Here is a 115,343-nt window from a genome sequence, read left to right as displayed (position 1 = left end):
TCGATCAATTATACTGTCTCTCCCAGTTAGAATTACTACCGGAGTATTTTTTAAATGAGGTACTCTACGAAGTTGGCGACAAATTTCATAGCCATTAGCAATAGGCATTTCTAGGTCTAAAAATACTAAATCTGGTTGTATTTCTATGAGACTAGACACAGCTAATGTAGACTTTTGAATTCCTATAAATTTATAGCCTCTTTTTGTAATAATTTTCCCCATAATTTGACTAATTATGGGGCAATCATCAATACAAACTACTAATTTTTTCTGGCTCTTTATAATAGTTTCTGGTAATAATGAATTTTGTGTTTGAATCTCTTTTGCTTGACTCTTTACTACATCAATTTTCACTACAGATAATGCAGGTATATCAGGCACATCAGTCAATTGAATTATTTCTTGACTCACATAATTCATCAAGATTTTAGTCAGACTTAATAAATCCTGCTTTAAGTAAAAAGCCAAATCTCGCAATGTCAGTTGTTTACTAATTAATGCCTGAAATTTTTGGTAAATTAGAGTAGATGTGTGTTGTTTTAGAGTTTCAGGTTTGTTCAATAGAGGTGCTAAATTGGGAGAGTAGTTGTGTAAATTTGCCTCACACCAACCTTGCCATATTGGTTTAACTTTTTCAAAAGCTTCATAGATACTCAAACGAAAAATTGGTTGTTTAATTTCCGCTTGTAGATGACAAGTTAGAGAAGTAATTTGTAAATTATCTAAATTATCTTGCTGAATTAAATCAAACAATACTTCTATCAGAGTGTTGTTAATTATATTTATAGCTTGTGAAAGTGATATTTTTTCTTGTTTAAGTAGATTATTAACTATGTAATATTGCCTGCTTTCACAAACATCATGGGTATAGAAACTTAGAGTTTCCAGAGAAATAGAAGGGCAAAATTGAGTTAAATTTCTACGCCATCTTCGCCAAGCGCTATTACGACCTGTTGCCCAAGTTAGACATCCTCGATGAAAATATAATTGTCACTGTTGTTCTTCTGTATTCTGAAGTTCTAACTTACCACTAAATTGTTTAGGTATCAGACGGATTAAATGTTTAAAAAATATCGCTGTAGTTGGTTTTGTTTTAGTAATCATTTTTAATGCTCCATCAATGCAGTCCTGATTGGCGATATGCTTAAAATAATACTTCTAAAAACATTAACATCCGTCATTTCACTGAATCTTAATTAAAATTTTATTCAGATTATCGCTATGGTACTAAGGAAATTTAGGAAAAAATTAATTGTTGACCAGAAGATAATCGTTTTTGATGATGGTTTTCTTCAGAAGAGAAACTTGAGCCGTTGCTAATCTTTTCCCCTGTGCAGAACCAGGGTAAGCTCATCTAAAAGAGGGTTGACATAAAGTATTGATAATAGTCATCATGTAATTGTTGTTTATAGCAGCTTGCTTCATTTTTTGACGAAGACTGCGTTTAAATATAGCAATGTGCGCTGGCATATTTACACATTATTTTTGTAGACCTGTTCTAGACTGCACTTTGAGCTGGACATTGTAAATACCTGAGCGCACATTGCTATATTTTCTCTTGATGGAGAACATCAAGTACCAATCGTCTCAGAAGAGTGAAGTTGTGTAGACTATGCTTCGATTTAATACGACATTAATATTCAGAAAAAGTGACATCAAGTGTTCAATGAAGATTGTTTTCATTGACAATTTCTTATGAATTTTAAGATTTATTTGACCTTTAAGTTTTTTTTTCATTTTTGCTTTAGTCTTAGCTTAGTAGGACTTATTGCTTGCCAAACATTATCAGATCCCAAAGAAGGAATTACTCACCAAATAATTCGACTAGGTTCTATCCTCCCTTTAGAAGGACAAGAAGAGATTTTAGGGAATAGGATGAAATCTGGTTTAAAAGCTGCACTTGATGACCAATTAGTACAGGCAAAAAAAATTAAGTTAATCTTTGAAAATGATTATTATGAACCTTCAGTTGCTCATCAAAAGACACAACAGTTGATTAAATCTGGTATTTTTTTAATGATTGGAAATGTTGGTACACCGACCGCAAAACAAACATTGCCAATTTTAAAGAAAAATAATATTCCTGCCATTGGTTTTTATACTGGTTCTGAACTTTTGCGATCGCAACCTGAACTAATCATTAATTATCGTGCGAGTTATGCACAGGAAATAGAAAATGTGGTTAAAATGGCTTTAAATTTTGGGGTAAAACCCTCTGAAATCTGTGCTTATGTTCAAGATGACAGCTATGGTATATCGGGATTAAAAGGAGTCAGAAACGCTTTACTAAAAGCACAGGTTGAAGAGAACATCTTAGATACATACGAGCAAGTTTTAGAGTATAAAGAAAAGGGAAATGAAGACAATCCTTTCCTTAACCCCGTAGGATTTTATCCCCGTAATACTCCCTATGTAAAAGAAGATTATAACTCATTAAAAAAGTGGGAAAAAAGCACAGGAATAAACTGTAGATTAGTCGTCACAGCAGGAACTTCTACTAATATCGCACGATTTATTAAGTTAGCTCAAGAGAAAAGAGAGGATTGGGTCATTTCGTCCCTGTCATTTGCTCATGCAGAGGAATTACAGTTTGACTTAGAAGAATACGGTGTCAAAGAGAAAGTGATTATCACAGAAGTTGTTCCCTCATTAGACTCCAATCTACCTATTGTTCAAGAAGCAAAATCCAAGCTAAAAAACGAGTTTGATCGTGTATCTTTAGAAGGATATATTGTAGGAAAAATGACTTTAAAAATTCTCAGAGCAATACCAGGAAAAATTAATCGTGAGAGCTTTTTAAAACAGGTTGCTATTTCCAAATTCGATTTAGGTGGTATTGCAATTGATTTAACTCAAGGCAGAACTCAGTCCTCTGACCTTGTTTCAATAACTGTTCTTACCCCTCAAGGATTTAAACATTTAAAGCCAGATAAACTAAGGGATATATTTCAATAATTATTGATTATTATTGGTTTTTTTATCGGAAAAATAACTAATGGATAAAAGAGAAAAAAATTTACTAGAAGAAATGAGTAATCCTGAGTCTCTCAATTCTGAAAAATCTAAAAGCAGTCCTGAAAAGACTAGATTAAAAGAACCTAAATTATTGAACCCCATTTCTATTGTAGACGCCAAAATTTATGATTTTGTTGAATGGCTGCAAGATTTATCTTTCTTTAAGTTAACAGTTATGTTAAGTGAGGGCGCACTGTTGTTGGCCGTGGTATCTTATGTGATTACCATACCTGCTCGAAACGAACAGAAGATACAAGAAGCTCGAAATGTTCTGCGTGAAGAATCTGGCCATGAATATAGTGACGCACGGATTGCTGCCCTGAAAGTTTTAAATAATAAAAGTTGCCAAGGTAATCCAGGACTAAAAGCACCTAAAGCAAAAATGCCTAATCTTACCCTTAATCCTTGCCAATCTTTATCTTTCAGTCAGGGTTCACTGAAGGTTAATAAATATTCAATGGATCTCTCCCATTCAAATTTAGAAGAAGCTGATCTCTCAGGTGCAAGTCTTGTCGGAATTAATTTACGAGGGAGTAATCTCCAGGGTGCAAATTTGGCCAAGGCTAATTTAAAAGGTGCGGATCTAACGGGTGCCCAATTACAGGGTGCGAATTTAGCACAAGCCAACTTAAAGAAAGCCATACTCCAAGATAGTAATTTAGATAATAGTAATTTGTATGGAGCTAACCTTCAAGCAGCCAATTTCTCTGAAGCTAGTCTAGTCAATATTAGAGCCTTATGGGCTAATTCCCGTAATGCTATTTTTCATCGAGCCAACTTACAATCAGCGAATTTTAATCGAGCAGATTTAAGGGGGGCTGATTTTTATAAAGCTAATCTAGAGAATGCCACCTTGCGTTTTGCCGATTTAAGTAGCACGACTAACGCCACAGGAGCGCAATTAAAACCCACTAATCTGCGAGAAACCGAATTAAAAGGGGCTGATCTGTGGGGAGCAAAAATGTGGTCAAAATTTCAAATTAAACAGGCTAAAAATTGGCAGAAAAGCAATAGGATGCCTAATTGGGAACAGCAGATCGAACAAGAACGATTACCTCGTTTACGGATAGCTTTGCTCAAACCAGAAACTGGTCAAAGTCTTTCCGATGCCTATGAATTGGGGATGCGTCGTGCTGCTGACCGTCGTGTGGAAATTTGGGGGATTAGTCATTCGAGTGGTGTGGAGAACGAAGCCAAAATAATTAAGCAGTTGATCGATGATGGTATGGATGGGATTATCTTAACACCTGAAGATCCCGTTGACTCACTTCCTGCGCTGAAAAAGGCTAGCGATGCTGGAGTGGCTATTATCACTGTAGATTTCTGCTTCGATTTTATCAAAGCAGAAGATTTAGCCATTGCTTGCTTTAATACAAATAGTTTCCAAATGGGCTATGATTCAGGGCAATACATAGCACAATGGACTCAAAAGAATTTACTGAGCAATTCCTCCTCACGACAATCGGTTCAAATTGCCTTGGTTGATGGTGCTGTCTACGATCGCTACTACCCCTATCTTCAAGGAGTATCAAAAGCGTTGAAGAAGGAGACAGGAGACAGGAGACAGGAGACAGGAGGAAAATTACATGGGGATTCTAACCCCAAGTAATTTTGAACACCCTGTAGACGGTGGGGTATTAAACCCACAAAGAAAATGATAAACGAATCGGGTATCTTGTTTAAAATCGTTGACTCGGTTAGCGTTACTTCTACCAGCGATATTATAAAAGTTAAAAAACTACTTAAAAATAATCCTAATGTTCAGATACTTTGGGGAGGGTCAAATCTAGCAACGGAGACTGCACTTACAGCAGTGACAGAATCTGGTTTGAATAACAAAGTTAAGGTTTTCGGGGTTTTAGACCTGTCGAGAGAGAAAGCAGAAATGTTACTAGATCCTAATAGTCCTTTAGAGTTGATTATCGATCAGTCCGGTCTTGAGATTGGTTCTGATGCTGTTAAAAAAACAATTTCTGTCTTGAGAAAAAAAAGGTCAGGAGCAGATTATCGGGTTTACCCCGTTAAACATCGTCTATTAACTCAAGATGACCCAGACACTGTACGTGATTTTCTCAAGGAATATGGCTGGTTCTAACGGTAGTGTCACAAAAGGGCGTTGGTAAATCAAGAGATGAAACTTTAAGAGTAATCTGTTTCTGATACCTTTAAATAGGGTTTGCTGAAAAAGTCCTGTGAGCGAGGGTAGGAGTCAGGAGTCAGGAGTCAGGAGTCAGGAGTCAGGAGTCAGGAGTCAGGATAAATGGGAATGAGCGAGGAGGTAGGAGTAAGAATTGTCCCTTAATTTTTCTGCCATAGTCAGCCCAAAATACTAGCTTTTTGAGCGTTTTCAACTGAAACAAGCGCACTTTTTTCGACCCTCAAAAGGCTAAAACCTTTATATATAAATACTTTGATAATTAATCAGCAAGTCCTAAATATTTTACCAGAGTCAGTGATGGGTATTACCCCTAGTAGAAAATCATCTTGCTAATTACCAATGCCCTTTTTTCCTGTCTCCTGACTCCTGTCTCCTGACTCCTCCCTAATTATTTATAAATGTTTAACCGGACATAATATTACTACTTTAAGAATTCCCAATTTTAAACCTGAAAAACTATAAATTATCCCACTCAGACGCCGCATCAGCTATGGCCTGATCAACAGTTTTCTCTGCCAACATAGCCGCCTGTAAATTTTGAGAAATAATCTGTTTCAACTCATTCAAATTTTTAACTTGTGGAAGTAAAACTTCTGCTTTCAGCATTTGATTAGCACTAATAATTCGAGCTTTATCTTGAGTAGAAGCATTAGAAGGAAGATTTTGAAAATAATTATTCTCTAAAGTCTGAGTTATAGAAGGTAGAACATTAGTTTCTTGAGTAAAAGCAGTTTGATTTTGATTATTAGTGATAAACAAAGCAAATTTCAGCGCTTGGTCTGGTAGTTTAGTATTACTAGAAATAGCTAAATTCATTAACATCATACTCTTTTTACCAGTTTCACCCGTAATTTGAGATACAGGTTCTGATGCTTGTCCAATATCCGGTGTATTTTCAGATATTGCCTCGATCGCTTCTGAACCAGAAAACAACATAGCTATTTCTCCAGCTTGATATAAATCTATACCAGCTTGAATCCCTTTTGTCAATACTTCCTTTGGTAATAGCCCATCTTGATATAAATCAACCCAATACTTGAATACTGTCTGACCAGTTGGAGTATTAAAAGCAGCCTTTCCATCAACATCTATCAGTGTCACTCCCATCTTGCCAAAAGACTCTAATACCTCTGAAAATTCTTCTGGTAGAAAAGAAATAAAAAATGCGTACTTATCAGTTTTTTCTTTAATCTGTTTAGCCACCTCTGCTAACTCTGAATAATTTTTGGGAGGTTGCTCTAGTCCTGCTTGTTGAAATAGCTGAGAATTATAAATAGTTATATTTGTTGTGGCATACCAGGGGATACCAAAACTTTTACCATTAATCTGACTAGCTTGCCAAAGATTAGATAAATATTCATTCTTAACCGAATCTGATAAAATAGTATCCAAATTTAACCAAGTATTAGGTTCAGTCAATAAATGTGCAAAACTTGAATTAAGATTAACAACATCTGGAAGAGTTTCTGTCAAAATAGCACTCTCAATTTTGCTTTCCATCTCTGACCAAGACACATCAACCCATCGCACCGATAAACCTGGATTATCTGCTTCAAAATCAGTAATCAATTGATTAAAATAATTCGTAAATTGAGGTTGAAGCTGTATCGTCCAAAACTTAATTTCTTGAGTATTTAAGTTAGGAGAGAGAGTGGTGCAACTAATCAAAAATGTTAAAATTAGTCCGAAGATAGCAAATAGTCTAAAACGTTGCCATTTAACAATGTAAAACATTTGATGAAATCTATAAAAGTATCTGAAATATAGTTATTTGATTGAAGTTATGATAATTTTTGCACTTTCCATTATCAAGGAAAAATAAAATTATTATATAATTCTAAATTACTATCTTTTTGTCTATTTATAGTAGAGGTTTTATCAATATATAAAATTTAACTTTGAAAGGTGATTCAGGAATTAATTTTGGGGGAAAACAGTTAATAGCTTATAGCAGTTTTCATTAACATAGAATACAGAGATTTTGGCTTAAAGGCAGAAGGCAGAGGGCAGAAGGCAGAAGCTTTGTAGTCTACCTTTGTGAACACCGCTATAAATTGAGAATAGTAAAAAATTATAAGATTAGTTTTTAGTAACTGAATCTCAATAATTTTCTCGTTAAAAAACATTGTTTTAGATTAAATTTAAGCTGTAAAATGATACTTTTTAAAATCACTTAACTGTCTATAAAATATAAGCAATCTAGTTTTAATTTGGAAAGATATAAGCAAAATTAATTACATAATTTTATGGTAGGCTAAATAGCTTATACAAAATTAAAGTGAAGTTGCATAGAATAATATTTTAATCAGAGCTGACTGTAGAGCGAGACAGAAAAGTTAATAAATTTCATAATTCTGTGTCGCCTCACGTAAAATTGGTATTATACCTAACGCCCAAAAATGAACACCTAATCCTCATCCTGTGTCGCCTCAGATAAAATTGGTATTAGACAAATATTGATTGTCTATTAACAAGTCCATCATTGACTCTTCACTATTGAGTTATCAGTTCACTGTTTCTCACTCCAATAGACAATTTTTTTGCTAATTAAACGGATTTAATATTAATTGTTTGGAGTAGATTAGAATCAAGAGTATCGCGGACTTCTTTGAGCACAGAATTGGCAAATACAGTTTCAATACTGAACCACTTTTACCAATCGCTGATAACTGCTCACTTTTTTTAACTATATTTGGTTTTCTCTTGGCCATAATTGGGAGATACAGTTGAAATGCCGAAACACTTTTACCGATTACTGATAACTGATTCAAAGCATTTTTCAGAAATTAATGCTATTCTTGGAAAATGGAAAAAATCAGCATAACAAAAGTTATTAAATACTAAACACTAACTCTTGGAAAACAAAAAATCATAGTTAAGACTTTTGGTAGTTAGTATGAGTATTTTAATAGAAATCTGATAATAAACACAACTAACTATACCTTAATACTTAATTAACTTATAGATAGTATTGCCAAGATTATCATCATCAATTTATCAATAGTTTTTAACATTGTATTTCCAACCCTCACGTTTATTTGAAAAATTAGTGTGTACATTTTTGGTAAATCAAAATCCCCATCATACACCAGAATTTCGCAGTTCCTCTGCAGGAAGCGAACTGATTCAAAACAGCCATAATTTCTAGGTCTAGTCATGGCAAATTTAGAAAAACATATTTGTATTAAATTAAAATCAGGAGAACTATGGTTAATTACTTAAAAAAATTGTTAAAAAAAAAGCAACCAGGAATAGGAGTAGAGATAGGCCCAGAAAGAATTAATATTGCTGAAATCCGTCAACAAGGAGAGCAATTAAAGTTAATAACCCTTGCCACAGCAGAAGTGCCAGAAGATGTATTTTTAGAAGGTCAAATAGTTGATCCCCCTACAGTATCAGAGCTAATAGAGTCAGCTATAGAAGAAAACAATATAAAAACCAGAAGAGTAGCAACAGCAATTCCAGGCAGAGAAGCAGTAACTCGTGTAATACCTGTACCAGCAGAATTAAACGACCAAGAATTGCAAGATTATATGAATCAAGAAGCAGGTTTATACTTACCATTTCCCAGAGAAGAAGCAGATGTAGACTACCAAAAATTAGGAATAATACTAGACCCAAATGATGATTTAGAAAAAGTACAAGTAGCCTTAGTAGCAACTAGAAAAGAAGTAACAGATAGCTACATAGAAGTATTCCACCAAGCAGGATTAGTAATAGACGTTTTAGAAGTAAGTAACTTTGCCTTAATCCGAACAGTAAAAGATATACTTCAACAATATGGACCCCAAGAAGCAACAGTAATAGCAGATTTAGAATTTGACAGTACTGAACTTGCTATCGTAGTAGATGGAATACCTCAATTTAACCGGACAATTCCCATTGGTACTTATCAAATGCAATCTTCCTTAAACGAAGCAATGAACTTACCTCCGACCAGAGATACTACCGAACTACTGGGAATGACCGTTCCAGTATTAGATACAATGGGAGTCACAGGCAACGAACCCAACCCTGGAACTAATGCCTTACTAAAAGTATTAGCAGAATTAGGGGATGAACTGCGACGCTCAATAGATTTCTATCTCAATCAATTTGAAGATTTGGAGGTGGCACAATTATTATTAACAGGATCGGGTGCAGCAATAGGACAAATAGATGACTTTTTTATGCAACGTTTAAGTTTACCCGCATCCAAAGTCGATCCAATAGAAACTTTAGCCCTAGAAATAGAACAAGAAATTCCACTAGAACAACGTTCCAGTCTAGGAGTCGTATTAGGTTTAGGATTAAGAGAGGTTTAAATTAATTATGTATGGCTTAGATATAAATTTTCTTAACGATCGCCCAGAATATAAAAAAGATATTCCCAAACCAGTAAGTGGTCGTGGACTATCACTAGAAGACCCCAGACCAATTCTGATTGGGGCAGCAGTAGCAGTAGCAGTTAATGGTCTAGTTGCAGGTGGATGGTTCTATCTCAATCGAGTAAACACCAAATTACAGGCAGACCTAGACAAATTAAATGCCGAATTGAGCAAACTAAACACTCAAATTAAAGATATAGAAGCAATCAAAGAAAAAACTAAGACATTTAAAGCAGAGGCAAAAGCCTTAGCAACAGTTTTCGACCAAATTAAACCATGGTCAGCTTTATTGGGAGAATTTGGCACCCTCATACCTAGCGGGGTCAAAATAGTTAGTATAGAACAAAAAGAACCAAAAATAGTTGCTCCAGCAGCACCTCCAGCAAGTAAAAAAGCTCCAAAAAGGGATAAAAAAGAACAGGCAGCAGTACCCCCAAAACCAACAGCAACTATATCATTTTCTGGGACAGCAGATTCTTATGGTCAAATTAATGACTTTTTATTGCTACTGCAAAACTCCCCATTTTTCCAAGGAGAAAAAACAAAACTAATTAGTGCTGCGAAAAAACCTAATCCAACCAGACTAGAATTACAAGAATCTAGGTCAACTTTAGCTCCGGATATACCAGAATTACCACAAGTAGTTGAATATAAAATCGAAACCAATCTCAGCCCCTTAGGCGCATCAGAATTATTGCCTCAATTAAAAAGTCAAGGAGCAATTGGATTAGTAGATAGGATAGAAATATTAACACAAAAAGGAGTATTTTAAAAATGGTAGTAGCAAATGAATGGAATCCAGAATTAGAAGAACAAGAAGGAGAAGTAGGGGGTCCGAAAATATTCGGTATCTCACTCAAAGACCCCAGATTTCTCGGAGCAGTTATTGGCGTTGTCGGATTAGGAGCAGCAGGATTTTTAGGATATAGTCATTTCAAACCAGCAATTGAAAAAAGTGCGACATTAAGAACAGAAATAGAGACAGCAAAAAACACTATAAAAGAACAGAAAAAACAAATAAAAGAACGACCAAAAGCAGAAGCAGAAAGGGCAGAAGCTGAGAAACAAAGAGAAGACGTAACCAGCTTATTTGCCAGTGAAAAAACCATGAAAACTCTGCTGTACGATATGAATAAACTGATCGATCAAATTAATACAGGAATTAGTAATGAAGACCGACAAGCCAAAATGATTAAATTTGAACCAGTGGAGTCAAAAGATGGCAACTATATAGTTAACGATAATTCATTAGGACCACTGGTAAATGGTAAATTAAAGCGACGAGAATTCAAAGTAGAATTTGAAGGAACTTATGCCCAAACAAGAGCCTTTATGATTGCTTTGGAGAGAATGCAAACATTACTGGTAGTAAAAAACTTAAAAACTAAACTACAGCAAGGAAATCAGATTATCGAAGTTGAATGGAGACAAAATAGATTTATACCAGTCAGGCAACCAGAAAGTAGACTCAGAACATCCTTTGATATGCACGCTCTGTTGGCCTTAAGCAAACAAGAATCATTGGCTAAACCAGAACCTGCCAAACCAGAAAAGCAAAAAAAGAAAAGATAACATAATTTGCCAAATACTATGGTATGCTATCTTGTTATATATATGTAAATTTGACAGTTAGTGCTTGGAAGGGTGGGAAAAGTAGAAAAAAGAAAAATTTGAAAGGTGACAGTTCCAAAGCTGTGGATAAAGCCCTATACTCTAGCCAAATACATAAAAAACGACGGTAGAGAGTTAGCTAGGCGGATTTATCCCCTGGTTGAATAACGACACGGGAGTTTTAACCCGAAGTAAAAATCTGCTCTGAAAGTAAGCTCACAGGTGGATTTTTGTCTACCCCGAGGAGTCTAGAAGTCTGTTGACAGGCTGCAAGTAAAAGTGGATTTGTCCCTTTTGCGGTGTTTTTTTACACAGAATCCAGGGTGTTTCAACCCCTGGAGATGTCAAACCAACATTTTCCTAATCATGGCCTAGCGTGGAGTGAGGACAGTGAAACAGCAAATTCAATTTAGTAGTGGACTGTTAGGTGGGGTAGCTGCGGTAATCATCGCCCAGACACCAGCTTTTGCAGTTACACAAATTACCCAAGTCCAGTTAAATTCAGCAGAAGGGGGCATGAACATTGTCCTAGTGACAAACAATGGCGATCGCCCCGAAGTTTTCTCAGTTAATAGAGATAACTCTTTCGTTGCAGACATAATTAATGCTCAACTTAGGATTCCCGAAGGCAACAAATTTCGGAAAGATAGTCCAGCACCTGGCATAAAATATGTAGAAGTAATGCAGGTAGATGCCAACAGTGTGCGGGTAGTCATCCAAGGTACAGAAGTTGCTCCCAGAGGCAGAATTATCCAAGGGGGGGGGCGAGGAATTATTCTGAGCGCTGCTGCAGGGTCAGGAGAAGTAGCTCAGGCATCCACACCTAAACCTAATAGTTTTCCCCCACCCTCAGAAGCATCTGAACCTGCCCCCCCACCTGTACAACCAGAACCTACTGTAGTACCTCCAAGAGAAACCACCAGCTCCCAAGAATCAAAGGTATTATTACCAGATTCTGAGCTCACAGGAGACGGTTTCCCCACCTTACCAGGACAACCATCCCCCAGTGAAGTTCCTCCTTTTCAACCACGAGCAATAGCACCACCAGTAGGTGACATAGCAATATCCAATATTAACCCCTCAGTAGAAGTTATAGATTTAGGCACACAAGAAAGAATACCTCGTTTAGTTTTGCGAGATGCTCCAGTCAGAGATGTTTTAGCTTTACTAGCTAGAGCTGCCGGGTTGAATGTAGCCTTCAGTTCAGGTGGGGAAGAAGAAACTGGACCTAGTATTTCCCTAGATATTGAAAATGAGTCTGTTCAAGATGTTTTTAACTATGTTCTACGTCTAAGTGGGTTGCAGGCCAACCGAGTAGGGAATACAGTATTTGTGGGGCAAGAATTACCAGCAGAAGCCAGAAATGTTGTAGTCCGTTCTTTCCGCTTAAACCAAGTTACTGCCCAAGCTGCTGCGGGTTTCTTAGTTAGTATGGGAGCTGAAAGTGCAGTTGTGACAAGTCAGCCAGTAACTCAGGTAAATACAGTTAATATTCCTGGAACTAATCAGGCAATTACAAATACAGAAACAATTGAAAGAACAGTTATTCAGCCTCTACGCTACGACCCCCAAGATGCTCCTCCGTTGTTAAAAGGTTTACAGGTAGTAACTGATAGCCGACTTAATAGTGTTACTTTAGTAGGTCCACCACAACAAGTAGAGATTGCTGCAGCCCAATTGGTACAGCTAGATTTGCGACAAAGGCAAGTAGCTGTAAACGTAAAGGTTATAGATATTAACTTATCAGCAGAGGAAAACCTTAATAGTAGTTTCTCCTTTGGGGTTAATGACAGTTTCTTTATTAACGATAATGGGGCAGCATCTCTAAACTTTGGTAGTCTTCAACCTGCTAGTATTACACAACAGAATGCTACTAACCCTCTTTCCCGCCCTGTCACTGGTAACCCAATTTTGGGAGACCCATTCTTTGATAGCCAACGTACATTTGAAGTTCCAGGAACTGGTATCCCTAACCTTAATCAGGGTAGAGGAACTTTCCTCAGACCTATAGCTCCCACCACAAGTGAACCGACAAGAGTTGGTATTGATGATTATGAACCATCAGAAATAGATGTTGATAATGATGGGGTAATAGATGTGGAATTAGGAGAGGCAGAATTTGGCTTATTCCCTCAAATTTTGTATCCAAGGCGATTTCTCGGTCAATTAAGGGCTACTGTGAGGACTGGTAATGCCAAGATTCTCACCGATCCAACTTTAGTGGTTCAAGAAGGAGAAATAGCTAGTGTCAGACTTGTAGAAAATATTGTCAGAAGTATTGACAGTAATTTTACAGATGATGGAGGTACGAGTCGAGAAACTAGAACTGTTAGGTTTGAAGATGTAGGTTTAACCCTAGCTATACAGGTAGAGAGAATAGACGATAATGGTTTTGTGACTGTAACAGTAAATCCAGAAGTAAGCTTTATTTCAAACAGGGTGCCAACAGACGCTGATAATCAAAGTGAATTTGGTACAGAAATTGCCAGGCGTCGGGTAGAATCCGGTAGAATTCGCCTGCGGGATGGACAAACTCTGATTATTTCTGGCATTATTCAAGAGCAAGAAAGAACAATCATAGATAAAGTGCCTATTTTGGGAGATTTACCCATCATTGGTTCCCTCTTCCGCAGCAGCCAAAATGACAATCAACGAGCAGAGACAATTGTCCTACTAACACCTCAAATATTGGATGATGGCGATCGCTCTTCTTGGGGTTATCGATTTAATCCTAGTCCAGATGCTTTGCAAATGATGGAAAGGGGTCAACCAAGGCCACGCTAAAGTTAAATTTAAGGGTTGACTAACTATTATCTATTTGCTCACATATATTCACATAAGCTTCTATATGTATGCCAAGATAGGATTATGGGTTATGTTCCACCCCAGAAAGCCTTAGAAATACTTGGCTTGCATCCTAACACACTACGCAAATATGCAGATGAAGGCAAAATCGAAATCATTAATAACGAAGCCAGGCAAAGATTGTATAACACACAATCTTACATCAGAGGTGCAACTAGAACTACCCTTATTTGCTACTGCCGAGTCTCATCAGCAAAACAAAAAGATGACCTCAATAGACAAGTTGAGTTCATGCAAAACCAGTACCCAGAAGCAGAAGTTATCAAAGACATTGGCAGTGGACTCAACTTCAAACGAAAAGGTCTTAGAGCCATACTGGACAGACTCTTGCGAGGGGATAAGCTCACAATTATTGTTACCTGTAGGGACAGACTTACCAGATTTGGATTCGAGCTTATACAGTATTTGGTCGAACAAAACGGTGGAAAAATCCTGGTTCAAGGGCAAACTATATATTGTCCAGAATCAGAAATGGTCGCCGATGTTCTCTCCATCATCCACATATTCTCCTGTAGAGTCCACGGACTTAGAAAGTACAAGCAAAAAATCAAAGAAGATTCGGATTTACCTAAATAGTGAACAAAGACAACTACTCAGACAATGGATAGGTGTGGCTAGGTTTACCTATAACCGAACCGTTGAATACCTTCAGCAACCTGATACCAAGGCTAATTGGAAAGCAATCAAGGGTGGGATTTTGAAGAATTTACCTGAGTGGTCTAAACCTGTTCCTTACCAGATAAAATCTATTGCTGTTCGTGATGCTTGTATAGCAGTCAGAGAAGCAAAAGTTAAGTATTCTCAAACAGGACAGGTACAGCAGGTAAAATTCAAATCTCGTAAAAATCCTATTCAGTCTTGCTACATACCTAAATCGGCAGTATCAACAAAAGGTATTTACCACACTAAGCTTGGGTTACTCAAATTTTCTGAGCTATTACCTGAGACTTTTGGAGATTGCAGAATAGTTGTTGCTCGAGGACAATATTACCTTTGCTTGCCAGTTGATGCACCAAAACATCCGGCTGAAAATCAAGGCCGGGTTGTAGCATTAGACCCTGGAGTGAGAAACTTCTTAACGCTATTTTCAGAAAATAGTTTTGGTTGGATAGGTTCTGGCGATATTGGCAAAATTCAGAGACTTTGTTATCACTTAGATGATTTGATTTCTAGGCTGACTCAAGCTAAATCTAAAACCAAGCAGCGTATGAAAAAAGCAGCTAATCGAATGAGGTCAAAAATTAGAAACTTGATAGATGAGTTGCACCACAAAACAGCTTTATTTTTGGTTCAAAACTTTGATGTAATTCTGCTGCCAACTTTTGAAGTTTCTCAGATGACAACCAAATCAAGCAGAAAACTCAGAAGTAAATCAGTGAGACAAATGTTGAACTGGGCACACTATAGGTTTGAGCTTTTCTTAAAGCATAAAGCTGTTGAATACAACAAAGTCGTTGTAGATGTAAGTGAAGCCTACACTAGCAAAACCGTTAGCTGGACTGGTGAAATCCTCAACAATTTAGGTGGCAAAAAAGTTGTGACTGGTAACGATGGTTTTCGCCTTGATCGCGACTTAAACGGAGCGCGTGGAATTTTGATCAAAAGCGTGGTAGAAAAATTTTCTACCACATTGGGAGATACCCCCTCAGTAAGTTAATCTTACTGTGCATTGTTAACAATTGTTAGCAAAATAGTATCGGATGGTGTATATTTATCAGTTTGAACCATCCCAATTTTGTTGATTGAAAAACCTTCGTCTTACATTACCTTCAATAGGTTGGGTGCGTCTTGCCAAACCATTACCTGTAACAGCAATACATAATTGTGTGATTTCTCGTACTGCCGATCAATGGTTTATAGCTATTATAGCGGTTTTCAAATAGATAGACTACAGTGGCCAAAGCATTCTCCTACTCCCTACTCCATACTCCCTACTCCCGCGCACCAACAGAATTTTGTAGTCTACTTAAATGAAAAGCGCTGTAAATATGAAGTTGAGAAACCAAGTATTGAAGCACAAAGACCTACAATTGGTGTCGATATTGGAATTAAGGAATTAGCCGTTTGCTCTAACGGTAAGGTGTTTAAAAATCCAAAAACTTATAGACCCATGAGTAAGTGTTTAAAACACCTACAGTGTCAAGTGAGCAAGAAAGTGAACGCTGCCAAAAATATTCTCAAGAAAGCACTATGTACGGTGGGGCACACCGGAACCTACCGGGAGATTGGCCTTTTGGCTGAGTTGGAGAAATCCTGCTAGGTGATGTTGAGTCAGTGTTCGCGCAGCGTTGCGTCAGCGAACCAAGAATCCCCGCATTTTTAGACTGGGGAGTATCAATCTGAATACTATATAGCAATTCCCATAAACAGTGAGATACAAAATTCGTTTGTTTGAGGCAGTAGGGAGCACTAGATAACTATAATTTACTTCCTAAAAATGAAAATTCTGTACCGACCAATATTAGTACTTTTGCCAGACTACTTATTCTTAAAAATGGTGTTGGTTGTAATTATTTGATTACGAATTATCCGTATTCACACTTAACTAAAAGCTTCTGCATTTACAGGGTTTCAGTAAACTTATCATCAAAAAATCTACTGAACTCTTAGATTCTTCATCAAATCTTTACATAAATTCAAATAATTCCAGAGTAAAATTAATAGTTAGAGTATAATCTAATTTTTATACTTAATTTAGCTTATAAAGGTTAGTTATGGATAGGACTAAGATTGTAATAAGCAAAAGTTATAAACTAGAGTGAGTATTACAAACTTTAATCTGTATTTCAGATTTAACCTAATTCATAACGCATATTTTTAGGTAAATACGGACATTGAGCATATTTTTATATGAGTTAAATTTACTATCATAATCTCAAAAATATTGGTCTAACAAATCTGTTCAAAATTGCAATTTAATTCTTATTGAAATATCTATTCTACTAAGACAGATATAATCATCAATTCTTACAAAAATATACTTTATTGAAGGGCAAGTTAAATTAGCTTATAATTAATTATCAGAGGGGATTTTCAAGAATGTTAAATTATAATTTAAAATCTTTATCAACTAATAATAATCATAAATCTGCCAAACAAGAACAGCGACTTTATCAGCATTTACAAGATTTAGCTCGTCAACAAGACCCCGAAGAGTTAATTGGTAATTTTAGGGCTCTATTTATTGATGCTTCTGGATATTTTATCCCTGAAATATGGCAGGTAATGGAAACAATTATTCATGCCGATCCTGATGAAGAAGAATTTCATAATATTCTCAATAGAAGTTGCTATATATTAATTAACTTTTGGTTACAAAACCCACAACTGCAAAAATCAATTCCAGAATTAGTAAGTATATTCCAGGTAAAACCAAATAACCTGCCCTCTTGTTGGACTTCTAAACGTTTACGCACTTTAATTCGCAGTTTTACTGAGACTGAAAAATATGTTGCCTTACAACGTTTAGCTAAGATGTTTATCAGGGAAACTCAAGAAAATACAAAAATTGCAGATCGGAAGTTAGAAAAATTAATTGATCGATATCCATATCTATATGAACATTGTTTTTTCAATGATGAGAGTACTGATCAAGAGCAACAAGAAATTAAAATGATTGGAAGAAGACAACAGCAAAAATATGAAATAGATTTGTCTAAATATATCACTTATCAAAGGTTGCCCAGGAAAAACAATTCTATTGAAAATCCTACTTTAATGAAAGACGAAGAATTAAATGAAGTAGTTAAGTATTTTACCAAAAAAGTTCATGGTCGCCAAACATTACGAGACCAAGCTCAACAGTTTCAAACTTATTGTGATTTTACTTGTTCTTATGGTACTTTTAAAGATGGGCTATATGAATACTTAACTGATACAATCGATCCTGGTTATAGTAAATGTCAATTTAATCGCAAATTATATGATAAATTACAAAATACTTGGTCTGATAATAATACTCAAAAACCCAATGATTCTCTAATTTTAGGTACTTGCAAAAAAATGTTAGATTTTCTAGTTGTTGAGAGTCTTGAGCAACCAAAACATTTTGTTTTTTATGACCTGATTAATAATCTTGGAGCGACAATAGTGATTGGTATGTTCTTGAAGATTGTACTATTTTGTCACCAAGCTAAACCTTATTTAGAACAAAAATTTTCTATTCTTTTTAATCATTATCAAGGAGCTACCACTGGTAAAGTTTGGTGGTTAGTGAAGTCCATGGAAACTCTTAATGTTGCTTTTAGCACTAACTTAGTAGGGATAAATCTATGGTGTTTTTAACTATTGATTCGGCGTTGCACAGTGACGAATGATTACGAGAATTGAGGAATTTGCCGATGTTTCAAATCATAGATCAGCAAGGGAATTGATCTGTACCAGTTTCATGTCTGTTATGAAGACTACCGTGCTGCTGCCTCTATTGACTTAGAGCATGATGAAGCAGATATTGACACGAAAATACAGTGTCCGTTATTGGTATTGTGGGGAGAGAAGGGAGTCATATCAAATCCGGTAGCATCGGTGTAATTAGATTGGGGGATGGGGAGATGGGACCCACCCCTCGCCCCTCCCCCTCCCAGGAGGGGAATGTGGGGAGATGGGGAGATCGAGAAATATTTGGTAATGGTTGAAGATGAAACATTTTTTTATACCGAATTAAACGGATTTGATATCATGGGAAAACTTTATGATGTTTTGGAAACCTGGCGAGAAATAGTGATAGAAGGTTTGTTGCAAGGTCAAGGTTTGAAGTGCGGTCATTTTATGCTGGAGGAAGTGCCAGATGAAGTAACTCAGGCGTTGCTTGATTTTTTTAGAGGATAATTACAGGGGAGCTATGAAAATTGTACCCGACTCAAATATAATTTTGGGTAGGGTGATCGCCCTACCCTATAGTCAGTTATTAGCTAGTAGGTTGGGTTGAGGAAAGAAAACCAACACGGGCGTTATTATTATTGGGTTTCCTACGTCAACCCAACCTACAGGAATGACAAATATTCAATTCGCTTCTTTAAAAATTAGATAAATGAAGCAGTTTGACCCCACTCTCCAGTAAATACAAAAGAATTTATCGGTTTACGACTGCGGGGAGAAAGTTCCCTCTCTCGTAAAGACTCAGGCAAAATATCGGGTTCTCCTGGATAACCAATAGCTATAGCTGCTACTGGTTCATATTCTGCTGAAATTTTATATAATTCCCGTGCTTTATCAACATCAAAACCTCCCATTTGATGAACTCTCAAACCCATTTCTGTTGCTTGAAAAGTTAAGCTGGCAACTGCTAAACCTACATCGTGAAAAGCGTGTCTATTTGGTTGATTATTTCTGTCAAAAGAAAGTTTCGCAACGGATAACATTAATACAGGAGCAAGACCTGCCCAAGGTTGATTTCCTTCTACAATACAACTAAAAAGACGGTCGTATTCAGTGGGGTTTTCTTTAGTAGCAATTATGAAACTCCAAGGTTGTTCATTGAAACAAGAAGGAGACCATCTTGCTGCTTCTAGAAGTGAAAGTAATACTTCTGAGGAAACCATTTTGTCAGCAAAAGCTAAAGAACTCCAACGTTGTTTTAATAACTCATTAATTGGATATTGATTTTTTGCAGGTTTTTCCATTTTTTGAATTTTTAATAACTACTTGAGGTATCTCAATAATATCAAAATTTGTTGCTGCTTATATCATCTTTAGTTGAATATTACATTTTAGAGGGAGGAAGGAAGAGAGCAGAAGTAAAGTAGTGGCATGACCACCTAAAATGTTACAAAAGTAGGGGCGGGTTCCAGGTTAAATTAATGGGGGTGACAAATGATTAGATAAACCAGCCCCCGCACCAATAATAACTGAGCAAATTAACTGTTTCGGTCTAGTATTAGGGTCGGGTTCCACGTTAAATTAATGGGGGTGACAAATGATTTAGATAAACCAGCCCCCGCACCAATAATAACTGAGCAAATTAACTGTTTCGGTCTAGTATTAGGGTCTGGTTCCGCGTTAAATTAATGGGGTGACAAATGATGAGATAAACTTGCCCCCGTACCAATAATAACTGAGCAAATTAACTGTTTCGGTCTAGTATTAGGGTCTGGTTCCGCGTTAAATTAATGGGGTGACAAATGATGAGATAAACTCGCCCCCGCACCAATAATAACTGAGCAAATTAACTGTTTCGGTCTAGTAGTAAGATTTAAAGGTAGTAGCTCGTCTAAACTAAAATTGTGAGTAAAACCCAACGCTAAAATCCCCCCCAACCCCCCTTTCCAAGGGGGGAGAGGTCTATATTTTCTAAAATTTAACCACATTTTCAAGCTAGGCGAGCTAGTAGAATGAGGTAAAATTTGGTTTTAATTTTCAGGGAAAAGCTAATCTTTATATTACTAAAGAATAAAAGAATGAACGGACAGTTAGAAAAATATATTGTTTTAATTAACAGTGCTAGTGATAAATCTCTCAAAGCAGATATTATTGGTACTAGATTTGCTTTTTATCAAGAAGAAAATTACACTTATTTGCTGACTTGCGCTCATGTTGTTGAGGATGTGGGTGGTGAGGAAAATGTATTGGTAAATAATATTTCCGCAGAAGTTGTGGCAATAGGAGATACTCAGGGTTTTGATTTGGCAGTTTTGCGAGTCAAAGAACTTTTGTCTGTTCTTCCTTTAGGATTAATGATTTTACTTGGAGAGCTAGAAATAAGTTTAAAAATTTCAATTCCTGGTTATTTTCTTTGGTTTGCGACAAAAACTCGATATGGTTGACTTTTGAGAGAAAAGTTTAAAGCTGTGCTGAAGTTGAGAGATATCTGGTGATGATTTGGAGTACCGTCAGTTATGGGAATAATTTCAGCATTGATATATTCGTGTCGTTGTTGTGAGTTAATTTCAAAGTTTAAATATTCTGTGGGGGTATAGTTTTTTTGTTGTTGAATTTGCATAGTTTTCAGTTTTTAGCGATCGCTTGAATCATTTTATTGATAGTTCTGCATAGTAATGTTAGATAGGAACAACCAATGCTTACAGCGGTTTTCATTTCGGTAGACCACAGTAGGGGCGAATGGCCATTTGCTAGCGCAAAGCTGCCCCTAACGCCCTTACAAGATTTTGGTAGTGATGTGAGGTCATCAATCTGAAAAGTGCTGTAAAGTACGGACATCCTGTCCACGAGTACGGGAGCAAGATGCTCCCACTGTCGTGCTTCCTAACAAAAATAATTACAATGCAGCACTATTCCTATTTTTTATTGTTTAAGATTTTCAGAACTTAGGCAAAACCAATATATCTAGGGCGAACGGCCGTTTGCTTGCACATACTTCGTAACGTCCCTACTTTATTCACACTCCCATTTTTCGGCGAATAAAACTCTCTACAGATTCCATTTTCATCTCAAATATTCTCTCTAAATTCTCAATTTCTTCTGGAGTGCAGAAAAATTCATTTGCCAATAATACTCTTAAAGTACCTAGACTTTTTTGTAACTCAGAATTAAACAATCCCACAGTATTTCGTAATCCATCAAATACAAATAAAGGCGGATTAATAACTATCGGTTCCCGGTTAAAAATTCTACTAAATATTTGAGAAATTTCTCCTCTAGAAATAATTTCTGGTCCGCCCACAGGCAAAATTTGATTACAAGCAGCTTCGACAAAAACAGAATCCACAGCAATTTTTGCCAAATCATCTGTACTAACTATTGAAGTGCGATTTTTGTCATCTCCAATAAGTAGATAAATTCCTGTATCTTTAAATCTTTCTGCCAGTGGTAATAAATTAGAAGCAAAACCAGAAGGTTGCAAAATGGTATAATTCAAACCACTCGCTTTGAGATATTTTTCTACCTCTCTTTTTGCTTTAAAAGTAGGTGAATCTTCATATCCTCTTTCTGCTCCTAAGACGGAGATAAATACAAAATGTTTAACACCAACTTTCACCGCAGAATCTATTAGTTCAATATTAGCTCGGTAGTCAATTGCTTGAACATCATTCGCCCCACCATGGGCACTAATAATATATTCAATTCCTTGACAAGCTTTTTCAATATCCTTGTCTATTTTTAAGTCGCCTATGAATATTTCAGCTCCACGATTTTCTAATTCAGAATAAGAATAATTTAGTCTAGCAAAAGCACGGACTAATATTTCTCTTTCTCTCAAGATTCTGATAATTCTCCGCCCTAAGTCTCCGGTTGCTCCTGTTACTAAAAACATAATTATTTTTTGTTAGTTATTAATAGTTCAATTGAAAAATTTACCAAATAAAAACTGTCATTTCAGTTATCAGCGCGGACACTAAATCGAGTGAGGGCGTTAGCGGAGCTTGACGTTAGTCAATGCCATTCGCCCCTACAAATGGTGGTTTAAAAGTCAATTTGCGTAAGTCCTGAACTTTTGACTTTTGACTTTTTTAAATTCTTACTTTTAACTTTTAACTTTTGACTTTTTTTAAATTCTTACTTTTGACTTTTGACTTTTGACTTTTGACTTTATTTTGACTTTTGACTTTTGACTTTTCTTCTTTCAAAATTCCACAATAACTGGTGTATGGTCGCTAGGTTTTGGTAATTGTCTTGGAGACTTGTCAATTATACAACTTGTGGCTTTTTGAGAAAGGGGCAAACTCAGATAATGATGGTCAATACGCCAACCACGGTTACGGCGAAAACCTGCTGCTCTATAGTCCCACCAACTGTAGTGACCTCCTTCCCTGGTAAACTGGCGAAAAGCATCTACTAATCCTAATTTGAGAATTTCCTGTAAAGCTTGGCGTTCCGCATCGGATAATCCCACAGAATTTTTACAACCTTCTGGATCGTGAATATCTCGGTCTTCTGGGACAATATTAAAATCTCCACAAATACACAAGTTGGGTGATTTGTCAATAACAATTTTGATATATTCTTGCAAAAGTTTCAACCAATGAAGTTTATAATCATATTTTTCACTGCCAACACTAGCACCATTAGGAACATAAAGATTCAGAATACAAACATCATTTACTACCCCAGTAATTAACCGTTTTTGTATGTCAAAATCTCCCACTTTATCCTCACCTAAAATAGGTGCAAACCCACTACTAACATCTTGCATTGGGGAAAGACTAAAAATTGCGACACCATTATAAGATTTTTGACCATAAATATAAGTATGATAGCCTAATTCTTCAAAGGGCGATCGCGGAAAATCTTGGTCAATAACTTTGGTTTCTTGTAAGCAGAGAACATCCACAGGATTTGTTTGTAACCATTCTATAACTTGTTGTTGACGAGTACGAATTGAATTGACGTTCCAAGTAACTATTTTCATAAGAAGGGAATAGGGAATAGGGAATAGGGAATAGGGAATAGGGAATAGGGAAGAAGGAAGTTATACCATTTCTCAAAAATTTTTCTACGTTTTATTTAGTAGGAGACCAACCCCTAACCCCTCCCAGGAGGGGAAGTAGGGACGTTGCATGCAACGTCCCTACAGGGAGAAGTAAACATAATAATAATTAATTATAACTAGCTAATAATTATCAAAAAGGTGATTCTGTCTGTCTTAATTATTTAACAATTGAAGTGCTGCTTAAGTATAGCATTACTTTTGGTAATTGGTATTAGAAACATTAAGGGATGCCATTCTTTTTCATAATTATTATATAGCAATCAGGTCATATCATGTCTGGATAATTAGTTATAAAAAAAACTTTCTCCTTTTCCTCCTCTTTATTCTTTCTTCTTCTTTCTTCCCTCCTGACTCCTGACTCCTGACTCCTGACTCCTGATTTCTAAATAAATCGCCCAAATTGCCATTGCTCTGAGATAATGACTAGCTCGAAAAGTTCCATCAGCAGTAATAGCTTCTGGGGTACGAAATTGTAAACCATTTTCATAAATTTGCCGCACCACCGCTTCAGTTATTTCCAAAGCTTTATCCTTCATTCCCATTTGCACCATAAAAGCAGCTAAACCAAAATTAATTCCAGTCCAAACTTCTAATGGATGGGTAGCATCAGGATTTTCTGGAGAACCATCAGGTAATACTCCATTCACTGCTCCAAATTTGCCATTATGAAACTTTTTAAAACAAGAATTATAGACAGTATTCAAGGCAGATAAAGCACATTCATTAGGTACAATATCCGGCAATTTTAGTAATCTAGCATAAAATTGACCGCATAATTGGTCTGCCATTACCACTTCCGAATTACTATCACTATCCAAACGATAAAATTCCCCATTCCATAACTTTTCTTGATAAACAACTAATCCTTTTTCTAACCAACTTTGATAAACAGAAATTTGATTATTAATAGCATCCACAGAATTTTTATCGACCTCAGACTGAAAACCTTGAGGTGGATAATAAGGAATTTCCCTCGGATGCTCAATTAAAACTTTCCCAATAGCGATCGCTGCCTCCAATGCAGCTAACCATAACCCACCACAATAAGCACTCACCCCCCGCAACTGCCAATCATCAAAGGTTTGGTCTGGCGCTCCCTCATTTTCAGGAATACCATCACCATCCTTGTCAAAAGCCTTAAGATATGCTAGTGTCTCCACTACAGCAGACCAACATTCCCAGAGAAACTCGTAATCATCTGCACCAGTCAACAGAAAATCCCGATAAACCTGCAACACAAAATCACTAGACAAATCCTTCCATTGATTGCAGTCCTGATAACTGGTATAATTAGTCTTTTCCCAAGGATGCTCATTGGGTGCACCCAAATCGTGGGGAGTTGCTCCAGCCTTTTTTCTAACTGCCGATGCTTGATTGTAACCAATAATTCTCGGTGTATCATCCGCAGTTGAAATCGCCCGTGCAAAAGCGAGCAACACCGACTTTTCCAAATCCGGCCACAACATCAACAGAGCAAAAGAACCATATAATCTCACATCCAAACTCTCATACCAACGATAATCCAAACATTCCAGGACAGCAAACTGACCTTTAGGATCGCGATCATCCGCAGCACTCCAGAGAGTCCCCCCACTGGTGAGGTCGTAAAGTTCGTTAAACAAAGCCATCTTAAACCAACCAGGCAAATCTTCCCGTTGCAAAATCGGGTTTTGCCAAGTCTCAATATTCTCGCGCCAAATCTGATAGTGTTTCATCGCAGTGCGAATTATTGACCAGGCGTTTTTCCCATTGCGACCATAAAAATCTGTATAACGGCGATAATATGAAACTCCAGCGCTAAATTCAGTCAAGGGCAAATCCCAAGCTAAGAAAAAAGGAATTTTCCGAGTTTTCCCCGGTCTGAGAGTAAAACGAACAGACATAGCTACCCCAATTTGTTCTTCCTCTGTTGCGGGTAGTTCATTGTACTCATCTATGAGTGTGCCATCCATGGCAAAGTAGCGCCAGACTTCTTCCCCATTGCTCGCAGGATTCCAGCGTGTATGATAGTTAACTTCCACAGCAGCATTAGTAAAAGTTCCGATCGCCATTTGACCTTCCCCTTCTGCGGGGTCATCAGCAATGCTCAACTTAGTCATTATGCAACCGATACGATGGAAGTCTTCCACTAATAGATTAAAGTTGTCCGTACTTTCTCCCCACCGTGGTTTGTATTCATAAACTGGACTACCATCATCTCTAACTTGCACTTGTGGTATTTTCACAGAATTGGTAAACCAACCAATGGTATTTTGCCAAGTGAACATAATACTCAGAGTGATGGGTTCATCGGTGGGGTTGTGAGCGACCCATTCAAAGATGGCAACAGGGTAAGTGGTTTCTTGATAATTACCTGCCCAAATTGGGGAAAATTGTTCGCAGCTTAATTGTGCGGTAAATACATTTTCATAGACAAACCAACTGCGGGGATAAAGAGCATGATAAGTACCAGTATGTAATCCTGCTTTTTGTTTCGGATACCACTGCCAAGTTGAGAGACTGCCATCAGATGGTGGTTCGGTACATAGAGCATAAGCTTGTTTGTGGCCTTTTGTTTCTTCAAATATGCTAAATTGACAGGCAGGTAAATTTTGATAAATGTGTTCGCCGCCGTCGAGATGCCAGAGATTAAAATCCCCTCGTGGAGAGCGACCAATTGCACCTGCACCGAAACCACCGAGAGGCATTCCGTGCCAAGGACCGTCATCGAGGTTACTGCTATAGCGCACTGTGTAAGGGTTGTTCCAATCAAGACCAATGGGACGATTCCAGGTATAGGGGGGAATATTTGGAGTGAAACTTTGTTGATTCATAGGTTCTGAAGGTTGTAGGTTGTATATAAGAAAAGTTTATTTAAATAGCACTCAGCACTCAGCATTAGGACTTTTTTTACGTTTAGCAGGAGGTAAGCAACCCCTCCTAAACTAGCTATGCTTTATAAACATCTTTCTTAACATAAAACGTAGACATTATAGACAAGTTATGTGTAGGTCTTGGAGCATCTTTTTTAGGAGAAAAATATATTGAAAAATACATTGTTTTTGAGAACTGTAGACAAGATTTTTGCCCCCCACACTCCCCACACTCCCCACACTCCGCACACTCCGCACACTTCCCACCCTATCCACAAGGTTTTCAGGAGTTACTTATAACGGATAGCTAAACTAGGAGACGCTATAGTTGCCGGGGTTAACCCAAGTTAAAAAAGCTGAAGCGCTGTTTGCAGAGCATTCCGGCACGGAAAATGCTGATAGCTGATAGCTAGTTAACACCTATTATCTAAGAATTGAGCGATCGCTTCTGAAACTTCTTTACTTTTAACATCAAGTGTCATAACGTGGCCAGATTCATCAAACCAAATGGCTTCAAAACTCCCCTTAACTTGTTCTTCAATCAATTTTACGACTATAGAATTAACTAAAGGATCGTTATGGGAATGAACTACTAAAGTAGGGCAAGTAATCTTAGCAAGATATTGGCGAGAATGTAAAGCTATTCTCTGAAGTACCAGAGCTGCTTTAGAGTTTTCAAACAAATAATTAGGATTATAAAAGTTGTCAGTATTTTTAGGTATTGAGATATTTACCCAACTGAGTAAACCCATTAAAATTTCAGCTCTAAGTGGTAATTGAATTGCTGGTGCTGTCACAGTGCAAGCATCCACTAAACCTTCGCTTGCCATTGTCAAAGCGATCGCTCCACCCATAGAATGTCCGAAAATTCCGACAAAATCATAGTGTTTTCTAGCTTGAATAATTTCTTGACGTACTGCCTCAAACATTATGTCTTTAGTAATCTTAGAAAACTCTCTTCTTTGTTCTATAAAAAGAGAGTAACCATGACCGGGAAAAAGAGGTGCTACGACATCAATTCCAAGTTTTAAACACGCTCTTCCTATAGGACGAACTTCATAAGGAGTCGCAGTAAAACCATGTAAACAAATTACTACTGCATTTGCTTTATTTTGTTCATTTTTATAATGCCAAGGTCAACCGTCTGACCATAATTTGTTTTTATATTCTAATGGTATAGCTTCAAAACCAGAAAAATAAGGCGGGTCAATTAATAGCATTTGTCTTTACCTTTTGTTGAATATTTTATGGTTTAATCTGCGATCGCCAAAAAGTAAGATTTTTCCTTCTCTCCTTCTTGCTTCTTCCTTCTGCTATAAATAACTAATAGACATCTCCAGAAAAGATGGAGTAGGGAGTAGGGAGAAATAATTGATAATTTCTGTACGATAATTGATTTTGTTTTTTATTACTAGAGATGTCTAATGAATAAATTCTTGGCTAATACTAGAATACTGATTTATTGCCCGCTCAAAGAATTCATGTAGAGTTGCTATGTAGCTATCGCTATCTACTTGAGCAAGATTGTCATGTGCCGCATTTGGTATTAAGAGTAATTTTTTCGGTTCTGCTGCTGCTGCAAATAATCTTTGACTCATATCTACAGGTACGATTTCATCTTTTGTTCCATGAATAAATAAAACGGGCATTTCCAATAATTTTACTTTGTCAATGAAGTCAAATTTTTGGGTGACCAGTAAGTTGAGGGGAAATATTTGGATTCGACGTCTGTATTTAGCCATGTCTTTAATGGAAGTAAAACAACCTTCAGCAATTAATCCTGCTGCTTGTGGTTGTTGAAGGCAAAGATTAGCAGCGACCGCTCCTCCAAGAGAATATCCATAAATAAAAATTTCTTCTGGTGAAAAATTTTTTTCTTGAGTTAAATAATTCCAAGCTACCAATGCATCTTCATAAACAGTAGCTTCTGTGGGAAACCGTCCTTTACTGTTACCGTACCCCCGATAGTCAATCATAAATACCGAAAATCCCAACTGATATAGTTTAGCAACCCGCTCGAGATTGTAACTATTTTTCCGAGCTGCCATGTTACCTTTAGCACCATGTAGAAAGAGAATAACTCTAGAATTGCTATTAGTTTGAGGAATCCACCAACCAGATATTTTTTCTGTCTGTTTGTGAGAATTTGGAATTGACAACCAAACTTCTTGATATGGAAGATTAACAGTAGCAGGAGTTGCTAATACCGATGGTGCCGGTTCAAATATCAATCGGTTTTGCAGCAATCTTAGCAACATAAAAGCACCAGTGTAAATAGTTGCTAAACTTATTAATAGAAATTTCAAGAAAGTTTCAAAAATAGTCATTAGTTAAAAGTGAATTTCTGATTTACAATAGTATCAGCTATTAATAAAATAATTTTTCTAGAATTCTAGAAGTGGAATTTATCTAGATCCACCCCAAATTTTCGATATTATAATTTTGCCATAAACATAAATTTGATTGCTGCCCAGATAACGGGGGAAAAGTTATAGAGCCAGGAAAATCAAAACTGATTTTTAACTGTCTACTTTCTGCACAGTCTAATAACTAAGACTTGATTATTTTCTGTAGTTGTTTAACTGCACGAATTAGACGAATAAAATATGGCCTAACTAGATCTCTGTTTAAGTCTTGTAATTTATTTACTTGTCCTTGTAGTTCCTCAATTTTATTAGACATAGAAGCATAATTTGTTGATTGTAAATTATCTCCTAAATCCTGGTGTAAATCTGTAGTTAAATCTTTTAATGATTGTAATTCCTCATCAATATCTGAAAATTTAGTATTTATTGTGTCCCAGTCTTCTTTGGTAATTGTATTAAATTCAAAATCTGATTGATTTTGAGAAAAATTTATGGGATATTCTGGAGTTAATTCAGTAATTTTTTCTTGTGTTTTCTCTGAATACCGATCGACGGAATCAATATCTATTCTTAGTTCTTCTACCTCATTGTTAATATGTGTTTGTATTTTTTCTTCAAATCTTTTTCTATTAATTGAATTTAATATTAATGCCAATGTTATTGGAGGTGCAACAAACGAAATTTTTTCCCATACTAATGCAAAACCTGAACCAACAATTGAAGCCCCTAAAGCAGTATATTCTGCTATTTGTAGCCAATGAGGCTGACTTTGGGAATTATTTGAAACTATTGATGATGTTTCTGTGTCTTCCATAAATCAAGATCCCCATTGAATATGTTAGGTTTTATAGTCTAATAGTAGACAATACAATATTTAGGTAAAAATTTTATCATAAATTATCAGATAAAATTTTATTTTAACAAATCTTTATATTTATTTTAAGGTAGTTGAGTTGAATCAAACAAATAGTAATATAAGTAAAGGCTATTTTCTGTTTGATAGGAAGAAGCAATACTATCTCAACAGCCATAGCCCAATTTGATGAAGATGGAAAAGGAAAAAAAAGTGGGTATAAAAATTATTGAAAGCTTTGAAAGTAGTTTCACGTTAGAACAAAATGCTCAACAAATGTTATTCAAATTATTAACAAGTGAAAATTTTATTCAACAAATTACTTCACAATTACCATATGAAAAATTAGAATTTACTGAATTAATATTTCAACCAATTCCCTATAGTAAAGAAACACCTAAAGGAATGGCAAAAGAATTTGAGCAGTATCACGAATCCAGTGACTATATTATCATTAACGTTCCGCCCAACTTCATGTTTAAAGCTAAAATATTTCAACCAAGCCATCTCTGCGCCATCTATAAAATCACCAGAGATTAATCAACTTTTATCAATTCCGAATTAATTAACATTACCCTTGAACAGGAAAATCTCAAATAATGACTAATACCGAAATTCAAATACCAGAACTGTCAGAATTAGAATATTTACCTTATATTGATTCTCAAGGAAAATTACCAATTTCTTTACAAGGAAAAATTGGTGTTTATGGAATTTTTGATCGGGATAAAAAATTACTATTTGTAGGTTATTCTCGTGATATATATCAGAGTATTAAACAACACTTAGTCCGTCAACCTCATAGTTGCTATTGGCTAAAAGTACAAACTATTGAACCTCCGAATCGTACTATATTAGAAGGTATAAAAACTGCTTGGATTAATGAAAATGGGTCTTTACCTATAGGTAATGATGGCGCAGAAGCAAAGTGGAATCAGCCAATAGATGCTAAACAAGAAATGACAGAAGCAGAAGCAACACAATATCACGACCCATTAACTGATGAAGTTGCTAAAGAAAAACTCTTAAAAAATATATCTAGGCGAGTTGAAGCTAATATTTTAGAAATATTAAAAACTAGAGGTTTAGAAGAAAATATTCGCTTTAATCCCAAGCTAAAAACCAGCGGTTTATTAGATTTGAAATAATTGATACTATTGGGATAAATATTTGCTGCAAAGTAAGCATTCAGCAGGAAATGCTAAATGCTTACGAAAAATCTATATTGCTTCATAAGTAAAAATCTTTAATTTCAAGACCATAATGATTAAAACTATTTATTTCTTCTTCCTTGAAAAATGAAATGGATGGACGAATAAAAATTTCCCCAGATGATTATCAGAGCTGGTACAATATGGGAGTAAATTTTAGTAAATTGGGGAAGCATAAACAGGCTATTACTGCTTTCGATCAGGCAATAAAAATTAAACCAGATTACTATGAAGCCTGGAATAATCGAGGTAATTCCTTGAAATTAATAGGTAGATTCCAGTCAGCTTTAAATAACTTTAATCGTGCAATAGAGATTCAACCAAATTCTCATTTAGTTTGGTATAATCGAGGTAATTTACTCAATAATTTAGAACAATATCGAGAAGCGATAACTTCTTTTGAGAGAGCAATAAAAATCAAACCAGATCTATATCAAGCTTGGTACAATGTTGGAAATACTTGGAGTAGTTTAGGACATTATCGAGAAGCAATTGAAAATTACAAACAAGCAATAAAGTTTAAACCTAGTTTATACCAAGCTTGGCATAATCAAGGCAAGGCATTATTTGAATTAGGAAGGTATCAGGAAGCCTTGAATTCTTTTGAACAAGTCATTAAGCTTAAGCCTAATCATTATATAGCTTGGAATTTTCAAGGAAAAACTTTATTTTATTTGGGGAATACTAAAAGAGAAATTATTAGTTATGAGAAGGCAATAGATATAAAAGTAGACTATCAGGAAGCTTGGAATAATTTAGGTCAAGCTTTATCTAATTTAGGAAATTGGGTTGAGGCGATCGCTTGTTTTGACCAAGCCATAAAAATTCAGTCAGATTATTCTTTGGCTTACTATAATAAAGCTCGTTGTTATGCTTTACAGGATAAGCTATATTTAGCTATTGAAAATTTAGAACAAGCAATTAATTTAGGTGCTGGTCAACCATATCGAGAAATGGCAGAAGCTGATGCTGATTTTTTTAACATTAGCTCAAATCCTAACTTTAAAGCTTTAATTAAAGATGATTTAATTGATTAATTAGGGTTTGCTGAAAAAGTCTTTTAGTAAGGGTAGGAGACAGGAGACAGGAGACAACCCACCCCTCGCCCCTCCCCCTCCCAGGAGGGGAGAAATGGATCGGGAGCGGGGAGGTAGGAGTAAGAATTGTAAGAATGATTTTTCTGCCCAACTATGAGCCTAAAATACTAACTTTTTGAGCGTGAAGAGCTGAAAACCAGGCACTTTTTTCGACCCCAAAAAGACACTTGTCTTGATATGTGAATGCTTTTAGATTTAATCAGCAAACCCTAATTAGCTATTACCATTCAGCTATCAGCTAAAATCGAGGGGTATAATACCAGTTTGATAAATCTTTGCTACAAATATTTAGGTTACTGCTATTGAGTCAACCCACCCCTCGCCCCTCCCCCTCCCAGGAGGGAAATACAGGAGGATCAAGTCGTATGGGAATAGGTTTGATACCATTTTTTATGTAGTAATTTATCTTTTTCGTCCAATATAGCAATCCTAAATAAGTTGTGACAAATCAAAAAGTAGATAAAAAAACTGAAACTTCTACCTGTTCCCTGTTCCCTGTTCCCTGTTCCCTGTTCCCTAAAAGCGGTAAGATTTTTATACACAAATAAAATAGGACTGCTATAGATATTTCCTACAAATTATTTTAATACTGCTTATTATTTGTAACATTCTTTTTTCACCCTTGGTATAATACTAAATCTCCAAAGTTTTACGACATCTTAATATCATGTTCCCCCTCCGGGGGAGCTACGCTAACGGACGGGTCAGTTATAAATAACATTTAAGAACTGACAGTACCGAAGAAATGCTAAAATTATCTTGAGTTTTCTCCTTTTTTTCCTTCTGCCCTCTGCCTCCTGCCTTCTGCCTTCATTTAGAATAAATTTTTATCTTTGCCAAAGTCGTCGCAAAGCAGAACCCACTACATCCGAATAACGTAATTCTCCAGACAAAATTTTTGTCATAATAGTAGTAGCACGAGGTCGCTTCACCCCTACTTGATAACCAATATGTGAAAAATGAGAAAATCCTTGGGCTAAACGTTGTGCCCAAACCATATCTTTACCCCATTCTTCATTAATTATTTGAGTGTATTTTTCTAAAGCAAATAAATCCCCATTTAGAGAATTATGAATTGCTGTTGCTGCTTTAATACCTGTAAATATAGAAGGGCGAATTCCTTCAGCAGTAAAGGGGTCAACAATACAAGCTGCTTCTCCTGCTAAAACTGCATTTTGTGTATGTAATTTTTGATTCCCATTCCATAAACATAAAGGATGACCAAACTTCTGAATATTTTGAATATCTACCTCAAACATTGTGGCATATTCTGTTAATAAAGCTGCAAAATTTTGACCATGTTTTCGCCAAAATGTACCGACTCCTATTGAGTATCCATCAGCTTTAGGAAAATTCCAAACATAGCCATTATTTAACATTCCAAACTCAAAATAAGCACTATCAATTTGCTGATTTTCAACTGGTACTTCTATTTCCATCGCACCACCTGAAAAGCGTTTACGATTGTTAAAACCCAACCATTTTGCCATGGAACCTTTAGCTCCATCCGCAGCAATTAAATAACGACCAATAAATGATTGATTATTGGTATTAACTTGCCAGTTGTTGTTCTTAAATTCTATGCCTATAACTTTAGTTTTATCTCTAATTTATGCTCCCTGTTTTTTCGCTTGCTGAACGATAAAATAATCAAAAACTTCTCGACGTACCATCCAAATTGGTTCTTGATTTTTAAGGTTAACTTCTACTAAATCGCCTTTTTTCCAAGTATAACGAATGGAATTTATTTTCAGAGAAATAGCTGGTGTAAAATCAAAATCAAACCACTGTTGAACAATGGGAGAAACTCCACCTCCACAGGGTTTATATCGAGGTAAAGATTCTTTTTCTAAGACTAATACAGAACGTCCGTTTTTTGCTAGATGATATGCGGCACTTGCTCCTGCTGGTCCGGAGCCAACTATGATACAATCAAACATACACTGTTTTCCGTTGTTATGAGGTACAAAATTTTAGGTTTGAGGGAACAGGGAACAGCGGTGCGACCCCGCGTCGGCGTCAGACGCAAGCGGTCAGACCCCGCGACGACGCCAGCTCGCTTGCGGAATGCTGACCANAAATTAACCATTGATAGAAGGAGCTTCTACAGCAGCCAAATCTAGAGGGAAGTTGTGAGCATTACGCTCGTGCATTACTTCCATTCCTAAGTTAGCCCGGTTAATGATGTCTGCCCAAGTATTTACCACACGACCACTAGAATCGATGATCGACTGGTTGAAGTTGAAACCATTCAAGTTGAAGGCCATTGTGGACACACCTAATGCTGTGAACCAAATTCCTACTACTGGCCATGCTCCTAAGAAGAAGTGTAAGGAACGGCTGTTGTTGAATGATGCATATTGGAAGATTAAACGACCGAAGTAGCCGTGAGCTGCTACGATGTTATAAGTTTCTTCTTCTTGACCGAACTTGTAACCATAGTTCTGAGACTCAGTTTCTGTTGTCTCACGTACTAAGCTGGATGTTACCAAAGAACCGTGCATTGCACTGAACAATGAACCACCGAATACACCTGCTACACCTAACATGTGGAATGGGTGCATTAAGATGTTGTGCTCTGCTTGGAATACCAACATGAAGTTGAATGTTCCAGAGATTCCTAAAGGCATTCCATCAGAGAAGCTTCCTTGTCCGATGGGATAGATTAAGAATACTGCTGTTGCTGCTGCTACTGGAGCAGAGTATGCAACACAGATCCAAGGACGCATACCTAAGCGGTAGGATAATTCCCACTCACGACCCATGTAGCAGAATACGCCAATGAGGAAGTGGAAGATTACTAGCTGGTATGGGCCACCGTTGTATAGCCACTCATCCAAACTTGCTGCTTCCCAGATAGGGTAGAAGTGTAGACCGATAGCGTTGGAGGAAGGTACTACTGCACCGGAAATGATGTTGTTTCCGAACATTAAGGAACCAGCGACGGGTTCGCGGATACCATCAATGTCTACTGGAGGAGCTGCTACAAATGCGATGATGTAGCAGATAGTAGCTGTGAGAAGGGTGGGGATCATTAATACACCGAACCAACCGATGTATAAACGATTGTCTGTGCTGGTGATCCAGCTACAGAACTTTTCCCATACGTTGGCGTTTTCACGCTGTTGTAAGGTAGTTGTCATGTCATAGTTAATTACAGATAATTTTTAAGATAATTAATTATATATATTATATTGATTCTGGAAATTGTGGTAAGTTAATTTTATCTATAACTTATCTGTGCCTACCCTCATAGCAGCTATAGAACGACAAAATATCAACCTAATATGTATGTTATGTATTCTCTGGTTGTAAATTTATAAATTGTTATTAAATTTTGGAGCAATATCATGGAAACTTTTCAGAAAATAATATCTGTCCTAGCTTTTTTATCCATAGGATTTTCTCTCGCAGAAGTCTACTTAACAATGAATCCAATCTGGAAGCGAAAACATGAGCGTGTAGTTGCAGAAAGTCAATCTGTTACTGGCAATCTACTTTCTTTAAATATTGGAACTATTTTTGCATTTAACTCTCTTCTCTCTGGAGAATATGTAAGTTTTATAGACAACATATTATTTAATGGTTTGGCATTTTTCTATATTCTTGCAGGAATGTCATTATGAGTACCTGGATCAAGAAAAAAAGGATTCTGGACTTTAATCAAAGAAACCCTTAATTTAGAAAGAAAAGAAGCTGGGGATTTAGCTAAGTCATTTTTCAAACCTTCGGGAGCAAAAAAAATCATCAATATTTTAAGTCAACTAGCTATGATTAATGAAGTAATTGACCCCAGAGAAAAAGAGTTTATTCAATCATTTGCTGACCACTGGGATATTAATTTATCCTGGGAAAATTAACTACAAATCTAAGTGCAGGTGGTTATATAAAATTGATAAATTTACGTCAGGATGTCACTGATTATTTGGCAACTTATCCACCACAGAAACAAGTATCAGAATGAAAAGATATTATCATGTTACCAATAATAAGCGTGATTAAAAGACTTTAAATGAGATGTCTAATAGACGTCTCCGATAATAAAAAATTCAATTAATTATCACACATAAATTATCAATTATTTCCCCCTACTGCCTACTCCCTACTTCCTACTCCCTCTATAATTTTGAAATATTTGACTAAAGAGTAGAAACCGATATGATTAAAAACCAAAAAAATCATTAAACAGTCGGTATTGCAGCAATTGGTTATTATATTCCTTCAGGAGTTATGACTAGCGAAGCGATCGCTAAACTAGCAGATATTCCTCTGTGGGTTTTGACAGAAAAAATAGGCATGGAAAAAAAATCAATTGCTGCGGAAGACGAACATCCTAGTGATATGGGAATAAAAGCAGCAATATCGGCTATAAATAAAGCCCAAATTCAACCAGAAGAAATAGATTTAATTGCTTATTGTGGTGTGGGAGATTACGATTACAGATTTTGGTCTCCCGCAGCTAAAATACAAGGTATTATTGGTGCTGAAAATGCTCATGCTTTTGAAGTTAGAAATTTTTGCAACAGTGGCAATTTAGGCATTCATATTTGCCGGAATATGTTGTTGGCAGATTCGAGCTTAAATTATGCTTTAGTTGTTTGTAGCGATAAATTATCCCAGTTGCTTAATTACTCGGATAAAAATATAAACTCCATACTTTTTTTCGCCGACGGTGCCGCCGCCGCGCTGTTAAAAAAAGGAGAGTCTAGTAACAAAATTCTCTCATATCATGGCATGACTGATGGGAAATTAGCTGATTTTATTCGAGTACCTTTGGGCGGTACTAAGTTACCTGTAAAAGATGAAAATATTGATTTAGAGCTTAATTATGTCAAAGTAGAAGACCGTGAAAAATTAGACGAAATTTTATCATATATTTATTTAAAAAACTATAAAAAAGTTATAATAGCTGCATTACAAAAAAATGGATTTTCCATAGAAGAAATAGATTTTTTATTTACTAATCAAATCAAAAAAAGTTTATTATCATCAATTTTTGAATCTCTGAAATTAAGCAAAAAAAATACATTTATCTCTTTAAAAGAAAGCGGTCATTTAGGAGCAACAGATACTTTATTTGGTTTGGCTAAAACTATAGAATCAGAGAAAATAAAGCCTGGTAATTTAGTAGTTTTAGCCAGTAGCGCTGCTGGGTTTTCTTGGGGAGCAACTGTGATTAAATATTAAGTAAGCATTCAGCTATCAGCTATTGCTTTTAGTTTATCGAATAATTAATAATTATTAATTAAATAATTCAGCTTACTCTGCCGACTCTTTCAAGGGGAAAAAAGTGGTCGAGGGATGGATGGGTTTCCTAACCATATCAATTATTGCACCCTTATTCATTAATTCTTTCCCCTACTCTCTCTTTTGGTGAAGATGTCTAATAGACATCTCCAATAATAAAAAATAAAATCAACTATCGTACAGAAATTATCAATTCTTTCCCCCTACTCCCTACTCCCTACTCCCTCTTTTCTGGAGATGTCTAATAGCTATAACTAGGGCTTGCTGATTAAATATCAAAGCATTGACTGATATTGGTTGAGCACATTTTTGGTCTAAAAAAGTACCAGCTTTTCAGCGGAAGAAGCTCATGCATTCTAGTATTTTGGGATGATTATGGCAGAAAAATCAAGGGATAATTTTTCCGACTACCTCCTCTATACTTCCCCGTTCCTCCTGTCTCCTGTCTCCTGTCTCCTGTCTCCTACCCCTACTAAAAGACTTTTGAGCGCAAACCCTAACTATCAAAGAAGCGATCGCTAGACGGCAAACACAACACATAACTTACGGTTTGCCACAATGGCGGCGATCGTCCAAGGAGCGTAAATTAGAAAGAGTAAAGGAGGAAAATTATAAAAGTTCCTCAAAGTCCAATATTCCTTGATGTTCGGTAAACACGCCTTCATGGAATCGTCTAAATAATCGCAGTATAGATATAAGTAACTTAATCTTAAAGACTGTATAAAAAATGGACAGGCCCTGGACTAAATCCAGAAGGCTTAAATATTAGTCCTTAAGTCAACCGAAAAAAACAAAAACTAAGGTTGACAAAAAGTAAAAAATTTTGTAGTAATTTGGAGCAAAAAAACTCTTATGGCAAAAGTAGTCGGAATTGACTTAGGTACAACAAACTCCTGTGTTGCAGTTATGGAAGGTGGTAAACCCACAGTAATTGCTAATGCAGAAGGTTTCCGTACAACCCCTTCTGTAGTTGCCTACGGTAAAAAAGGAGAGCAACTCGTAGGGCAAATCGCCAAACGTCAAGCTGTGATGAACACCCAAAACACCTTTTACTCAGTAAAGAGGTTCATTGGGCGTAGATTTGATGAAGTAACCAATGAAACTACTGAAGTTTCTTATAAAGTTCTCAATGTTAATGGTAACGTTAAATTAGATTGCCCAGCATTAGAAAAACAATTTGCCCCCGAAGAAATTTCAGCCCAGGTTCTGCGTAAACTGGTTGATGATGCTAGTAAATATCTTAACGAAACAGTAACACAAGCAGTAATTACCGTACCAGCTTATTTCAATGACTCCCAAAGACAGGCAACCAAAGATGCAGGTAGAATCGCTGGTGTAGAAGTATTGCGGATCATTAACGAACCTACCGCAGCTTCTCTAGCTTATGGGTTAGATAAGAAAAGTAACGAAACTATCTTAGTATTTGACCTTGGTGGTGGTACATTTGACGTTTCTATCCTAGAAGTAGGTGATGGTGTATTTGAAGTATTAGCTACTTCCGGTGATACACACCTTGGTGGTGACGACTTTGATAAGAAAATTGTTGATTTCCTCGCTAAGGAATTTGAAAAAGCAGAAGGAATAGACCTACGGAAAGATAAGCAAGCACTGCAACGTTTAACAGAAGCAGCAGAAAAAGCTAAGATTGAACTTTCTAGCGTTACCCAGACAGAGATTAACCTGCCATTTATTACCGCTACCCAAGATGGACCTAAGCACTTAGATACCACCTTAACTAGAGGTAAATTTGAAGAACTCTGTGCTGACCTGATCGACCGCTGTCGCATTCCTGTAGAAAACGCCATTAGAGATGCTAAGTTAGATAAAAGTTCTATTGATGAAGTAGTATTAGTTGGTGGATCTACTCGGATTCCCGCAGTCCATGATATTGTTAAGAAAGTCCTCGGCAAAGATCCAAACCAAAGCGTTAACCCTGATGAAGTGGTAGCTGTTGGTGCTGCAATTCAAGCAGGTGTGTTAGCAGGTGAAGTTAAAGACATTCTCTTGTTAGATGTTACTCCTCTATCTCTGGGTGTAGAAACCTTGGGAGGCGTAATGACCAAAATTATTCCTCGTAACACTACTATCCCTACCAAAAAGTCAGAAGTGTTCTCAACTGCTGTAGATGGTCAGACAAACGTAGAAATTCATGTACTGCAGGGGGAGCGGGAAATGTCTAACGACAACAAGAGTTTAGGAACTTTCCGCTTAGATGGTATCCCCGCAGCACCTCGTGGCGTACCTCAAATTGAAGTTACCTTCGATATTGATGCTAATGGTATTCTGAATGTAGCTGCGAAGGATAAAGGTACTGGTAAGGAACAGTCTATCAGTATTACAGGTGCTTCCACTCTACCAGATACTGAAGTTGAGCGGATGGTGAAAGAAGCAGAAGCTAATGCTGCTGCTGACCAAGAACGTCGTGAAAAAATTGACCGTAAAAACCAAGCAGACTCTTTAGCATATCAAGCTGAGAAGCAAATTCAGGAGTTGGGAGATAAAGTTCCTGAAGCTGATAAGACTAAGATTGAAGGGTTGGTTAAAGATTTGCGTGATGCTATTTCTCAAGAAGATGACGAACGTATTCAGTCTCTAACTACTGAGTTGCAACAAGCTCTGTATACTGTGAGCAGCAATATTTATCAACAAGGTTCTCCTGATGGAGCAACTCCTCCTAATGGTGATGGTGCTGCTGAGTCTTCCTCAAGTTCTGCTGGTGGAGATGATGTAATTGATGCTGACTTTACTGAAACTAAAAAGTAAGTAGTCTCAGCGTTGCTGAAGGAGTCAGGAGTCAGGAGTCAGGAGTCAGGAGGGAAGAAAGAAGAAGTAAATGAGGAGTATGCTCCCCCTCTGAATCCGGACATGATATCGTACCTCAAATCAGCAACGCTGTAGTCTTTAAGCATAAAGTGTAAGTTCAGTAGGGTGTGGGTGATGTGACACCCTACTGAACTTACACATTTATTGAATTTTACTCACATAACTTCCAATGGCAAAACCATCTCCCACTACCTCTGGCGATCGCCCTCAAGCAGCTAAGGTTAGACAACTGCGTAAAATTAGCGATTTACTTGATAATGCTGTTCGCGTTCCTGGTACTTCTTATGGCGTTGGTATTGACCCACTTCTAGGATTGATTCCTGGGGGTGGTGATTTTTTAGGAGGACTTATTTCTGTTTATATTGTATTTTCAGCAGCAATGATGGGTTTGCCACGGGAAACTCTGATGCGAATGGCGTCTAATATTGTATTTGATTCTTTGGCAGGAATTGTGCCTGTTTTTGGAGATTTGTTTGATGTTGCTTGGAAGGCAAATTCTAAAAATATGGATATTTTGGAGGCTCATTTAGAGTCTCCTAAAGTTAGTAAAAGTGCTGATCGCGGGTTTGTTTTTTTGCTGTTGGGCGGTTTAATTTTATTTGTTATTGTTATTGCTACTTTGGGGTTTTTAGTTATTAGTTTATTTGTGCATATTTTACAGTTTATTGTGTCAGGTTAGGTTGAGAAAAATGGTTATAAAAATTGCACTTTTTAACCATAAAGGTGGAGTTAGTAAAACAACTCAAATAACCACCCCAATATTGAGGTGGTTATTAACTATTGTAAAAACGAGATTAGCAAGTGTTATTTATATTAGCGTTTAACTTAACCTTGCCCTAACTATAATTTAATTATTACAGACTTATACATCATAAATCAAGAGGACTATTGCTATAACCCAAAAAAATTATATTTCCAATCACAAACTTTTTCTTCCCTTCTTCCTTCTTCCCTCTTCCTTCTTCCTTCTGCTATATCAATTAGTCTGAAAAATATTTTGTACCATTTTCTTATCTGTACTCGCCGCAGCATTATCCAGTTCCGCAACTTCACCAGAATCTAATTCCCAACCTAATGCACCAATATTTTGTTCTGCTTGTGCTATATTTTTTGCCCCCGGAATAGGAATTGCACCTTTACAAATACACCAGTTAATTGCTACTTGCGACATAGTTTTATTTCTTGACTTTGCTATTGCTTCCAAACATGATAATAGGGGGCGAACTCCTGGTAATATTTGCTTAAATAAAAAACCTCGAATACCTTGAGGAACAGAACCGTTTTCTGAATATTTTCCTGTTAATATTCCCAATGCTAAAGGACTATATGCAATTAATTTAATTCCCAATTCATCACAGATTTCTTTTACTCCTAATTCTGTCACAGGATAGGTTGATAATAGAGAATATTGAACCTGTAGAGTATTTATCGGAATATGGCGATCGCGAAATCTTTCATACACTTTCATTAACCGTTTGGGCCCATAGTTCGATAGTCCCACACCTTTTACCTTACCTTGTTCGTATAAGTCAGCCAAACCATCTAAAAGTCCCCATTCTTGCCAGGGTAAATAATTTGCTGTAGACCAGTGCATCTGCACCAAATCGACATTTTTTCCGAGGCGTTGGGCCGATGCTTCGCCAGCAGAAATCATTGCTTGACGACCCCAGCGCCAGGGATAAGCAGCAAGTTTTGTGGCAATGCAAATATTCTCTTGATTTGCCCCCGTATATGCTTGGGAAAACTGCCCCAATAGCATTTCACTGCGTCCGTTTAATTTGCCTGTACCGTAGGAGTCTCCTGTATCAAATAAAGTCACACCATTAGCAACACAAAGATTGAAGACATTTTGCAACTCATTATCCATACTTTCATCATATCCCCACAGGAGGCGGTTGCCCCATGCCCATGTACCACAGCCCATTTTTGGTAGGATAAGTTTTTCTTTAGTTTGCATCCTGACTCTTTCTCAATATTAGACATCTATATATTTTCTCACTATAGCGCTACGCGCCAGGGAATAGGGAATAGGGAACAGGGAATAGCAAACTGTAATATCATGTCCGGTTGAACAGTTATAAATAAACGACTAAGGAGTCAGGAGACAGGAGACAGGAGACAGGAGGGTAGAAAGAACACAGAAGAAGGAGAAAGTTTTTTTATCACTAATTATCCGGACATGATGTTATATCATGTCCGGTTGAATACTTATAAATAACTGTTGTGAGGAGTCAGGAGTCAGGAGTCAGGAGTCAGGAGGAAAGAAAGGGGAAAAAGAGGAAATATTGGAGAAAAGTCAAGATAATTTCAGTATTTATTTGGTACTGTCGGTATTGTCAGTCCTTAATTTTATTTATAACTGATTATCCGGACATGATATAATGCACCATTTAAGGTGTGTCAGTCCACTATGAGACTACTAAACGAAAACCAATATGAGTGGTTCCCGTATCAGGAGCTTGAGACTCTCTGGCAGCAGGTCGATAACGACTACAATAATTTTTAGCACACAGGTAAGAACCACCTTTGATCACGTGCAATGCTCCTTCCTGGGGTTTGATGGGATCGAAACTGGCGGTTTTGTCAGGTCCGACGGGGTTTAAACTATGGTCTTTGCCAGAATGTCCGACTTGATACCAATCTGAGGTCAGTTCCCAAACGTTTCCGGTCATTTCATAAAGTCCGTAACCGTTGGGGGGAAAAGATTCTACTGGTGCAGTTCCTAAATAATTATCTTCTTTGGTATTGAAAAAGGGAAACATCCCTTGCCAGGTATTCGCTTTCTTGGCAGAATATTGATTTCCCCAAGTGAATTCTTGCTCTTCAAGACCACCCCGCGCTGCATATTCCCATTGAGCTTCTGTGGGAAGAGATTTACCCGCCCAATTAGCATAAGCAACTGCATCCTCATAAGCGATGTGAACCACAGGATAATTATCTTTCCCTCTGATGTTGCTCTTTGGACCGTAGGGATGTTGCCAATTAGCACCCACTGTCCAATGCCACCAGCTTAAATAAGCAACTTGTTGAATACCTTCGGAGGGAGGTTGAAATACGAGGGAACCAGGTTGTCGTTGCTTGTCGGTTAGATTGGGAAATTGTGATTTTGAGAGGGGGCGTTCGGCAATGGTTTTATAGCCTGTTGCTTTGACAAATTTACGGAATTCTGCGTTGGTGATTTCGTGGCGATCGATGCAAAAACTATCTACAGTGACGTCACTTGCAGAAACTTCTGATGGATAATGAGAATCCGATCCCATTGTAAAATTTCCTCCAGGAATAAATACCATTCCTTCAGGACAACTATTATCTGTAGAGGATGCTTGTGCTGTTTTGGAGAAAGGGAAAATCAGGGATATTGTTAGGAAACAGAGAATAAGTGATTGATGCCAAAAAGTTTTCATAAAATGATTGAGACTTGGATAATATAAGGTCTTAATTTAATTTGTTTAGGACTTACGCAGAAACCGGGTTTATCAAGGAAGCTTGGTGGTTTGAGAGACAATAATCAAGCAATAAACCCGGTTTCTTGGTTTGTTTGCCTAATATAAAATCCGGATAATTACTATATCCAAGTCATTGCGACTGGAACGGAGTGGAAGGAAGCAATCTCCGTGCATCCCTGAGATTGCTTCCTATCGTCGCAATGACGATTATTAAACCGGATTCTGTATAAGTCCTGTTGTTATCAGGTGAGCATTGCTCACCCGACTGACGACTTACTCAAACTTAGTTACACACTGGAGGTGTTCTTGCTGGAATTGGATCAAAAATAGTATTGAAATCGTCTTTCATACTAGCCACGATCCAATTTTCATGATTTTGGGCGTAGTCGAGAGATTCATTATCAGGAACTTCTAAACCATCATCATCTATATGTGTGCTTCCAGGTACGTCATTGTATTTATATTCTCGTTCGCAATCATCATGATTAATGAGAACGATTAAGGAATTTCCTACCCCAGCATCTGTATATTTAAACATTTCAAAATCACCACTAGAGTTACCCACTGCAATGATAGGTTGTTTGCCAATGAAAAGTTCAATTCCTACTGGTTTGCCTTCTTGATCGTCATAGTGAGCTAACCCTAATTGACGAACTAAACTTCCTCCAGGTGCATCAGTTGTATTAGACTCATCATAGAATGTCTTAATAGCTGAACCGATCACTTCTTCAGAGGGAATACCATAAGCTTCATCAGAAAAGGAACGAACAAAATAAATGCCACCTCCAGAACAAATATAGACTTTAAAATCATTCTCTTTGAGGTAGTTAACCAATTGAATGACAGGTTTGTAAGTCAGGTTAATATATTGAGTATCAAACCGTTGATAACCTCCCTCATCGTTAGAAGTAATATCACTCTGAATTGTATCGAGAAAACTTCTAGCTAGGGAGTTATATTCACCTGTGGTCATTCCACTAACAACTGGGATTTCACTTAAAAAAGTTTTGCCTTCTTCTGAAATAGGATGTCCTCCAGTTTTATTGATTTTCTTTTGAGTCTTTTTAATCAGTCTACTGACTTTGCGTTCAGGTAATTCAGGCAATCTGTTTTTAATAAAATCTTCTTGGAAATAATGAGGTCTTTCAGCCCACAAAGTTCCGTCATTATCGAAAACAGCAATCCGATCTTTTACTGGAACACCAGTAATAACTTGGTCTACGAAGTCGGTGATTGCTTGTTTTGTAGGAGTGTCATTCCAACAATCTAATGTAGTAGAGTCATCCCCACAATTTAATGCTGCATAGGCAGGAAGACAGCCTAAAGTGCCTCCTAAACAAAAGATTGAGATCAGAACTGAAAGAAAAAATGAGATAGTTTTTCTGTTGATGTTGAGAAACTTCATAATTGATTTACACACCTTAAAAGTAGGTCGAATTGTTGTTAAGAGAAATAGGATGATCTATCTCAACAATTGTCTTTAAAAGATCCTCCTAAATTCTCAGGACTTACGCAAAACAACGTGCTTCTGTCATTGCGAGCTACAGCGAAGCAATCTCAAGCGCCGAAACTGTGTTCCTTATGCGTAAGTCCTGTTCTATTTGTGTTTACACTGTATTGTAATCAGGGAATTAAGATCGCGGTCAATTTTAATTCCCTGGAAAATCATTGATTAGAATTGAAACCAATTTTAGAGGCAGTATTTTTTCGCCAAAACTGAGCAGCAATAGATACTACCTGTTGCCTAATTTTTGATTTAATCCCAACCGTTATCAACGACAGACTCAATAATCTTTCTTAACCCTGTAATAAAAGGAAACTCCTTTTGTAGTCTGTCTATCTGAATTTCTTGAACTACCCCATCTACTACCTGATTAATGGTGAAAGAAGCAGGTCTTTGGCGAGGAGGATATTTAACAAAGCTATTGAGAAACGCACTGACAGATGTGGTAATAGGACCAAGTAAGAAAGTTCGGCGGAACCTCCAGTCAGGGTAATTCTCTGACTCGTGGGGTGTTTTCTCAAAGGGATCGCGTCGCAAGTTCAACAACAGAGGAACTCTCAAATTAACATAAGGTTCTTCCCAAACATCAAAACCTTCTGCACGCTGTTCACTAAATATCACTTTCCAGTCATTATAACGGACTGCCGATGGATAACCATCATCAGTGAAATAGACATACTGATAACGAGGTGGACAATAGTTAGGAAGACGACCCAATACACCCAACACACCAGGGGTAGAAGGACAAATTTCCTGCCGTTTTAGGTCGTTTCCTGAATCTCCGAGAGACTCTAAGTAAGGTAAGAAGTTGTATCCATCTAAATGAACATCATATTGTTCATATTCGGGATATTGTGCATTTATTTTCCGTTTATCGTCATCTGCCAGAAGTTGTCTGTCAATATTTTCAACACCAGCCGCAGCCATGAGGGTTGGTACCCAGTCAATGTGAGACATAATTTCATTGGAAACTACACCTGCGGGCAAGTGATCTTTCCAACGGATCATAGCAGGTACACGGAAACCTCCTTCCCAATTAGTATTCTTTTCACTATAGAAAGGTGTTGTACCACCATCTGGCCAACCAAATACTTCTGCACCGTTGTCGGTTGTGTAGATGATAATCGTGTTTTCATCTAAACCTTGCCGTTTAATAAACCGGAGAAGTTGACCCACTTGTTTATCATGTTCTACCATTCCATCTGCATAGATTCCTTGTCCAGTCACTCCCTGAGACCTATCTTTTAGGTGGGTAAAGACGTGCATCCGAGTGGTATTAAACCAAGCAAAAAACGGCTCATTTGCTTCCTTAGCTTCTGCAATGAACTCTTTTGTCTTATTTAAGACTTCTTTATCGATGGTTTCCATCCGCTTTTTGGTGAGGAGACCAGTCTCACAGACTACTTGCTCTCCAGTATCTTCAGTGACCGGGGCAGGCACTTCGCCTTTGCTTGGATCGCATTCATAAGAATTTAGGCCAGCAAAACTGTGGAGTACCCCTCTGGGTCGAAACTGATCGAATATTATAGATTCCCCTTCGGGTAGATAGTCTTCGTTTTCGGGTTCCTCTTCAGCGTTGAGGTGATAGAGGTTGCCGTAAAATTCGTCAAATCCGTGGACAGTAGGTAAATATTGGTCTAAATCACCAAGATGGTTTTTCCCGAATTGACCAGTACGGTAGCCTAGGGGTTTGAGTAACTCTGCTAGGGTGGGGTCTTCCTTTTGTAAACCTATATTTATACCAGGTAGTCCTACCTTAGTCATTCCAGTACGGATAGAAGCTTGACCGGTGATAAAGGCAGCACGACCAGCAGTACAGCTATTTTCTCCATAGAAATCAGTGAACATGATTCCTTCTTTGGCCAGGCCGTCGAGATGGGGGGTTTGATAACCCATAATGCCGTTGTTGTAGGCACTAATGTTAAACCAACCGATGTCATCACCCATTATCACTAAGATATTGGGTTTGGTCGTGGTTTCTTGAGCCAAAGCTGGGGCTGTTGGGAGCCAAGGTAATATCCCTGACACCACAAGCAATAGGGACATCGCCATAGCGACACCCTTTTTCATAATTCGTTGCACGAAAATAATCTCCTTAATTAATTTTCATATAGCTTCAAAAGCCGATCTCACACTTAAACAGGAACCAAAAGCCGTAATTAAACAAATTTGATGGCGATTGGTTATTCCGTGAGATGGACTTTAGAGTTCTGAGCAAGCGATCAGAACTTTATCGCGTTGACTTATTGGACACCCTTAAATTCATCAATCGAATTAAGATGGGTCATACCCACTCCGTACCATAACGGAGTAATCCGAAGACTTGAAGGTTATCTTAGTGGTAATCTATCTCTTTGAATAACCGAAAATTCTCATTTTTTGAGATATAAAAATCAATAATATAAGAAAAAAAAAAAATAAGCTTTACTTATTAATTATTTGATTGTTTTCTATTAATGAACTGTTGCAAAAAGGACTGTGTTGATGGATATAAACAAGAATAAAATTACCCAAATTAAAGACGATCCTGGAACAAGCAATCTGAAGATTGTCTCCAAATACTTTAGAGATATAGATGTTTTCAAAGAGTGTGCTGCCTATCATGGGCGGGAAGTAATACAACTTAGGCCTGGTTCTCTTCAAGTTGGTTTTTTGCCAATTCAGATTGGTGATATGTATTTCATATATACTCAGGTAAATCAAAAAATTCAAGCTTTTGGTGAGAAATTGAAAGAATACTGGTCTTTTGCTATGGTCTGGTTTGAGAATGAAGGGGAATATTACACCTTCCATCACCTCATCAAGCCTCAAACAACTCTTTTTGGTTTCAATGAGCCAATTGATTTCGTAATGCCTCAAGGTGGAGCGATAATAGAGATTTGTATCCCTTTGAAAACTTTTCAGACTTACGCATATAAACTACAACGTCACGATCTAGACGATAATTTTCGGCGTAAAAATCATGTAAATTTGCTACCAACTAGGATGAAAGAAATTAAAGATTACCTCAAACAACTATTTTGGTTAGCAGTACACAAACCAAATTGGTTACAAAAACCTCATATCGAGAAACTCGTTGCTGATGATTTCGTTCCTTTGTTAATTAGTCAGATTCCTATCAAGTTGAATTCTAAGTGTTTTCTTAAACCTTCTCGAAGAGGAAAGTTGATTGCCCAAGCAGAGCAACAAATCTTAGCTAACTTAGAAACACCCCTCACCTTAAAACAGCTAGCAGAAAATTTAGGGTCTAGCAGTGCTACCTTATCTCGTGGTTTTCAGGAGTTATTTGGCATGAGTCCGATGCGCTATCTCAAGGTGCGACGACTCAATGCAGTGCGACAACACCTGAAAGCAAGCGATCCAGAAAGTTGTGTTATAGCTACCCTCGCGAGTCAATTTGGGTTCTATCATCAAAGTCATTTTACTAAAGATTACAAAGCCATGTTTGGGGAGTTGCCTTCAGAGACGTTGGGAAAGAAGACATAGAGAGTGAAAAATCAGGGGAGATGACAGTCGTCCGTTGTGTTACTTTAGCTAAACTTTTAAAGAAAAAATGTGATAGTTTTTCTGTTGATTTTGGGAAAGTTCATAATTAGACATCTCCTACAAAAGAGGGAACAGGGAACAGGGAACAGGGAACAGGGAACCCACCCCTCGCCCCTCCCCCTCCCAGGAGGGGAGTAATTGATAATTTATGGATAAGAATTGATTGTCTTTTTGATTTTTGGAGATGTCTATTTATTTACACACTAGGAAAATAGGTCGAATTATTGTTGAGAAAAGCTGTATAATACCAATTTGATAAATGTTTGCTACAAATAGTTAGGCTATTTCTTAGGAGTCAGGAGTCAGGAGTCAGAATTAATAGTTTCAATAGCAGTTTTGAGCTAATAAATTCTATTTTTTGTCAAAGGGAGACCTCCTGCATTTGTCTTTTTATCATGTTTATTATTGGTAACATTCTTTTTTCAAAACGGTATAACCGGATTCTATATAACCACAAAATATAGTAGGGGTTAACAGCCGTTAACCCCTACAAATGGTGTATAATTTTGTCAAATGCAACGCAAGTTTAGCGACAATAAATGCCTTTGCGTACAAATTAAATCTGAGTCAAAATGTAAAGCAAAGTGAATAAAACAATCCAGATAATATCAACAAAGTGCCAATATATTTCTGCCATCTCAATACCAACGTGCTTTTCTCCATTGTAATGACCAGCACGACGAGAACGCCACAATACACCGAGAATAAGTAGCACACCAACAAAAACGTGTAGACCGTGGAAACCAGTCATCACATAAAAACAATTGGAAAACACATTAGTAGTCAGACCATAACCTAGAGTCATGTACTCATAAACCTGACCACCCAAAAAGATAATACCCATGATTGCCGTAACTACATACCATAGACGCATTCCTGAGAGATTGTTCTTTTTGATAGCAGTATCGCCTTTGTGAATGACAAAACTACTGGAAACCAGAATAATAGTGTTGATGGTTGGCAATAACAACTCTACCTCTGTTTCTTCGGGAGGCCAAACCCCGGCATTTGCTCGGTAAATTAAATAAGCAGCAAATAGTCCCCCAAACATCAAAGATTCAGAAGCGAGAAATGTGATTAATCCGAAAACTCGTAAATCCGGATGTTCTTCGTGATGACCTGCCTCTGCTGATGCAGATTGGACGGAAGTATCAACTAAATTATTAGTTGTATCAATTGTTGAACCTTGCATAATTTCTTGTACCTAAAATAAACAAAAATAATTTCTGAAAGTTGATATCTAAAGTAGTTGGCAGTCTATAAAACCCATTTGGTCTCTTGATAAATATCAAGTTTTTTTATCTAGGAGTCAGGAGACAGGAGACAGGAGACAGGAGTTAAGAGGGAAAAGGAAAGAGGGAATATATGGGTTTGTGATCATACAAAAAATTCAACATTCCTTCAGATAATTTTTCCTCACTCATTGATGCGCGAAAAGACTCTTACACCATAATTATATAGCTATCAAATGGGTTCTATACAACCACTAACTCCTCTAACTACTGAATTTCTACATACAGAACAAACTAGAAAGTATTCTAATTGTTCTCTAGAAAATTAAAAAGTGTTTCGGTTTGGAATGCTCCACTTGCCAGCAGTTCAGCAATCAGCGGTCAGCACAAGCGGGTTTGCGTAGCATTCCGGTACGGAAAGGGGATGCGCAACCCCTTCTAAAATTAAGCGACTTATTTATAGAAGTTGGAGATGTTTTACCCAAGCTTTTCGGTCTGGACTGCTCCGCAAACAGGTGCCTAATTATATGCACAAATTTTTTGGCTGATAGCTGATAGCTGATAGCTGATAGCTGATAGCTAGTTAATTCTGAGAATCATCGTTAAAGGATGAAGACTCAGCTTCAGATACAGGCACCCCTGTTTCCTTCACTTTGGAACTTCCTTGTGAAATTAGCTTAAAGCGCTCTCGAATAGCAAGAGTTTTCTTAGAGCCAAAATCATAAGGACCATAAGTAACTACTGGCAATACTTCCCAGTTTTCAATGATAGGAGGTGAGCTAGTAGTCCACTCCAAGGATAAACCACCCCAAGGATTACCATCAGCTTTTGGTCCGTACATCCAGCTCCAAACCATGTTGATGAAGAATGGTATTACAGACAGACCTAGAATAATTGACCCATAAGTACAGATATGGTTAATAGCTTCAAACTGAGGGTCATACATCGCAATACGACGTGGCATTCCTTGTAAACCCAATTGGTGCATGGGTAAGAAAGTGAGGTTGGTACCAATTAAAGTCAGGACAAAGTGAATCCGACCCCAGGTTTCGTTGTACATCCGACCTGTCATTTTGGGGAACCAGTGATAGATACCTGCATATAGGCCAAATACTGAACCACCAAATAAAACGTAATGGAAGTGAGCTACAACATAGTAACTGTCATGGACGTGAACGTCGAATGGAGCTGTTCCCATGGTTACACCACTTAGTCCACCCATAACGAACATTGCTAATAAACCAATGGCAAACAGCATTCCACTTGTATAGCGGATTTTTCCGCCCCAGAGGGTAGCTACCCAACTAAAGATTTTGACTCCGGTGGGAACTGCAACGATTAGAGTAGAGATGGTGAAGAACATCCGCATCCAAGGAGGAGTACCACTGGTGAACATATGGTGTACCCATACGAACAAACCTACTAGACAAATAGCAAGACTGGAATAGGCGATCGCTTTATAACCAAATATTCCTTTGCGTGCATGAACGGGAATGACTTCTGAGAGAATGCCAAAAATTGGCAGAATCATCAGATAAACTGCGGGGTGAGAATAGAACCAGAATAAGTGCTGGTAGATGACCACATCACCGCCCATCTCTGGTTTAAAGAAGCCGGTGCCAAAGTTGATATCAAATAATAACAGTACTAAACCTGCTGCTAATACAGGAGTTGAGCATAGTGCCAAAACGGAAGTTGCTAAGATTGCCCAGCAGAATAGAGGTAGTTGTTCCCACTTCATACTAGGAACTTTCATTTTGAGGATGGTGACGATAAAGTTTAGCGCACCCATGATGGAGGAAGTTCCCACTAATACAATACAGAGAATCCATAAAGTTTGTCCGATGTTATTAGTAATGATGCTTAATGGGGGATAAGCAGTCCAACCACTTTGCGCGCCACCAAAAGCTAAACTAGCAATTAAGAATGCTCCAGCAACTGGGTTGAGCCAGAAAGCGATCGCATTGAGGTTAGGAAATGCCATATCTCTAGCTCCCACCATTAGGGGGACTAGATAGTTACCAAAACCTCCAATGGCAGCAGGCACGATCCACAGGAAAATCATAATCGTGCCATGATTTGTCAGGAAGGAGTTGTAAACATTTGGGTCGAGAAAGTCTGCATCTGGTGTGTAGAGTTCTGCACGCATAGCCATGGCCATGAGGCCACCGACGAGATAAAAGATGAAGGCGGTAACCAGATATTGAATGCCGATTACCTTGTGGTCTATGTTATAGCCGAAGTAGTGATACCATTTCCATGCCTCCGGATGTGCTTTTTCCGGTTCTGGTTTGGTTTCTAAAGGAATTTGTGTTTGTGTCATCTGTAAATTATTTTGACAATTACGAATTAATTATTGGGGAGGTTGAACTCATTTTTTTTTACCTTTGGAGCTGACTCCTCCCCAACTTTTCCCCTGTAAGAATAGGGATTTTTGGATTCTCCTGTGAGAAAGTATTAGCTGCTAGTAGTTCTAGTGCAGGATGGCGGAAATAACTGACTGGTTACAAAGTCCTATCAATAAACAAATACAAAACTTTTGACTTTTAACTTCCGCGTAGCGGCACTAGTCTAGTTTGGGTGAATTTGATTTAATGTTTCGGAATCGATACCCATTTCATTAGCATAAGGGCTAAGATACTCCGATTCTGATAAATCAGCAGTATTTACTGCTACAGCTTGATTCAACTGTGGTTGCTCGGCAAAAGTATTTTCTTCTATCCAAGCTTCATACTCTTCTTGAGTTTCAACAACTACTTGTGTTCTCATTGCTCCGTGGTAAGCACCGCAAAGTTCTGCACAATATACTGGATATTCTCCAGTTTTAGTAGCTACGAACCGGAGTTGGGTATCTTTACCAGGAATTGCATCTTGCTTCAAACGGAAAGCAGGTATCCAGAAAGCATGAATCACATCTTGAGCAGAAAGATTGATTTGTATATCCTTGTTGACAGGAATATGGAGTTCTCCTGCTAGAACACCACTTTCGGGATAGGTCATCAGCCATCCATACTGAATTCCTGTAATGTCAACGACTACATCTGCTGGGTTAGCTCCCTCTTCAGGAGTTGCTCCAAAGCCATATTTGCTCACTTCTTTTGTAGCTACTTCTTCTGACTCCATTCCTTCAGCGTCTGCTATTAGGGGAGCTGCCAGAGCTGATCCTGACTTCACTGTTTGCAGTTCGGATGAAGAAACATGAGCTACTTTTGTTCCTGCTGGATCGAACCCACCCATCTGTCTGTATACATCTACACTATAGATACCAAGACCAATCACAATGATGGATGGAATTGCAGTCCAAAATATTTCTAATGGTAAATTTTCCCTAAAGGGAGCACCATCGCTATCGTCTCCTTTGGGTTTGCGAAATTTAATTGCAGAGAAGACAATTGTTCCTTCTACAACTAGAAATAAAGCTACTGCTATAGTAAACATGACGTCAAAAAAACCGTCCACCAGAGGAGCTTGTACTGATGCTTGCTCTGGTAATAGACCATGATTTTGACCTAACCACACGCTAATTATGGTGATTATTATACCAACTACTAGGGTGATTACTGAGACTGGTATTTTTTCTTTTTCTTCCATATATTACCTCTTTAATTTGTCTTCCTCCCCCTAGCCTAGGCAGAGGAGTCTTTGACTTTTTGTCATACTCAATTACATAGGTTAAACTAAGCATCTACTTATAAACTAGATATAATTGTTACTATTTATCAAAATTATAGATTATCTTAGTTTTTCATAGATTTCTCTCGAGAGAGTTTATATTATTTTAACTATTGCACTCAAAAATTACCCCACAGTTTGTATAAACAAAGTTAAATTAAATATGTACTCTTAAATTGCATACTTTGATTGATTAATTTATTAGAAATTAAAGAAAAAGTTAAAAATATTTTTTTGGGTAAAATCAGTAACACTGATCACAGTAAGCTGTAAATAAAATTTAAATCAGAAAACTTTCTAAAGCAGAACAAATCTTCAGATAGTATCCCTTATAGTAACAAAAATTAGACACATTAATAATTGTCAGATGTGATGATTATTTCTGAATTTAAGATTCAGTATGTTGTTAATTTAGCAAGATTTTAGATTACAGCTAATAAAAATCTTATGGCCAATTCTGTTTTAAATAACAATACAATTATTTCCTCTCAGTCTCCAGCGCGCGAACGCATTCGTGGTTTGGTTTGGAAACTATGTATAGCAACCCTATTACTAATGGCTATTGGCAGTGCTACCAGAGTTATGAATGCAGGTTTAGCCTGTCCTGATTGGCCGTTGTGTTATGGTAAATTAGTACCAATGGCACAGATGAATCTGCAAGTATTTTTAGAGTGGTTTCACCGACTAGATGCAAGTTTAATTGGCTTTGGCACGATCGCTCTCATGGGTTTATCATGGTGGCATAGACGAGAATTGCCAAGCTGGTTACCTTGGGCATCGACTTTTGCTCTGGGACTAATAGTTTTCCAAGGGGTACTCGGTGGATTAACTGTTACAGAATTATTACGCTTTGATATTGTCACCGCTCACCTTGGTACTGCTTTGCTTTACTTTATGACTCTATTAGTTATAAGTATGTCAATGATGCCTTATAAAGGTACAGGTAATGTTGGTAAACTACCTTGGGTAGGATTAACTGCTGCAATTTTAGTTTATTTACAAAGTTTACTCGGTGGGTTGGTTGCTTCTCAGTGGGCATTGCATCAATGTTTTGGAGTGGCGGAACTTTGTAAAATAATGAATAGTCATATTGCTGGTGTTGTTCCTCCGACTTTAGCAACATTAGCATTGGTAGTAATGGCGTGGCGCACCTCTGCCTTACATCCGCTGCTGCGAAAGTTAGCAAACTGGTCTGGTTTATTAGTATTAGCTCAGATTAGTTTGGGGGTTATGACCTTCCGGTTACGTCTGCAAATTGAGTTATTGACCGTATCTCACCAAGCTGTAGGAGCAGCATTATTAGGAACTTTAGTCGCATTTACTGTTATTGCTTTACGCGATCGACAATTTGCAAAAGCTTAAAAAAGCAGTCAGCAGTCAGCAGTCAGCAGTAAACTTTTAGAAAGGGATTGAAACCTCGTTCTAAACCTTCCGGTTTATAGAACTGGGGATTTAAACCCAGACCTATAAAAGCTGATAGCTGTTTGCGCAGCATTCCGTCAGGAAATGCTAAAAGCTAGTTAATTGTCAAGATAGATACAGTAATATAGCCCTCTTTTGTGAGTTATTAGATTACAGGACTTACGCAAATTTACCTTGAAAACGCCATCTGTAGGGGCGAATGGCATTTGCGTTACGCAAAGCTCCGCTAACGCCCTCACTCGATTTAGTGTCCGTTTACAGCACTGTCAGCTATCGGTGAGTACAGAACTAGCGGGCAAGATGCCCGCACTACAAGAATTTCACCGTAGATCGTTTGCCCGAAATATGCTGTATAACTATTCAACCGGACTAAATTTTTCAAACTGACTAACACCACAAATTAACTGGTACTAATATCCGTTTTTATTTGCTCATAAACTTTAGACTACGGAAACAAAAATCAGTTAAAACACAAAATTAACAAACTAAGAATCTATGCAAGAAGTTATTTCTCATCATCTTCCACGACGCCATGATAATATCCTACAAGTATTCAAAAGCTATTATCAACTAACAAAACCTAGAATTATTCTACTGCTACTAATTACAACAGCAGCCGGAATGTGGTTGGGAGCAAAAGGAGAAGTCTCTCCCCTTCTACTATTCGTGACATTAATAGGTGGTGCATTAGCTTCTGGTGCAGCTAACGCTATTAACTGCATCTACGACAGCGATATTGACTATATTATGGAGCGTACTCGCTGGCGTCCTATTCCCTCTGGGAGAGTCAAACCCCGCGATGCTTTAATTTTTGCATTCACTCTAGCAGCTACATCATTTACTTTACTCACAGTATTTGCTAATTTACTAGCAGCACTGTTGGCAATGTCTGGAATCGTTTTCTACGTTGGTATTTACACCCACTGGTTAAAACGTCATAGCGTACAAAATATTGTAATTGGCGGTGCTGCTGGTGCTATTCCTCCATTAGTAGGTTGGGCAGCTGTTACTGGTGAGTTGAGTTGGACTGCTTGGTTACTATTTGCAATTATCGTTATTTGGACTCCTCCTCATTTTTGGGCTTTGGCAATCTATATTCGCGATGAATATAAGGAAGTTGGGGTGCCGATGTTACCTGTGATTGAAGGAAATGAGGAAACAGCAAGACAGATTTGGGTTTACAGTCTGATTTTGATTCCGATGACGTTGTTGCTAGTTTATCCGTTGCACGCTAGTGGAGCAGTTTATGCAGTATTGGCAACTCTCCTCGGTGGAGTCTTTATCCAGAAAGCTTGGTTATTATTAAAAGAACCTTCCAATAGAGACGTAGCGCGATCGCTGTTTAAGTATTCTATCTACTACATGATGTTATTGTGTTTAGTTATGGTGATTGACAGTTTACCTTTTACTCGCGGAATTACTACTGCTGTAGCGGATAATTTGCAAACTTTTATTGGTAGTGCGATCGCAATTTTATCCTAGTTTTCATTAAACAGTAATTAAACAATAAAAATCCAGATTTGAGGTAGGCATTTTGCCTGCCTTTTAGTTTGACAATTTGTAGTTTGATAAAGACCAAGAATTAGGTTATAATATTAAATTGTTTTTTATACTAACCTGATTATTTTATTTTGGGTATTTATTCTCCCACACTTCCCTTTTATAGAAAAATCAACTAATCTTGTGTATAAGCTAAAAATAATTTAGATTTTATATTGCATCTTAACCTGTTGCTTTTAACAAAAATTAAATATATAGTTGTTTAAATGCTAAATATCTTATCACTTTAGGAATTTAGATTATGCATACTTTACTATATTCAGGACTACCGACATTGATGGTTGGAGTCTCAGGTTCCGAGTCCTCAGAGGCTGATAAATACAAAGTTCTTATACAGAGATTAATAATACATGGTATGTTGCTAGTACCATTTTGATGCAGTCAATTCTAACAGCTATCTTAACAGAAGCTATTTACCATTTCGGTATTCGTTCTTGGCTACAAAGATACTGTATTAAACTATGGATGAAAAGGAGAAATCTTACTCCTATTAAACAAAAGATTAGTGTTTTTCAACGTTCCATAGGGACAGGTAATGGATCAAATCTTTATTCTCTTCCCTATCAACAGCTATGTGGTCAAATTGCCAATGCTTTACGGAATCAATTGGAGTCTGGAGAGGGTGATTTATTAGATATATTTGCTTACAATGTACCTCCAGAAAATTTAGAAAGATTAAAAAATCAAAATGCTCAAAACTTATCGAACGAGGAACAAGGCAATTTATCTATTATAAAAGAACAGGTATTTTATCAGGCAGATATAGGTCTTGACGATCTTCAAATCACTCTAGCTGAGTTTTGGTTCCAAGTAGACTATATTTTCTCAATCGTGATCAGTTTTGTAATTTTAGAGTTATTATTAACAGTTCCCACTACGCTTTCGGTTGGAGATAATCCTGCGGAAACTATATTGACTATTTCTGTTTCTATAATATCAGGATTTTTAGCGCCGACAATTCGTAATTTATTCGTCAATATACTTTACAAGAAATAGAAAAATTTTGCTGTTAAATATTAACAATATCTGAAAATGCTCAACGACAACAATGCAGAAAGATAAAATAATAACCATCCGAAAAAATATATATGCAATCAAAGAAAAAGTTGATGGTAAAACTGAGATACCTTATGGTGACATAATTATTCTAGTTCATGGATATAATGTTTCGGAAGAAGGAGCGAAAGAAGCATACACAAAGTTTCAAGAAAACTTTAGTAAATACTCTAGTCAATTATCAAAACTCAACAAAGCCATCCATTATTTTTTGTGGCCTTCTGATAAACCTAATAAACTTGATAGTATATTATCTTATTTTAAAACAGTAAATACCGCTAAAGTTTGTGGAGAAAGGTTTGCTAAATATTTAAACAAATTAAATTTAATTTCCACAAGTAATGAGCAACCTCGTATTACATTAATAGGACACTCTTTAGGCTGTCGTTTATTACTTGAAGCTTTAAAAAAGACAGTAAATACTAACCTTAGATTGGAAGTTTTCTTAATGGCTCCTGCTGTTCCAGTGTCTATGGTACAACCAGATAAACAGTTAAATCCAAGTATTTCTTCTACAGAAAAATATAGTATCTTATACTCAAAAAAAGATGATGTTTTAAAATGGACTTTTCCTCTAGGTCAAAAATTAGCAGGAGAAGGATTTGATGAGGCTGTAGGTTTAAAAGGAAACCCCCATAAGGGAGTTTGGTCTAATACTAAAGAAACAACCTACGGTCATAGTGATTACTGGAAAGGAGAAGAATCAGCGGAGTGGATTGCTGCAAAATTAGGAGTTCTGAAAACTTTTTCGAGAAAGCTAAAATTACAGCGACCAACACCAGCATTTGAGGCTAGAGATTTAAAATGGCGAAAAATTTCATGGAGGTCAATCTAGCTTGATATTTTTATTAGACAAAACCCTGTCTTGAGTACCTACTAATCCTTTGGGAAAGCTACTATTTAATGCTGTTTTCCCTTCTTTACTGTTATCTATTCCCTTTTTAATAGTACTTAGTCTCCACAGTCCAGATAAAAATTTTATATTATTGACTTACAAATTTTACAATATATACCTTAAAGATAATTATGACTTTATCTACTATCATCAACATCGCAATCACCCTCATTTTTATTTATTTGGCTTCTAGTTTTATCATTTTTGCAATTCAGGAAAAAATTATTTTATTCTTTAACTTAAAAGCTAAGAACTTAAAGCAAGTTATTTATGGCTTGTTAGGAGAAGAACAACAAAAAGGGAGTTTTTCTCTTACAGAAAGATTTTATGAAAAATATTTAAACTTGCCTCTTAACCCATCTCTATCATCAAAGCGACAACAAGAAAAAGGAGGAAAATTACAGGCAGGAAAACTATCAAAATCTATGGGACCAGAACAAATACCTGCTGAACAATTTGTTGCTGATTTAATAACCGTAGTAGCAGAAGAATTAAAATATGAAGATAAAGATTTCTATAATAAGTATGAATTAACCAAAATCATTGAAGATATTAATGGCAGCGATTGTCGTTTTTCTGAAAAAATGAAACGAGACCTTTCTGCAATGCTACAAAGAGCTATCAATAGATTTGAAGACAAAGGAGAGCAACTTAAATATTTAGATCAACAACTTCAATCTTGGTATGATATGTCAATAGAATATGCTTTAGAAATTTACGATAAAAAAAGGCAATACATTTCTATTATATTATCTGTAATAGTTGTTTTGATGTTCAATATTGACACAGTAAACATTATCGATAATTTATCAAAAAGCGAAATTACCTCAACCCTAAGTAATAAAATAACGGAAGTAATAGTCTCAAATTCTGAATCAAATTCATGTTCGCAGGTCAATGACGAGACCAAATTTCAAACTTGTATTCAAGAACAATTCGCTACGACTTTTATGGCCTTGGATGGAATTGATAATTTGCCAATTGGATGGAATTTTTCAGAACCACTAAAAGAACAGTTTACACCCTTTAATTTTCCTCATATTATTAAAGCCATTACAGGATGGATTATAAGTATTATTGCAATTTCTCAAGGAGCGCCTTTTTGGTTTGGAATTCTGAATAATTTAATTGATTTTAAATCAAATAAATCAGCAAAAAATTAATGTAGTGTTAGCAACTTACCTCAGTGCAATTTTTATATCATGTGCCCCCTTCGGGGGAGCTACGCTTACGGTAAAACAGTTATAATAGGGCTTCGTAGTTTTGCTCTAGCCCTAATATCAAACCCCGTAGCATCGGTGTTATTCAGTGTTAAAGATAAGAGTTTATATTGTAGGGGAATGGCAATTTGCTAAGGCAACATCCAAAAGGCGATCGCTGCCACACAAAAAACAATTAAGTTTTTTGCCAAGACATTAACAGAATTATTACTGCGACAAAAATCTGCTTCCAACAGAGCAAAAAATGCTTGGAATTATATCTTAAAAAAACAGGCGTTGCATAATCTAGAGGAGAGTGGGGGGGGTGCTTTCAGGTCGCAGAGGATGTCAATTAGATGATATTGCTAAGTTTGTATATAAAATTCTTCTGGATAAATTCCCCAATTTACCCAACTAATAGCTTCTTTCGCCGAGTTTATATCAGGAGGTACCCTTAAAGTATGAATATTTCCCGTGCTTGGACAAATCATTTTTAAGATTAATATTGGCTCAATATCGGCATCATCATCTATTCTTAAGAGAGTATATTCTTGCCATGTATCTATTTCTAAAGTTTGTAAATCTTGGCAAATTTTCTCATAACCAATTTCCTGAATTAATACTCGTCTGAGTTCAGCATTTTTTGTAGATAAAAGCCATTTTGCCTCCCATTTTTGAGGAGAGAATATTCCATATTCTTCTGGTAGTCTCACACCATGATTAGCATATAAACTATAACCATCAGCAAATTCAATAGCTGGTGTGCCTTCCGCATGGGGGCGATATTCATCATCCAAGAATAACTTTCTAGGGCGATCGCAAATAATACACAGACGTCTCAAAGGATATATCCAACCACAGTTTCTGACAATAGACTCTAATACTTGCCAGTCGTCTGAATTATAATCACAATTAATCACAGAAATACAAAAATCTATCCAAGCAACATAACTACTCCATAATTCTGTAGGAATAGGATAACTCCACAAACACAACAATTTAATTGAAATATCAGAAACTATTTCTTGCCATTTTTCTTCTATTTGAGAGTAAAGAATATGACTCCAAAGATCCTCTGGTTTTAATGACTCTTCTGTTGATGAACTGTTAGTATCTTCCCGAATTTTGCCATCTATTTCTTCACACAATTTTTCGGTAATTTGCAACTCTAATTGTTTTCTTAAAAGTTGCCATCTATCTTTGAAAATGTGACGATGACCATAGTCATCTTTGCTTTCCCATCGCTGCCAAATGACACTAAGCAGAATGTTAAAAGCTGCATAGGGGCTTTCACAAAAAAGAATCTCTGGATTTGGATCGCCCATTAAATTGTAGGCTAACTGAATCGCTTTAGTAGCTTTTTGACGATTAATAGGTTGGGTAGAATGTGCTATTGTATGCCACTTTTTCCGATAAACTGGAATGAGAGTTTCTTGGTCAGGTGTCAGTTTAGTAATCAGTTTTTTCATCTTTTAGGGAACAGGGAACAGGGAACAGGGAACACAGAAGAAGAAAAAAACATATCATATGAATATAATAATTGCTATATTCTATACTTTTAAGGAACATCTCAATTCTTACAACTCATTCGGTGATTGCTATAGCATTATAAGAATTAGTTAGGATATTTTTCAATTTTTAGGGAACAGGGAACAGGGAACAGGGAACACAGAAGAAGAAAAAAACATATCATATGAATATAATAATTGCTATATTCTATACTTTAAGAATTAGTTAGGATATTTTTCAATTTTTAGGGAACAGGGAACAGGGAACAGGGAACAGGGAACACAGAAGAAGAAAAAAACATATCATATGAATATAATAATTGCTATATTCTATACTTTAAGAATTAGTTAGGATATTTTTCAATATTCCCTAGCGCGTAGCGCTATAAAAGCTTATGAACCAAGACAGAATTATATTATGGTATCGTAACGACCTACGCATCCATGACCATGAACCCCTCGATCAAGCAATAAAAACTCAGGCTCAAATTATTCCTATTTATTGCTTCGATCCAAGACAATTTGGTAAGACTAATTTTGGCTTTCCTAAAACAGGTGCATTTAGGGCAAAATTTTTAATTGAAAGTATTGCTGACTTGCGTAATACTCTACAAAAACTAGGTAGTAATTTAATAATTAGTCAACAAAAACCAGAAATAGCAATTCCTCAACTTGCTCAAGAATTAAAAGTTAAATCTGTATTTTTTCATCGAGAAGTTACAGCAGAAGAAATTCAAGTAGAAATAGCACTTCACCAAGCATTAAAACAAATTGGGGTTAAGTTTCAATCATTTTGGGGTCATACACTTTACCATCCTGATGATTTACCTTTTGAAATTAAGCAATTACCAGAAGTATTTACCAGTTTTCGGAAAGAAATAGAAAAAAAATCTACTATAAATCCTACATTTTCAACTCCTAAAAAATTACCATTTTTGCCAGAAGTTGAACTGGGAGAGTTACCTACCTTATCCAAACTCAATCTAGAATTACCACCACAAGATTCACGAGCAGTTTTAGTGTTTAGAGGCGGAGAAACTGCTGGAAAAGAAAGAGTAAAAAATTACTTTTGGCAGCAAGATTGTCTAAAAGTTTATAAAGAAACAAGAAATGGAATGCTAGGGGCAAATTATTCCTCTAAATTTTCTCCTTGGTTAGCTTTAGGATGTTTATCACCTCGTTATATTTATGAACAGGTACAAGAATATGAAGAGCGGAGGGTAAAAAATAATTCCACTTATTGGTTAATATTTGAATTATTATGGCGGGATTATTTCCGATTTATTTGTCAAAAACATGGGAATAAAGTATTTTATAAATCTGGTTTACAAGGAGTAGCTATTCCTTGGCAGGAAGATTGGGAAAAATTTAGAAAATGGCAAGAAGGTAAAACAGGATTTCCTTTAGTAGATGCTAATATGCGCGAACTTTTAATGACAGGTTTTATGTCAAATCGTGGTAGACAAAATGTTGCTAGTTTTCTGACTAAAAATTTAGGAATTAATTGGCAAATGGGTGCTGAATGGTTTGAGTCTTTATTGATAGATTATGATGTTTGTAGTAACTGGGGAAATTGGAATTATACTGCTGGAGTGGGAAATGATGCACGGGGGTTTCGTTATTTTAATATTCCTAAACAGGCAAAAGATTACGACCCCGAAGGAAAATATGTTAAACATTGGTTGCCAGAATTAGCAAGAGTACCTGCTCCTAAAATACATGAACCTGGGAAATTATCACCTGCTGAACAAGAGAAGTTTGGTGTAAAAATTGGTATTAATTATCCACAACCAATGATTGATTTGTGGCAGTCTGTTAAGGAGAATGAAAAAATTTATAATTCTGCATTAAAACCCTCAATAAGGAAGCAGAAATATTCAATGGCAGACAGGTATTGATAAATTTGCTCAAATATAGTAAGTAAGTTTTATTATTGTATTGTCTAACAAAATTTTTTGTTTCTCAAAGACTTGACTGTTAATATCAAATATTTCTATTCCTAAAGCAAATTATAATTTAGTAATGGCCAAAATACATATTTGGCAAGAAGAAACTAAAATAATCGATAATTTAGTTCATGTCAGTACCACTATAGAAATGTCAAATCAATCTCAAGTTAATCTTTGGTATCGTTTTTATCTTAAATATCAAGAAGATATAAACACTAACTGTGATTCTTTTGTGATTGCGACAATTTTATTAGCAATGAGTCAAGGTTGCGATTAATTATCCATGGTCAAGTTTCTCAATCTTTACTGGATAATTTTAGATGAATTTCAAGACGCATGGTGCTGCTATCCATTGCAAAAATATACAAAAATTATCATTTTCTTTGTGGGTTTAATACCCCACCGTCTACACGGTGTTCAAAATTACTTGGGGTTAGAATCCCCATGTAATTTTCCTCCTGTCTCCTGTCTCCTGTCTCCTGTCTCCTTCTTCAAGGTTCAAGCAGACACAGAAAAAGAATTAGAAAAGCCATTAGGTCAACCACAAGCTATTTCAGCATTTTCAGGTAATTTAGATAGTTTTTTTACTGCTTTTCGTCATAGTCAAGATGTTCATAGAAGAAAAAAACATAATTTATTAGCTGGTTTAATGATACATGGTTTAGATATTCCTATTTCACAAGAAGATTTATTTACTAGAGCGTTGAAAAAATCTACAATAATCGTTTCAACTATTTAGGGACAATATTCATATGATCATTCCCACAGTTTCTTGATGCACTACCCTTAGTCCCAATAGTGTTTTTTCTTCAACTTATAAATTACGCAATCGAGATGTTATTCAAAATGATTTATCCTCGAATATAATTCAACTTTCTATTAATGCTGATTCTGATCAAGAATGGTTGACATAACAGATTTTTAATAATTAAATTTTTTACATTAAAAGTAGCGATAAATTAATAGTAAAAACCTAATTATCTTTAATATATTTGAGAAAATGTAGTTCCCAATTCATATAACATTTATCATTTTCTAGATAATAGCCTAAATATGTTTCTATACCTTCGAGAATCTGGTTATAGTTTGCTTGATCAATACCAAAAAGTAACTGGCAGTAATCTACCATACTAGCTACTGAATCAAAACACCAATGATAACTAATAGAATCATTATGTACCACTTGAAAATTAATGAATTCTAGTTCATCTTTTGTGTTTTCTGTTAAAAAATTACCTTGATGACCCATAGAATTATATTGATCGACAAAAATGTTTAAAAAGTTAGCAACTTTTGAATCTTTTAAAGCATCTGCAATACAAAATATTCCCTTTGTCTTTAATAAACGGTAAGCTTCTTTGTAAAAGTCAACTTTATGCTCGATATGATGCAATCCAGCCAAACTCATAATCCGATCAATACTATTTGAGTTAAGTGGAATATTACTTATATCTTCACAAACTACAATAGTATTGTTGACTGTATTGTGAGAATCTTTAATAAACTCATTCGATGTTTCTATAGAAATAATTTTCAGATTCTGTTGAATAAAATTACTAATATAGCATCCCCCTGAAGGCATATCACAAATAATCTGATTATCTTGTAAGTCAGACAATTTAATTATATTGTTAAATTCTGCTGCTCTGGCTAGAGGATGCTTCAGCATTCCTTGATGGTATAAAGTACCTCGTTGATTAAATATATCTTTGTAATTTTTAAACATTTTACCCTCTCCTCAAAATTTTGTTATGCAATTATCTTTTATGTTTTAGATTATTATTTAACAAAAATTTTAATTGCCGTAACTTCTCTTTCCCCGAATCAGGAATCATTTTTTCTAAATTTATCAATATGCGGTTTTTGAGAACAGTTGCTTGCAAAACTTTGATCCAAAAACCAGAAATTTGATTAATTTTAATTAGTTTGAGAATGTGTTCCATTGAATCCAAAGATCCACCTCTAAGCTTAAGATTAGCAATTTGTTTGTTTGTAACATCTTTCGGAAAACAAGGTGGTAATTCATAACCTAAAGCTCGAAAATTTAAGATATTGCGAATACATTTTTCGCAACGTCCACAGTTACGATCTTTTTGTTCACCTTGCCAACAAACTCTTAAGTTTACTAAAGCTTCATCCCAATTATAAATCTCTTTTATTTTCTCTAAGCGACCAAATTTTCCCCCATCATAAATGATGGTAAAAGACTTACTTGATAGTAAAGGATCAGTGACAGGATTTGAGCCATAAGGTAAAGTAATATCTCGGTAGGCATAAGAAGCAGGAATTAAGCCTGTATTGTAACCTTTTTTAACTAAGTTTAAACAAGAGGCGATCGCTGTGCCAAAAACATCTTCCCAATTAAGTTTAATTACTTTGCGAAAATTAGTTGCTATGGGGATTAATTCCATGCCTAAACTTGATAACATAATTTGAGACTTTTGAGCAGCACGAGAAAAGATTTCTTCTTGCTCTACGGGAATATCAAAACCATGCACCATTAAACCAGCTTTCAGATTACGTTTTTGTCTACCACAATTTCCTCGACTATGGCGAAAGGCGGTAAAACAACTATCAACTCCTCCAGAAAAAGCACTAATGGCTTTCTCTGTTGCTAAAATTGTTTCTTGTTCTTTTTCAGTTTCAGCGTTAATTTGGATGATATTATATTGCTCTGGTTTCCAAGCAGACCAAATTATTTGGAATTCTTCTAAATTTCTCAGTAAAGAGGGAGAAACTTCTCCATGCACCATTAAATCTGTGCCTTGATTCATTGCTAGAAAAATGATAGCAATGACAAAAGGGTCACAGCTTGAAGTTAAAATAGAATGATAATTTGTGGGGATGCGATACCAAAGTTGCTGTCGATTTTGTTGAGGATTTTCAATAGTTACGCTAATAGTCATCAAACCATTAGCTTCAACTATTTCTTCTTGCCAGAGATGAGTTTTAGACATTAAATTTACAGATGAATTACAGGTGATTTTTTGACCAAAGCAACAAACAAAATAAAACCATAAGTCCAGAAGCTTCTTGAATAGAATCTGACTTAAATTTTAACTTAACATCAGGAGCTGGCAATAATTTATTAAGAACATCCATATTAAATAAATATTCTACTTTAGAGCGACAAGGTTCTGCTTCTTTTCGTACTGCTTGCCATCCAAAATTGTTAATGTCAAAAATTCGATAGTAATAACGTCGGTCATAACCCAATTCAAGCTGTAACCTCCGCCATTTTTGTTGCAATTTGAACAATAAATTTAACTGCCGACGAATTGGGCGAGGTTTAAGAGGTTCCATATTCCAAGAATTATGATCTAATGGTAATTGTGCTAGTTGTGGAAATCTGGTACAGACTAATGCTTTTTGTGCCCGTCTTTTATTCATTGTTGAAGGGGGTAATACAACAGCAGTTTCTAATAGTTTTCTATCTAATATTGCTACTATCGGCCATGCCCCAAAGGAAATTTCCCAAGCCATTGTACCCATCACAAATCGATTACCATGATAAAGGCTAAAACACCATGCTTGTTGCCACTCTAAATCTGAGTATGCTTTGTAATTTTCTTGGAGAATAGTGATAGTATCTGAGACTAGATCGCCAAATATATCTTGATTAACTAATTTACTTAATACTTCTGGTGAAAGTCTCCCACAATTAGATTTGTTAAAGATTGATTGAAAAGAAACAGAAGAATTGCTCAAGCCACCAATAACTAGATCCATTGCAAAACCATTAACAATTGGGTATGGTGAAAATTTTAGGTAGGAATGAGCATCAGAAACCATTCCACTGATACCACCAAAACCTCCAGCTAGGTGTTCCCAATTGGCTACAAAGTTAGCATAAAAAGGATACTTATTCATAGGAGTTGAAACTACTCGATGTTCCCAATTTAGGTGACGAGCTACAGCAGTGGCGCATTCTAGTTCTATATCGCCCTGTTTTCCTAAGGTAAAGGCCACTGGATCAATGCCTTGACGGTGGAGAAATCCGGCTAACATCCGTGAGTCTAACCCTCCTGACAACAAAAAGTTATGTTTTTTGCTTGTGGATGCGTGGCGGGCGATCGCTTGGTCAATTGCTTCATCTAAAATGTCTAAATGTTCTGCAAATGAAAGATAGGAATAAGGAGTATTGTCACTAGAGCAAGGAAGGCGATATTGTTGCAATTCTTTACCCACAGTTTGAGGTTTCCATTGCAGTATATTTCCTGCACCTAAACGTTTAGCATTTGACCAAAGGGTTTGTTCGTTAACCATACCCCCAACCAGCAATAATCCTACTAAACCTTGTGGATTAAATTGAGGATTAAAGTTAGGATAATACCTAAAAAGTTCTGGACTTGAGCCAATCAGAATAACATTTTCATCGGTGTAATAATAAAGAGGAAAAAAACCTAATAAATCTCCTCCAACTATTAGTCCATGTTCGGGATTGTAAACTACAGCAGCATAAAAACCATCAAAGGTAGGAAAAGCATTATTAATCTTGCCAGGTTGCCATTTTTGTTGCAAAGATTCTGCATTAATCTGCTCGGTTGAATTGTGGGTTATGGCGTGTCCCCACACTACCGCAGCGCCATTATTATTAGTACAATGACTGATAGGAGCTTGAGAATTAGCCGCCCAAATACTGGCAAAATTTCCTGTCGTACAAGAGTTAGTTACTAATCCTGTGAAGGGTGGTAATAATGGCTTAACTTTGTTAATAAAATTTGTTCTGCGTTCTGGATCTGAATCGACAATAATTATTAGATTAGCCATAATTTATTGATTTTTTTCCTATTTTTATATTTAATTATATAACTAATTATATCTGAGCCGTTAAAAAGTGATTTTATTGATCACGAAAAAAATATCAAGTATGTAACAAAAACTAAAGTAGTTTATAAGCATTTTTCCTTCTACTTGACACCCTCTATTCCCTGCCTGACTCTAACTATAAATTTTAATGCCTACCTATTTATTGAACAACTGAGTTAGGAGAAAATTTTAATTAACTCATATTCTAATTAACTCATAATTCAGATATTGACTTACTAATTTTATCTAAGTCTTTGACAAATTTACAAAAGGAAATTTTCGATGTCCAGGTTTGATAAAATAATTCATTTTTATGATAAGCATTGGGCAAAAATATATGAGGTTTATTGAGTAAAATACATAAAATATGACCGTGTAAACGATTGGTAATTATTAATTTATGGCGTTGCAATTGATAGATTGCACTATGAATAAAGTGCCACGACCGACTGTGTAAACTAGAGTATTGTAAATTCTGAAACTTGAGTGTATAGGGATGAGAAGCTAGCCATTGTTGCCTAGTAAACCATTCTTGGGGAGTAGCTAAACCTCTTTGCCATCCTTCTCTAAATAGAGTTGCTACCCATCTCAGCAACTTAGTTTTTTCAACTCCTAAAACCCATTTGTAAGAAACCCAATCTGCAATGACTAAATTAGATAATCCGAGCTGACTAGGAGCAAAAGTTTGATTCAATTCACGGTCATCTCGACATAGATACAGTATAGAATTGTTGTAATTTTGTTGTTGCTCTCTGTTCAGACTATTAACCATTTGAAAAGCCATATCAGGAGCCATAAAAATTTGGCATTTAGTAAAATATTCACTAGCTAGTTTATAACTTAGACTATCTCTAACAAAAATCGTTAGAGCAGGGTGACTATTAAAAATATTTGCTGTTTTTTTGAGATTTTCTAAGTTTTTAAAGTAAATACTTTGGGGAAAAATTATTATAGGGCGGTCTTGATATTGAGTAATAATTTTCTCTCGAAATCTTTGACATTCTCCCCACAAATCCCCTAAATTTCCACCACCATTAAGAAAGATAGGAGCTTGACCAATTTTTTCTTCCATTTCTCTAGCAGAAAAATTTTTCACACTGGCAGCATATCCAATTTTTGTGTGATTAACTTCAGTTAGATAAAGAACGGAACCTAACCAAATTAGATGGTCTCCTAAATTCAAATAATCAGGATAATCTAGTAAAGCACATTTTTCATATTTTTCTAGATTTGCTAGAGAATAATACAACTTTTCTTTGATATCTTTAGGGGTTGTCATAGTATTATCTAAAATTTATTTAAGTTTGTCTAAAATAGTCATATAGCTGTTTTCTGCACAGATAAAAAGGGCTTAATAAAGTACTCCATAAAAATTCCATCTCGCAAGCTAAACTAAGTTCTGTTTTACAATGTTTTCTGTGCTGTAAATAATACAATAAAATTTTCCTAAAATCATTAGCAATATAAATAGGCACAACCAAGGGTCTTTGCCAACTACTTATACGAATCATTCTGATATGATGTCTTGCTAAACCAACACCCCGTACTAGAGAAAGTAAATATTTTTTTTCTAAGCGATATGGAGGTATTTTATGTGTAATTACCATCTGAGGATTATGCCAAATTTCCCAACCGCCACGTTGGATATAGGATAAAGCTTCTAAATCTTCGCTGGCTAACATAGAGTTACCAGTTCTACCTGCGAGAAATAATTTTTTCGGAACACAGTCTAACCAAGCTTGACGAAGAACAACTAGTCCCGCTCCAGGAGGGAGAATTCGTTTTTCTGGTGGATAAATCAAAGCTTGTTTTCCACGGTCAATTACTGCTAAAAAACTCGCTATTTTATCAAAATCTTTTGGCAGTTCTTTTTGAAAAGCTCCCTCAATTTGACCACCAAATGCTCCTACTTGAGGATGACTTTCAGCAAATAAATAAGCTTTTTCTAACCAATCTTTTTGAGGAAAATTATCATCATCAATAAATCCTACTAATTTACCTCGTGCTTTTTCAATAGCAGTTTGTCGAGCAAAAGCTAATCCTTGTTTTGATTCAAAAGTGTATCTTAATTCAATTTTTCCTGCCCAAAGAGTTTGGTACTGACACACACATTCAGCAGTTTTATCTTGGCTATTATTATCAACAACCAAAACTTCCCAAGAAATATTGTGCTGATTTAATTGATGACTGAGTTTTTCTAGAACTTCACCTAAACGAGTTTCTCCATTATAAGTACATATAGCTATTGTAAATTGGAACATAAATGGGTTTTAGTTTACTAATTTACCGGAATTAAAGTCTTAAGTAATTAAGACTTTAATTCATTATTCTCCATAGTTCGATGTTAATCCGGAAAACATCCCATAATTTTTATTATGGCATACAGGCTGAAAATGCTATAAATTTCATCGATAAAAATGACAATATTTTGATTGATTGTTTGGAGTAAAATAGCATTTGTCAGTGATTTCTCAGTGTGGTGAAGTACATTGATTTCAGTACAACCAAGGATGGTAAATAATAGACTGTAGCTCAGTTGCTGGGGAAAGGATATACCAAATGTCGCGCATTTTTGCTACATATACTTGGTGAATAATAAACCTTTGTTCATAGCAGTAAATGACTTTACTCATCGCATTACTTTTTAGAAATGGTATAATACAAATCCTGTTAATTGCACATAGAATCCGGCTATATAATATCTGTTTATAATTTATTAAATTACTCCAATATTAGACATCTTTTCCACGGATAGGGAGTAGGGAATAGAGGGAAATAATTGATAATTTCTGTACGATAATTGATTTGATTTTTTATTATTGGAGATGTCTATCTAAATCTCCCCTACTCCCTTCCTGGGAGGGGGAGGGGCGAGGGGTGGGTCCCCTACTCTCAACTATGTGGTAAGTATTCAACCGGATTTGATATAACTTGGTATCTGGCCATGAAAAAATTGAGTAAGGACTTGACACTATCTAAATGCTCTGCTAGAATGTTAATTTAACAGGTTAAACATAGAAATATGTCAGTCTCACGTCCAGAGTCCGACTGTTAATATATTCAAAACAAACAAAAAAACTAATGTTTCTCATCAATTCCTACTTTTATTTTTGGCACAGAGAGGTTCACTTGGAGTGAATTTAGCTTTTGCTATGAACCTCTAAGTGAACCGCAGAATAATAACTGCGGTTTTTTTATTTGTAAATTTCACTATCTCAAAAAAAGATGAAAACAGCTATGACTCAAGTTAATACCTGGTATTACGGTTTTTATTTTTGGCCTCGATATAATTCCGGGTAACTTGTCATGCTGACCTTCAACTTTTACCCGGAACTAACAACAGTTTCGGGTTTTTTGTTTTTTACCCCACTTAATCTACATAAGGAGAATATTTCGTGTCTGACGCTAAACTTGCATCCAAATCTCATCCCGAACATCAAACAGTTATTAATATTTCTGAAAGGACAACAGTGGGAGGTAAAGATTTTTTGATTATTGGCGGTCCTTGTACCGTTGAAAGTATGGAACAAATGGAATTAGTAGCAAGCAAGTTAATAACTGCACCCGTACAAATGTTGCGGGGTGGTGTCTATAAACCGCGCACTTCTCCATACTCATTCCAAGGGTTGGGAATAGAAGGATTGAAAATTTTGGCAAAAGTTAGCCAATCTTACCATCTCCCAATCGTAACAGAAGTAATGTCTATTCCGCAAATAGAGTCGGTAGTTGCTGATGCGGATGTGCTGCAAATAGGTAGTCGCAATATGCAGAACTTTGAGTTACTAAAGGCAGTGGGCAAAGTTGGCAAACCTGTAATTTTAAAACGAGGGTTATCTGCGACTATTCAAGAATTTTTGATGGCTGCTGAATATATTCTCAGTTATGGCAACCCGGATGTAGTTTTGTGCGAACGTGGTATTCGTAGTTTCGATAATTATACTCGTAATGTTTTAGATTTAGGTACGGTAGCTGCGCTAAAACAGTTAACTCACTTGCCAGTTATTGTCGATCCTTCTCATGCGGCGGGGAAACGGGAATTAGTCGCACCGTTGGCCAAAGCTGCTATTGCTGGTGGAGCAGATGGTTTGATGATTGAATGTCATCCTGTACCGGAAGAGTCTGTTTCCGATGCACGACAAGCATTGTCATTAGAAGATATGGTGGAGTTGGTTGAAAGTTTACGCCCCATTGCTACAGCAGTGGGGCGACATATTTGTCAGGTAGAGGAGTTTTCTGTGGTTTAGTTTTTTAGCGATCGCTTTGATCGCGTCAATTTCACTTAGTCAGGACTATTGTCATCAACGTCAAGATACCACTCAATAGCAGCTATGCTGGAGGCAGAAATCAACATCCTACTTTGTCTAGTTTTGAGACTTTTAATTTGTCTCTAACAACTATGGCAACTGCTGTAAGTGAACATTAAGAGGTAAAAAATAATCAAATATCATGGCAAAACTGCAATTAAAAAATCTCAGAAAACAATTTACTAAAAATGTCATTCCCGTTAAAGACATGAATATTGAAGTTGAAGATGGGGAATTTTTAACCTTACTGGGGCCTTCTGGTTGTGGAAAATCAACCCTACTAAGACTTATTGCTGGGTTAGAAACACCCACTCAGGGTAAAGTTGTTATTGGCGATCGCGATGTAACAAATGTACCACCGGGTGGTCGTAATATTGCAATGGTGTTTCAAAGTTACGCCCTCTATCCGCACATGACGGTCTTTGAAAATATTGCTGCTTCTTTGAAACTCCGTAAAATACCTCAAGATGAAATTCAGCAACGAGTTAATAATGTTGCCCAGAAACTCGAATTAGGACAATTAATAGACCGCAAACCCCGGGAGATGTCTGGTGGACAAAGACAAAGGGTAGCATTAGCTCGATCGCTGGTACGCAACCCAGAAGTATTTTTGTTAGATGAACCTCTCAGTAATTTAGATGCACTATTACGCGAACAAGTACGAGCAGAGTTGAAACAGTTATTTAACTCTCAACAAAAACCTGTAGTTTATGTTACTCACGACCAAACGGAAGCAATGACTTTATCGAGTAAAGTAGCAATTTTATATGATGGTTACTTACAACAACTTGATGCACCTCATAAAATTTATAGTCGTCCTGCTAATAAATTTGTAGCTGGTTTTGTCGGTAGTCCGCAAATGAATTTACTGACTCTTAAATGTGAAGAAAATTATGCTATTTTAGGTGATTTTAAAATTCCTCTGCCTGATTTTCCAACAATTCCAAAACAAATTGTTATGGGTATTCGTCCGGAAGATGTACGTTTTGTTTTGACTGAAACTTCTGAGGTTGCTATTAAAGGTAAGGTGTTTTTGGTAGAAAATTTAGGTAAGGAAAAACTGTTAATTGCTCGGGTGGAAAATTCCGAACAAAATATCCGTGCTTTAGTTCCTTATGACCAAACTTGGGGTGAATTAGTAACTTTAGAATTACCTGCTAAACAGATTCATTGGTTTGATCTGGAGTCTGGCGATCGCTTACTCCAATATTAAATAGGGTTTACTGAAAAAGTGGTGTTGCACAATAGAGAATGATATTCTAGAATTTGATTGAGAGATGGATTGTCCTGATTGTCAAAGCCATAAACTATTGAAAAATGGTCATCTAATTGGGCTTTGGTGGGTGGAGAATGCTGTAAAATCTAAAGTGTCACAAGGAAAGCTCAAAACAATCCACTGTCCCAAATGTCTATCATCTCGATTGAAAAAAAAAGGTTTTCGTCGGGGGAAACAATGCCATCAATGTCAAAATTGTGGCCAACAAGATTGTTGAATCTCCAAGTAATAACGCTGATCATCCAGAAGTCAAAAAACTCTGTCTCAAAATGTATCTCAACGGCATGGGATTTCCAGCCATCGCATCTAGTTACAGAAATTGACCATACTACCATGATCAATTGGGTAAAAGAATCGGCACAACAGTTATCCGATGAACCACAGGATGATGAAATTCCTGAAATCACTGAGATTGATGAAATACAGCGGTTTGTGGGAAATAAAAAACAGATTGTTTGGAATAGCTTGTGTGGTTAATCATTGGAAACCGGGAATTATCCTTTGGGAAATTGGCGTTCGCGATAGCGATGCGGAGCATGATCGCTCCAGGGCAAACTTTTGAGAAGTTATGGCAAGTTATCCAGTGTGAGCATAGCTTTTGGTATGTCACTGACGGTGATCGAGTTTACCCAAAATATATTCAACCTGAAGACCAAATGGTCTTGCAAAACTTATATGACCCGCGTGTTACGGAGAAAACACTCCCTTGAGACATGATCTGGCTCGACTAAAACGCAAAACCCTCTGTTACTCCAAATCCTTAACAATGCTTAAGTATTCTATTGGCTTGCTGGTACATTACTTGAAATTCAAGACTGTGCCAGTTCTTTTCTGAGCATTACACATTCACCAACGCCAATTTTTTGAACCTAAGCGACCTAAAAGCTGGGACTTTTTTTCAACTAAAAAATTCTAAAACCTTTATATGTCAATGCTTTTAGATTTAATCAGCAAACCCTATTTAGCTAGGTTACATCGCAAAACTTTGTGCTACTCCAAGTCCATTGATATGTTGTACAAATCAATTCCCTTGCTGATCTATGATTTGAAACATCGGCAAATTCCTCAATTCTCGTAATCATTCGTCACTGTGCAACGCCTGAAAAAAAGTTGCTGAAAGCAGTCTGTAAATGTCTCAAGCTTTGCTGCAATGGAACACAACTTACTTGTGTGAGAAATTCTAAATCTTTTTGCTTTTTCCAGGAGGTAAGCATGGCTGAGGTTTGTTTATAGCTTACTCGTTCTTGCCTCTCATACCATGCTTGAGTCCATTCAGCTAAAGCTTTGTTGTAGATTAGACCCACGTAACCCAAGGTCTTCCTTAGCAAGTTTTCTTACTCTAGAGTAGGGTAAAACCTAAATTTGTACGCTTTCTCAACCATCTATTACTTACTGAGAATTATTCACAGTCTAACATAATTGTGTGTGAGATATCAAGATTGATTGCTTTTCTTCCCGAAGCTCCCACAGGCCGGAGAGCGCGGTTCTCCAAGCAAAGTTGAGATAAAAATTTGAACTCTTGAAATCCTCCCGACGTTGCACATGGCGCGACAACGCAGGATTCCTAAACCTCGCAGATTAGGACTTTCGGCTTCTAACGCACCTACCTCCGAGGCCTTTCCCTCTTTCTGGTCTTACGGTCGCTCCACAGATTGACACTGCTAGCTCAGTAGCCTTATTTAATCTTAACACACTATTGGCAAAACCACAAAATTGATTGGTTTTCCCATAGGACACTCCCCTTTGGGAGAGCGCGGGTCTTGAACCAACTTTAGAGATAAAAAAAGCCGATGAGGAGACTCGAACTCCTGACCGTTCGATTACAAGTCGAGTGCTCTACCAACTGAGCTACATCGGCAACGTTTTTAATAATAGCAAAGCTGCACCTATTTATGCAACCCCTTTTTACTTTTAAATCACATTTGTTTTAAATAGCTTAATAAATCGGCCATTTCCCGGTCGCTGGGCTGAAATTGGGGCATAGGTGGTGTTTGGCCACTAACTACTTGCTTAATAATTGCCACATCTGACTTGCGTTGGGAAATACCTTCTAAATAAGGTCCGATCTGACTTTCTAAAACCCACTCGTGACAACCTGCACAGTTCATTTGAAAAATCGCGTGGCCTTGAACTGGGTCTCCATCAATAGACAATACTCTTTTTGTATAAGGATCATAAGCATGAAACTGCCTAAATCCTAAGAACATAAATAGGACTACCAACAGAACAGCCAGACCAACTAAGGCGCTCCACTTCAGTAAGACTTCTTTTTTGGTATCAGCAAGCTGGTTATCCAAAATCTTTATATCTCAAAAACTATCTACAAGAAAGTTTAATATCAATTAATATACCTTAACAGTATGGCTCTTTTTAGGGTAATTCTTTTATATCAAGTACAAAGATTTAATCTTAATCAATACTTTGAGGAACTATATTATTCATATTTGTATATAGAACCAATTTGGTATATTGACCTTGATGACATTTTTGAGCCATGGAGTCGTCCGTGGGATGTGGGATAGAAGGCAACTAGAAAAATATTCTCATACTCCTCCATGATGAATATCCGTATCTTCTCACTGTAGTTTTTGGTATACTTGCGTAAAAATTTGAGAGGCAGGTTATACATGGATTAAAGCAATAATTGAAAATACTTTAATACGCCCCATCTGCCCATCTGCTCCTAGTATTTTTAATATAGATCCCATAAGGGTTTTATATATTGGCCTGGGATTTCTTTACTGGCACTTTATCCCCAGACTCAAAAGAAATAGTAATATTGATCGATAAACAAATAAAAATTTCAACTATAAGGAGTTGGCTTCGTGGTAGAACCATTACTTTCTGGAATCGTACTAGGTCTCATCCTCGTGACATTGGCAGGACTATTTTTTGCAGCTTACCAACAATATCGACGGGGCAACCAATTAAACATCGACTAGATCAGTCAATCTCTCCTCTTGAGTGAGACTAAAGAAGGTCAAAGCTGTATTGCCATAGACTTTCTGCCGACAAACTTCTAAGGTGGACACAGATTTAACAGACAATCCTTCGGGACTATGTTCCACTGCTAACTCGCTGGTTGGTGCTAGAAGTTGATATTGGGCGATCGCCTCTAATACTGGTTGATATAAATCACTAGCATAAGGTGGGTCAAAATAAATCAAGTCAAACTTCTGCCCTACCAGCACTTTTAAACGTTTCAACACATCTCCCCGCAACACCTGAAATTCCTGAGATGAACTGGCCACAAGTTGCCAATTATGATCAATTACAGCACAAGCAGGGCCATATTTTTCAATTGCAATGGCTAAGGATGCTCCTCTACATAAAGCTTCGGCACCCATGGAACCCACACCTGCACATATATCTAACCATCGACAACCAGCTATATTAGTTTGCCAAATATTAAAGACTGCTTCTCGAACTTTGGCCAAAGTCGGACGAGTGGTCATTCCTGGTAAAGTTTTTAACGGACGATTTCCATATATCCTTAAGTTCATGGTTGCTCTAACCAGCTAAGGCCAAATTTTCAGATATAACTTTATTAACAAAATTTGACAAAATTTGTAGTCCAAGAGTAGAAGATTTTTCTGGGTGAAACTGTACTGCCATTAAATTGTTTTGCCCTACTGCTGCTGTGACTGTTTGATGGCCGTGGGTGACTGTTGCTGCTGTAACTTGAGAGTCAGTGGGGTCAACATAGTAGGAATGAACAAAATATACCCAAGGTTGAGAAGTTATTTCACTCCACAAAGGATGGCCTGGTTGAGTAAATTGTAGTTGGTTCCAACCCATTTGGGGAATTGTCAGACCAGGTTCAGATTTAAACCGACGTACTTTTCCAGAAAGTATTCCTAAACCTGGTTCCTGACCTTCTTCGCTACTTTCAAATAATATTTGCAAACCTAAACATATACCTAAAAAAGGTTTACCTGAAGCAATAACTTGTTTTATGGGTGTTTCTAAGTAGCGCGAGCGCAAGTGTTGCACTGCCGGGTCGAAAGACCCTACTCCTGGTAAAATTACTGCATCAGCTTGTTCTATTTCTATTGGAGAATCTGTAATTTTTGGGGTGGCACCAGTTTTTTCTAAACCTTTACAGACAGAATGTAAATTACCCATATCGTAGTCTATGACTGCAATAGTTGGCATTAATTTTTATCCTTATTTTGTGATTGGCAATTTTATTATAGTTAATAAGTTAGTATAATTTAAAGAATTTACAGATTTTTTTATTTTGTCTTTGTTTGAAAAATGAAAACTAAAGTGTTACTGACATCATTTGATATATGGGAACCTCACCATAAATCTAATTCTTCTGATGATTTACTTGGTCTGATATCTGTGCAAAAATTAACTAATTATTCGTTAAGTTTTTTAAGAAAGTTACCTGTTGATTCACAGCTAGCTACACAGATTGTTATTGCTAAAATAGAAGAGATTCAGCCTGATGTGATTATTTGTTGTGGTATGGCAGAAACAAGGAAAATTCTCACAATAGAATCTCAAGCTAGTTGTGGAGAAGTGGTGATGAAAACTTCTATTAATTTAGCAGAGTTAGTTGCAGGTTTGGATGTGACTGAGATTAGTAATGATGCAGGAAAGTTTGTTTGCGAAGACTTGTATTATTCAGTTTTAAAATATCTCGATATGAGTTGTTATCAAAGTAAATGTATATTTGTTCATGTGCCTGTTTTAACAGAAAATAATCGGGATAAAATTGTAGGAGATTTTATGAAAATATTATTATATATCGTTTGATAATTTATATTTTAATAATTGACATATACCCCATTATCTAAAAAAAATCTATGTTTATTCAATACTTCAATTATTAAATAATGAGTCAAGCATAGTTATGTTTTTAACGATTATAGACATGAAGTGAAGATATATTATTCATAATTGACTATCTTCCTACTCTCTATGATCTTATTAACTAAGATGTAGCAAAACTTTACCGTCTACACAGTGTTTACAATTGCTTGGGATTTTAGTACCCATCCACTTTTTCCTTCTTTCTTCTTCCTTGTTCAAGGCTCGTATTAATTGAAGCTTGATCTATAACTACAGAACAAGAGTTTAGCTAAATCTTTACTAAACTTATCTCAAAAATTAATGACTATTTCACTGTCAATTACTCCCTGATGTATTTCGTAATTTAGTTGATTTTTACATTCCATTAATCCCAGGAAATGAATTATTTTACTTTGACAACTCTTGAAGGTTATTATTTCTGATTGTTCTTGCCATCCGTCAGGAATATCTGTCTTCAAAGAAAATCTACTTTCATCTAAATATCTTAAGTCTATTTCTGCTGTAAAAAATCTAAGAATATATAAAAACTCTGAAACTTTTACCTTTATGCCATGTTCCCTTTTCCCTAAATTAAAAGATCTTTTTACCCGCAACTGAAATAAAATTGTTATAGCTCTGTCTCTTACTTGAGGAAATTTACTTTGCAAACTATTCTTTCTCAAAGTTTTTTCGTCTCAGTATTTAATTCTCTAATAAAATTGCTGTGATCTATAAAAAACGAGCATTACCGATTTACTGGCAAATTTTGCTCCAAAAAGGCTCGACTAATTTCAGGGAACAAAAAGCACTTATTCAATCAGTTTTAGGTTGATAGAAAAAATATAAACTGGTAGTTATTGGAGACCGATAATTTCATGGTATAGAGTGATATCACTGGCTAAAAATTAGGTCTAAGACTCAAAAAATAAATTTGATATTTAGACAAAAACAAAATACTAACTATAGAAAAAATCGTCAAAAATACCAGCCTTTGAGTGATTTGCCTGTAGCTCCTGGAACCCAAATATTTTTCAGTAACATTAATCTCACTAAATACAAAGGTTTCGGTAAATTTAATTTGGCTGCATATTGGAAAATCAAATATAATCATCAACTAGAAAAGCGAGTGCGTAATTCCGAGGTCTCCTCGGAATGAAAGACGCACTCAAGACAGGAACCTTGGTATTTACTAACAAATCTTGAAAGTTTAGATGAAGTTATCAAAATTTATCGGTCGAGAATGGGTATTGAGGCGATGTTTAAAGATGGTAAAACAGGGGGATATAATCTAGAAGGAAGTCGAGCTAATAAACAACCCTTGACCAATTTGATTTTACTAATAGCTATTGCTTACACAGCTTGATCTTACCATGGTAATTGTATCAAAAAGTCAGGAGATCAAAGATATATTTGTCGATCAAAAGAACCAGGACGAAAAGACAGAAGACATAACAACTTTTGGGTAGGTATGTATGGTGATTTGTGGGTGATCACTGGGGAATATTTATTCGATATTGTCCCAGATATGATGAATTTTAGTCCCCAGAAAAAGACCGGACATAAAATAAGACATCCTAAAAGCAAGATTAAAACAAAAAACTTGATGTTATCTAGCAAAAAGCCCCTATCAGCAATGGAGCAGGACTTGCACTGTCTTCCAGAGCAGCGTCGGGAGGATGTCAATGGCATTCTGTAGTAAAATGTGAAAGTAGATTATTATTTGATGTAATCGAAAAAAAATTTATGAGTGAAACACAAAATAATCAACAGTCTTCGACCCCAGTTGTAAATTCTGAAGCTACGGTCTCAAGTCAACATGAATATCCTACAAGAACACCGCCTTGGGGTACAGTCACAATGTTGGAAGAAGGTCCACGTTACAAAATTAATCGTATAGAGGTCAAACCAAAACATCATATTACGACCCAAATGCACTATCATCGTAGTGAACATTGGATTGTGGTTTCTGGTACTGCTAAAGTTGTGTTTGATGGTACAGAACATTTGCTCCTGCAAAAACAATCAACTTATGTTCCACCAAACACAGCACATCGTGTAGAAAATCCTGGTACAATTCCTCTAGTAATGATTGAAATTCAAAATGGGGAATATCTTGGGGAAGATGATATTACTCGTTTTCCAGAAGCTGATGCAGAAGTATCTTCAAAATAATTTTAGGTAGGCGATCGCTCATAGCAGTTTTCACTAAGAAAAGCAGAAAACAGAGGTTATTTAGTCCACTCCGGCATTAAATAAAAAACTGTAGTACTGCTCGCGTAATGGTAGAGGGAGTAGGGGAGAGTAGGGGAATAGGGGAGACCTGGAGTGGAAAAAACTATGAGTAGGAAAGAAACCAAAATACATCTTCTTTCTTGATCATCGGAGCTGACATCATCAGGTAATTTGTCCCAAGTTCAATCCATAGCATTATGGTTGTAGGACTGCCTAAAAAACAGCTATATTTTTGAAATATCTATCCATAGATCATATTATAGTAGTTTTCATTAACTATAGAATACAGAGATTTTTACTTAAAGGCAGAAGACACTTATGCTGAGGGCAGAAGTTCTGTAGCCTACCTTTGTGAAAACTGCTATAATTAATGATATAATTATCTGTTAAACTTTGTTAGCGCACTATAACTGGACTGAGAAACCTAAAAATGGGTGAGGATACTAAAAAAAGTTGGCATTGGTGAATTAGTGTATGATATTAATCTTAATTACTTAAGAGTCAGAACTCAGAACTCAGGAGGTAAGAAAGAATAAGAAAGAGGAATAGAGGGAGAAAGTTTTTTGACCCCTAATGATCTGGAAATGATATCATACTTCAAATCACCAACGCCAAAAAGTTATATTACACACCATTAGGGTCTACCTGGAAAGTTATGTGTATCAGTTTAATCACTTAATACCATGATCCGGACTTATATCATGTCCGATAGCATCGTTTGTGTATAGAATTAAGTTTCAATTAAAAGAAACTCTTTCCTACGGAATGCTACGCAAACAGCATAGCTGCCTTCTACCCTCTGTCTTCCTTCCACCAAAGTATAAGTATTCAAAAGTATTCAAGCGGACATGATATTACGCAAAAGACAAAATTATACACCATTTGCAGGGGTTAACGGTCGTCAACCCCTACTATATGCGGTGGTATGCGTAAGTCCTGATGATAAAAAACTTTCTTCTTTATCTTCCTTCTTTTTTTCTCTTGTACGTCGCCCTACCCATGCCTCCCCTACTGACTCCTAACTCCTGACTCCTACCCTCACTCATAAGACTTTTTCAGCAAACCCTATTTAATATCAACCTCTGGTAAAATTGTGAGTATATAAAGCACTACGTGGCAAAACACGCTGTACTTCTTCAACTGTAGTTATTCCTTGAGTTACCTTTTCAACAGCAGCAGTTTGGAAAGAAACAAAACCATTTTGCTTCAAATAACGCTGTAATTGAGTCATAGTACCTTCATAAATCAACTCACGAACCCGATCATCTACATCCAATAATTCTACAATTGCTTCTCTACCAGAATAACCAGAATGGAAACAATTAGAGCAACCACGACCAATACGCCATTTTCCCTGAATTTCATGTTTTATACTCGGAGTAACAGCAGATATAGTTTGCCCCCCATTGCCATTATTCAAAGCAGAAGCATAAGCAGATAGACTTTTGCTAACAGCCAAACTCATAGAAGGTAATATTTGCGGCTGCTCTAAACCCAATATTTGTAAATCAGTTTTTGTGGGAGTATAAGCTTCTCCACAATGGGGGCAAATTTTGCGCACTAATCTTTGTGCAACAATACCCAATAGCGCATCACTCATCAAAGCAGGGTCAAGACCAATATCCTTTAACCGAGGAATTGCACCTATAGCATCATTAGTATGAAGAGTAGTCAAGACTAAGTGACCAGTCAATGCAGCTCTTACTGCTGTATCCGCTGTCTCGCGATCGCGTATTTCTCCCATCATAATAATATCAGGGTCTTGACGCAAAATTGCCCGTAAACCAGCGGCAAAAGTCATTCCTGCTCTTTCATTTACCTGAGTTTGAGTAATTCCGGGCAATACATATTCTACTGGGTCTTCAACAGTAACGACATTAACGTGTTCTGTTGTCACTGATAACAAACTGGTGTATAGGGTGCTTGTTTTTCCAGAACCAGTTGGTCCTGTAAAAATAATCATTCCCTGTGGTTGATGTAACCAACTTTTGTATACACTCAAACTCCGCTCAGAAAATCCCAATTTATCCAAACTAGAAAAAGGATTTTTGGAAGTTAGTAACCTAATCACAGCTTTTTCCCCTCCGACACAGGGAAGGGTACTGACTCGTAAATCTATTCCTATATTAGAATCATCGTCTCCTACATATTGTTCACTAATTCTCCCATCTTGAGGACATCTACTTTCAGCGATATCCATATCACACATCACCTTAATAGCAACCACTACTCGACGACCAATATCTGCTGGTAGGGTGGTAATATTTCTGAGGATGCCATCAATACGGTAACGTACTCTTAGACCATCTCCAGTCGGTTCAAGATGGATGTCACTAGCACGGTTACGCAGAGCGCCGGAAATGATTGTTTTAATCCGACCAATTTGGTCTGCAGCTTGGGAAAGATATAATTCTGTGGTGGCGCTGACATCTTCTTCTTCTAGCTCTCCAGTTAAAGGATTAATTAACTGATTCCCAGAAATAGACTTGGGGTCTATTTTTTCTCTATGATACCAGGCACTATAGCTCTTTTCTGCAATAAAAATAATTTTGATGTCAGAAAAAGTGCGATCACTCATATTTTTCATCTCATCAGCACATATTTCTATAGGGGAAGCTAAGTAATAACAGTTACGCCATAACAGTAGGGGAATAACTGGTGGTAAATCTTTTCGATCTGGAAATTCTCTAAAGAAACGATATGCTACTTCTTTATCAAGTAGTTGTAGATTTACTATTCCTCGTTTATCTACTAAATTTTCCAATGCTTGTTGGCAAGTAATTTCACGATTTCTTAATAGTTGCCAAGCTGATAGAACAGAAGTTGATGCACTCATAGTCAATTAATTAGAGATGGTTTTTAATCATATTGCATCAAGGAAAAAATATTTTTTGTTCTCCTCCAACTTCTGAGAATAGTACTGTTATGATTAAATGAAAACCCATTTATGATTTTGGTCTTGTGTAGGAGTTTTCAGAAAGGTTTTGTAGAAAATATTCTGGAAAAGGTGAAAGATAATAGGGAACTAGAGAGCTTAAAAATAATATCAACTTAATATAATAAATCGATAATTCTTGTTTTAACAATGAATCAAATTTATGTATATGATTATACAAATAATTTGTGATTTAAAAACGGGTTGAAGAAGGAGACAGGAGACAGGAGACAGGAGACAGGAGGAAAATTACATGGGGATTCTAACCCCAAGTAATTTTGAACACCGTGTAGACGGTGGGGTATTAAACCCACAAAGAAAATGATAAATGTTGTATAATAGAGTATCTTAAATCAGCCTCGTACTTCTGTTATTTTCAAATATATTTTTACTTTTTAAGGGGGGTATGGAACTGAATTTATCATTATTTATTCCTGTTCAAGATGGGAACTTTTATGAGGAGGAAAAAAAACTGGAAATACCAATATTTTTTTATCTCCTAGATGAGCATGAAGTATCAACCTAACTGATGAATCATTGTATAGCAATCTTATTTTAGTTGTGAGATATTGTAAATTTTAGGGAATAGAGAACAGTTCATTAATGGATAATTGATAATTACCTCTGGTTAAAACCGCTCTTGATTGAATATAAGGAAATATTATTTCTTTTTTCTTGGTTGATTGGATATGGTTAGGAAACCCATCCATCCCTCGACCGCTTTTTCCCCGATCAAGGGGAGGCTTTAAACCAGAATTATTTAATTATTAATTAGTTAATTATTCGGTAATGACGGAAACCGAAGCAATAAAATTATCATCAATGATTTAGGATTACTATAGTAACTATGCCACACTCAAAATAATTTGAGCCTTTATACAACGGCTGCAAGAGAATTTATTTTTATTGGGAATTACAAAAAATAGAGCCATAAAATAGTCTCAAATATATACAGGTAGAAAATTTGATTTGAAAAAGTATAATTCTTTTACTACTAAAGCTCCCAGGCATTTTTAGGGCATTGATGTAATTCCCTTATGCAGATCGACTCTTCCTGCGGAATGTTACTCAAACAGGTATTTTTTGACCAGAAAATGTGTAATATCATGTCCAGATGATTAGTAATAATTAAGCATTTCTAGACAGAATAAGGAAGAAGACTTAAGAATCAGTTAGGGCATAAAATAACGCCCTAATTTTGTGTAAGTCTTGTAAATTTGGTATTAGACATCTCCAAAAATAAAAAATAAAATCAATTCTCACACAGGAATTATCAATTCTTTCTCCCTACTGCCTACTGCCTCTTTTCTGGAGATGTCTATTATATTAATTAGGGCTTGCTGATTAAATCTCAAAGCATTGATAGATAAAGGTAAGTGCCTTTTTAAGTATCAAAAAGTGCGAGGTTTTGGGTGGTAATGGTTCAATTAGGAGCGGATTTTGGTCAAGAGTTGCGCAGAACAATCTTGGGACAAAACTTAGCTCCTACCTCCTCGCTCATTCCAATTTCTCCTGTCTCCTGTCTCCTGTCTCCTGTCTCCTACCCTCACCCATAAGACTTTTTCAGCAAACCCTAATTAATCCAAGTTTTCTCCCAAGACTCCCCACCAACTTCTAAACCACATAAATCACTTCTTGCTTCAAGAATCAATTTTGAATGAGTACCCCGGTTTTCCCTTAACCTCAAGATTAAATGACCGCGCATAGTATCCCGGCACAAAAATATTAATCCCTTTTCAGATGGTGCTCGTAGAGGTGTACCAGATAAGTTCGTAGTCCCATTCAATTCTACTTCAAACTTGTCATTTTTGGCTTGCATTTGCCATTCTCCCCAAGGCTGAATTTGCCAATGTACTTCCGAATTCCACGGTACAAACTCATAAAACTTACCTTGATAATGAATACCCACCATTGCCACTTCTTCCATCCACCACAATACTCCTCGCTTACCACCACCAGCAGTTAAAGCTAAATCTGATTCATCATAGAAACTATTGCAGTTGAACCAAAACCACTTTTTAGGGAAAGCACCACCCCAATTTTTCTCACTATATGCTGGTGCATTGGTAAACTCATACATATTGCCATTCCATTCTATCCATCCAGTGGCAAGACCATGAGCCATTAATATTTGCCATCCAGGCTCAAAAATTGGTAAAAATGATATCCAACCAGCAGTTGATTGTTGTTGTGCATCTGGGTCTCCCCAGCCATAGATAGGTTTTGTTTGATATTGCCAACGACAGTAATTATTTTTTCCAGGGTCAGAGAGAATTCCTTGATGCCAAGTGGCAGTAGCTTGATATCCTTCTTTGATTTGAGCGTCGAATACTTGTGGGTCTAGATAACCAATGGGAGCTGGTAAATTTGTTTTTCCCCAATGACCTAATTCCAGTACTTCTGGTGCTGCCCAAAATTTGTTGACATCTGGGAAGGTGCGACAGAGATATTCATCATTTTGGCCGAGAATTTGAGCGCCACCACCGCTGTAAGGTTGGCCACCTATAGGGTCTTCTATAGAGTACATAAAGGCGAAGGTTTGTTTCTCTTCTGGTAAAGTGACTCGGTAATACCAACCTTCAAAGAAACGGCGATCGCTACCATCCCAGTGATAGCCACTATGGGGTGTTTGTTTTGGATATGTTCTCACAACTGCGAATATAATATACTTCAGAATATTTTATGAAAATTTTTGAGATAAGGTTGCGCGACTTAATTATTTTGATAAACATCAACTGTGTATATAGAAGTCGAAGGAAAGGTCGCGGATATATCAAAAGCTGAAAACTCAGACAACGTAAGATTTTTCCTTCTTAACTTCTTCTTTCTTCCTCCTGCCTCCTGCCTCCTGCCTCCTGCCTCCTGCCTCCTGCCTTCATTGAGGAATAATTTCTGTGACTACATTACTACTACCACCTTCAATGGTAACTTTTTCATTTTCTAGTTGTCCAACTGCCCGAGGACCTCTAACATTAAATGGCGGATCAACTTGACGATAAAATACGTTTCCTTGTGCTTCAAAAGTCTGATTTTCAAAGTACCAAGTTAGGCGATCGCTATTTAACTGAGCTTGATTTTTTTGCCCTACACCAATAACATTTCCTGATAAATTGAAGGTATTGTTTTGAAAATTTCCTTGACCTTGATTAGCTTTCAAAACTACTTTTTCTTCTTGTTCTAATACTGTTATAGGTCCTGGAGAAGTAATCAAATTTTGTGGCATATTCCAAGTAACTAAGTCGCTACTTATTTGTACTTTTGGGTCAGTTTGGAGTAGCTGCACATTTTTCTTGAGAGTAGCTATTTTATTGCCTAAATCATATTCTGATTCGTCACCATAAGCACTGCCAATAACATTTTTATCTTTGAGTTGTTCGATTTTTATAGGTTGATTAGTCAGCAATTTTTTTTGCTCTATTTCCCAAAATAGTTGTTCTGTTTGTATTTTAAGCACAGGTTCTTTGACCATGGCTACTACTTGACCATAAAACTCTATTTTTTTTTCTTTACTAATAACTTTTGCTTTCTGAGCTGATGCTTGTATTTGTTCATTACTACCTGTAATATTATTAGTGACAATAATAATTCCTGGTTCTGTCAACCATTCTAGTTGTTGTCCTCTAATAACTACTTTATTTTGAATATCATATACTTCTATTTCATCTATCAGTATAATTTTGTTTCCATCTTGATATACTTCTCCTTGTAAAGCAGTAATTTTATAGGTTACTTTTCCGTCTTGAAATAATTCACCTTCAGGTTTTGTAACTCTTATTAATTCTTGATTTTGCAAATATGAAGCTCGTTGAGATTTTACTCGCCACAACATTTGACCTTCTTCTGATGCTTCTTCTAAAGTAACATCATTTAAAGTTAAATCACTCTCTGGTGTCTGAGTAGGAATTGGTTGTTCCGATATATTTTCTTGAACTTGATTTTGTTGATTACAAGCAGTTATTCCTAGAAGTAAGGTTACTAAGATGAATAAAGGTATTGATGAGTTATGGAAATAAGAAAAAGAATTATTTTGTTCGATCATAAAAAATCTACAAGAATAGTAGTTAATAGAGATAGTACTGGAAAGTGTTAATGAATATATAGACTGAGAATTATAGCGGTTTTCAAATAGATAGACTACAGTGGTTATTTCAGTTATCAGTTATCAGTACTGACCGCTGAAGTCAGAGGCTTAAAATACTAAAGTTTATTTTTTTCATTCCCTTGAAAGGCAGGGCTAATTCATTGTCATCAGAGAATATTTATATGCAGGGCTGTTTCATTCTAAACTGTCCCATTTTATGTATTGACGAAGCCACGTTATTTACAGCTTTAGGAAATTTATCTTTCGCTGTCTGAAAATCAATAAATTCATTGTCAAAATCTAGAATGAAATGACCTTGATTTATTATGAAATACATTTAATTGTGCAAATATAAGAATCTCCCCATCCCCCCCTCCTGGGATGGGTTAGGGGTAAGTCCCCATCTCCCTATCAATCCCTATCAATTTTTCTCTAGTGACAATCAATTAGTCCTGCCCTACTCCCCTGCTCAATAAAATGTAGAAAACTTTTTGAGAAATGACCTTATTTTTTGGTCAAAGCATTCTCTTACTGCCTACTCCATAACCTCAAAGAATTTTGTAGTTTACTTAAATGAATTGCGCTGTAAATAATTAACACAGGCGGAATGACTTTTTTTGATAATTAGAACATCAGTTGTTGTTAATTATTCTTATGTTTATTTCTTTCCCACTCCCCTACTCCCCTACTCAAGAAAGTGTAACAAACATTTATAAAATTGCTATTCTACCAGTAAAAAAAACTCAAGGAAAGTTTTTAATTATGAACGAAAATTTTCCAGCTTTTACTTAGATAATTCCCAATTTTCTAACTTTCCTTGTAGCAAATAATATTCAATTTTTGCTTTAACTTACCGATTAAATGTAGAGTATATAATTCTCTAGTTATTAATCTACTAACATCAACAAAAACTAACAACACTTTGAAATTGATTATTGTTCTAGAATTTGGTCATTTTTCTAAATTAAATTAGAACAAGTATTATCTTTCATCATGTTCTTCCATTAAACCTATAACTGATAGGGGACGATAGGTATAACTAGGAGACTTAGAAGTTTTTTGGATGTCTTCTTTAATGTTTTCTAGATCTACATAACGGTCAGACACATTAATTAAACTATCGCTAGTCATAGACCTAAGACTAACTACCTCGACCCGAACACCCCTATAACTCACAGCATCTACGGCATAAGCTAAATCTCCATCTCCACTAACCAATATAGCAGTATCATAAGAACCTACTAAAGCCATCATATCAACTGCTATTTCCACATCAAGATTAGCTTTTTTAGAACCATCTGGTAGTTGTACTAAATCTTTAGAAATGACACGATAACCATTACGACGCATCCACAGCAAAAATCCTTGCTGTTTTTCATTAGTACGATCTACTCCTGTATAGAAAAAGGAACGTAGAAGGCGAGAACCACCAGTAAGACGACAAAGAAGCTTAGTGTAATCAATTTCTATTCCTAATTGCAAAGCAGCATAAAATAGATTAGACCCATCAATAAAAATTGCTACTCTACCACGATTTTCTAGAATTTGTTCGGGAGTAAATATCTCATTAATTTCTATTTGTTGATGATTCAACATGATTTTTAACCTCAGTTTTTTTTATTGATTAAAGACATTGAATTCTTAAGTCAGATATAATTTTTTAGCACAAAAAACAGACAATGTAATTTTAAAAAAACGATACTACAATTAGCTTTTTAAGAAACAGTTTCTGCCAGTTCTATTCTTTGAAAAATCGGTTGAGGTTGCCCAAGAATTTGATTTTTTGGTAAAGCGCCCCAGTTTGTTTGTTTGACAAAAATTTCTGAACTATTAATTACTGATTTATCGTTAAAGTCATTTGAGAAACCTAGTTGCTGATAGATAGCATTACTAATATTGGGAATTATTGGTGATAAAAGATAGGACGCTAGTCTAACAGATTCCAACACAGAATATAATACTTCTGCTAGGGCCTCTAACTGACACTGCTTATATAGACTCCAAGGAGCAGTTTCGTCTATATATTTATTGCTAGTTCTCACTAAGGCCAATACGGCTTCACAAACTTGACTAAAAGCTAAATCAGTATAAGCTTGAATAACTTGTTCGCCCAAACTCATGCCTATTGCTTTAAGTGGATGAGTGACTTCTATTTCCTCACCGTGAATATCAGGAATTTGGCCTTTGAAGTATTTCTGAGCCATTTTGAGAGTACGATTTAGCAGATTACCCAAGTCATTAGCTAAGTCAGCGTTTAGGACATTAATAAAGCGGGTTTCACTAAAATCACCATCAACTCCAAATTCTATTTCTTTGAGAAAATAGTAACGAACTGCGTCAGAGCCATACTTTTTTAGTAATTCAAATGGATCTAAGGTATTGCCCAAAGATTTACCCATTTTCTTCCCATCTTTGGTCAAAAATCCATGTCCAAAAACATGATGAGAGATTGGTAAATCTGCTGACATTAGCATTGCTGGCCAATAAATAGCATGGAAACGCAGTATATCTTTACCAATTAGGTGTAAATTAATCGGCCACCATTTTGATAAAGCATTCTCTAGGGTAGGTTCACTATCAGGATCTAGGAGTGCTGTTACATAACCTAATAGAGCATCAAACCAAACATAGATAGTATGGCTGGGATCGACTGGTAGTTGAAAACCCCAATCTACATTAACTCTAGAGATTGAAAAGTCTTGTAATCCTTGGTTAACAAAATTTAAGACTTCATTGCGACGGCTTTCTGGCTGAATAAAATTAGGCTTTTCTCGATAAAAAGCTTGTAGTTTTTCCTGATATTTAGAAAGACGAAAGAAGTAATTTTCCTCGTCGCGCCATTCTACTTTTTGGTTAGTATGGATGGGGCAATATTTCTCTTCTAGAAGTTCGCGCTCTTCTTTAAATTCTTCACAAGCTACGCAATACCATCCTTGTTGCTGACTTAAATAGATATCACCTCGATCCCAAACTCTTTGAAAAAATTCTTTGACAATTAACTCGTGGTTAGATGCAGTAGTACGACTAAAACGGTCATATTGAATATTTAGTTGTTGCCAGAGAGATTCAAATCCTGATACCACTAAATCACAGTGTTCTTGGGGGGACCTGCCTTTGCTCTGAGCTGTCCTTTGAATTTTTTGGCCATGCTCGTCTGTTCCAGTAATCATTAGCACTGATTTACCTTGTAGCCTTTGAAAACGAGCTACCGTATCGGCAGCAATAGTTGTATAAGCACTGCCTATATGCGGTAGAGCGTTAACGTAGTAAAGGGGAGTTGTAATTGCAAAGGTATCCTGAGTTTTATATGTGTTTTTCATGGAAAATCAGAGTAAAATACTATTGATTTGAACTGATTCTGGGTACAATCATAACGAGTCTAGATAGTATCGACCTATTTGATTTATACTTTGTTTAACTGGTTGTTTATTGACCTAATCAACATCATTAATTGATTGATCTGTAAAAGCCAATAAAACCCCCTACAATAACAGTAATGCTGTTACTATGTTTTTCTGGACTTTCTCAAAGAAATTTTAACTTTTGGTATCCTAACGTTACTATTCTGAGAAAATATTTATGAGAGTTTAGAATTTACATACCTAATTATTCAGAGGTAAGATGGGAGGCCAAGCAAATAATCTACTGCTTATTTCTCGTTTGTTCTTAGCTGCTATTGGCAGTAGAACTTTTGTTTATCATGCAGACAGGATTCCTTCAGAAGGAGGCATAATTGTTGTAAGTAACCATCGTAGTTTTATGGACCCTTTGTTACTGACAGTGGCCGTTAATCGGCAAATTAAATTTGCTTGTCATCACTATATGGGCCAAGTGCCTCTACTGCGAGAAATGGTTACTGGTTTAGGTTGTTTCCCTTTAGATAATTCGAGTCGTAGACAACAAGATTTTTTCCGACAGGCAACAAAGTTATTACAAGCTGAAGAAATGGTGGGGGTTTTCCCTGAAGGAGCTGCACCTATAGTTCGGTGTACTCCACCTAATTTGATTAGTGATTTTCAAAGAGGATTTGCTCATTTGGCCTTGCGCTCGCCAGTTGCAAATTTGGCAATTTTGCCAGTGGCGATCGCTTCATCTGATGAGCAGTTAATTTCTTCGAGAATACCTTTGAAGTTGTTAAGTTTTTTCGATCCTTCAGAACCTTTATTTAATCAACCTGGATGGCATCCAGCGATAGTTTATCAGCGTTCTAATATCATGTTTGGTCGCCCGTTTTGGGTTAAGCCTTCCCACCGTCAGCAATATCATGGAAAATACGCTAAACAGTTAGTCAACAATTTGACTGATTATGTTAGCCAAGAAATTGCTAATTTACTTATAGAAGGTTGTATTTAAGGATTAAACCTTTAACTTTTGCTTGATGTCTCAATTTTTATTCTAGAAACTCATATAAAAAATTGCTCTTATTCATCAATAAATTTAATAATTAAATAATTTAATTTTGTTTTCTCCTAAACCGAAACTATTATATTGCTAGTTAAGTCAGACTAGTGCGGCTACCCGGAAGTTAAAAGTCAATCATTTTTGATCATTTTCTTTGTGGGTTTAATACCCCACCATCTACACGGTGTTCAAAATTACTTGGGGTGAGAATCCCCATGTAATTTTCCTCCTGTCTCCTGTCTCCTGTCTCCTGTCTCCTTCTTCAATTGTAATTGTTTTAGGATTTTGTAACTGGTCAGTTATTTCCGCCATCCTGCACTAGGCGAATCTTAAGTAATAATTAGGTAGTTCGTAGAAAAAAAAATCTAATCTATAGATATAGAAGGTAAATGATAAATTACTCAGAGATATTAACTGTTAATCATTAAATTATCAATCATTAATTACTTTTTATTTGTATTCAATCATGCAAGTGGCAAATAGCCAAATTAGTTTTTTAAGGCCAACTAAACCTAGACCAGAATTACCTTTATTGATTTTCTTGCCTGCTATGGATGGAACAGGTAAATTGTTGCGATCGCAACAGTCCAGATTATCAACTGCTTTCGACCTTCGCTGTCTGAGTATCCCACCCAACGATCTATCAAGCTGGGAACAGTTATTAGAAAAGACAGTAGAGTTAATTGAAATAGAAAGACAGGCAATACCGGAAAGACCTGTTTACCTATGTGGAGAGTCTTTTGGTGGATGTCTAGCCCTAAAAGTTGCTTTTACTACTCCTGAATTATTCAACAAGCTGATTTTAGTCAATTCAGCCTCCTCATTCAGTCAACAACCTTTAGTCAAATATGGCTCATATCTAACTCAATACTTACCAAGCTATTTGTATAGATTATCGGTTACAGGAACTTTACCATTTTTAGCAGCTCTAGGCCGGATAGAAAGGGCAGAACGTCAAGCCTTATTAGAGGCCATGCAGTCAGTTTCTCAACAGACCTCAATCTGGCGATTAGAGTTAATGCGTTCATTCCAGGTAGACAAGAATCAACTAAAAAAGTTAAAAAAATCTGTATTAGTTATTGCTAGTGCAGCCGATAGACTATTGCCTTCTATATCACAAGCTAAGTTTTTAGTCAAGCATTTGCCTGAAGCTAAAATGGTTATTCTGCCAAATAGTGGTCACGCCTGCTTGCTAGAAACAGACGTGGACTTCTACGAAATTATTAGAAACCGATGGGGCAGCGAGTTAGTTGGAGCAGAGAGAAACATAGTATCTACTACACAAAAGATCGCTACAACTTAACTTTCTAGTGCAGGATAGCGAAAATGACTAACCAGTAAAAAAAGGTTCAAAAGCTTTTACAATAACCTTCCTTCCCTTCTGCCTCCAGCTCCCGCTGCCTTCTGCCTTTTTGCACTAATTTAAACTTAGCCACTTTTGAGCATTCAGACGTTGAATCACGCCAAACACCAATAAACCCAAAGTAATTTTACGCTCATCAATTAAAAAAGGTTCCAGAGTAGCAGGTTTTGCACCATTGTCCGCACAAGAAAAAGCTCTAGGGCCTTTAATATCTTTTTTCGGGAAATAAACATTGAACTGACGCTGGCCTTGTTTAAACTTACCCATCACTTGCCAACATTCTTCAGATGAACTGAGGCCAAGCATCGGTAATTTCTGTTTAACTAGGTTCAGGTCAAGATCGTCAATACCTTGCTGAGTTAGAGCTTCTTGCAAAGCTGGCAAATAATCTTGCTGTATAAACTCCGCAAAAGGCTTATCTTCCACAGCAGGGGGCTTTTCTTTTTTCACCTTGCCTCCAGCAGGCTTAGTTTCAGATTGTTTAGCTTCTTGTTCTTCAGCCATAAATGGTTCCTTAATTAAATTTCTGCATAAGCTCGTTCTACTAAACGACGAGCCAGGGTTTGAACTCCTGTATGTTCATAATAATTGGTACTCACATCTAGGAATGCAGCCAAATAATCCAATTTATCATCACTAAATTCTACGAAACCTTGCAGACTATTGGCCACATTTCCTGGTGTAATGCCCCGATCGCTAACAAAATCTCCCATCCAACCAGAAACAGAGCCGAAAGCTTCCCCAATAAAGCCTAACTTACTGTCTTTATTATCTCCAGGAATAGCATCTTCCATTTCTCTGAAACCTTCGTTTTCTTCCAGGTCTGAGGGGGAGAGTCGTTCGATCCATTCTGAAACTGCTTGTAAAAAGTCTGGCCCAAGAGGAATTAAACCATCAAAACAAACTAAGGCTGCTAAACGCATCAAAGATTCCCCACTATAATCACCCAAAGCGCCTACAAAGTCACCAATACTATCTCCGGGAATGCCATTGATGGAGCAAAAACCTAATAATTCAGCAACTACTTTTAGAGATAGATCGATAGTTTGGCCTTTTGCTGGTTTAGGTGTCAGACTAGTTAACAAACCTCCCACTAGAGGAATTTTATCACCAACCATATTAGCTAGAGTAGCTGCACCTACGGCACGACCTGCTCCACTGACAGTTTGGTATAGCCACAAAGCACGTTGATATCCTTGAGCTTTGTCATTGAAAAGAATTACGGCGCGATCGCCTATTTGCTGAATTAAGTCTTCGTCGTCTTCTCCTGTGACAGTGCGGATGGTATTTTCAAATCCTACCAAGTTATCCCATTCTCCAGGAACAACAAAATCTAAGGCGCGTAAGGATTTAATTGTCAGATTATCCTCGGGCAGTTCATCTACTAATTCAAAAATTGGTTTGCTCATTTGTATGTTGCTCCTTTGGTTAGTTAAAAAATTAAAATTTGAAAGTTACACAGAGGAAGAGTATGTTGTTGAAGTTTAAGGACAGAATTGTCGATCTTTTCTCTGACAGGTTTAATATCCCACCCTCAACAGGGATGCTTAAAATTGTTTGGTGTTATCGGACACTAACTGGCGTGTCGTTGACTATCCATAAGCAATTTTTACCGAAGAATTAATCATTAAATAATTAAATAATTAAATAATTAAATAATATTTGCCTCCCCTTGAAAGGGGAAAAAAATACATTTTTTCATGCTCTGCGTTAATCCTATCCATTATTCATTAATGAATTCTGCCTTCAGCATAGCTGCCTTCTTCAATTGAGATTTGATAGACCACTTAGATTAAATTTTTGTAGCCATGCTTCGCGATCGCTGGGGGTAAATGAGGGGTCTTTTGATTGAGCTTTTACCTGGAAACGATTATTTACTAATACCGCAGTGGTAGTTTTACCTTGTTCAACTGCTGGATATCCTCCTATTTGTTTGCTGCTGTTTTGGAATTTGTTGGCTGCAGCAGGGGAAGCGGAGATGTCATTGATAGACATGACTGCTACTTCTTGACCACCTTTTTTGAGACTTGCTTGAGCAAAACCTTTTTTCTCTTGAGCATAGTTCAGTTTAAAGTCGCCACTTGATGATGGGAAGAATTTGTTGAGACTACCGCCAGATACTTGTTGGGCTTGGGAAGGACGTTCTGTTTTGCTTTGTTGTTGGGCCTGGTCGAAACGGCTTGGTTGTTTGGCTCCGCCACAAGCAGATGTTAGTAGTAATAAGCAGATCAATATTGGGGCTAGAGTTTTTGCTAATTTACGGCTATATATCATTAATTTATCTCTCCTTAAATCATAATATTTGAGATTGCTAGTATAATTTTCTCTTAAAATCGTACTATTTGTGTTATTTTTTCTGATGGCCTAAGATAAAAATTGTCCAAAGTTGATCGAATGTTTTCTTTTTAAATTCTAGTGGGTCTGGTCAATATTTACAGGACTTACGCAGAGAGTCTATATATAATAGCGAGAAAGAATACTATTTCCCCCTAAAGATGGTGGTTTAAAAGTCAATTTGCGTAAGTCCTGATTTAACTAAATCTGATGGCTGATTTTGATGTACAGCCTGTCTTTGTATAGATAAATCTGTCTTTGTGTAGATGAAGTTGATTGTTAGTGATTTTTTATCGGCACGAGTACCATCCTTGTGAACTAGGGCGATCGCGTAGATGATTTTTATTTTGATTAACTTGGTACAGCAGATTGCAGGTATATAAGGTACAAATATTAATGATCAAGTCTTTGTAGTGCGGGCATCTTGCCTGCGACTGGTGTACTTCACTAATATGAAACACGCTGTATCAGTTTGAAAGCAGAGGAAAAAATATTTAGGGTTTGCGTATGGAAAGATATGAGTGGTAGGAGTAGGAGTCAGGAGTCAGGAGGACCGAGTTAGGAGAAATGGGGAATTTAGAGGAGGTAGGAGTAAGAATTGTCCCTCAATTTTTCTGTCCTTAGTTTGCCTTTTATGCTAACTTTTTGAGGGTTTTAGACTAAAACAAGCGCACTTTGTGGGAATCCAAGAAAGCTCAAACCTTTACCTTTCAATGGTTTTATTGTTAATCAGCAAACCCTATTTATGTGCAAAAAACAGTAATTTTTTTTGTATTTTTTTTGATACAAAATCTACTGTGAAACTTGACAAAATAATTATTTTTTTGTAACTTTTAAGGGTTATGAAATGAGGTAGAAACTAAAAGATTTCCTGACTTAGAGATATTGGATAAATATTACAAATAATGACAAAGTTATCGAGTATTGTAAAACAAAAAAATCATACTCAGTAGATGTTATTTTTCTGAATAAAAGCAAGAGCAGTTATAGCCATAAGATTTGAGTTGTGAGATATTGGAAACTTTTAGGGAACAGGGAACACATGGTCTGGGAACAGAGAATGAAGAAGAAAACGTATCATATGAATATAATAATTGCTATATTCTATACTTTTAAGGAACATCTCAATTTTCACAACTGATTCCTGATTGCTATAAATATTAAATAGACAAATATTTTCTGTACCTTGTAGTTGTCAAAAAAACTGTTTTAAGAACAAAAAAATGAGTTCTGACTATCCCTTGATACTAGCAACAGACCTAGATGGAACTTTCTTAGGAGGTTCAGATGAACAACGAGCAGAATTTTATGAATATCTGCAAAAACATCGCCATCGCCTACTATTAGTATTTGTGACTGGGCGAGACGTGGAATTTGTGCAAAGCTTATGTGAAGATTCAAAATTTCCTAATCCTGACTATATTATTGGCGATGTTGGTACAACAATAGTTCACGGTAAAACTCTAGAACCCTTAGAATCAATACAAGGGTGGGTTGAAGAAATCTGGGGAAATGCCAGTGATCGTGTTAAAGAAATGATGGCAAATGAACCAGGAATAGAACTTCAAGAATGTAGTGGTCCACGGCGTGTTTCTTACTATTACGAACCAGAAAAACTCCAAGAAAGCACAGTTCAAAAAGTGTTTGATGCTGGATTTGATTGTATTCTATCTGCTGATGTTTATTTAGACGTAATGCCTAAAGGTGTTTCTAAAGGACCTACACTGATGAAATTCATTGAATTATTAGGATTAAATGCAGACAATATAATTCCAGCAGGAGATTCTCTCAATGACTTATCTTTATTCAAAACCGGACTCAAAAGTGTTGCAGTAGGAAATGCAGAACCGAAACTGGTAAAACATATCGCAACAATGGACAACGTTTATCACAGTCCTTATCCGGGTACCGCAGGCATCTGGGATGGTTTGAAATATTACAGTAAATTATTGGAAGCATAACAAATTGAAATCCTCGCTTGTTATTCTTTATCACCGAGAACCCTATGACGAAGTAATCGAAAATGGTAAAGTTAACTATAAACCGAAGAAAAGTCCCAATGGCATTATTCCCACTCTCAAAAGTTTCTTCAAAAGTTTCAACCAGGGCACATGGATAGCTTGGAAGCAAGTTACAAAAGAACAAAAAGTTGATTTCCAATAACGAGTTACTGTGGAAGAAGATGGAAGCAACTATACAGTACAAAGAATCCCATTAATGGAGCAACAAGTGAGAGATTTCTATCACATTACAAGTAAAGAAGCATTTTGGCCGATTCTTCATTCTTTTCCCTGGTATTTCACCTCTGAAACCACAGATTGGGAAAACTTCCAACTAATTAATCGGAAATTTGCCGAAGCTGCTTGTGAAGAAGCTGCCGATGATGCTCTGATTTGGGTGCATGATTACAATCTCTGGTTAGCGCCCAAGTATATCCGAGAAATGAAACCTAATGCCAGGATTGCATTTTTTCATCATACTCCTTTCCCATCTGTAGATATTTTTAATGTATTACCTTGGCGAGGAGAAATTGTTGATAGCTTGCTTTGCTGCGATATTGTGGGTTTCCATATTCCACGGTATGCCGAAAACTTCGTGAATGTAGCTCGGAGTTTGCGAGAAATTGATGTTGTCAAAATTGAACCTGTACCAGAACATATTACCAAAGTAGGTATAGCTTTAGCAGAACCAGAAGTCACTACTCAGATCCGTCACCAAGGTCAGTTAGTCAGAATAGACTCTTTTCCTGTCGGAACTTCTCCAGAATATATCAAGAGCTTAGTAGAAAAACCAGAAACTCAAGCATTGATTGCATCTATTAAAGAAAAGTATCAAGGACGAAAGTTAATTATTGCCGCAGGTCGTATTGACTATGTGAAAGGTCACCGTCAAATGTTGGAAGCTTTTGAACGTTTGTTAGAACGTCGCCCAGATTTGCATGGCAATGTTAGCCTTATTGTTAGTTGTGTTGCTCCAGCAAAAGGAATGCAAATTTATAAGACTGCCAAACAAGAAATTGAGCAATTAGTAGGAAAAATCTATGGGCGGTTTACTAAATTTTCCTCTGATTGGATACCAATTTTGTTGTCTACAGAGGCTTTATCTTATCAATCACTTTTAGGTTATTTTGCTGCCTCTGATATCTGTTGGATTACTCCTTTGAGAGACGGTCTGAATTTAGTGGCAAAAGAATATATTGTTACTCGCCAAAATAGAGATGGGATATTAATATTGTCTGAGTTTGTGGGTGCAGCAGTGGAATTGCCAGAAGCTATTTTAACAAATCCTTACTCTGTTAAGCGCATGGATGATGCTATTGAACAAGCATTAGAAATGCCTATGGAAGAACAGAAGCAAAAAATGACAAAAATGTATGAAACTGTTTGGAAATATGATGTGAGATGTTGGGCAGATCATATGTTTGAGCTGTTTCAAAATACCACCCATGATGTAGTTTCTGAATAGTAGAAGGTTTCTCTGTAATTTCAGTTATCAGTTATCAGTTATCAGTACCGACCACTAAAGCCGGAGGCTTGGAAATACTGAATTGAATATTTTTTCATCCCCTTAAAAGGGGAGGCTTTAGACCTAATTTTTTGGTAAAGATATAACAATAGTTCATTAATTGATAATGAATAATTGATAATTGATAATTACCTCTGGTTCAAACCGGAATTGAATATAAGGAATATTTTCTTTTTTTTTCCTTAAAATAGTCCGCTTTAAACCAGAATAATTAATAATTATTAATTTGTAAATTGTTCTAATACCAATTTGATAAATGTTTGTTACAAATGGTAGAAGTAAGAAAGAAGGAAGAGGGAAGAAGGAAGAAGGGATAAATATTGAAAAAAAATGGGAAAACGATATAAATAACTATCTAAAATGAACTGGAGTAGCTATTTGTAAGAATATCCTATCGATATCTACCTTTTTGTAGCATTCTTTTTTAAAATTGTTCTCAGAGGTCATTTCAGGTATCAGTTATCAGTACCGACCACGAAAGCCGGAGGCTTGAAATACTGAACTGAATATTTCTTTCATCCTCTTAAAAGAGGAGGCTTTATACCTCATTTTTTGGTAATAAAAGAGAAAAATTACTGCACCTAATAAAATTTAAGAAGCAAGGAGATAACATCATACTTAGTTGAATACTTATAAATAATTAGAGGGGAGTCAAAACTCAGAATTCACCAAATCAGCAAAAAAGAATTTATACCAAATCTGATTACTATAGACCACAATCTTAGGACTCGTTTCATTAATGGATAATGGATAATTACCTCTGGTTAAAACCGTTACGGAATTGAATATAAGGAAATATTATTTCTTCTCTTGGTCGATTGGATATGGTTAGGAAACCCATCCATTCCACCCTACGGGAAGCTACGAAGATCGACCGCTTTTTTTTCCCCTTGTAGAGCGACAGCTCGCGGCGCAGCCAAGGGGAGGCTTTTGACCTGAATTATTTAATGAACAATTATTAATTATTCATTATTCGGTAAAAATAACTATTACAGTTTTTTTGATGGAAGCTGTATTTCACAATTTATCCCAGATAAAATTTGTACAACTTATTTTTACATGGCTCCTTACTATCAGCATTAACTGACATTTTGACTTGTTATATTAAATCCGTTTAATTCGGTATAAAAAAATGTTCCATCTTCAACCATTACCAAATATTTCTCGAGTTCCCCTACTCCCCTACTCCCCTACCCAGCATCTAATTACACTGATGCTACCGGATTTGATATTACTGTGATTGGAGCCAGGAAAAGTGTTACAAGAAAGTTGAATACTATCCTCAATTTATGGAAGAAAATTTCATTCCAGATTATGTTATGGAAAGTACTGAGTATTCTCAGAATACAGGAGTTACTGCTGAGTTTCTTTAGCTATTTTGGTCTAGCAAAATCTTTCATCTTAACTTATGGGTAGAGTGTGAATAGATGAACAGATTAATGGTAATTTTTCTGTAAATTACTATTAACCTACTCTACTAACTTCTATCAAAAATTGAGTAATTAACTAACAGGTAAAAATCATAAATTATGGTAAATAAAATATCTCAAGCTGATAAAAGAAGAGAAATTATTAAAACTTTAGACTCTGCTTATCCAGTATCTAGCGAAAAGGCAACTTTAGCAATTATAGGTGCAGGTGCATGGGGTTATGCTTTAGCAAAATTGGCTGGTCATAATCAACATGAAATACATTTATGGTCTCGTAGCTTGAATGTCAATTTATCAGAAATACTCCAAGATGTTGATATTATAGTTTCGGCAATTTCTATGAAAGGAGTGAATGAAACGGCAGAAAAAATCAAAAAAATTGGATTATCAGAAAAGGTAATTATTGTGACTGCTACAAAAGGATTAGATCCAGCAACAAGGCGGACTCCTTCTCAGATTTGGGAAACAAATTTTCCTAATAATTCAGTTGTGGTTTTATCTGGTCCTAATTTATCAAAAGAAATTAATGATAAATTACCTGCTGCAACGGTAGTTGCTAGTAAAAATAAGGCAGCAGCAACAACAGTACAAAATATTTTTGCTTCTGGTTTATTTCGGGTTTATAGTAGTCCCGATCCTATTGGTACAGAGTTAGGTGGAACCTTGAAAAATGTTATTGCTATTGCTGCTGGAGTTTGTGATGGTTTGGAACTTGGTACTAATGCTAAATCAGCTTTGTTAACTCGTGCTTTGACAGAAATGATTCGGGTTGGTAATCATTTAGGCGGACAAACTGAAACTTTTTTTGGGTTATCTGGTTTAGGAGATATGTTGGCAACTTGTAGTAGTTCTTTGAGTAGAAATTATCGGGTTGGTTATGGTTTAGCTCAAGGTAAAAGTTTGGAGAAAATTTTAGACGAATTACAAGGTACTGCTGAGGGTGTTAATACTACGAATGTTTTGATCGATCTTGCTTACCGAGAGGAAATTCGCGTACCTATTTCTCATCAGGTTTTTCTTTTATTAAATGGCAAAATTACTCCAGAAGAAGCAGTAGTAGCTCTGATGGAAAGAGATTTGAAAGCTGAATTTTGTGATTGATTCTCAACTGAAAGCTCAAAATATTGTGGATTAGTAATGTGTTTTTTGTTTTAAGTAGTTAATGGTACTTAGACATTTTTTGGTAGGAAAAATGCGTCAAAGTTAGTCTAGACAAGGGAATTACGTCGATGCGTTAAAAATGGCTAGCACCCTTAGTAATTCAGGATTTTACCTTTTTGACGTAAAACCCTATGTCTATCTATATTTGAGCCTATTTTATGGCTTTTTTTTGTGTAAGTCCCAATAGAGGTTTTTTACCGATAAGCAATCATGATGGTTAGGATTAAAAGAACATCAAGTAATAGATAAATGGAGTATAGAACGCCATTTTATCTAGAGTATTTTGTGCCTATACTTTGATGATTTGGCATCAGCTAACTGGAGGATACAGAGGTAATGGGGGAATAAACCTTTGAAGACATTTACTGATGCAATGGTACGCTTTTCGTACAGCTATGTCTTTCCGTTTTTTTGATTGGTTGACTAATAACCGTGACGTATTTACCTCTCACAGAGAGAGTTTGGGCTATATTTGGGCTTAAAAGTTCTGTAAGTCCCAATAGGTATGACTTTTTTTGATAAAAAGTTACTAAATTACCAAGGATTACCAATAATAGTAAAAGCAGCCCAATAATAAGGATGAGATAAATTTTCATTTCCATATTCTGCTAATTCTTGTGGCAATTTTACGCTACTACCAGAACCGTGTAACTCATCTTTTTTCAAGTTTACTTTCCCGTTTAACATTGCTATTTGTGCTTGTCTGAGAGCTTCTGCTTTCAGTGGATTTTTTTGAAAATGTTGATAAAATTCATTCATTAATGCCAAAGTTCCCACATCACTAACATACCAAAGACTTGCCAGTGCAGATTTAACTCCAGCTTGCACAGCTAAACCAGCAAAACCTAATTCTGCTTGTTGGTCTCCCACTGCAGTTTTACAAGCACTTAGTACCAACAATTCTACTTTTGGTTGATGCCATTTCAAATTTCTAATATCGTCTAACTCTAGCTTTTCTTGATTCCAAAACTGAATATAAGAATTACTGGGTTTGCCCGATTTAAACTCAGCATGGGTAGCTAAATGAATAATTCCAAATTTATGTTTTTGTTGTTGGTATTGTAAATTTTTAACTGTAAAATCTTGGTTGATAAATGCTTTGCCTTGAAAAAATTCTTGTGTAATTTGTTTTAATTCTGTTGGTACGGCTGGTAAAGATTGATGGTCGATAAATTCTGATGCCCCCATTCCTAATACTTGCATATTTTTTCTGGAATTATACTCAGTTTCGATCATATTAAAGGCGGGAATTAAAGCAATACTATACTTTTCTATGAGAAATTTTTCTCCATCATGTAGTGCTGATAATGCTAAACTGCGTAAACCTGGTCCTAGACAAAAAAGAATTGTATCTACTTTTTGCTTTTCTAATTCTGGCTCGATAGGAGCTACTATCCACTGATAAATTTGTTGAGCAGGTTTTAGATATGAATTGCTGTGACGTCCTCTGGGATCTGTGATTTCCCCAGCCAATATTTTTGCTGTATTTAATACAGTCTTTTGCTCTAGATCAGTAACACTGTATATAACAGGTATTTGATTGGGAGTAATTAATACTAACTGTATGGTTTTTTTTCTTGGCCATACCCAAACAACCCCAGGGTTTTTATCAGTTTGGATTTTCCATAAATCAAGTTGTTTAGCGATAGTTTCAGCAGTTAATGTAAAGCCAGAGAGATTAACACCAAAATAATTTTCATAAGCTTTTTCCCAAGTTTGTTCGATTCTATTCACAACTTCTTTGACAGCCCGATTTTCTAATAATGTATCCCACTCTGATTCTTGCAGAGCAAATGCTGGTTGTTTTTGTAGAAGAATATTTAATGTGATACTACTGATGCAGACTAATATAAATAGAAAGAATAAAATCAGATTTTTTTTCCATCTTTTGTTAAACATAATTTGGCTCCAAGATTTTTATTTCCAACTCTATTAACTATGATTGAGGCAAAAATTATGTAAGCATTTCCTACGGAATACTACGCAAACAGCAATTAGTAATAAATAATTACTTCTCAGGTTTGGTAAGGTGACCCATGGCAGTAACTTTTCTATTAAACTAATTTTAAAGGTTGCTTTTACCTTCCCCAAAATTAATTGCTGATAGCTAATAGCTGACAGCTGAACATTTACAAAATTATAGATGGGTTAAATACAGCAATTAATCTTCACCTATCAATAGTCAGTTTTTCTTGTTTTCGTGATTTTTACTTCTTTTCAAGGCTGATTAATAGACCTAAATTACCCGCAAACTACAGTATGAGAAGATGAATTTGCTTACTTAATCTCGGTACAATGGTCTACACTGTGGAAAATAAGAACTTTTATACAGACTAATCTAAAATCAAAAACAGATATGACACCTCCAGAAACTAGCACTCCTCCAGAGAGTTCAGATAATCATAATTTAGCACCTGTAAGCTTGAAAGAGCCTGAAGTTAAGCCAAATAATACAGCTCGAGTAGGCGATTGTCAAGATTTAGAAGAAGATGATTATCTCGATCGAGCTCCTGATGATGTGGAAATGTCTATATTTGACCATCTGGAAGAATTACGGATGCGAATATTTTATTCTCTAATAGCAGGAGTAGTAGGTATTATCGGTTGCTTCATTGTAGTTAAACCTATTGTCCAATTTTTAGAAGTTCCTGCTCGTGGAGTAAAGTTTCTCCAACTGGCTCCAGGAGAATATTTTTTTGTAACTATTAAAGTAGCTGCTTATAGTGGTTTTCTTTTGGCAAGTCCCTTTATACTTTATCAAATAGTTAAGTTTGTTCTACCAGGTTTAACTATTAGAGAAAGAAGATTTCTCGGACCCATTTTCTTAGGATCTACAGTTTTATTTGGATTGGGATTAGTATTTGCTTATTTTGCAATTGTACCAGCAGCTTTGAAGTTTTTTATTAGTTACGGATCGGAAGTAGTAGAACAAGCTTGGTCAATTGAACAATATTTTGAATTTGTATTGCTATTAATGTTTAGTACGGCATTAGCATTTCAAATTCCGATTCTGCAATTCTTATTAGGTATTTCAGGAATTGTTTCTTCTCAACAAATGTTTTCTGGGTGGAGATATGTATTGTTAGGTGCAGCAGTTTTAGGAGCGGTTTTAACTCCTTCAACCGATCCTTTAACTCAAAGTTTATTAGGTGGAGCAGTAGTTGCTCTTTATCTGAGTGGTAGTTTTGTAGTCAAGTTGATAGGACGTTGAAGAAGGTAGAAGGCAGAAGGTCTAATTGCATGGGGATAGTCTTCGACACGCCATTTCGTGTCTACAAACTCCAAACTTTTCAGCAGTCTTATTGACAGTGGGATATTAAACCTGCAAAAGAAAAGATAAAAATATTGAATCTATATAATATTTGGCGTTGCACAGTGGCGAATGATTTGAGATTTTTGATTGAATTTGATTTTGGATTTGATAATTGCTAGAACGATTAATATTAGGTTTTTTTAGTCAAAGTCTAAACCTCTTTTTGGCAGTATCATTCCATAATGTGCAACCCCTAATATTTAGCTTGAATCCTACCTCCTCGCTCATTCCCCGTTCCTCCTGTCTCCTGTCTCCTGTCTCCTGTCTCCTGTCTCCTATCTCCTATCTCCTGACTCCTGTCTCCTGACTCCTGTCTCCTACCCCTACAAAAAGACTTTATTCAGCAAGCCCTATTTAAATACCAAATAAAGTATAAATTCGATTCCGAATCCAAATCATTGCTGTTTCTTGGGAATTTTCTTGCTTATCCAGTAATCCTAAGTTTTTTAAAGTCTCTAAACGTCGGGATAATTCTTCAGAAATTTTGTCTGCTAGTTTTTGGTGCTTTGCCAAAAGATTGTGTAAATTGTCTCGGTCTACTACAAATAAAATTGTATCTTCTGTGGCACGAAGACTCGCTGTACGAGTAATTCCTAATATTAGTGACATTTCTCCAATAAATTCTCCTGCATATCTAGTTGTAATATACTTATTTGCTTTTTCTGAAAATACTTCTACCGACCCGGAAAGTATAATATAAAATGAGTCTCCTGACTCTCCCTCTAGACAGATTATTTCACCGCGAGGAACAATTTTTCTATATCCATTTTCAATAACATCTCGTAGTTCAATATTATTACATTTTTTGAAATAACTAATCTGTCGTAATAAATCTCGTAAATTCCATTTTGAGGAATTTTGCTTAGTTTTTGCGATATTTTTGACTAAGTAAGTTGAAAGGTTTTTGGGATTTTTCACAACAGTTGTTGACTCTGCTTTTTTATGTGTTTGAATTAAATCATTAATCTGGCGAATATGTAAATCTCTTTGGGGAAAAGGAATAGAAATATTCCGATCACTTAATTCTGAATATATTAAAAAATTCAAATAACTTTTGATTTGATCTATTAGAGTAGGATATTTAATCCAAACTAATAATTCAAAATTTAAGGCACTATCTCCAAACCCTTTAAACCAAACTTTTGGTGAAGGATGAGATAAAACTTTTTTTTCCTTTCTAGCTGCATCTAAAAGTGCTTCTTTTACTAAGTCTGTATCGCTACCATAGGCAACACCAATGGGAATATGTAGGCGAGAGGTCGAATCTTTATGACTCCAATTAATAATATTTTGTTCTACTATAGAATTATTAGGAATAATCACAAAAATACCATCAATAGTTCTGATTACAGTTGAACGAATTGAGGTTTTTTCTACTACTCCTGATAAATCATCAACTTTGATAAAATCTCCGACTTTAATTGGTTGAGCAATCAAAATTGTTAAACCACTAACAAAATTACTAATAATATTTTTCAAACCAATACCAATGCCAATACTTAAAGCACCAGCAATTACAGTAATTGAGGTTAAGTCAATGCCTGCATTATGAAGCACAATTAAGATACCAGTTATTGTAATGATGTAATTAATAATAGAGGCGATCGCTTCTCTTGTACCTTTTTTGATTCCTAAATTAACTAATATCCATTCTTTCATCCAATTTTTTATTGTGCGCGAGAAAAATACTACTAAAACAATTAAGAAAATTATTTCAGTAATATTCTTGATGGAAAATGATTTATTCCCTAACTCAAATATTTCAAATATAACTATTTTAACTAAGAGTCTAAATATATTTTTTATTTCTATAAGTATCCAATTCATCTTAAACCCAGTGTATTTAATAAATGAGGAAAAATTAAATATATAAATTAAATAGCAAATGTAAAAGAGGTTCAACCTCAGTCTATTTAAAAATTGTGTAAGTAAAAAAATATCATTTTATTCCCCCTGTTGCCTGTTGCCAGATGAGCTGTTGCCTGCGCACAGCGCTATACTGACTACTTGCCCTTTATACTAAGCGCGTGAAGTTCCGAATGTAGAATTAAGAAAATTATTTCAGTAATATTCTTTAATGAAGAATGATTTATTCCCTAACTCAAATAGTTATTTTTTAAAGATTTTAACTAACAGGCTAAATATATTTTTTATTTCTAGAAATATCTAATACCATTTTGATAGATTTTTGTTACAAATAATTAAGTTATTGCTAGTAGTCATTAAGACAGAAGAAAAGTTTGTCAGCATTTATTGCAATTTGAGGATGAGTATTTTTAATAGTTTCAATATCATCAAAACCAATTATACCAAATTAAAAAAAGGTAGTTACATCTTAATTTGTCATTTATTGCTACAATTAAAAATTTTATATATCCATCAAATGTCAAAATTCAGCATTTTTTCCTCTTTTTTATCTAGTTTTTCTTTCCCTGTTGCCAGATGAGCTGTTGCCTGTTGCCCGTGTCGAGACTGTAGCAATATTTTATGAAATTGGTATTAGAGCTATTTCTCTATCACTAACAACTATGAAATTTGTACTTTTGGGTTATGACTGAATTAATGTCATTTATCCTAGCAATTATCCTCTAAATCAAGTTACTAATACTTGTGCATTTTCGACAATCTTTACTTCCCTTTGGAGAATAATTGCCAGATAAGTTCCTATTTCTACTTTTTTCATTAGCACTTGTTCTGCTAAAAATTTATGGGAGGATATATAATCACTAATTGCTTAAATTTATTCTGTGTAAAATTTACGAAATACTGCTAATTTTCGTGACTAATTTACTACCTATTTCATGATTTATATCCTTTTGTTTTTTTACTTAAAGGGGTTGAATAGAATAAATGGTTGATCTCAATACTTGTATGGCAATTATTAGATGAATTTTTAACCTCGATAAATAGTTGAATCGATTCCATATATATTATTAATTAAGTAAAATACTAAACTGATTTATGATACTCAATCTAATTTAGAGAAGATAAAAAATGACAAACATAACTTATTCTGACTTTGAGAAAATAGAAATAAGGGTGGGAAAAATTATTGGTACAGAAGAATTTCCAGAAGCCAGAAAACCAGCTTACAAACTGTGGATAGATTTTGGTGAATTTGGCATCAAAAAGTCTAGCGCAGGATTAACAAAGCTCTATATTCGTCAAAATTTAGTGGGCAAATTAATTCTAGCAGTTACAAATCTGCCACCACGTCAAGTCGCTAACTTTATGTCTGAGGTCTTGGTTTTAGGTGTGGTGATGGATGATGGAGAAGTTGCTCTGATACACCCAGATCGAGATGTACTACTGGGCCAAAGAATCTTGTAGTATTTTGAGCGCCCTCTGGTTAGAATTCTTCTACCATCCATTCTGAAGCTCTCTCGCCTAAGTCTAGAGGAATACTAACTGCCTTACCTAGTCTAGGTCTTTCTTTTGTATTCTCAATGTAGTTCTTAACAGTTTCTACACCGCCAAAACCATTGATATAGGTGGCTATTGCATCTAAGTGGGCAAAATAATCTACTTCAGTCATCGGAAAAGATACTTGCTCAAGGTACTTCCACATTACCTGCACAAATATTTTGCCTTTTGTCCGCCGTAGTTGAATATCATAAGACTTACCCCACTTATCTAGTAATAGTTGATGTAATTCCTTGCCAGTTATCATATATTTTAGATTTTAGATAAATTATAACTTCTACAGTTTTGAGTTCTAAACACTAAATATAGTGTCGCACTATAGTTTTATTTAGGATTATGTAGTGTTTTTGCGTAAATTTTCAAGTTCAATAGTTAATTTGGGAAAAACTAACTATTAAACAAGTTTCCAAAAGTAAAAAATTATACTACATTCAAATAGCAGTCGAAGGAAAGGGCGCGGACATATCAAAAGCTTAAAACTCAGACAACGCGAAATTTTTCGGTCTTTCGGTCCTTCCTTCTGCTATAAATCTAATTATCTAGTCATAGACCTTGCAATCACAACATTTACATTTCTTAATGAAAAGAACAATAAAAGTTTAAATAATGTAATAATAATCAGGAAATGGTTTTAAGTTGCAATTTGTTTAACAAAATATTGTAAGCTGGGCTGTGGTCACAGACTAACAGCAATTATTTTTTGTCTGCACATAATTCACCTGTGGCAGTAAGCACGATAGAGACGAAAACGCAGCAGTAAATATATTGGTTGCCGGAGGACATACCTCCTCCGGAGCAGCTGCGCTAACGGAGACACAAAATCGACTTGGAGGGAAGCTTAACCCATCCCCTCCCTGGAGGGGAGCAAGAGGGGTGGGTGCAGCACTCCGTTAAGCGTCAACCCTTCGAGGATCTAAGGTTCGGTAATAATCTCCGTATCTTTAGGCCGTAGAGGATGTCAAAAACACCAAACGTACATTAATAAAAAACACTCAATCTATTCATGGCTCAAGCAGAAGGAACACCAGATGTACCCGATATGGGACGTCGCCAATTTATGAATCTTCTCACCTTTGGCACTGTGACCGGGGTCGCTCTTGGAGCGCTCTATCCAGTAGTTAACTACTTTATTCCTCCATCCAGTGGAGGTACAGGTGGTGGGGTGACAGCCAAAGACGCCCTTGGTAACGATATTATTGTTAGTGACTTTGTGGCCAATCACAATCCAGGAGAAAGAACTCTGGCACAAGGTCTAAAGGGAGACCCTACCTATGTAGTGATTGAAGAAGATCAAACTTTAGCTAACTATGGTTTAAATGCAGTTTGTACTCATTTAGGCTGTGTAGTCCCTTGGAATGGTAGTGAAAATAAATTTATCTGTCCCTGCCATGGCTCTCAGTACAACAGTACAGGGAAAGTAGTTAGGGGGCCAGCACCTTTGTCTTTGGCATTAGTCCATGCCAATGTTAGTGATGATAAACTGGTCTTCACCCAGTGGGAAGAAACAGACTTCCGCACCGGAGAAGACCCTTGGTGGACTTAAAGAAGCGGTCAACACTCAGCACTCAGCAATTAGTAGGCTCGTTTTTTTTTACCTTGAGAAGAGGAATTTTAACCCCGACTCAATCATCCAGCGTAATAGTTGCTGGGAATTTTTAACCCAGAGTTGCTAAAAGCTGAGAACTGAATGCTAAAAAATGCTAAAAGCTGATAGCTAGTTCAGAGATTTTTGATTCGTAAGCAATCAGTAAATCCAAAAAATTTGTAGAAGTTTTTGATTTTGAGAGAAGACAGAACAACTGATGTCAAAAATAGACCGATCGGCAATTTGGGGTAGTATGACTAAGGCCTTCGCCAAGATGATGGTAGTAGCGATCGCAACTATAGCCCTATTCCTCACCAATGATATAGTCCATCCCCAGGCAGCAAATGCCTATCCATTCTGGGCACAGGAAACTGCTCCAGCAACTCCTAGAGAAGCTACAGGCAGAATTGTTTGTGCTAACTGTCACCTTGGTGCTAAACCTACTGAAATAGAAGTACCTCAGTCTGTACTACCAGATACAGTATTTAAGGCTGTTGTAAATGTTCCTTATGATACTGAGGTTCAACAAGTCTTGGGTGATGGTAGTAAAGGTGGCTTAAATGTAGGTGCTGTATTGATGTTGCCTGAAGGCTTCAAAATTGCACCTGAAGACAGAATACCTGAAGAATGGGAAGAAGAAATTTCTGGTCTCTACTTCCAACCCTACGCTGAAGACCAAGAAAACGTTATTTTAGTTGGGCCAATGCCTGGAGAAGAATATCAAGAGATTGTTTTCCCGGTTTTATCTCCAGATCCTGCCACTGATAAATCTATCCACTTTGGTAAGTATGCTATTCATGTAGGCGGAAACCGAGGTCGTGGTCAGGTTTATCCTGCTGGTAATAAGAGCAATAATACTGTTTACAACATCTCTGCTAGTGGTAAGATTACTGATATTACTTTTGAAGAATATGTAGGTAATAACATTACTATTGTAACTACTGACGGTGAGACTGTTGTGGATACAGTGCCTCCAGGCCCAGAACTTTTAGTTGCTGTAGGAGATACTGTTGAAGCGGGTCAAGTTATTACAAATGACCCTAATGTCGGTGGTTTTGGTCAAACAGATATTGAAATTGTGCTGCAAGATGCAAATCGAGTTAAATGGTTGATGGCATTTTTTGCTCTGGTCATGCTAGCTCAGATTATGTTAGTTCTGAAGAAGAAACAAGTTGAGAAAGTTCAAGCTGCTGAAATGAATTTTTAGGTAGACTGAGTTATTTCGCTTAATAATTTACTAATAGGGAGTAAAGCATTAGGAGTGAGGGATAGACTTCATTTCTAATGCTTTGCTCCTTTATCCATTAATGAATCACTTTTACCCGGCCAATGTCACAGACGATCGGGTCTATAGTAATATTTTGATAATAAATATTAATTATTTCAAATCTAAATAAACGATTAATTTTCAAAACCTGAGCGCACAATAGCTATACTTGAAGAAGGAGACAGGAGACAGGAGACAGGAGACAGGAGGAAAATTACATGGGGATTCTCACCCCAAGTAATTTTGAACACCGTGTAGACGGTGGGGTATTAAACCCACAAAGAAAATGATAATACATAGTTAATTCTCTTCATTTTTCCTGCAATACCAATTAATACTACGTTACAAATACTGATATAGCATATAAATATATCAGTATGTATTATACCAATTCCCAAAAATAATGCTATACTTCCGATGAACTTCAGTTATTAAGTAATAATAATGATTCAGTAATGAATGTAGAGGATTATCGGCATTAATCCAAAATATCTTATGCCTTTTAACCCTATTCCCTACTCCCTATTCCCTACTTCCAAGGAGATGTAGCAAAACTTTTGAGAAATGGTATTACTATATTTTCTCAGGTTATTGATAATTGAAAATAGTATACTCAAGACTTTAACCTTGCCAAATAAAAAATTAATAGATAATAACTCAATAAGTTATTATCTATTAACCAGCTCGGCAAAGTAGTTAGTGCCGATAAACTATAACTTTAATCCTTACTAACAGAGTAAATCCCCTTAATAATCAAGGGGTATGAGTAAAAACTGAATGAAAAAAACTCTTAATAAATTTGTAAAATATAGTCCTAGCATTCTCAGTATCACCCTACTAATGGCTAATACTGCCCAGGCACTGCCTACTCCACCAGAGAATCAGACATCACCCAAAAATTCTATTGGGGTATCCGACCTAGAATCAAAAAAACCTACTCAGACATCACCCAAAAATTCTATTGGGGTATCCGACCTAGAATCAGAGACCTCTATTGAAGGGATAACTTCAGGAATTAAAGGGGCATCAGACTTAGAAGTAGTAGACCCAATGGGCCAAGTAACATCTGTTTCCCAGTTATCAGATGTCCAACCCACAGATTGGGCTTTTCAAGCTTTACAATCATTAGTAGAACGTTATGGTTGTATCGCAGGTTATCCGGATGGCACATTCAAAGGCAACCGTGCCATGACTCGTTATGAATTTGCAGCAGGTTTAAACGCTTGTTTAGACAGAATTACGGAATTAGTCGCAGCAGCAACCGCAGACTTAGTAACTCGCGACGACTTAGCTGTGTTACAAAGGTTGCAAGAAGAATTTGCCGTAGAATTAGCAGAATTGCGCGGTCGTGTAGATGCTTTAGAAGCACGCAGCGCAGAATTGGAGGCCAATCAATTTTCCACCACAACCAAACTAGATGGTGAAGTACTATTCTGGGTAACTGATACTTATGGAGAAAGAGCCCAAGCTCGGGGAGAAGCATCAGCTAATGACAAAACTGAAACCACCTTTTCTTATCGAGTACGTCTGAATTTTGAGACCAGCTTTACTGGAGAAGATTTACTATTTACCCGTCTACAAGCCACTGATATTCCAGACCTCAGCGGAGAAAACCTCACTAATACCTTAATGACTCTTGCAGGTATTGATGAAGGTGATGGTGATGATACAGTCATCATTGACCTATTCTTCTATAGTTTCCCTGTAGGCGATAAGGCTCAAGTTTTAGTTGGCCCTACTGGAGTAGACCTTGACGACGTTTCCACAGTTTTAACACCTCTTCAAGATGAAGGCGATGGCACTATCTCCCGCTTTGGTAGACGTAATCCTACCAGTTTCCGAGGCCCTGCTGGTGCTGGTCTGGGGATTCAGTACGCATTTAATGAGACCTTTTTACTCGAAATCGCTTACTTATCTGGCGAGCCAGAAGATCCAAATGAAGGTGCTGGTATTTTCAATGGTGACTATAGTGCTTTGGGTCAGCTCATAATTCAACCCAATCCCAATCTGTCTTTTGGTCTCGGTTATGTGCGCAAGTATTGGGGGAAAAATGATGTTGATGTTAGCGGTGGTACAGGCAGTTTTAAGGCTCAAGACCCCTTTGATGGTACTCCCACTACTGCTGATAACGTTGGTTTTCAAGCTAACTGGAGAGTGAATGAAAGAATTGAAATCGGAGGTTGGTTTGGTAGCACCTGGACTCGTCCGGAAAATGATAACGGTGATGATGACGATGTTACTATCATTAATGGAATGCTCTATGTTGCTTTTCCAGATTTGTTTAAGGAAGGTAACATGGGCGGTATTATGGTAGGGGTTCCTCCTATTGTTACTGATGGCGGTGATGATGATTCACTCAAGGATGACGATACTTCTATACATATAGAAGCAATTTATCGATTCCAACTTAATGATAATATCTCTGTTACTCCTGGTTTATTTGTGATTACTAATCCGAATCACGATGATTTTAATGATACTATTTGGGTGACAACATTACGGACTACTTTTAGATTCTAACTAATATAGCAATCCTAAATGATTTGTCAAAAATCTCAGTATAGATAAAAATTCTGAAACTTTTCCCCTTATTCCCAGTTAAGGTGTTCCCTAAATTCCAAGATATTGTTACCCGCAACTGATATCATGTCCGGTAGTATCCTTAGTGTGTAAAATTACGTCACAATTGGAGGAAACCCTTCTTCCTTCTAACTTATGTTCTCTATCTCCCTTTCATCAAAGTCTAAGTATATAATCGGACATGATATGAAATAGGATTGCTATAGTAGATTCTTAAATTTTCAGATCATAAAATTACTGGAGTTTAGACTAAGACAAAATTTCCCAAGATTGTTTTGGGTGAAAAAAGAAGGTAAATTAACCAAAAATTGAGTCTAAGTTTTCAGATTTTTGGTTTTTTTTGTGGGACTTTTTCGTTTTTTTACTACAGGATAACGGGTTCTTTTACTTCTGACTTTACCTGTTTTCCAACCAGTGGATTTTCCACGGGGTTTGGCAGTTTTAGCAGGGGTTCCAATCTTGACTAAAAGTCCGAACATTGATTGTGCGACCCTTCCAGGGCTTAAGTTTTTTTGAGGCTTAAGCTCACGGAAGATAAGGATTCATAAGTAGAAGGCCATTGTCTTTGAAATCAAGGTGAAAGGGAAAAATCAGCCAATGAATTGGCTGTTAAGCGTGGTTAAAACTGCATGGATTAAATCATAAGTGGAATCCTGAGCAAACCCAAGTAAATTGTAGGTATCAGTCCTAAATTTTTGCAGTCTATTTATGTTAGTATTCATCAGGGAGAGTTATGTTTCTATTTAATTGCTTTTCAATTTTCTCCCTTTTTCTGAAATTTGATTTATTAATATTTGTCAACCATCAACTTTGCTGGTATTCAGTAGCGATCGCACATGAGATTATACTAGACTGTACGGTGTTATTTTTGGGTACAACGCTGCTCCCTCAGGTATTTACAACTTCCAGCTCAAAGTGCAGTAAGCGAAAAGGTTTACAAAAAATAATGTGTAAATCTGCCAGAATGCACTGCTATAGTTAGTCTAAACTCTAGAAGATAGCCATTATATGATCAAGGAAGATGATGATCGCTATGGCAATAAAATGACTGAAGCTACCAAATAAATTCCTCATAAATTCCTCCTAGAAAGTTTACTGAACCCTTGTCATACCTTGTGGCGATCGCTCGATACTGTTTGAGTTTGGCGAAAAAATTTTTGATCTGATGAGGTACTTTGTATAAGACTCGATCATAATTACGGAGTTCTTTTAGATTTTTTTTCGGTGGAATCACTACTTCTATTCCTCTCTCAGTCAAAGGCTTTATCACCCGCTAAACCGCGTAGGGGATGTCAAACAAAGGCTCCAAGAGATTATTTTTGAGCTATGTACTGAGAACAACTGGAGGTTGATAGCACTAGAAATTATGCCAGACCATGTTCATCTCTTCCTAGAAGTCGATCCTAACTTTTGCACTATCAATAATTATCAAGCGCGTCAAAGGTAGAGCTTCGCATCACTTGAGAAAAGAATTTCCTAGACTGCTGAAATTACCTACCCTCTGGACACCAAGCTTTTTCTGTGCAACTACTGGCAATGCTTCGACAGAGACTGTTAGTGGGACTTACACAACTTAACTGGCCAAATTAGACTATAATGCTTGTAAATCAATAATTTTACGTCGAAGCGATCGCAAGGAACGAAAGAAACAACCCCTACTGCAATGCCCCCTTGCTTTGAAAGGT

General features: G+C 36.3%; 98 protein-coding genes, 1 tRNA gene and 7 pseudogenes (1 of these 106 running past the window's edge). 58 read left to right on the top strand and 48 right to left on the bottom strand.

Annotation, left to right across the window (positions count from 1 at the left end; translation table 11 throughout):
- Both F6K06_RS03310 and F6K06_RS34505 read right to left on the bottom strand, forming a co-directional pair.
- On the bottom strand, window positions 1-753 hold the 5' portion of the coding sequence (locus tag F6K06_RS03310; protein ID WP_124143004.1) for a response regulator. It extends 54 nt beyond the left edge of the window; 753 of the gene's 807 nt are visible here — the first part of the coding sequence; its start codon is at window positions 751-753; its stop codon lies beyond the left edge, outside the window.
- A gap of 597 nt (window positions 754-1,350) precedes the next feature.
- Window positions 1,351-1,681, bottom strand: a pseudogene (locus F6K06_RS34505) (hypothetical protein); the annotation flags it as partial.
- 14 nt (window positions 1,682-1,695) lie between these two features.
- Between F6K06_RS34505 and F6K06_RS03300 the strand changes: the two are divergent.
- The 3 genes from F6K06_RS03300 to F6K06_RS03290 are packed head-to-tail and all read left to right on the top strand — an operon-like array spanning window position 1,696 to window position 5,110.
- On the top strand, window positions 1,696-2,955 hold the full coding sequence (locus F6K06_RS03300) for an ABC transporter substrate-binding protein (RefSeq protein ID WP_287242240.1): 1,260 nt from the start codon (window positions 1,696-1,698) through the stop codon (window positions 2,953-2,955).
- Window positions 2,956-2,995: 40 nt separating this feature from the next.
- Complete coding sequence (locus F6K06_RS03295; RefSeq protein WP_287242242.1) at window positions 2,996-4,624, top strand: pentapeptide repeat-containing protein; 1,629 nt, start codon at window positions 2,996-2,998, stop codon at window positions 4,622-4,624.
- A gap of 45 nt (window positions 4,625-4,669) precedes the next feature.
- The gene (locus F6K06_RS03290; RefSeq protein WP_287242244.1) at window positions 4,670-5,110 is read left to right on the top strand and encodes a hypothetical protein; all 441 of its coding nucleotides are present in this window, start codon (window positions 4,670-4,672) and stop codon (window positions 5,108-5,110) included.
- 519 nt (window positions 5,111-5,629) lie between these two features.
- Here F6K06_RS03290 and F6K06_RS03285 read toward each other — a convergent pair.
- On the bottom strand, window positions 5,630-6,907 hold the full coding sequence (locus tag F6K06_RS03285) for a sugar ABC transporter substrate-binding protein (protein WP_124143001.1): 1,278 nt from the start codon (window positions 6,905-6,907) through the stop codon (window positions 5,630-5,632).
- Window positions 6,908-8,379: 1,472 nt separating this feature from the next.
- Here F6K06_RS03285 and pilM point away from each other — a divergent pair.
- The 10 genes from pilM to F6K06_RS03235 all read left to right on the top strand — a co-directional run bounded on the left by pilM (window position 8,380) and on the right by F6K06_RS03235 (window position 18,843).
- A complete protein-coding gene (gene pilM, locus F6K06_RS03280) occupies window positions 8,380-9,477 on the top strand; it encodes a type IV pilus assembly protein PilM (RefSeq protein ID WP_124143000.1) in 1,098 nt (365 codons plus the stop codon).
- Between the two features lie 7 nt (window positions 9,478-9,484).
- Window positions 9,485-10,312: a PilN domain-containing protein gene (locus tag F6K06_RS03275; protein WP_287242248.1), complete on the top strand. Its 828-nt coding sequence runs from the start codon at window positions 9,485-9,487 to the stop codon at window positions 10,310-10,312.
- A 2-nt stretch (window positions 10,313-10,314) separates the two neighbouring features.
- Window positions 10,315-11,112, top strand: a complete 798-nt coding sequence (locus F6K06_RS03270; RefSeq protein WP_124154328.1) for a pilus assembly protein PilO — start codon at window positions 10,315-10,317, stop codon at window positions 11,110-11,112.
- Between the two features lie 429 nt (window positions 11,113-11,541).
- Window positions 11,542-13,935, top strand: a complete 2,394-nt coding sequence (locus tag F6K06_RS03265) for a type IV pilus secretin family protein (protein ID WP_287242250.1) — start codon at window positions 11,542-11,544, stop codon at window positions 13,933-13,935.
- An 84-nt stretch (window positions 13,936-14,019) separates the two neighbouring features.
- Window positions 14,020-14,592, top strand: a complete 573-nt coding sequence (locus F6K06_RS03260; protein WP_124142996.1) for an IS607 family transposase — start codon at window positions 14,020-14,022, stop codon at window positions 14,590-14,592.
- Window positions 14,498-15,673, top strand: coding sequence for an RNA-guided endonuclease TnpB family protein (locus F6K06_RS03255; protein ID WP_124142995.1), 1,176 nt, complete (start codon window positions 14,498-14,500; stop codon window positions 15,671-15,673). Before F6K06_RS03260 ends, F6K06_RS03255 begins: the two co-directional genes overlap by 95 nt.
- 192 nt (window positions 15,674-15,865) lie before the next feature.
- Window positions 15,866-16,276: a hypothetical protein gene (locus F6K06_RS03250; protein WP_287242252.1), complete on the top strand. Its 411-nt coding sequence runs from the start codon at window positions 15,866-15,868 to the stop codon at window positions 16,274-16,276.
- A 779-nt stretch (window positions 16,277-17,055) separates the two neighbouring features.
- A complete protein-coding gene (locus tag F6K06_RS03245) occupies window positions 17,056-18,300 on the top strand; it encodes a hypothetical protein (protein WP_124146826.1) in 1,245 nt (414 codons plus the stop codon).
- Between the two features lie 182 nt (window positions 18,301-18,482).
- A complete protein-coding gene (locus tag F6K06_RS03240; protein ID WP_205127506.1) occupies window positions 18,483-18,650 on the top strand; it encodes a hypothetical protein in 168 nt (55 codons plus the stop codon).
- The gene (locus F6K06_RS03235) at window positions 18,643-18,843 is read left to right on the top strand and encodes an alpha/beta fold hydrolase (protein WP_124146825.1); all 201 of its coding nucleotides are present in this window, start codon (window positions 18,643-18,645) and stop codon (window positions 18,841-18,843) included. Before F6K06_RS03240 ends, F6K06_RS03235 begins: the two co-directional genes overlap by 8 nt.
- Before the next feature lie 194 nt (window positions 18,844-19,037).
- On the opposite strand, the gene F6K06_RS03230 is transcribed toward F6K06_RS03235, so the two are convergent.
- Window positions 19,038-19,637: a nitroreductase family protein gene (locus F6K06_RS03230; protein ID WP_124146824.1), complete on the bottom strand. Its 600-nt coding sequence runs from the start codon at window positions 19,635-19,637 to the stop codon at window positions 19,038-19,040.
- 774 nt (window positions 19,638-20,411) lie between these two features.
- Between F6K06_RS03230 and F6K06_RS03225 the strand changes: the two genes are divergently transcribed.
- Entirely contained in the window at window positions 20,412-20,777 is a 366-nt protein-coding gene (locus F6K06_RS03225; RefSeq protein ID WP_124146823.1) for a trypsin-like peptidase domain-containing protein, read from the top strand.
- Here F6K06_RS03225 and F6K06_RS03220 read toward each other — a convergent pair.
- From F6K06_RS03220 to F6K06_RS03190, 7 genes and pseudogenes are all read right to left on the bottom strand, one after another.
- Window positions 20,738-20,953 carry a Uma2 family endonuclease gene (locus tag F6K06_RS03220; RefSeq protein ID WP_124146822.1) on the bottom strand — a complete coding sequence of 72 codons (216 nt, stop codon included), beginning with the start codon at window positions 20,951-20,953 and terminating at the stop codon, window positions 20,738-20,740. The two genes, F6K06_RS03225 and F6K06_RS03220, sit on opposite strands and share 40 nt — an antisense overlap.
- 396 nt (window positions 20,954-21,349) lie before the next feature.
- Entirely contained in the window at window positions 21,350-22,225 is an 876-nt protein-coding gene (locus tag F6K06_RS03215; protein WP_124146821.1) for an SDR family oxidoreductase, read from the bottom strand.
- Between the two features lie 309 nt (window positions 22,226-22,534).
- Window positions 22,535-23,320: an exodeoxyribonuclease III gene (gene xth, locus F6K06_RS03210; RefSeq protein ID WP_287242258.1), complete on the bottom strand. Its 786-nt coding sequence runs from the start codon at window positions 23,318-23,320 to the stop codon at window positions 22,535-22,537.
- Window positions 23,321-23,721: 401 nt separating this feature from the next.
- Entirely contained in the window at window positions 23,722-26,214 is a 2,493-nt protein-coding gene (locus F6K06_RS03205; protein WP_124155448.1) for a GH116 family glycosyl hydrolase, read from the bottom strand.
- A 452-nt stretch (window positions 26,215-26,666) separates the two neighbouring features.
- Window positions 26,667-27,350 (bottom strand): annotated as a pseudogene (locus F6K06_RS03200) (alpha/beta hydrolase); the annotation flags it as partial.
- A gap of 324 nt (window positions 27,351-27,674) precedes the next feature.
- Window positions 27,675-28,580, bottom strand: a complete 906-nt coding sequence (locus F6K06_RS03195) for an alpha/beta hydrolase (protein ID WP_287242260.1) — start codon at window positions 28,578-28,580, stop codon at window positions 27,675-27,677.
- 223 nt (window positions 28,581-28,803) lie between these two features.
- The gene (locus F6K06_RS03190; protein WP_287242261.1) at window positions 28,804-29,433 is read right to left on the bottom strand and encodes a hypothetical protein; all 630 of its coding nucleotides are present in this window, start codon (window positions 29,431-29,433) and stop codon (window positions 28,804-28,806) included.
- Window positions 29,434-29,667: 234 nt separating this feature from the next.
- Here F6K06_RS03190 and F6K06_RS03185 point away from each other — a divergent pair, with 234 nt between their 5' ends.
- From F6K06_RS03185 to F6K06_RS03165, 5 genes are all read left to right on the top strand, one after another.
- Window positions 29,668-30,012 carry a hypothetical protein gene (locus F6K06_RS03185; RefSeq protein WP_375339411.1) on the top strand — a complete coding sequence of 115 codons (345 nt, stop codon included), beginning with the start codon at window positions 29,668-29,670 and terminating at the stop codon, window positions 30,010-30,012.
- Between the two features lie 59 nt (window positions 30,013-30,071).
- The gene (locus F6K06_RS03180; protein WP_287242263.1) at window positions 30,072-30,620 is read left to right on the top strand and encodes a GIY-YIG nuclease family protein; all 549 of its coding nucleotides are present in this window, start codon (window positions 30,072-30,074) and stop codon (window positions 30,618-30,620) included.
- A gap of 155 nt (window positions 30,621-30,775) precedes the next feature.
- Window positions 30,776-31,720 carry a tetratricopeptide repeat protein gene (locus F6K06_RS03175; RefSeq protein WP_124146816.1) on the top strand — a complete coding sequence of 315 codons (945 nt, stop codon included), beginning with the start codon at window positions 30,776-30,778 and terminating at the stop codon, window positions 31,718-31,720.
- 7 nt (window positions 31,721-31,727) lie between these two features.
- Window positions 31,728-31,877, top strand: coding sequence for a hypothetical protein (locus F6K06_RS03170; RefSeq protein ID WP_161564670.1), 150 nt, complete (start codon window positions 31,728-31,730; stop codon window positions 31,875-31,877).
- A 178-nt stretch (window positions 31,878-32,055) separates the two neighbouring features.
- Entirely contained in the window at window positions 32,056-32,178 is a 123-nt protein-coding gene (locus F6K06_RS03165; protein ID WP_287288621.1) for a hypothetical protein, read from the top strand.
- Between the two features lie 429 nt (window positions 32,179-32,607).
- Here F6K06_RS03165 and F6K06_RS03160 read toward each other — a convergent pair.
- Window positions 32,608-33,720, bottom strand: a pseudogene (locus F6K06_RS03160) (geranylgeranyl reductase family protein).
- A 141-nt stretch (window positions 33,721-33,861) separates the two neighbouring features.
- Window positions 33,862-34,923 carry a photosystem II q(b) protein gene (psbA, locus tag F6K06_RS03155; RefSeq protein ID WP_124143731.1) on the bottom strand — a complete coding sequence of 354 codons (1,062 nt, stop codon included), beginning with the start codon at window positions 34,921-34,923 and terminating at the stop codon, window positions 33,862-33,864.
- A 207-nt stretch (window positions 34,924-35,130) separates the two neighbouring features.
- On the opposite strand from psbA, the gene F6K06_RS03150 reads away from it, so the two are divergent.
- A complete protein-coding gene (locus tag F6K06_RS03150; RefSeq protein ID WP_124143656.1) occupies window positions 35,131-35,406 on the top strand; it encodes a hypothetical protein in 276 nt (91 codons plus the stop codon).
- A 604-nt stretch (window positions 35,407-36,010) separates the two neighbouring features.
- On the top strand, window positions 36,011-36,967 hold the full coding sequence (locus F6K06_RS03145) for a 3-oxoacyl-[acyl-carrier-protein] synthase III C-terminal domain-containing protein (protein ID WP_287240096.1): 957 nt from the start codon (window positions 36,011-36,013) through the stop codon (window positions 36,965-36,967).
- A gap of 447 nt (window positions 36,968-37,414) precedes the next feature.
- On the opposite strand, the gene F6K06_RS03140 is transcribed toward F6K06_RS03145, so the two are convergent.
- Entirely contained in the window at window positions 37,415-37,567 is a 153-nt protein-coding gene (locus F6K06_RS03140; RefSeq protein ID WP_161564364.1) for a hypothetical protein, read from the bottom strand.
- 312 nt (window positions 37,568-37,879) lie between these two features.
- Between F6K06_RS03140 and dnaK the strand changes: the two genes are divergently transcribed.
- The 3 genes from dnaK to F6K06_RS03125 all read left to right on the top strand — a co-directional run bounded on the left by dnaK (window position 37,880) and on the right by F6K06_RS03125 (window position 40,529).
- Complete coding sequence (gene dnaK / locus F6K06_RS03135; protein ID WP_124143658.1) at window positions 37,880-39,790, top strand: molecular chaperone DnaK; 1,911 nt, start codon at window positions 37,880-37,882, stop codon at window positions 39,788-39,790.
- Between the two features lie 12 nt (window positions 39,791-39,802).
- On the top strand, window positions 39,803-39,925 hold the full coding sequence (locus tag F6K06_RS03130; RefSeq protein WP_287287734.1) for a hypothetical protein: 123 nt from the start codon (window positions 39,803-39,805) through the stop codon (window positions 39,923-39,925).
- Between the two features lie 94 nt (window positions 39,926-40,019).
- Window positions 40,020-40,529 carry a DUF4112 domain-containing protein gene (locus tag F6K06_RS03125; RefSeq protein WP_287240094.1) on the top strand — a complete coding sequence of 170 codons (510 nt, stop codon included), beginning with the start codon at window positions 40,020-40,022 and terminating at the stop codon, window positions 40,527-40,529.
- A gap of 297 nt (window positions 40,530-40,826) precedes the next feature.
- Here the strand turns inward: F6K06_RS03125 and F6K06_RS03120 are convergent, their stop codons facing one another.
- The 4 genes from F6K06_RS03120 to F6K06_RS03105 all read right to left on the bottom strand — a co-directional run bounded on the left by F6K06_RS03120 (window position 40,827) and on the right by F6K06_RS03105 (window position 46,870).
- Window positions 40,827-41,807, bottom strand: a complete 981-nt coding sequence (locus F6K06_RS03120) for an aldo/keto reductase (RefSeq protein WP_124143660.1) — start codon at window positions 41,805-41,807, stop codon at window positions 40,827-40,829.
- 451 nt (window positions 41,808-42,258) lie between these two features.
- Window positions 42,259-43,254 carry a formylglycine-generating enzyme family protein gene (locus F6K06_RS03115; protein WP_287240092.1) on the bottom strand — a complete coding sequence of 332 codons (996 nt, stop codon included), beginning with the start codon at window positions 43,252-43,254 and terminating at the stop codon, window positions 42,259-42,261.
- A gap of 325 nt (window positions 43,255-43,579) precedes the next feature.
- Window positions 43,580-44,701, bottom strand: a complete 1,122-nt coding sequence (locus tag F6K06_RS03110) for an HAD family phosphatase (protein ID WP_287240091.1) — start codon at window positions 44,699-44,701, stop codon at window positions 43,580-43,582.
- Window positions 44,702-45,052: 351 nt separating this feature from the next.
- Entirely contained in the window at window positions 45,053-46,870 is a 1,818-nt protein-coding gene (locus F6K06_RS03105) for an arylsulfatase (protein WP_287240089.1), read from the bottom strand.
- 414 nt (window positions 46,871-47,284) lie between these two features.
- On the opposite strand from F6K06_RS03105, the gene F6K06_RS03100 reads away from it, so the two are divergent.
- Window positions 47,285-48,286, top strand: a complete 1,002-nt coding sequence (locus F6K06_RS03100) for an AraC family transcriptional regulator (RefSeq protein WP_287240087.1) — start codon at window positions 47,285-47,287, stop codon at window positions 48,284-48,286.
- A gap of 616 nt (window positions 48,287-48,902) precedes the next feature.
- On the opposite strand, the gene F6K06_RS03095 is transcribed toward F6K06_RS03100, so the two are convergent.
- The 3 genes from F6K06_RS03095 to F6K06_RS03085 all read right to left on the bottom strand — a co-directional run bounded on the left by F6K06_RS03095 (window position 48,903) and on the right by F6K06_RS03085 (window position 53,169).
- Window positions 48,903-49,538: a heme-copper oxidase subunit III gene (locus F6K06_RS03095; RefSeq protein WP_124143663.1), complete on the bottom strand. Its 636-nt coding sequence runs from the start codon at window positions 49,536-49,538 to the stop codon at window positions 48,903-48,905.
- A gap of 623 nt (window positions 49,539-50,161) precedes the next feature.
- Window positions 50,162-51,901 (bottom strand): cytochrome c oxidase subunit I, encoded by a 1,740-nt coding sequence (ctaD, locus tag F6K06_RS03090; protein WP_124143664.1) that lies wholly within the window; start codon window positions 51,899-51,901, stop codon window positions 50,162-50,164.
- Window positions 51,902-52,149: 248 nt separating this feature from the next.
- On the bottom strand, window positions 52,150-53,169 hold the full coding sequence (locus tag F6K06_RS03085) for a cytochrome c oxidase subunit II (RefSeq protein WP_124143665.1): 1,020 nt from the start codon (window positions 53,167-53,169) through the stop codon (window positions 52,150-52,152).
- A 528-nt stretch (window positions 53,170-53,697) separates the two neighbouring features.
- Between F6K06_RS03085 and F6K06_RS03080 the strand changes: the two genes are divergently transcribed.
- The 5 genes from F6K06_RS03080 to F6K06_RS03060 all read left to right on the top strand — a co-directional run bounded on the left by F6K06_RS03080 (window position 53,698) and on the right by F6K06_RS03060 (window position 59,346).
- Entirely contained in the window at window positions 53,698-54,612 is a 915-nt protein-coding gene (locus F6K06_RS03080; RefSeq protein WP_287240086.1) for a heme A synthase, read from the top strand.
- A gap of 555 nt (window positions 54,613-55,167) precedes the next feature.
- A complete protein-coding gene (locus F6K06_RS03075) occupies window positions 55,168-56,154 on the top strand; it encodes a heme o synthase (RefSeq protein WP_287240085.1) in 987 nt (328 codons plus the stop codon).
- Between the two features lie 453 nt (window positions 56,155-56,607).
- Window positions 56,608-57,228: a hypothetical protein gene (locus F6K06_RS03070; protein ID WP_287240083.1), complete on the top strand. Its 621-nt coding sequence runs from the start codon at window positions 56,608-56,610 to the stop codon at window positions 57,226-57,228.
- Between the two features lie 52 nt (window positions 57,229-57,280).
- Complete coding sequence (locus F6K06_RS03065) at window positions 57,281-58,123, top strand: alpha/beta hydrolase (protein WP_124155281.1); 843 nt, start codon at window positions 57,281-57,283, stop codon at window positions 58,121-58,123.
- A gap of 191 nt (window positions 58,124-58,314) precedes the next feature.
- Complete coding sequence (locus tag F6K06_RS03060) at window positions 58,315-59,346, top strand: hypothetical protein (RefSeq protein WP_124155280.1); 1,032 nt, start codon at window positions 58,315-58,317, stop codon at window positions 59,344-59,346.
- Between the two features lie 401 nt (window positions 59,347-59,747).
- On the opposite strand, the gene F6K06_RS03055 is transcribed toward F6K06_RS03060, so the two are convergent.
- A complete protein-coding gene (locus tag F6K06_RS03055; RefSeq protein WP_240039069.1) occupies window positions 59,748-60,851 on the bottom strand; it encodes a DUF6745 domain-containing protein in 1,104 nt (367 codons plus the stop codon).
- A 434-nt stretch (window positions 60,852-61,285) separates the two neighbouring features.
- On the opposite strand from F6K06_RS03055, the gene F6K06_RS03050 reads away from it, so the two are divergent.
- The 3 genes from F6K06_RS03050 (at window position 61,286) to F6K06_RS03040 (ending at window position 63,578) form a co-directional block, all read left to right on the top strand.
- Window positions 61,286-62,788: a DASH family cryptochrome gene (locus F6K06_RS03050; protein WP_124146011.1), complete on the top strand. Its 1,503-nt coding sequence runs from the start codon at window positions 61,286-61,288 to the stop codon at window positions 62,786-62,788.
- Between the two features lie 124 nt (window positions 62,789-62,912).
- Window positions 62,913-63,116: a hypothetical protein gene (locus tag F6K06_RS03045; RefSeq protein WP_124146010.1), complete on the top strand. Its 204-nt coding sequence runs from the start codon at window positions 62,913-62,915 to the stop codon at window positions 63,114-63,116.
- A gap of 6 nt (window positions 63,117-63,122) precedes the next feature.
- Window positions 63,123-63,578 (top strand): hypothetical protein, encoded by a 456-nt coding sequence (locus F6K06_RS03040; RefSeq protein ID WP_287240079.1) that lies wholly within the window; start codon window positions 63,123-63,125, stop codon window positions 63,576-63,578.
- A gap of 234 nt (window positions 63,579-63,812) precedes the next feature.
- Here the strand turns inward: F6K06_RS03040 and F6K06_RS03035 are convergent, their stop codons facing one another.
- The 6 genes from F6K06_RS03035 to F6K06_RS03010 form a co-directional block, all read right to left on the bottom strand.
- On the bottom strand, window positions 63,813-64,565 hold the full coding sequence (locus F6K06_RS03035) for a class I SAM-dependent methyltransferase (protein ID WP_287240077.1): 753 nt from the start codon (window positions 64,563-64,565) through the stop codon (window positions 63,813-63,815).
- A gap of 31 nt (window positions 64,566-64,596) precedes the next feature.
- Window positions 64,597-65,796 (bottom strand): hypothetical protein, encoded by a 1,200-nt coding sequence (locus F6K06_RS03030; RefSeq protein ID WP_287240076.1) that lies wholly within the window; start codon window positions 65,794-65,796, stop codon window positions 64,597-64,599.
- Between the two features lie 16 nt (window positions 65,797-65,812).
- A complete protein-coding gene (locus tag F6K06_RS03025; RefSeq protein ID WP_124146006.1) occupies window positions 65,813-67,609 on the bottom strand; it encodes an asparagine synthase-related protein in 1,797 nt (598 codons plus the stop codon).
- A 253-nt stretch (window positions 67,610-67,862) separates the two neighbouring features.
- Complete coding sequence (locus tag F6K06_RS03020) at window positions 67,863-68,927, bottom strand: polysaccharide pyruvyl transferase family protein (protein ID WP_287240073.1); 1,065 nt, start codon at window positions 68,925-68,927, stop codon at window positions 67,863-67,865.
- Window positions 68,928-68,946: 19 nt separating this feature from the next.
- Complete coding sequence (gene hpsE / locus F6K06_RS03015; RefSeq protein WP_287240071.1) at window positions 68,947-69,909, bottom strand: hormogonium polysaccharide biosynthesis glycosyltransferase HpsE; 963 nt, start codon at window positions 69,907-69,909, stop codon at window positions 68,947-68,949.
- A gap of 555 nt (window positions 69,910-70,464) precedes the next feature.
- The gene (locus tag F6K06_RS03010) at window positions 70,465-70,620 is read right to left on the bottom strand and encodes a hypothetical protein (RefSeq protein WP_287308870.1); all 156 of its coding nucleotides are present in this window, start codon (window positions 70,618-70,620) and stop codon (window positions 70,465-70,467) included.
- Window positions 70,621-71,043: 423 nt separating this feature from the next.
- On the opposite strand from F6K06_RS03010, the gene aroF reads away from it, so the two are divergent.
- From aroF to F6K06_RS02990, 4 genes and pseudogenes are all read left to right on the top strand, one after another.
- On the top strand, window positions 71,044-71,892 hold the full coding sequence (gene aroF / locus F6K06_RS03005) for a 3-deoxy-7-phosphoheptulonate synthase (RefSeq protein WP_124147259.1): 849 nt from the start codon (window positions 71,044-71,046) through the stop codon (window positions 71,890-71,892).
- Window positions 71,893-72,094: 202 nt separating this feature from the next.
- Complete coding sequence (locus F6K06_RS03000; protein ID WP_124147258.1) at window positions 72,095-73,165, top strand: ABC transporter ATP-binding protein; 1,071 nt, start codon at window positions 72,095-72,097, stop codon at window positions 73,163-73,165.
- Window positions 73,166-73,343: 178 nt separating this feature from the next.
- Window positions 73,344-74,063, top strand: a pseudogene (locus F6K06_RS02995) (IS1 family transposase).
- A gap of 123 nt (window positions 74,064-74,186) precedes the next feature.
- Window positions 74,187-74,306, top strand: a pseudogene (locus F6K06_RS02990) (IS1 family transposase); the annotation flags it as partial.
- Between the two features lie 19 nt (window positions 74,307-74,325).
- Here F6K06_RS02990 and F6K06_RS02985 read toward each other — a convergent pair.
- The 3 genes and pseudogenes from F6K06_RS02985 to F6K06_RS02975 all read right to left on the bottom strand — a co-directional run.
- Window positions 74,326-74,610, bottom strand: a pseudogene (locus F6K06_RS02985) (helix-turn-helix domain-containing protein); the annotation flags it as partial.
- A 403-nt stretch (window positions 74,611-75,013) separates the two neighbouring features.
- A tRNA-Thr gene (locus tag F6K06_RS02980) sits at window positions 75,014-75,086 on the bottom strand.
- Window positions 75,087-75,144: 58 nt separating this feature from the next.
- Entirely contained in the window at window positions 75,145-75,525 is a 381-nt protein-coding gene (locus tag F6K06_RS02975; RefSeq protein ID WP_124147708.1) for a cytochrome c, read from the bottom strand.
- Window positions 75,526-75,588: 63 nt separating this feature from the next.
- Between F6K06_RS02975 and F6K06_RS02970 the strand changes: the two genes are divergently transcribed.
- Entirely contained in the window at window positions 75,589-75,750 is a 162-nt protein-coding gene (locus F6K06_RS02970; protein WP_161564752.1) for a hypothetical protein, read from the top strand.
- Window positions 75,751-76,053: 303 nt separating this feature from the next.
- Window positions 76,054-76,170, top strand: a complete 117-nt coding sequence (gene petG, locus F6K06_RS02965; RefSeq protein WP_124147707.1) for a cytochrome b6-f complex subunit V — start codon at window positions 76,054-76,056, stop codon at window positions 76,168-76,170.
- Here the strand turns inward: petG and rsmD are convergent.
- Together rsmD and hisH are read right to left on the bottom strand one after the other, a co-directional pair.
- Complete coding sequence (rsmD, locus tag F6K06_RS02960) at window positions 76,156-76,731, bottom strand: 16S rRNA (guanine(966)-N(2))-methyltransferase RsmD (protein ID WP_124147706.1); 576 nt, start codon at window positions 76,729-76,731, stop codon at window positions 76,156-76,158. The two genes, petG and rsmD, sit on opposite strands and share 15 nt — an antisense overlap.
- A gap of 7 nt (window positions 76,732-76,738) precedes the next feature.
- Window positions 76,739-77,383: an imidazole glycerol phosphate synthase subunit HisH gene (gene hisH / locus F6K06_RS02955; protein WP_124147705.1), complete on the bottom strand. Its 645-nt coding sequence runs from the start codon at window positions 77,381-77,383 to the stop codon at window positions 76,739-76,741.
- Between the two features lie 102 nt (window positions 77,384-77,485).
- Here hisH and F6K06_RS02950 point away from each other — a divergent pair, with 102 nt between their 5' ends.
- Window positions 77,486-77,992 carry a peptidase C15 gene (locus F6K06_RS02950; RefSeq protein ID WP_124147704.1) on the top strand — a complete coding sequence of 169 codons (507 nt, stop codon included), beginning with the start codon at window positions 77,486-77,488 and terminating at the stop codon, window positions 77,990-77,992.
- 347 nt (window positions 77,993-78,339) lie between these two features.
- Here the strand turns inward: F6K06_RS02950 and F6K06_RS02945 are convergent, their stop codons facing one another.
- The gene (locus tag F6K06_RS02945; RefSeq protein WP_287240067.1) at window positions 78,340-78,696 is read right to left on the bottom strand and encodes a hypothetical protein; all 357 of its coding nucleotides are present in this window, start codon (window positions 78,694-78,696) and stop codon (window positions 78,340-78,342) included.
- A gap of 263 nt (window positions 78,697-78,959) precedes the next feature.
- Here F6K06_RS02945 and F6K06_RS02940 point away from each other — a divergent pair, with 263 nt between their 5' ends.
- The 4 genes from F6K06_RS02940 (at window position 78,960) to F6K06_RS02925 (ending at window position 81,282) form a co-directional block, all read left to right on the top strand.
- The gene (locus F6K06_RS02940) at window positions 78,960-79,184 is read left to right on the top strand and encodes a hypothetical protein (RefSeq protein ID WP_124147702.1); all 225 of its coding nucleotides are present in this window, start codon (window positions 78,960-78,962) and stop codon (window positions 79,182-79,184) included.
- An 84-nt stretch (window positions 79,185-79,268) separates the two neighbouring features.
- Window positions 79,269-79,391 carry a hypothetical protein gene (locus tag F6K06_RS02935; RefSeq protein WP_275670468.1) on the top strand — a complete coding sequence of 41 codons (123 nt, stop codon included), beginning with the start codon at window positions 79,269-79,271 and terminating at the stop codon, window positions 79,389-79,391.
- A gap of 380 nt (window positions 79,392-79,771) precedes the next feature.
- Window positions 79,772-80,200 (top strand): phosphomannose isomerase type II C-terminal cupin domain, encoded by a 429-nt coding sequence (locus F6K06_RS02930; protein WP_287240064.1) that lies wholly within the window; start codon window positions 79,772-79,774, stop codon window positions 80,198-80,200.
- Window positions 80,201-81,108: 908 nt separating this feature from the next.
- Entirely contained in the window at window positions 81,109-81,282 is a 174-nt protein-coding gene (locus tag F6K06_RS02925; protein WP_161564751.1) for a hypothetical protein, read from the top strand.
- A gap of 53 nt (window positions 81,283-81,335) precedes the next feature.
- On the opposite strand, the gene F6K06_RS02920 is transcribed toward F6K06_RS02925, so the two are convergent.
- From F6K06_RS02920 to metG, 5 genes are all read right to left on the bottom strand, one after another.
- Window positions 81,336-83,096 (bottom strand): GspE/PulE family protein, encoded by a 1,761-nt coding sequence (locus tag F6K06_RS02920; RefSeq protein ID WP_287240062.1) that lies wholly within the window; start codon window positions 83,094-83,096, stop codon window positions 81,336-81,338.
- Between the two features lie 1,672 nt (window positions 83,097-84,768).
- Entirely contained in the window at window positions 84,769-85,845 is a 1,077-nt protein-coding gene (locus tag F6K06_RS02915; RefSeq protein WP_124145521.1) for a tocopherol cyclase family protein, read from the bottom strand.
- A gap of 225 nt (window positions 85,846-86,070) precedes the next feature.
- Window positions 86,071-87,234 (bottom strand): LPS export ABC transporter periplasmic protein LptC, encoded by a 1,164-nt coding sequence (gene lptC, locus F6K06_RS02910; RefSeq protein ID WP_124145520.1) that lies wholly within the window; start codon window positions 87,232-87,234, stop codon window positions 86,071-86,073.
- A gap of 1,023 nt (window positions 87,235-88,257) precedes the next feature.
- Window positions 88,258-88,872, bottom strand: a complete 615-nt coding sequence (locus F6K06_RS02905; protein WP_124145519.1) for an NYN domain-containing protein — start codon at window positions 88,870-88,872, stop codon at window positions 88,258-88,260.
- A 119-nt stretch (window positions 88,873-88,991) separates the two neighbouring features.
- Entirely contained in the window at window positions 88,992-90,596 is a 1,605-nt protein-coding gene (gene metG, locus F6K06_RS02900) for a methionine--tRNA ligase (protein ID WP_124145518.1), read from the bottom strand.
- A 301-nt stretch (window positions 90,597-90,897) separates the two neighbouring features.
- On the opposite strand from metG, the gene F6K06_RS02895 reads away from it, so the two are divergent.
- Window positions 90,898-91,629 (top strand): 1-acyl-sn-glycerol-3-phosphate acyltransferase, encoded by a 732-nt coding sequence (locus tag F6K06_RS02895; RefSeq protein ID WP_124145517.1) that lies wholly within the window; start codon window positions 90,898-90,900, stop codon window positions 91,627-91,629.
- A gap of 225 nt (window positions 91,630-91,854) precedes the next feature.
- Here F6K06_RS02895 and F6K06_RS02890 read toward each other — a convergent pair whose 3' ends face one another.
- Complete coding sequence (locus F6K06_RS02890; protein WP_287240058.1) at window positions 91,855-91,989, bottom strand: hypothetical protein; 135 nt, start codon at window positions 91,987-91,989, stop codon at window positions 91,855-91,857.
- Window positions 91,990-92,143: 154 nt separating this feature from the next.
- Between F6K06_RS02890 and F6K06_RS02885 the strand changes: the two genes are divergently transcribed.
- Window positions 92,144-92,980, top strand: coding sequence for an alpha/beta fold hydrolase (locus tag F6K06_RS02885; RefSeq protein ID WP_287240056.1), 837 nt, complete (start codon window positions 92,144-92,146; stop codon window positions 92,978-92,980).
- A 114-nt stretch (window positions 92,981-93,094) separates the two neighbouring features.
- Here F6K06_RS02885 and F6K06_RS02880 read toward each other — a convergent pair whose 3' ends face one another.
- The 3 genes from F6K06_RS02880 to F6K06_RS02870 all read right to left on the bottom strand — a co-directional run bounded on the left by F6K06_RS02880 (window position 93,095) and on the right by F6K06_RS02870 (window position 95,314).
- Window positions 93,095-93,544 (bottom strand): DUF2996 domain-containing protein, encoded by a 450-nt coding sequence (locus F6K06_RS02880; RefSeq protein ID WP_287240054.1) that lies wholly within the window; start codon window positions 93,542-93,544, stop codon window positions 93,095-93,097.
- Window positions 93,545-93,558: 14 nt separating this feature from the next.
- Window positions 93,559-94,449 carry a hypothetical protein gene (locus F6K06_RS02875; protein ID WP_287240052.1) on the bottom strand — a complete coding sequence of 297 codons (891 nt, stop codon included), beginning with the start codon at window positions 94,447-94,449 and terminating at the stop codon, window positions 93,559-93,561.
- A gap of 355 nt (window positions 94,450-94,804) precedes the next feature.
- Window positions 94,805-95,314 (bottom strand): hypothetical protein, encoded by a 510-nt coding sequence (locus F6K06_RS02870; RefSeq protein WP_287240050.1) that lies wholly within the window; start codon window positions 95,312-95,314, stop codon window positions 94,805-94,807.
- Between the two features lie 1,283 nt (window positions 95,315-96,597).
- On the opposite strand from F6K06_RS02870, the gene F6K06_RS02865 reads away from it, so the two are divergent.
- The 5 genes and pseudogenes from F6K06_RS02865 to F6K06_RS02850 form a co-directional block, all read left to right on the top strand.
- On the top strand, window positions 96,598-97,335 hold the full coding sequence (locus F6K06_RS02865) for an HAD-IIB family hydrolase (RefSeq protein ID WP_124145512.1): 738 nt from the start codon (window positions 96,598-96,600) through the stop codon (window positions 97,333-97,335).
- Window positions 97,336-97,339: 4 nt separating this feature from the next.
- On the top strand, window positions 97,340-97,537 hold the full coding sequence (locus F6K06_RS33750; RefSeq protein WP_353734867.1) for a hypothetical protein: 198 nt from the start codon (window positions 97,340-97,342) through the stop codon (window positions 97,535-97,537).
- A 9-nt stretch (window positions 97,538-97,546) separates the two neighbouring features.
- Window positions 97,547-98,839 carry a glucosylglycerol-phosphate synthase gene (gene ggpS / locus F6K06_RS02860; RefSeq protein ID WP_353734868.1) on the top strand — a complete coding sequence of 431 codons (1,293 nt, stop codon included), beginning with the start codon at window positions 97,547-97,549 and terminating at the stop codon, window positions 98,837-98,839.
- Between the two features lie 1,589 nt (window positions 98,840-100,428).
- Window positions 100,429-101,430, top strand: a complete 1,002-nt coding sequence (locus F6K06_RS02855) for an NAD(P)H-dependent glycerol-3-phosphate dehydrogenase (protein ID WP_287240047.1) — start codon at window positions 100,429-100,431, stop codon at window positions 101,428-101,430.
- A gap of 274 nt (window positions 101,431-101,704) precedes the next feature.
- Window positions 101,705-101,972: pseudogene (locus tag F6K06_RS02850) on the top strand (IS701 family transposase); the annotation flags it as partial.
- Window positions 101,973-102,024: 52 nt separating this feature from the next.
- Here the strand turns inward: F6K06_RS02850 and F6K06_RS02845 are convergent.
- On the bottom strand, window positions 102,025-103,389 hold the full coding sequence (locus tag F6K06_RS02845) for a CHAT domain-containing protein (protein WP_287240045.1): 1,365 nt from the start codon (window positions 103,387-103,389) through the stop codon (window positions 102,025-102,027).
- A gap of 457 nt (window positions 103,390-103,846) precedes the next feature.
- Here F6K06_RS02845 and tatC point away from each other — a divergent pair, with 457 nt between their 5' ends.
- The gene (tatC, locus tag F6K06_RS02840; protein WP_287240044.1) at window positions 103,847-104,701 is read left to right on the top strand and encodes a twin-arginine translocase subunit TatC; all 855 of its coding nucleotides are present in this window, start codon (window positions 103,847-103,849) and stop codon (window positions 104,699-104,701) included.
- A gap of 456 nt (window positions 104,702-105,157) precedes the next feature.
- On the opposite strand, the gene F6K06_RS02835 is transcribed toward tatC, so the two are convergent.
- The gene (locus F6K06_RS02835; protein WP_124147627.1) at window positions 105,158-106,630 is read right to left on the bottom strand and encodes a mechanosensitive ion channel domain-containing protein; all 1,473 of its coding nucleotides are present in this window, start codon (window positions 106,628-106,630) and stop codon (window positions 105,158-105,160) included.
- 1,167 nt (window positions 106,631-107,797) lie between these two features.
- Here F6K06_RS02835 and F6K06_RS02830 point away from each other — a divergent pair.
- Window positions 107,798-108,133, top strand: a complete 336-nt coding sequence (locus tag F6K06_RS02830) for a tRNA-binding protein (RefSeq protein WP_124147626.1) — start codon at window positions 107,798-107,800, stop codon at window positions 108,131-108,133.
- Window positions 108,134-108,152: 19 nt separating this feature from the next.
- On the opposite strand, the gene F6K06_RS02825 is transcribed toward F6K06_RS02830, so the two are convergent.
- Window positions 108,153-108,470 carry a DUF3067 family protein gene (locus F6K06_RS02825; protein ID WP_124147628.1) on the bottom strand — a complete coding sequence of 106 codons (318 nt, stop codon included), beginning with the start codon at window positions 108,468-108,470 and terminating at the stop codon, window positions 108,153-108,155.
- Between the two features lie 759 nt (window positions 108,471-109,229).
- On the opposite strand from F6K06_RS02825, the gene petC reads away from it, so the two are divergent.
- The 3 genes from petC (at window position 109,230) to F6K06_RS02810 (ending at window position 113,598) form a co-directional block, all read left to right on the top strand.
- The gene (gene petC / locus F6K06_RS02820; protein ID WP_124147625.1) at window positions 109,230-109,769 is read left to right on the top strand and encodes a cytochrome b6-f complex iron-sulfur subunit; all 540 of its coding nucleotides are present in this window, start codon (window positions 109,230-109,232) and stop codon (window positions 109,767-109,769) included.
- A 259-nt stretch (window positions 109,770-110,028) separates the two neighbouring features.
- A complete protein-coding gene (petA, locus tag F6K06_RS02815; protein ID WP_124147624.1) occupies window positions 110,029-111,018 on the top strand; it encodes a cytochrome f in 990 nt (329 codons plus the stop codon).
- Between the two features lie 837 nt (window positions 111,019-111,855).
- The gene (locus F6K06_RS02810; RefSeq protein WP_287240038.1) at window positions 111,856-113,598 is read left to right on the top strand and encodes an iron uptake porin; all 1,743 of its coding nucleotides are present in this window, start codon (window positions 111,856-111,858) and stop codon (window positions 113,596-113,598) included.
- 374 nt (window positions 113,599-113,972) lie between these two features.
- On the opposite strand, the gene F6K06_RS02805 is transcribed toward F6K06_RS02810, so the two are convergent.
- Complete coding sequence (locus tag F6K06_RS02805) at window positions 113,973-114,137, bottom strand: hypothetical protein (protein ID WP_205127650.1); 165 nt, start codon at window positions 114,135-114,137, stop codon at window positions 113,973-113,975.
- Window positions 114,138-114,712: 575 nt separating this feature from the next.
- On the bottom strand, window positions 114,713-114,916 hold the full coding sequence (locus tag F6K06_RS02800) for a transposase (protein WP_205127232.1): 204 nt from the start codon (window positions 114,914-114,916) through the stop codon (window positions 114,713-114,715).
- Between F6K06_RS02800 and F6K06_RS33745 the strand changes: the two genes are divergently transcribed.
- Together F6K06_RS33745 and F6K06_RS33740 are read left to right on the top strand one after the other, a co-directional pair.
- A complete protein-coding gene (locus F6K06_RS33745; RefSeq protein ID WP_353734941.1) occupies window positions 114,872-115,105 on the top strand; it encodes a transposase in 234 nt (77 codons plus the stop codon). The two genes, F6K06_RS02800 and F6K06_RS33745, sit on opposite strands and share 45 nt — an antisense overlap.
- A 13-nt stretch (window positions 115,106-115,118) precedes the next feature.
- Entirely contained in the window at window positions 115,119-115,235 is a 117-nt protein-coding gene (locus F6K06_RS33740; RefSeq protein WP_353734869.1) for a hypothetical protein, read from the top strand.
- Window positions 115,236-115,343 lie beyond the last annotated feature (108 nt).

Source organism: Okeania sp. SIO1H4, assembly GCF_010672695.1.
Lineage (GTDB): Bacteria > Cyanobacteriota > Cyanobacteriia > Cyanobacteriales > Microcoleaceae > Okeania > Okeania hirsuta.
Note: the sequence above shows the minus strand (reverse complement) of the source record. Positions and strands in the feature narration are given on the sequence as shown.

Bases quoted from the DNA above. Each gene is read 5' to 3' on its own strand.
- F6K06_RS03300 (WP_287242240.1), top strand. From the start codon at position 1,696: ATGAATTTTAAGATTTATTTGACCTTTAAGTTTTTTTTTCATTTTTGC.
- F6K06_RS03295 (WP_287242242.1), top strand. From the start codon at position 2,996: ATGGATAAAAGAGAAAAAAATTTACTAGAAGAAATGAGTAATCCTGAG.
- F6K06_RS03290 (WP_287242244.1), top strand. From the start codon at position 4,670: ATGATAAACGAATCGGGTATCTTGTTTAAAATCGTTGACTCGGTTAGC.
- F6K06_RS03285 (WP_124143001.1), bottom strand. From the start codon at position 6,907: ATGTTTTACATTGTTAAATGGCAACGTTTTAGACTATTTGCTATCTTC.
- pilM (WP_124143000.1), top strand. From the start codon at position 8,380: ATGGTTAATTACTTAAAAAAATTGTTAAAAAAAAAGCAACCAGGAATA.
- F6K06_RS03275 (WP_287242248.1), top strand. From the start codon at position 9,485: ATGTATGGCTTAGATATAAATTTTCTTAACGATCGCCCAGAATATAAA.
- F6K06_RS03270 (WP_124154328.1), top strand. From the start codon at position 10,315: ATGGTAGTAGCAAATGAATGGAATCCAGAATTAGAAGAACAAGAAGGA.
- F6K06_RS03260 (WP_124142996.1), top strand. From the start codon at position 14,020: ATGGGTTATGTTCCACCCCAGAAAGCCTTAGAAATACTTGGCTTGCAT.
- F6K06_RS03255 (WP_124142995.1), top strand. From the start codon at position 14,498: ATGTTCTCTCCATCATCCACATATTCTCCTGTAGAGTCCACGGACTTA.
- F6K06_RS03250 (WP_287242252.1), top strand. From the start codon at position 15,866: ATGGTTTATAGCTATTATAGCGGTTTTCAAATAGATAGACTACAGTGG.
- F6K06_RS03245 (WP_124146826.1), top strand. From the start codon at position 17,056: ATGTTAAATTATAATTTAAAATCTTTATCAACTAATAATAATCATAAA.
- F6K06_RS03235 (WP_124146825.1), top strand. From the start codon at position 18,643: ATGGTTGAAGATGAAACATTTTTTTATACCGAATTAAACGGATTTGAT.
- F6K06_RS03230 (WP_124146824.1), bottom strand. From the start codon at position 19,637: ATGGAAAAACCTGCAAAAAATCAATATCCAATTAATGAGTTATTAAAA.
- F6K06_RS03225 (WP_124146823.1), top strand. From the start codon at position 20,412: ATGAACGGACAGTTAGAAAAATATATTGTTTTAATTAACAGTGCTAGT.
- F6K06_RS03220 (WP_124146822.1), bottom strand. From the start codon at position 20,953: ATGCAAATTCAACAACAAAAAAACTATACCCCCACAGAATATTTAAAC.
- F6K06_RS03215 (WP_124146821.1), bottom strand. From the start codon at position 22,225: ATGTTTTTAGTAACAGGAGCAACCGGAGACTTAGGGCGGAGAATTATC.
- xth (WP_287242258.1), bottom strand. From the start codon at position 23,320: ATGAAAATAGTTACTTGGAACGTCAATTCAATTCGTACTCGTCAACAA.
- F6K06_RS03205 (WP_124155448.1), bottom strand. From the start codon at position 26,214: ATGAATCAACAAAGTTTCACTCCAAATATTCCCCCCTATACCTGGAAT.
- F6K06_RS03195 (WP_287242260.1), bottom strand. From the start codon at position 28,580: ATGACTATTTTTGAAACTTTCTTGAAATTTCTATTAATAAGTTTAGCA.
- F6K06_RS03190 (WP_287242261.1), bottom strand. From the start codon at position 29,433: ATGGAAGACACAGAAACATCATCAATAGTTTCAAATAATTCCCAAAGT.
- F6K06_RS03185 (WP_375339411.1), top strand. From the start codon at position 29,668: ATGGAAAAGGAAAAAAAAGTGGGTATAAAAATTATTGAAAGCTTTGAA.
- F6K06_RS03180 (WP_287242263.1), top strand. From the start codon at position 30,072: ATGACTAATACCGAAATTCAAATACCAGAACTGTCAGAATTAGAATAT.
- F6K06_RS03175 (WP_124146816.1), top strand. From the start codon at position 30,776: ATGGATGGACGAATAAAAATTTCCCCAGATGATTATCAGAGCTGGTAC.
- psbA (WP_124143731.1), bottom strand. From the start codon at position 34,923: ATGACAACTACCTTACAACAGCGTGAAAACGCCAACGTATGGGAAAAG.
- F6K06_RS03150 (WP_124143656.1), top strand. From the start codon at position 35,131: ATGGAAACTTTTCAGAAAATAATATCTGTCCTAGCTTTTTTATCCATA.
- F6K06_RS03145 (WP_287240096.1), top strand. From the start codon at position 36,011: ATGACTAGCGAAGCGATCGCTAAACTAGCAGATATTCCTCTGTGGGTT.
- F6K06_RS03140 (WP_161564364.1), bottom strand. From the start codon at position 37,567: ATGTGTTGTGTTTGCCGTCTAGCGATCGCTTCTTTGATAGTTAGGGTT.
- dnaK (WP_124143658.1), top strand. From the start codon at position 37,880: ATGGCAAAAGTAGTCGGAATTGACTTAGGTACAACAAACTCCTGTGTT.
- F6K06_RS03125 (WP_287240094.1), top strand. From the start codon at position 40,020: ATGGCAAAACCATCTCCCACTACCTCTGGCGATCGCCCTCAAGCAGCT.
- F6K06_RS03120 (WP_124143660.1), bottom strand. From the start codon at position 41,807: ATGCAAACTAAAGAAAAACTTATCCTACCAAAAATGGGCTGTGGTACA.
- F6K06_RS03115 (WP_287240092.1), bottom strand. From the start codon at position 43,254: ATGAAAACTTTTTGGCATCAATCACTTATTCTCTGTTTCCTAACAATA.
- F6K06_RS03110 (WP_287240091.1), bottom strand. From the start codon at position 44,701: ATGAAGTTTCTCAACATCAACAGAAAAACTATCTCATTTTTTCTTTCA.
- F6K06_RS03105 (WP_287240089.1), bottom strand. From the start codon at position 46,870: ATGAAAAAGGGTGTCGCTATGGCGATGTCCCTATTGCTTGTGGTGTCA.
- F6K06_RS03100 (WP_287240087.1), top strand. From the start codon at position 47,285: ATGGATATAAACAAGAATAAAATTACCCAAATTAAAGACGATCCTGGA.
- F6K06_RS03095 (WP_124143663.1), bottom strand. From the start codon at position 49,538: ATGCAAGGTTCAACAATTGATACAACTAATAATTTAGTTGATACTTCC.
- ctaD (WP_124143664.1), bottom strand. From the start codon at position 51,901: ATGACACAAACACAAATTCCTTTAGAAACCAAACCAGAACCGGAAAAA.
- F6K06_RS03085 (WP_124143665.1), bottom strand. From the start codon at position 53,169: ATGGAAGAAAAAGAAAAAATACCAGTCTCAGTAATCACCCTAGTAGTT.
- F6K06_RS03080 (WP_287240086.1), top strand. From the start codon at position 53,698: ATGGCCAATTCTGTTTTAAATAACAATACAATTATTTCCTCTCAGTCT.
- F6K06_RS03075 (WP_287240085.1), top strand. From the start codon at position 55,168: ATGCAAGAAGTTATTTCTCATCATCTTCCACGACGCCATGATAATATC.
- F6K06_RS03070 (WP_287240083.1), top strand. From the start codon at position 56,608: ATGCAGTCAATTCTAACAGCTATCTTAACAGAAGCTATTTACCATTTC.
- F6K06_RS03065 (WP_124155281.1), top strand. From the start codon at position 57,281: ATGCAGAAAGATAAAATAATAACCATCCGAAAAAATATATATGCAATC.
- F6K06_RS03060 (WP_124155280.1), top strand. From the start codon at position 58,315: ATGACTTTATCTACTATCATCAACATCGCAATCACCCTCATTTTTATT.
- F6K06_RS03055 (WP_240039069.1), bottom strand. From the start codon at position 60,851: ATGAAAAAACTGATTACTAAACTGACACCTGACCAAGAAACTCTCATT.
- F6K06_RS03050 (WP_124146011.1), top strand. From the start codon at position 61,286: ATGAACCAAGACAGAATTATATTATGGTATCGTAACGACCTACGCATC.
- F6K06_RS03045 (WP_124146010.1), top strand. From the start codon at position 62,913: ATGGCCAAAATACATATTTGGCAAGAAGAAACTAAAATAATCGATAAT.
- F6K06_RS03040 (WP_287240079.1), top strand. From the start codon at position 63,123: ATGGTCAAGTTTCTCAATCTTTACTGGATAATTTTAGATGAATTTCAA.
- F6K06_RS03035 (WP_287240077.1), bottom strand. From the start codon at position 64,565: ATGTTTAAAAATTACAAAGATATATTTAATCAACGAGGTACTTTATAC.
- F6K06_RS03030 (WP_287240076.1), bottom strand. From the start codon at position 65,796: ATGTCTAAAACTCATCTCTGGCAAGAAGAAATAGTTGAAGCTAATGGT.
- F6K06_RS03025 (WP_124146006.1), bottom strand. From the start codon at position 67,609: ATGGCTAATCTAATAATTATTGTCGATTCAGATCCAGAACGCAGAACA.
- F6K06_RS03020 (WP_287240073.1), bottom strand. From the start codon at position 68,927: ATGACAACCCCTAAAGATATCAAAGAAAAGTTGTATTATTCTCTAGCA.
- hpsE (WP_287240071.1), bottom strand. From the start codon at position 69,909: ATGTTCCAATTTACAATAGCTATATGTACTTATAATGGAGAAACTCGT.
- F6K06_RS03000 (WP_124147258.1), top strand. From the start codon at position 72,095: ATGGCAAAACTGCAATTAAAAAATCTCAGAAAACAATTTACTAAAAAT.
- F6K06_RS02970 (WP_161564752.1), top strand. From the start codon at position 75,589: ATGGCTCTTTTTAGGGTAATTCTTTTATATCAAGTACAAAGATTTAAT.
- rsmD (WP_124147706.1), bottom strand. From the start codon at position 76,731: ATGAACTTAAGGATATATGGAAATCGTCCGTTAAAAACTTTACCAGGA.
- hisH (WP_124147705.1), bottom strand. From the start codon at position 77,383: ATGCCAACTATTGCAGTCATAGACTACGATATGGGTAATTTACATTCT.
- F6K06_RS02950 (WP_124147704.1), top strand. From the start codon at position 77,486: ATGAAAACTAAAGTGTTACTGACATCATTTGATATATGGGAACCTCAC.
- F6K06_RS02935 (WP_275670468.1), top strand. From the start codon at position 79,269: ATGGGTATTGAGGCGATGTTTAAAGATGGTAAAACAGGGGGATATAAT.
- F6K06_RS02930 (WP_287240064.1), top strand. From the start codon at position 79,772: ATGAGTGAAACACAAAATAATCAACAGTCTTCGACCCCAGTTGTAAAT.
- F6K06_RS02925 (WP_161564751.1), top strand. From the start codon at position 81,109: ATGATATTACGCAAAAGACAAAATTATACACCATTTGCAGGGGTTAAC.
- F6K06_RS02920 (WP_287240062.1), bottom strand. From the start codon at position 83,096: ATGAGTGCATCAACTTCTGTTCTATCAGCTTGGCAACTATTAAGAAAT.
- lptC (WP_124145520.1), bottom strand. From the start codon at position 87,234: ATGATCGAACAAAATAATTCTTTTTCTTATTTCCATAACTCATCAATA.
- F6K06_RS02905 (WP_124145519.1), bottom strand. From the start codon at position 88,872: ATGTTGAATCATCAACAAATAGAAATTAATGAGATATTTACTCCCGAA.
- metG (WP_124145518.1), bottom strand. From the start codon at position 90,596: ATGAAAAACACATATAAAACTCAGGATACCTTTGCAATTACAACTCCC.
- F6K06_RS02895 (WP_124145517.1), top strand. From the start codon at position 90,898: ATGGGAGGCCAAGCAAATAATCTACTGCTTATTTCTCGTTTGTTCTTA.
- F6K06_RS02890 (WP_287240058.1), bottom strand. From the start codon at position 91,989: ATGGCGGAAATAACTGACCAGTTACAAAATCCTAAAACAATTACAATT.
- F6K06_RS02885 (WP_287240056.1), top strand. From the start codon at position 92,144: ATGCAAGTGGCAAATAGCCAAATTAGTTTTTTAAGGCCAACTAAACCT.
- F6K06_RS02880 (WP_287240054.1), bottom strand. From the start codon at position 93,544: ATGGCTGAAGAACAAGAAGCTAAACAATCTGAAACTAAGCCTGCTGGA.
- F6K06_RS02875 (WP_287240052.1), bottom strand. From the start codon at position 94,449: ATGAGCAAACCAATTTTTGAATTAGTAGATGAACTGCCCGAGGATAAT.
- F6K06_RS02870 (WP_287240050.1), bottom strand. From the start codon at position 95,314: ATGATATATAGCCGTAAATTAGCAAAAACTCTAGCCCCAATATTGATC.
- F6K06_RS02865 (WP_124145512.1), top strand. From the start codon at position 96,598: ATGAGTTCTGACTATCCCTTGATACTAGCAACAGACCTAGATGGAACT.
- F6K06_RS02855 (WP_287240047.1), top strand. From the start codon at position 100,429: ATGGTAAATAAAATATCTCAAGCTGATAAAAGAAGAGAAATTATTAAA.
- F6K06_RS02845 (WP_287240045.1), bottom strand. From the start codon at position 103,389: ATGTTTAACAAAAGATGGAAAAAAAATCTGATTTTATTCTTTCTATTT.
- tatC (WP_287240044.1), top strand. From the start codon at position 103,847: ATGACACCTCCAGAAACTAGCACTCCTCCAGAGAGTTCAGATAATCAT.
- F6K06_RS02835 (WP_124147627.1), bottom strand. From the start codon at position 106,630: ATGAATTGGATACTTATAGAAATAAAAAATATATTTAGACTCTTAGTT.
- F6K06_RS02830 (WP_124147626.1), top strand. From the start codon at position 107,798: ATGACAAACATAACTTATTCTGACTTTGAGAAAATAGAAATAAGGGTG.
- petC (WP_124147625.1), top strand. From the start codon at position 109,230: ATGGCTCAAGCAGAAGGAACACCAGATGTACCCGATATGGGACGTCGC.
- petA (WP_124147624.1), top strand. From the start codon at position 110,029: ATGTCAAAAATAGACCGATCGGCAATTTGGGGTAGTATGACTAAGGCC.
- F6K06_RS02810 (WP_287240038.1), top strand. From the start codon at position 111,856: ATGAAAAAAACTCTTAATAAATTTGTAAAATATAGTCCTAGCATTCTC.
- F6K06_RS02805 (WP_205127650.1), bottom strand. From the start codon at position 114,137: ATGTTCGGACTTTTAGTCAAGATTGGAACCCCTGCTAAAACTGCCAAA.